105 protein-coding genes, 2 tRNA genes and 12 pseudogenes (1 of these 119 only partly in view) are annotated in these 112176 nt (G+C 59.9%); 49 read left to right on the top strand and 70 right to left on the bottom strand.

Going from position 1 to position 112176, the window contains the following annotated elements; all coding sequences use genetic code 11:
- From HGP13_RS19230 to HGP13_RS19210, 5 genes are all read right to left on the bottom strand, one after another.
- A protein-coding gene (locus HGP13_RS19230) for an SIR2 family protein (protein ID WP_172228202.1) crosses the window boundary here: on the bottom strand, window positions 1–55 show its start. 1637 nt of this gene lie to the left of the window's left edge; only the first 55 of its 1692 coding nucleotides appear in the window; the start codon lies at window positions 53–55; its stop codon lies off the left edge, out of view.
- Window positions 56–611: 556 nt separating this feature from the next.
- Window positions 612–1250 (bottom strand): hypothetical protein, encoded by a 639-nt coding sequence (locus HGP13_RS19225; protein ID WP_172228200.1) that lies wholly within the window; start codon window positions 1248–1250, stop codon window positions 612–614.
- A complete protein-coding gene (locus tag HGP13_RS19220; protein WP_210266313.1) occupies window positions 1250–4210 on the bottom strand; it encodes a restriction endonuclease in 2961 nt (986 codons plus the stop codon). Before HGP13_RS19220 ends, HGP13_RS19225 begins: the two co-directional genes overlap by 1 nt.
- The gene (locus HGP13_RS19215; protein ID WP_172228198.1) at window positions 4203–5855 is read right to left on the bottom strand and encodes an Eco57I restriction-modification methylase domain-containing protein; all 1653 of its coding nucleotides are present in this window, start codon (window positions 5853–5855) and stop codon (window positions 4203–4205) included. The genes HGP13_RS19220 and HGP13_RS19215 overlap by 8 nt, the downstream gene beginning before the upstream one ends.
- A complete protein-coding gene (locus HGP13_RS19210) occupies window positions 5852–6505 on the bottom strand; it encodes a DNA methyltransferase (protein ID WP_172228196.1) in 654 nt (217 codons plus the stop codon). The genes HGP13_RS19215 and HGP13_RS19210 overlap by 4 nt, the downstream gene beginning before the upstream one ends.
- Before the next feature lie 413 nt (window positions 6506–6918).
- Between HGP13_RS19210 and HGP13_RS19205 the strand changes: the two genes are divergently transcribed.
- Entirely contained in the window at window positions 6919–9021 is a 2103-nt protein-coding gene (locus HGP13_RS19205) for a DUF262 domain-containing protein (protein WP_172228194.1), read from the top strand.
- A 527-nt stretch (window positions 9022–9548) separates the two neighbouring features.
- On the opposite strand, the gene HGP13_RS19200 is transcribed toward HGP13_RS19205, so the two are convergent.
- The 5 genes from HGP13_RS19200 to HGP13_RS19180 form a co-directional block, all read right to left on the bottom strand.
- Window positions 9549–9983, bottom strand: a complete 435-nt coding sequence (locus tag HGP13_RS19200) for a peptidylprolyl isomerase (protein WP_172228191.1) — start codon at window positions 9981–9983, stop codon at window positions 9549–9551.
- Window positions 9984–10297: 314 nt separating this feature from the next.
- Window positions 10298–11056 carry a metallophosphoesterase gene (locus tag HGP13_RS19195; protein WP_172228189.1) on the bottom strand — a complete coding sequence of 253 codons (759 nt, stop codon included), beginning with the start codon at window positions 11054–11056 and terminating at the stop codon, window positions 10298–10300.
- A gap of 125 nt (window positions 11057–11181) precedes the next feature.
- Window positions 11182–13296: an AAA family ATPase gene (locus HGP13_RS19190; RefSeq protein ID WP_172228187.1), complete on the bottom strand. Its 2115-nt coding sequence runs from the start codon at window positions 13294–13296 to the stop codon at window positions 11182–11184.
- Between the two features lie 121 nt (window positions 13297–13417).
- Window positions 13418–14257, bottom strand: coding sequence for a metallophosphoesterase (locus tag HGP13_RS19185; protein WP_172228185.1), 840 nt, complete (start codon window positions 14255–14257; stop codon window positions 13418–13420).
- A gap of 323 nt (window positions 14258–14580) precedes the next feature.
- Window positions 14581–14793 (bottom strand): hypothetical protein, encoded by a 213-nt coding sequence (locus HGP13_RS19180; protein WP_172228183.1) that lies wholly within the window; start codon window positions 14791–14793, stop codon window positions 14581–14583.
- Between the two features lie 235 nt (window positions 14794–15028).
- On the opposite strand from HGP13_RS19180, the gene HGP13_RS19175 reads away from it, so the two are divergent.
- The gene (locus HGP13_RS19175; protein WP_172228181.1) at window positions 15029–15286 is read left to right on the top strand and encodes a helix-turn-helix domain-containing protein; all 258 of its coding nucleotides are present in this window, start codon (window positions 15029–15031) and stop codon (window positions 15284–15286) included.
- Between the two features lie 67 nt (window positions 15287–15353).
- Here the strand turns inward: HGP13_RS19175 and HGP13_RS19170 are convergent.
- A pseudogene (locus HGP13_RS19170) lies at window positions 15354–15494 on the bottom strand (transposase); the annotation flags it as partial.
- A gap of 32 nt (window positions 15495–15526) precedes the next feature.
- Here HGP13_RS19170 and HGP13_RS19165 point away from each other — a divergent pair.
- The 4 genes and pseudogenes from HGP13_RS19165 to HGP13_RS19150 form a co-directional block, all read left to right on the top strand.
- Window positions 15527–15619 (top strand): annotated as a pseudogene (locus HGP13_RS19165) (IS5/IS1182 family transposase); the annotation flags it as partial.
- A gap of 235 nt (window positions 15620–15854) precedes the next feature.
- Window positions 15855–15944: transfer RNA gene (locus HGP13_RS19160), tRNA-Ser, on the top strand.
- Window positions 15917–16531 (top strand): hypothetical protein, encoded by a 615-nt coding sequence (locus tag HGP13_RS19155; RefSeq protein WP_172228179.1) that lies wholly within the window; start codon window positions 15917–15919, stop codon window positions 16529–16531. Before HGP13_RS19160 ends, HGP13_RS19155 begins: the two co-directional genes overlap by 28 nt.
- A gap of 62 nt (window positions 16532–16593) precedes the next feature.
- Window positions 16594–17091, top strand: coding sequence for an N-acetyltransferase (locus HGP13_RS19150; protein WP_172228177.1), 498 nt, complete (start codon window positions 16594–16596; stop codon window positions 17089–17091).
- A gap of 121 nt (window positions 17092–17212) precedes the next feature.
- Here HGP13_RS19150 and HGP13_RS19145 read toward each other — a convergent pair whose 3' ends face one another.
- The 7 genes from HGP13_RS19145 to HGP13_RS19115 all read right to left on the bottom strand — a co-directional run bounded on the left by HGP13_RS19145 (window position 17213) and on the right by HGP13_RS19115 (window position 21725).
- Window positions 17213–17422 (bottom strand): hypothetical protein, encoded by a 210-nt coding sequence (locus HGP13_RS19145; RefSeq protein WP_172228175.1) that lies wholly within the window; start codon window positions 17420–17422, stop codon window positions 17213–17215.
- A gap of 6 nt (window positions 17423–17428) precedes the next feature.
- The gene (locus tag HGP13_RS19140) at window positions 17429–17974 is read right to left on the bottom strand and encodes a hypothetical protein (protein ID WP_172228173.1); all 546 of its coding nucleotides are present in this window, start codon (window positions 17972–17974) and stop codon (window positions 17429–17431) included.
- A 108-nt stretch (window positions 17975–18082) separates the two neighbouring features.
- Window positions 18083–19147 (bottom strand): RES family NAD+ phosphorylase, encoded by a 1065-nt coding sequence (locus tag HGP13_RS19135; RefSeq protein WP_127365468.1) that lies wholly within the window; start codon window positions 19145–19147, stop codon window positions 18083–18085.
- Between the two features lie 8 nt (window positions 19148–19155).
- Window positions 19156–20100 carry a sce7725 family protein gene (locus tag HGP13_RS19130; protein WP_172228171.1) on the bottom strand — a complete coding sequence of 315 codons (945 nt, stop codon included), beginning with the start codon at window positions 20098–20100 and terminating at the stop codon, window positions 19156–19158.
- Window positions 20101–20105: 5 nt separating this feature from the next.
- Window positions 20106–20897, bottom strand: coding sequence for a sce7726 family protein (locus tag HGP13_RS19125; RefSeq protein ID WP_210266380.1), 792 nt, complete (start codon window positions 20895–20897; stop codon window positions 20106–20108).
- Between the two features lie 235 nt (window positions 20898–21132).
- Complete coding sequence (locus HGP13_RS19120) at window positions 21133–21357, bottom strand: hypothetical protein (RefSeq protein ID WP_172228169.1); 225 nt, start codon at window positions 21355–21357, stop codon at window positions 21133–21135.
- 5 nt (window positions 21358–21362) lie between these two features.
- Window positions 21363–21725, bottom strand: a complete 363-nt coding sequence (locus tag HGP13_RS19115; protein WP_172219737.1) for a hypothetical protein — start codon at window positions 21723–21725, stop codon at window positions 21363–21365.
- A 534-nt stretch (window positions 21726–22259) separates the two neighbouring features.
- On the opposite strand from HGP13_RS19115, the gene HGP13_RS19110 reads away from it, so the two are divergent.
- The 3 genes from HGP13_RS19110 to HGP13_RS19100 all read left to right on the top strand — a co-directional run bounded on the left by HGP13_RS19110 (window position 22260) and on the right by HGP13_RS19100 (window position 23709).
- Window positions 22260–22538 carry a hypothetical protein gene (locus HGP13_RS19110; protein WP_172228167.1) on the top strand — a complete coding sequence of 93 codons (279 nt, stop codon included), beginning with the start codon at window positions 22260–22262 and terminating at the stop codon, window positions 22536–22538.
- Between the two features lie 32 nt (window positions 22539–22570).
- Entirely contained in the window at window positions 22571–23263 is a 693-nt protein-coding gene (locus HGP13_RS19105; RefSeq protein WP_172228165.1) for an SOS response-associated peptidase, read from the top strand.
- Window positions 23264–23445: 182 nt separating this feature from the next.
- Window positions 23446–23709 (top strand): hypothetical protein, encoded by a 264-nt coding sequence (locus HGP13_RS19100; protein ID WP_172228163.1) that lies wholly within the window; start codon window positions 23446–23448, stop codon window positions 23707–23709.
- A 109-nt stretch (window positions 23710–23818) separates the two neighbouring features.
- Here the strand turns inward: HGP13_RS19100 and HGP13_RS19095 are convergent.
- Both HGP13_RS19095 and HGP13_RS19085 read right to left on the bottom strand, forming a co-directional pair.
- Window positions 23819–24656: pseudogene (locus tag HGP13_RS19095) on the bottom strand (ATP-dependent DNA ligase).
- Window positions 24657–25299: 643 nt separating this feature from the next.
- Window positions 25300–25623, bottom strand: coding sequence for a PhzF family phenazine biosynthesis protein (locus tag HGP13_RS19085; RefSeq protein ID WP_172228159.1), 324 nt, complete (start codon window positions 25621–25623; stop codon window positions 25300–25302).
- Window positions 25624–26738: 1115 nt separating this feature from the next.
- Between HGP13_RS19085 and HGP13_RS19080 the strand changes: the two genes are divergently transcribed.
- Window positions 26739–28061, top strand: a complete 1323-nt coding sequence (locus tag HGP13_RS19080) for a hypothetical protein (RefSeq protein ID WP_172228157.1) — start codon at window positions 26739–26741, stop codon at window positions 28059–28061.
- 336 nt (window positions 28062–28397) lie between these two features.
- Window positions 28398–28568, top strand: a complete 171-nt coding sequence (locus HGP13_RS19075; RefSeq protein ID WP_172228155.1) for a hypothetical protein — start codon at window positions 28398–28400, stop codon at window positions 28566–28568.
- 96 nt (window positions 28569–28664) lie between these two features.
- Here the strand turns inward: HGP13_RS19075 and HGP13_RS19070 are convergent, their stop codons facing one another.
- Window positions 28665–28952, bottom strand: a complete 288-nt coding sequence (locus HGP13_RS19070) for a hypothetical protein (protein ID WP_172228153.1) — start codon at window positions 28950–28952, stop codon at window positions 28665–28667.
- 221 nt (window positions 28953–29173) lie between these two features.
- Between HGP13_RS19070 and HGP13_RS19065 the strand changes: the two genes are divergently transcribed.
- A tRNA-Asn gene (locus HGP13_RS19065) sits at window positions 29174–29248 on the top strand.
- A 673-nt stretch (window positions 29249–29921) separates the two neighbouring features.
- Here the strand turns inward: HGP13_RS19065 and HGP13_RS19060 are convergent.
- The 3 genes from HGP13_RS19060 to HGP13_RS38775 all read right to left on the bottom strand — a co-directional run bounded on the left by HGP13_RS19060 (window position 29922) and on the right by HGP13_RS38775 (window position 33666).
- Window positions 29922–31658 (bottom strand): adenylate/guanylate cyclase domain-containing protein, encoded by a 1737-nt coding sequence (locus HGP13_RS19060; RefSeq protein ID WP_172228151.1) that lies wholly within the window; start codon window positions 31656–31658, stop codon window positions 29922–29924.
- A 242-nt stretch (window positions 31659–31900) separates the two neighbouring features.
- Window positions 31901–33049 (bottom strand): adenylate cyclase, encoded by a 1149-nt coding sequence (locus tag HGP13_RS19055; RefSeq protein ID WP_348647074.1) that lies wholly within the window; start codon window positions 33047–33049, stop codon window positions 31901–31903.
- Entirely contained in the window at window positions 33028–33666 is a 639-nt protein-coding gene (locus tag HGP13_RS38775; protein ID WP_348647073.1) for an adenylate/guanylate cyclase domain-containing protein, read from the bottom strand. The genes HGP13_RS19055 and HGP13_RS38775 overlap by 22 nt, the downstream gene beginning before the upstream one ends.
- A 212-nt stretch (window positions 33667–33878) precedes the next feature.
- On the opposite strand from HGP13_RS38775, the gene HGP13_RS19050 reads away from it, so the two are divergent.
- The 4 genes from HGP13_RS19050 to HGP13_RS19035 are packed head-to-tail and all read left to right on the top strand — an operon-like array spanning window position 33879 to window position 36557.
- Window positions 33879–34232, top strand: a complete 354-nt coding sequence (locus tag HGP13_RS19050) for a transposase (RefSeq protein WP_172223789.1) — start codon at window positions 33879–33881, stop codon at window positions 34230–34232.
- Window positions 34229–34693: an IS66 family insertion sequence element accessory protein TnpB gene (tnpB, locus tag HGP13_RS19045; protein ID WP_172228149.1), complete on the top strand. Its 465-nt coding sequence runs from the start codon at window positions 34229–34231 to the stop codon at window positions 34691–34693. The genes HGP13_RS19050 and tnpB (HGP13_RS19045) overlap by 4 nt, the downstream gene beginning before the upstream one ends.
- Window positions 34645–36321: an IS66 family transposase gene (locus HGP13_RS19040; RefSeq protein WP_172228147.1), complete on the top strand. Its 1677-nt coding sequence runs from the start codon at window positions 34645–34647 to the stop codon at window positions 36319–36321. Before tnpB (HGP13_RS19045) ends, HGP13_RS19040 begins: the two co-directional genes overlap by 49 nt.
- Window positions 36273–36557 carry a hypothetical protein gene (locus HGP13_RS19035; protein WP_348647072.1) on the top strand — a complete coding sequence of 95 codons (285 nt, stop codon included), beginning with the start codon at window positions 36273–36275 and terminating at the stop codon, window positions 36555–36557. The genes HGP13_RS19040 and HGP13_RS19035 overlap by 49 nt, the downstream gene beginning before the upstream one ends.
- A 166-nt stretch (window positions 36558–36723) precedes the next feature.
- Here the strand turns inward: HGP13_RS19035 and HGP13_RS19030 are convergent, their stop codons facing one another.
- Together HGP13_RS19030 and HGP13_RS37590 are read right to left on the bottom strand one after the other, a co-directional pair.
- On the bottom strand, window positions 36724–37569 hold the full coding sequence (locus tag HGP13_RS19030) for a PAN domain-containing protein (protein ID WP_172228145.1): 846 nt from the start codon (window positions 37567–37569) through the stop codon (window positions 36724–36726).
- Window positions 37570–37915: 346 nt separating this feature from the next.
- Window positions 37916–39496: a hypothetical protein gene (locus tag HGP13_RS37590; protein WP_210266311.1), complete on the bottom strand. Its 1581-nt coding sequence runs from the start codon at window positions 39494–39496 to the stop codon at window positions 37916–37918.
- 723 nt (window positions 39497–40219) lie between these two features.
- Between HGP13_RS37590 and istB the strand changes: the two are divergent.
- From istB to HGP13_RS19010, 3 genes and pseudogenes are all read left to right on the top strand, one after another.
- Window positions 40220–40786 (top strand): annotated as a pseudogene (gene istB, locus HGP13_RS19020) (IS21-like element helper ATPase IstB); the annotation flags it as partial.
- Between the two features lie 454 nt (window positions 40787–41240).
- Window positions 41241–41432 carry a hypothetical protein gene (locus HGP13_RS19015; RefSeq protein WP_172228143.1) on the top strand — a complete coding sequence of 64 codons (192 nt, stop codon included), beginning with the start codon at window positions 41241–41243 and terminating at the stop codon, window positions 41430–41432.
- A 393-nt stretch (window positions 41433–41825) separates the two neighbouring features.
- A protein-coding gene (locus HGP13_RS19010; RefSeq protein WP_172228141.1) for an IS5 family transposase occupies window positions 41826–42588 on the top strand; the annotation gives its coding sequence in 2 pieces (ribosomal slippage) (window positions 41826–42422 and window positions 42424–42588; 762 coding nt in all).
- A gap of 15 nt (window positions 42589–42603) precedes the next feature.
- On the opposite strand, the pseudogene HGP13_RS19005 reads toward HGP13_RS19010, so the two are convergent.
- The 3 genes and pseudogenes from HGP13_RS19005 to HGP13_RS37985 form a co-directional block, all read right to left on the bottom strand.
- Window positions 42604–43949 (bottom strand): annotated as a pseudogene (locus HGP13_RS19005) (IS701 family transposase).
- A gap of 104 nt (window positions 43950–44053) precedes the next feature.
- Window positions 44054–45399, bottom strand: a pseudogene (locus HGP13_RS19000) (IS701 family transposase).
- Between the two features lie 194 nt (window positions 45400–45593).
- Window positions 45594–45836, bottom strand: a complete 243-nt coding sequence (locus HGP13_RS37985) for a hypothetical protein (protein ID WP_246707061.1) — start codon at window positions 45834–45836, stop codon at window positions 45594–45596.
- A gap of 215 nt (window positions 45837–46051) precedes the next feature.
- Here HGP13_RS37985 and HGP13_RS18995 point away from each other — a divergent pair, with 215 nt between their 5' ends.
- A complete protein-coding gene (locus tag HGP13_RS18995; RefSeq protein ID WP_172228139.1) occupies window positions 46052–46228 on the top strand; it encodes a Flp family type IVb pilin in 177 nt (58 codons plus the stop codon).
- Window positions 46229–46231: 3 nt separating this feature from the next.
- Here the strand turns inward: HGP13_RS18995 and HGP13_RS18990 are convergent.
- From HGP13_RS18990 to HGP13_RS18975, 4 genes and pseudogenes are all read right to left on the bottom strand, one after another.
- A pseudogene (locus HGP13_RS18990) lies at window positions 46232–46446 on the bottom strand (hypothetical protein).
- 149 nt (window positions 46447–46595) lie between these two features.
- Window positions 46596–47033 carry a hypothetical protein gene (locus tag HGP13_RS18985; RefSeq protein ID WP_172228137.1) on the bottom strand — a complete coding sequence of 146 codons (438 nt, stop codon included), beginning with the start codon at window positions 47031–47033 and terminating at the stop codon, window positions 46596–46598.
- Window positions 47034–47117: 84 nt separating this feature from the next.
- Window positions 47118–47327 carry a hypothetical protein gene (locus HGP13_RS18980; RefSeq protein ID WP_172228135.1) on the bottom strand — a complete coding sequence of 70 codons (210 nt, stop codon included), beginning with the start codon at window positions 47325–47327 and terminating at the stop codon, window positions 47118–47120.
- Window positions 47328–48188, bottom strand: a complete 861-nt coding sequence (locus HGP13_RS18975; protein ID WP_172234775.1) for an ATP-dependent DNA ligase — start codon at window positions 48186–48188, stop codon at window positions 47328–47330. It abuts the gene before it with no gap.
- An 85-nt stretch (window positions 48189–48273) separates the two neighbouring features.
- Between HGP13_RS18975 and HGP13_RS18970 the strand changes: the two genes are divergently transcribed.
- The 4 genes from HGP13_RS18970 to HGP13_RS18955 all read left to right on the top strand — a co-directional run bounded on the left by HGP13_RS18970 (window position 48274) and on the right by HGP13_RS18955 (window position 50563).
- The gene (locus HGP13_RS18970) at window positions 48274–48489 is read left to right on the top strand and encodes a hypothetical protein (RefSeq protein WP_172228133.1); all 216 of its coding nucleotides are present in this window, start codon (window positions 48274–48276) and stop codon (window positions 48487–48489) included.
- A 125-nt stretch (window positions 48490–48614) separates the two neighbouring features.
- On the top strand, window positions 48615–49088 hold the full coding sequence (locus HGP13_RS18965) for a hypothetical protein (RefSeq protein WP_172228131.1): 474 nt from the start codon (window positions 48615–48617) through the stop codon (window positions 49086–49088).
- Window positions 49067–49927, top strand: a complete 861-nt coding sequence (locus HGP13_RS18960; RefSeq protein WP_172228129.1) for a thermonuclease family protein — start codon at window positions 49067–49069, stop codon at window positions 49925–49927. The genes HGP13_RS18965 and HGP13_RS18960 overlap by 22 nt, the downstream gene beginning before the upstream one ends.
- A 30-nt stretch (window positions 49928–49957) precedes the next feature.
- On the top strand, window positions 49958–50563 hold the full coding sequence (locus HGP13_RS18955; RefSeq protein WP_172228127.1) for an NAD-dependent DNA ligase: 606 nt from the start codon (window positions 49958–49960) through the stop codon (window positions 50561–50563).
- An 852-nt stretch (window positions 50564–51415) separates the two neighbouring features.
- Here the strand turns inward: HGP13_RS18955 and HGP13_RS38770 are convergent.
- From HGP13_RS38770 to HGP13_RS37975, 3 genes are all read right to left on the bottom strand, one after another.
- On the bottom strand, window positions 51416–51658 hold the full coding sequence (locus tag HGP13_RS38770) for a tyrosine-type recombinase/integrase (protein ID WP_348647071.1): 243 nt from the start codon (window positions 51656–51658) through the stop codon (window positions 51416–51418).
- Window positions 51592–51981: a tyrosine-type recombinase/integrase gene (locus HGP13_RS38765; RefSeq protein ID WP_348647070.1), complete on the bottom strand. Its 390-nt coding sequence runs from the start codon at window positions 51979–51981 to the stop codon at window positions 51592–51594. The genes HGP13_RS38770 and HGP13_RS38765 overlap by 67 nt, the downstream gene beginning before the upstream one ends.
- Window positions 51982–52049: 68 nt before the next feature.
- On the bottom strand, window positions 52050–52655 hold the full coding sequence (locus HGP13_RS37975) for a hypothetical protein (RefSeq protein WP_246707060.1): 606 nt from the start codon (window positions 52653–52655) through the stop codon (window positions 52050–52052).
- A gap of 741 nt (window positions 52656–53396) precedes the next feature.
- Here HGP13_RS37975 and HGP13_RS18945 point away from each other — a divergent pair.
- The 4 genes from HGP13_RS18945 (at window position 53397) to HGP13_RS18930 (ending at window position 57404) form a co-directional block, all read left to right on the top strand.
- A complete protein-coding gene (locus tag HGP13_RS18945; protein ID WP_246707457.1) occupies window positions 53397–54263 on the top strand; it encodes a glycine betaine ABC transporter substrate-binding protein in 867 nt (288 codons plus the stop codon).
- Window positions 54264–54331: 68 nt separating this feature from the next.
- Window positions 54332–54991: a L,D-transpeptidase gene (locus HGP13_RS18940; RefSeq protein WP_172228125.1), complete on the top strand. Its 660-nt coding sequence runs from the start codon at window positions 54332–54334 to the stop codon at window positions 54989–54991.
- A gap of 133 nt (window positions 54992–55124) precedes the next feature.
- On the top strand, window positions 55125–55343 hold the full coding sequence (locus HGP13_RS18935; protein WP_246707059.1) for a hypothetical protein: 219 nt from the start codon (window positions 55125–55127) through the stop codon (window positions 55341–55343).
- A gap of 219 nt (window positions 55344–55562) precedes the next feature.
- Window positions 55563–57404: a mechanosensitive ion channel family protein gene (locus HGP13_RS18930; protein WP_246707058.1), complete on the top strand. Its 1842-nt coding sequence runs from the start codon at window positions 55563–55565 to the stop codon at window positions 57402–57404.
- 216 nt (window positions 57405–57620) lie between these two features.
- Here the strand turns inward: HGP13_RS18930 and HGP13_RS18925 are convergent, their stop codons facing one another.
- From HGP13_RS18925 to HGP13_RS38760, 14 genes are all read right to left on the bottom strand, one after another.
- Entirely contained in the window at window positions 57621–59099 is a 1479-nt protein-coding gene (locus tag HGP13_RS18925) for an IS66 family transposase (protein ID WP_172234673.1), read from the bottom strand.
- A gap of 109 nt (window positions 59100–59208) precedes the next feature.
- Window positions 59209–59565 carry an IS66 family insertion sequence element accessory protein TnpB gene (gene tnpB / locus HGP13_RS18920; protein WP_023772705.1) on the bottom strand — a complete coding sequence of 119 codons (357 nt, stop codon included), beginning with the start codon at window positions 59563–59565 and terminating at the stop codon, window positions 59209–59211.
- Window positions 59562–60008 (bottom strand): transposase, encoded by a 447-nt coding sequence (locus HGP13_RS38585; RefSeq protein ID WP_172225057.1) that lies wholly within the window; start codon window positions 60006–60008, stop codon window positions 59562–59564. Before HGP13_RS38585 ends, tnpB (HGP13_RS18920) begins: the two co-directional genes overlap by 4 nt.
- 240 nt (window positions 60009–60248) lie before the next feature.
- Window positions 60249–61001: a carbonic anhydrase gene (locus HGP13_RS18910; RefSeq protein WP_172228121.1), complete on the bottom strand. Its 753-nt coding sequence runs from the start codon at window positions 60999–61001 to the stop codon at window positions 60249–60251.
- Between the two features lie 29 nt (window positions 61002–61030).
- Window positions 61031–61819, bottom strand: a complete 789-nt coding sequence (locus HGP13_RS18905; RefSeq protein WP_172228119.1) for a hypothetical protein — start codon at window positions 61817–61819, stop codon at window positions 61031–61033.
- Between the two features lie 51 nt (window positions 61820–61870).
- Entirely contained in the window at window positions 61871–62470 is a 600-nt protein-coding gene (locus tag HGP13_RS18900) for a hypothetical protein (protein ID WP_172228117.1), read from the bottom strand.
- A 77-nt stretch (window positions 62471–62547) separates the two neighbouring features.
- Window positions 62548–64512, bottom strand: coding sequence for a DUF3604 domain-containing protein (locus tag HGP13_RS18895; protein WP_172228115.1), 1965 nt, complete (start codon window positions 64510–64512; stop codon window positions 62548–62550).
- Between the two features lie 13 nt (window positions 64513–64525).
- Window positions 64526–65521: a HupE/UreJ family protein gene (locus HGP13_RS18890; RefSeq protein ID WP_172234772.1), complete on the bottom strand. Its 996-nt coding sequence runs from the start codon at window positions 65519–65521 to the stop codon at window positions 64526–64528.
- Between the two features lie 47 nt (window positions 65522–65568).
- Complete coding sequence (locus tag HGP13_RS18885) at window positions 65569–66444, bottom strand: peptidylprolyl isomerase (protein WP_172228113.1); 876 nt, start codon at window positions 66442–66444, stop codon at window positions 65569–65571.
- The gene (locus HGP13_RS38580) at window positions 66441–66575 is read right to left on the bottom strand and encodes a hypothetical protein (RefSeq protein WP_281410968.1); all 135 of its coding nucleotides are present in this window, start codon (window positions 66573–66575) and stop codon (window positions 66441–66443) included. Before HGP13_RS38580 ends, HGP13_RS18885 begins: the two co-directional genes overlap by 4 nt.
- A 361-nt stretch (window positions 66576–66936) precedes the next feature.
- Window positions 66937–67347 (bottom strand): hypothetical protein, encoded by a 411-nt coding sequence (locus HGP13_RS18880; RefSeq protein WP_172228111.1) that lies wholly within the window; start codon window positions 67345–67347, stop codon window positions 66937–66939.
- Window positions 67348–67402: 55 nt separating this feature from the next.
- Window positions 67403–68872, bottom strand: coding sequence for a DUF1254 domain-containing protein (locus HGP13_RS18875; protein WP_246707057.1), 1470 nt, complete (start codon window positions 68870–68872; stop codon window positions 67403–67405).
- Window positions 68873–70150, bottom strand: a complete 1278-nt coding sequence (locus tag HGP13_RS18870; RefSeq protein WP_172234770.1) for an alpha/beta hydrolase — start codon at window positions 70148–70150, stop codon at window positions 68873–68875.
- 92 nt (window positions 70151–70242) lie between these two features.
- Window positions 70243–70569, bottom strand: coding sequence for a hypothetical protein (locus tag HGP13_RS38760; RefSeq protein WP_348647069.1), 327 nt, complete (start codon window positions 70567–70569; stop codon window positions 70243–70245).
- Window positions 70570–71217: 648 nt separating this feature from the next.
- Here HGP13_RS38760 and HGP13_RS18865 point away from each other — a divergent pair.
- The 3 genes and pseudogenes from HGP13_RS18865 (at window position 71218) to HGP13_RS38755 (ending at window position 74715) form a co-directional block, all read left to right on the top strand.
- A complete protein-coding gene (locus HGP13_RS18865) occupies window positions 71218–72939 on the top strand; it encodes a hypothetical protein (protein ID WP_172228109.1) in 1722 nt (573 codons plus the stop codon).
- Window positions 72940–73295: 356 nt separating this feature from the next.
- Window positions 73296–74212: pseudogene (locus HGP13_RS18860) on the top strand (transposase).
- A complete protein-coding gene (locus HGP13_RS38755) occupies window positions 74209–74715 on the top strand; it encodes a transposase (RefSeq protein WP_348647148.1) in 507 nt (168 codons plus the stop codon). Before HGP13_RS18860 ends, HGP13_RS38755 begins: the two are co-directional and overlap by 4 nt.
- 138 nt (window positions 74716–74853) lie before the next feature.
- On the opposite strand, the gene HGP13_RS18855 is transcribed toward HGP13_RS38755, so the two are convergent.
- The 3 genes and pseudogenes from HGP13_RS18855 to HGP13_RS18850 all read right to left on the bottom strand — a co-directional run bounded on the left by HGP13_RS18855 (window position 74854) and on the right by HGP13_RS18850 (window position 77389).
- Window positions 74854–75606 carry a hypothetical protein gene (locus HGP13_RS18855; protein ID WP_246707055.1) on the bottom strand — a complete coding sequence of 251 codons (753 nt, stop codon included), beginning with the start codon at window positions 75604–75606 and terminating at the stop codon, window positions 74854–74856.
- Between the two features lie 117 nt (window positions 75607–75723).
- Window positions 75724–75957: pseudogene (locus HGP13_RS38750) on the bottom strand (hypothetical protein); the annotation flags it as partial.
- A gap of 343 nt (window positions 75958–76300) precedes the next feature.
- Window positions 76301–77389 carry a helix-turn-helix domain-containing protein gene (locus HGP13_RS18850; RefSeq protein WP_172228107.1) on the bottom strand — a complete coding sequence of 363 codons (1089 nt, stop codon included), beginning with the start codon at window positions 77387–77389 and terminating at the stop codon, window positions 76301–76303.
- A gap of 267 nt (window positions 77390–77656) precedes the next feature.
- Here HGP13_RS18850 and HGP13_RS18845 point away from each other — a divergent pair, with 267 nt between their 5' ends.
- The 3 genes from HGP13_RS18845 (at window position 77657) to HGP13_RS18835 (ending at window position 81190) form a co-directional block, all read left to right on the top strand.
- Window positions 77657–78442: a hypothetical protein gene (locus HGP13_RS18845; RefSeq protein ID WP_172228105.1), complete on the top strand. Its 786-nt coding sequence runs from the start codon at window positions 77657–77659 to the stop codon at window positions 78440–78442.
- Window positions 78443–78641: 199 nt separating this feature from the next.
- Window positions 78642–80150 carry an arylsulfatase gene (locus HGP13_RS18840; RefSeq protein WP_172228103.1) on the top strand — a complete coding sequence of 503 codons (1509 nt, stop codon included), beginning with the start codon at window positions 78642–78644 and terminating at the stop codon, window positions 80148–80150.
- A gap of 128 nt (window positions 80151–80278) precedes the next feature.
- Window positions 80279–81190: a formylglycine-generating enzyme family protein gene (locus tag HGP13_RS18835; protein WP_172234769.1), complete on the top strand. Its 912-nt coding sequence runs from the start codon at window positions 80279–80281 to the stop codon at window positions 81188–81190.
- A 324-nt stretch (window positions 81191–81514) separates the two neighbouring features.
- Here the strand turns inward: HGP13_RS18835 and HGP13_RS18830 are convergent, their stop codons facing one another.
- Window positions 81515–82042 carry a hypothetical protein gene (locus HGP13_RS18830; RefSeq protein WP_172228101.1) on the bottom strand — a complete coding sequence of 176 codons (528 nt, stop codon included), beginning with the start codon at window positions 82040–82042 and terminating at the stop codon, window positions 81515–81517.
- 363 nt (window positions 82043–82405) lie between these two features.
- Here HGP13_RS18830 and HGP13_RS18825 point away from each other — a divergent pair.
- A pseudogene (locus tag HGP13_RS18825) lies at window positions 82406–83406 on the top strand (DUF4105 domain-containing protein).
- Between the two features lie 214 nt (window positions 83407–83620).
- On the opposite strand, the gene HGP13_RS18820 reads toward HGP13_RS18825, so the two are convergent.
- The gene (locus HGP13_RS18820) at window positions 83621–84898 is read right to left on the bottom strand and encodes a hypothetical protein (protein WP_172228099.1); all 1278 of its coding nucleotides are present in this window, start codon (window positions 84896–84898) and stop codon (window positions 83621–83623) included.
- 250 nt (window positions 84899–85148) lie between these two features.
- On the opposite strand from HGP13_RS18820, the pseudogene HGP13_RS18815 reads away from it, so the two are divergent.
- Window positions 85149–85376 (top strand): annotated as a pseudogene (locus HGP13_RS18815) (IS110 family transposase); the annotation flags it as partial.
- A 278-nt stretch (window positions 85377–85654) separates the two neighbouring features.
- Here the strand turns inward: HGP13_RS18815 and HGP13_RS37960 are convergent.
- From HGP13_RS37960 to HGP13_RS18800, 4 genes and pseudogenes are all read right to left on the bottom strand, one after another.
- Window positions 85655–85834, bottom strand: a pseudogene (locus HGP13_RS37960) (hypothetical protein); the annotation flags it as partial.
- A gap of 58 nt (window positions 85835–85892) precedes the next feature.
- Window positions 85893–86141 carry a recombinase family protein gene (locus HGP13_RS37580; protein WP_210266309.1) on the bottom strand — a complete coding sequence of 83 codons (249 nt, stop codon included), beginning with the start codon at window positions 86139–86141 and terminating at the stop codon, window positions 85893–85895.
- Window positions 86142–86289: 148 nt separating this feature from the next.
- Window positions 86290–86574, bottom strand: coding sequence for a conjugal transfer protein TraD (locus HGP13_RS18805; protein WP_172228097.1), 285 nt, complete (start codon window positions 86572–86574; stop codon window positions 86290–86292).
- Between the two features lies 1 nt (window position 86575).
- Window positions 86576–86902, bottom strand: coding sequence for a conjugal transfer protein TraD (locus HGP13_RS18800; protein ID WP_172234768.1), 327 nt, complete (start codon window positions 86900–86902; stop codon window positions 86576–86578).
- A 172-nt stretch (window positions 86903–87074) separates the two neighbouring features.
- Between HGP13_RS18800 and traA the strand changes: the two genes are divergently transcribed.
- Both traA and HGP13_RS18790 read left to right on the top strand, forming a co-directional pair.
- Window positions 87075–90122: a Ti-type conjugative transfer relaxase TraA gene (traA, locus tag HGP13_RS18795; RefSeq protein WP_172228095.1), complete on the top strand. Its 3048-nt coding sequence runs from the start codon at window positions 87075–87077 to the stop codon at window positions 90120–90122.
- A 129-nt stretch (window positions 90123–90251) separates the two neighbouring features.
- Window positions 90252–90464, top strand: coding sequence for an AlpA family phage regulatory protein (locus tag HGP13_RS18790; RefSeq protein ID WP_140623337.1), 213 nt, complete (start codon window positions 90252–90254; stop codon window positions 90462–90464).
- 344 nt (window positions 90465–90808) lie between these two features.
- On the opposite strand, the gene HGP13_RS18785 is transcribed toward HGP13_RS18790, so the two are convergent.
- Complete coding sequence (locus tag HGP13_RS18785; protein ID WP_172228093.1) at window positions 90809–91444, bottom strand: hypothetical protein; 636 nt, start codon at window positions 91442–91444, stop codon at window positions 90809–90811.
- Between the two features lie 159 nt (window positions 91445–91603).
- Between HGP13_RS18785 and HGP13_RS18780 the strand changes: the two genes are divergently transcribed.
- A complete protein-coding gene (locus HGP13_RS18780) occupies window positions 91604–91900 on the top strand; it encodes a helix-turn-helix transcriptional regulator (protein ID WP_246707053.1) in 297 nt (98 codons plus the stop codon).
- Window positions 91901–92054: 154 nt separating this feature from the next.
- Here HGP13_RS18780 and HGP13_RS18775 read toward each other — a convergent pair whose 3' ends face one another.
- Window positions 92055–93374: a site-specific integrase gene (locus tag HGP13_RS18775; protein ID WP_172228091.1), complete on the bottom strand. Its 1320-nt coding sequence runs from the start codon at window positions 93372–93374 to the stop codon at window positions 92055–92057.
- A 284-nt stretch (window positions 93375–93658) separates the two neighbouring features.
- Window positions 93659–94024, bottom strand: coding sequence for a hypothetical protein (locus tag HGP13_RS18770; RefSeq protein WP_172228089.1), 366 nt, complete (start codon window positions 94022–94024; stop codon window positions 93659–93661).
- A 353-nt stretch (window positions 94025–94377) separates the two neighbouring features.
- On the opposite strand from HGP13_RS18770, the gene HGP13_RS18765 reads away from it, so the two are divergent.
- Window positions 94378–94809, top strand: coding sequence for a cupin domain-containing protein (locus HGP13_RS18765; RefSeq protein WP_172228087.1), 432 nt, complete (start codon window positions 94378–94380; stop codon window positions 94807–94809).
- 90 nt (window positions 94810–94899) lie between these two features.
- Here the strand turns inward: HGP13_RS18765 and HGP13_RS18760 are convergent, their stop codons facing one another.
- Window positions 94900–95355 (bottom strand): carboxymuconolactone decarboxylase family protein, encoded by a 456-nt coding sequence (locus HGP13_RS18760; protein ID WP_172228085.1) that lies wholly within the window; start codon window positions 95353–95355, stop codon window positions 94900–94902.
- A 261-nt stretch (window positions 95356–95616) separates the two neighbouring features.
- On the opposite strand from HGP13_RS18760, the gene HGP13_RS18755 reads away from it, so the two are divergent.
- The 3 genes from HGP13_RS18755 to HGP13_RS18745 all read left to right on the top strand — a co-directional run bounded on the left by HGP13_RS18755 (window position 95617) and on the right by HGP13_RS18745 (window position 97415).
- On the top strand, window positions 95617–96375 hold the full coding sequence (locus HGP13_RS18755; protein WP_246707052.1) for a copper homeostasis protein CutC: 759 nt from the start codon (window positions 95617–95619) through the stop codon (window positions 96373–96375).
- On the top strand, window positions 96372–96860 hold the full coding sequence (locus HGP13_RS18750) for a GNAT family N-acetyltransferase (RefSeq protein ID WP_172228083.1): 489 nt from the start codon (window positions 96372–96374) through the stop codon (window positions 96858–96860). The genes HGP13_RS18755 and HGP13_RS18750 overlap by 4 nt, the downstream gene beginning before the upstream one ends.
- A 66-nt stretch (window positions 96861–96926) precedes the next feature.
- On the top strand, window positions 96927–97415 hold the full coding sequence (locus HGP13_RS18745; protein ID WP_172228081.1) for an SRPBCC family protein: 489 nt from the start codon (window positions 96927–96929) through the stop codon (window positions 97413–97415).
- 15 nt (window positions 97416–97430) lie between these two features.
- Here HGP13_RS18745 and HGP13_RS18740 read toward each other — a convergent pair whose 3' ends face one another.
- From HGP13_RS18740 to HGP13_RS18725, 4 genes are all read right to left on the bottom strand, one after another.
- Window positions 97431–98453, bottom strand: a complete 1023-nt coding sequence (locus HGP13_RS18740; RefSeq protein ID WP_172228079.1) for an acyltransferase — start codon at window positions 98451–98453, stop codon at window positions 97431–97433.
- 273 nt (window positions 98454–98726) lie between these two features.
- Window positions 98727–99524, bottom strand: a complete 798-nt coding sequence (locus HGP13_RS18735) for a xanthine dehydrogenase family protein subunit M (protein WP_172228077.1) — start codon at window positions 99522–99524, stop codon at window positions 98727–98729.
- Between the two features lie 12 nt (window positions 99525–99536).
- On the bottom strand, window positions 99537–101888 hold the full coding sequence (locus HGP13_RS18730; RefSeq protein WP_172228075.1) for a xanthine dehydrogenase family protein molybdopterin-binding subunit: 2352 nt from the start codon (window positions 101886–101888) through the stop codon (window positions 99537–99539).
- Between the two features lie 112 nt (window positions 101889–102000).
- Complete coding sequence (locus tag HGP13_RS18725) at window positions 102001–102504, bottom strand: (2Fe-2S)-binding protein (RefSeq protein WP_172228073.1); 504 nt, start codon at window positions 102502–102504, stop codon at window positions 102001–102003.
- 310 nt (window positions 102505–102814) lie between these two features.
- On the opposite strand from HGP13_RS18725, the gene HGP13_RS18720 reads away from it, so the two are divergent.
- Both HGP13_RS18720 and HGP13_RS18715 read left to right on the top strand, forming a co-directional pair.
- Window positions 102815–103951 carry an FIST signal transduction protein gene (locus tag HGP13_RS18720; protein ID WP_172228071.1) on the top strand — a complete coding sequence of 379 codons (1137 nt, stop codon included), beginning with the start codon at window positions 102815–102817 and terminating at the stop codon, window positions 103949–103951.
- A gap of 18 nt (window positions 103952–103969) precedes the next feature.
- Window positions 103970–105310: a hybrid sensor histidine kinase/response regulator gene (locus tag HGP13_RS18715; protein ID WP_172228069.1), complete on the top strand. Its 1341-nt coding sequence runs from the start codon at window positions 103970–103972 to the stop codon at window positions 105308–105310.
- Between the two features lie 36 nt (window positions 105311–105346).
- Here HGP13_RS18715 and HGP13_RS18710 read toward each other — a convergent pair whose 3' ends face one another.
- Window positions 105347–106030, bottom strand: a complete 684-nt coding sequence (locus HGP13_RS18710; RefSeq protein ID WP_027043803.1) for a response regulator transcription factor — start codon at window positions 106028–106030, stop codon at window positions 105347–105349.
- A gap of 225 nt (window positions 106031–106255) precedes the next feature.
- Here HGP13_RS18710 and HGP13_RS18705 point away from each other — a divergent pair, with 225 nt between their 5' ends.
- The 3 genes from HGP13_RS18705 (at window position 106256) to HGP13_RS18695 (ending at window position 108779) form a co-directional block, all read left to right on the top strand.
- Entirely contained in the window at window positions 106256–106954 is a 699-nt protein-coding gene (locus HGP13_RS18705) for a fumarylacetoacetate hydrolase family protein (protein ID WP_172228067.1), read from the top strand.
- An 11-nt stretch (window positions 106955–106965) separates the two neighbouring features.
- Window positions 106966–107616, top strand: coding sequence for a maleylacetoacetate isomerase (gene maiA / locus HGP13_RS18700; RefSeq protein ID WP_172228065.1), 651 nt, complete (start codon window positions 106966–106968; stop codon window positions 107614–107616).
- A gap of 122 nt (window positions 107617–107738) precedes the next feature.
- Window positions 107739–108779, top strand: coding sequence for a zinc-dependent alcohol dehydrogenase family protein (locus tag HGP13_RS18695; RefSeq protein ID WP_172228041.1), 1041 nt, complete (start codon window positions 107739–107741; stop codon window positions 108777–108779).
- Between the two features lie 9 nt (window positions 108780–108788).
- Here the strand turns inward: HGP13_RS18695 and HGP13_RS18690 are convergent, their stop codons facing one another.
- Window positions 108789–109652 carry a DMT family transporter gene (locus tag HGP13_RS18690; protein WP_172228038.1) on the bottom strand — a complete coding sequence of 288 codons (864 nt, stop codon included), beginning with the start codon at window positions 109650–109652 and terminating at the stop codon, window positions 108789–108791.
- A 105-nt stretch (window positions 109653–109757) separates the two neighbouring features.
- Here HGP13_RS18690 and HGP13_RS18685 point away from each other — a divergent pair, with 105 nt between their 5' ends.
- On the top strand, window positions 109758–111176 hold the full coding sequence (locus tag HGP13_RS18685) for a PLP-dependent aminotransferase family protein (RefSeq protein WP_172228036.1): 1419 nt from the start codon (window positions 109758–109760) through the stop codon (window positions 111174–111176).
- Window positions 111177–111178: 2 nt separating this feature from the next.
- Here HGP13_RS18685 and HGP13_RS18680 read toward each other — a convergent pair whose 3' ends face one another.
- A complete protein-coding gene (locus HGP13_RS18680) occupies window positions 111179–112069 on the bottom strand; it encodes a LysR family transcriptional regulator (protein WP_172228034.1) in 891 nt (296 codons plus the stop codon).
- Window positions 112070–112176: the final 107 nt, after the last annotated feature.

Here is a 112176-nt window from a genome sequence, read left to right as displayed (position 1 = left end):
CCGCTTCGAGCAACGCAATGGTGTCGGCGACGCTAATTTCCCAAGCTGCTGGCAATCGCCCCCCTATTTCCGTCGCGTCCTCGCGCGATTTCCGATTCACGCGCCGCCCATGTAACGTTGCGTACAAGACTAGCGTGTCGAGCGCAAATCTTCAAAGCCGATCTTGGGGTTGTTTGTTTCAAGACCGAGCTTGGGCGTCTCGCACTATTCGTTGAACTCCTCTTCGGGCACAGTCATCAGCTAAGCGAGGCGCAGTAAAGGTTGGGAATGTACGCTTCCAAGGTCGGGCCAGGTGCCGTTGCTTACGTCCGGAATTGGGCGCGAAGCCGGCGCCCGCCTGACAGGCGACGAAAGTCCGCTCCGGGCCGGCAGCGGTCTGTCCGGTCTTCCGAGTGATGGGCGAGCTAACTGCCATTCGCCACGGTGGCCGGCCGATCTTGAGCTGCTCGCACCTTGTCGCTCTTGCATCACTCGACTGCGGTGGAGCTGCTTGGACGGAAGCTCGAGATCAGCGCGCGTTGCCGACAGATCGCTGAGCGCGCCCAAAGGAGGCTTAGCTGAGTTGCGGCGTGCCGACAATGCATCGCCCATTCAGATCGAAAATCACCATCCTATTTGTCCTTGGGATCCCAATACAGGGCGATAGCCTTGTGACGCACATGAAAGTCTAGCCCAGAGGAGGCGTGCTTGTGAGTTGAGTGGAACATCAGTGCATTTCCCGTCGAGGAGTCAGTGGTCTTCAGATTCACGTTACGTGCCTGCAACTCCTCGCGCCATTTTGAGAGCATATTCTTGGCATCTTTGGTGTAACAATAGACCAACACCTCACCATGGTCCTGTCCTATCGTACCTGTAGAATACCGTGTGGAAAGCTGCTGGAAGCCTTTGTCGAGCCAGTGATAGCCGTCATGTTTCTTGGCTTCTGCAAGCCAGAGGAAGAGGTCTCTTCCCTTAACCACAATGTCGCAGTGGCCGCCAGTATCGTCATCATGGGCGGCCTGAAAGCCTCCACTGTTGAGCATTTCGCAAATCTGCAGTGTGATCTCGTCCTCACTAAGCCCTTTCTTATCCGCCCCTTGCTTCTTGTGCTTGTGCTGCTCCAACTGATTGCACGCGAAATCCACGGCGGATTGAAGAGCGACTAACCGTGAAGCGTGATCTTGGGCGAGAACATATTCAAGGCTGGCGCCAAATGGCGTACCGACATACGCATCCCGAAGCCTTGCAACTGTTTGATCAGGGGGATTCATTACTCGCGTGCGTCCAATGCATTTTTGTCTATCACAAAGATAGGCCAAACTACAGATGCAGCTCGCGCCACCTCTGACTTGGTAATTGGATGATTCATAACATCGTTTTTCAGTACACGCTGAAATTCGCCTCGCGACAATTCGTGTCGGCGGCCGTCGCCATCAATAAACTCGCCCCTGGTTTGAAGAACCGGGATCTCCGATTGAGTAAGGATCGCCAATGCGGAGACAATTTCGCCAGAGAGTTCCTCCATATCAAGCATTGTCAGGATGTCACTTATTCGGAGCGTTGAGCTTTCGACAAGCCCACGCTTTTCGATGCCGTCAATAATGCTGAGGGCGCACAAGGCAGCAGGAGATTCGCCCCAATGCTGTAAGATACGCTTTTTGATGGCGGTTTCGACGGTGGCCCATTGTAAGGCTTCCTTAGCCACCACCGTGTCGTAAAGGCCGTAATGCGTCAGCCCTTGGTGGCTCTCGATGCCTGTATACCGCAGCGAGGCGTCCTCGTATCGGCGGAAAGCGAACACCGCCTGGTTCATTTGCTCGGTGTTGAAAACCTTGAGACGCACAAGCAGGTGGAAATCCTGCACAGTCAACCCCGTGACAGTCAGGAACAGATCCGGCTCCAGCTTGGTGATCACGTCTTGAAGGGTATTCTCGCGGAAATCCGTCAGATACATGAATGCTGGAATTCGGGTCGCGAACTTGATCAGCTTTTCCTGCACGAGTTTTCGCTTGGACTTGTATTCCTTCTCCTCGTCCGTGAGTTCCTTCTTCTCCTTTTCCGTCAGTTCCCCGGACTTGGCCTTGTTCTTGAGTTCTTTGACCTTGTCGCTCCTATTGATGATGGTCTCGATGACGTTGTCGCCTAGCGTGCGCCAACCCTCGATGCGTTCGACCGCTGCCATCGCCTCGGCGTTGTTCATGATCCGGCGCAGCGTATCGTTGTCCACGTTCACCAGCAGCGCGCTCTCCCATTTGCGAGCGAGAAGCGTGGCCGAGGTGCCGGCCATCGCCATGTCGAGGATGCTACCCGCATCGATTTGCATCATATTTGCGCCGTCATACGCCAGCACTGGCAGAAATGAGACCAGATCCCGGACCGCGTTTTCTGGATTTGGCTCATTCGGTGATAGGCCGATGCCGTATTCTGAAAGCTGCCGAAGGGCGCGCGTCGGCGCGAAGTCGAACACGAAGCAGGAGGGCTTGAAGATTTCCTCCTCGTTCGGATTGTCGCCATTCGGGTTCTTGATCGACCATGGCGACTGGACACGAAACGCCGCCTGGAAATAGGTCTCCGGCGACTTTAGGTTGCGCAGCATCAGGATGGAAGACCACTGCGCAACCGTCACGCCAGTGGTAAGCTTACCGCAGGACAGGGTGATGGTTTTGGTATCGAACCCGCTTCCGATAGCCTTCCGCACGGGCGGCAGCGCCTCAAGGCCAATCCCGGCGGACGCACCGGCCGCCACCACCACACCGTACTCATGCCAGAACGTGTTGTGCTTTTCAGCCAACAGGCTGGCCATCGCATGACATGCCGCCACATTTGGCAAAAACCAGAACGAGTGTTGCAGGTAGGGCAACAGGCGCACATCGGAATACGGGAATGGCGGCCTGGTGCCGGTCTTGAGGCTTTCGACAGCTCTCGGCGCGTACTGGCCCCGGATGATGTCCAGCCATTTCTGGACGTCGCTCTTGTGCTTGAACACTGCGCCATTACCCGTCCCGGTGGCCGAGAAGAACTCGTTCAGGTCGAACTCGTCGAACTCGCCTGAACTTGCAACCGCCAACAATTCGTCGGGCATCTGGTAGGTCAACAGCCGCATCTGCGGCAACGCACCATATGGGTTCCACTTGTCCGGATTTCGCTCGGTAAATTCGGCTTTGGCGCGCTGTTCGTCGGTATAGGTCCAGTTGAAGATCTGCTCTTCGATGAACTCGCCCGTCGACAGCGCCTTAAACGGCGTGCCAGAGAGGTAGAGATATGCTTTGGTAGTGATGGGAAGGAAATCGGTTTCCTTCTGCGACAGAACATTCAAGTCCTCGTTTATATCGTCCAGCCCGGCAGCGTATTCGAGCTTGGCTTCCCGTTTGGCGACTGAATCTTCCTCGCCCTCGAACAGTTCCTTGGCGGTCTCTCGCCAAGCGCCGAAATGGTATTCGTCGAACACCACAAGGTCCCAGTTCACCTGGTGCAGCCATTCGTTGCGAGGCTTGATGTTCCCGGCCGCATCCCGGCCCAGCAAGTCCTGGAAGGAGCCGAAATAGACAACCGGCTTCTTGGGTTCGATCTGTGTCGGATCGCTCCCCGAGGATCGCGACAGGTATTGCCACCCGTCAAAGTCCGCATGACTTTCAAGATCCGTCTGCCATGCGTCTTCTACGGCGGGCTTGAACGTCAAAACCAGCACCCGCTTGGCGCCCATCGTCTTCGCCAGCTGGTAGGAGGCAAACGTTTTGCCGAAGCGCATCTTCGCGTTCCATAGGAAACGCGGTACGGCATGCACATCTTCGGCCCAGCGGGAATGGAAATAGGAGTGCGTCACACGAACCGCTTCAGCCTGTTCGAGGCGCATTCCGAAGGTCTGGTGATGGTTGCCGCCCAGCTTCTTCCCTGTCCGCAGTTCAGTGAGCACGGTCGCCACGTCGGCAACCGTGCAGCGCATCCATTCCAGCTCGCTTCTTACAAAGCCCTTGCGGGCCAACGCTGCGCGCACGTCGTGATCGGAGAAGATGGAGCCATCTTCGCGCTCGGCAGGCGCGTCCAGCTCAATGCGGAAGTTCTTGATGGCGGCGGTGCGAAGCTGTTCCGCCACGCGACTTTTCACGTCACGCGTTGTCTGGCCAACCTTGAGAAGCCCGGCGTGCGCCTCGTCGGCGATTGCATAAGCGTAGATGCGTGGGCGCGCTTCCGGCTTCGGTGCGAGGATTTCGTCGATACTCGGCTTATTCATCGTCGCCGTCGTCCACCGAGACGTCGCCCACCAGATCTCTCTCCAATCCCATCGGGCGGACAATCTTTTCGATGAAAGCGATCTCATCGTCGGACAGGCTGTAGTGGGCATATAGGGCCGCATCGGTCCACGTCCGCGTCCAGTCTTGGACGGGGACGAAGGTGTAGACCTTTCTGGTCACATGTTGGGAGGACTTGTGAAGAAGGATCAGAAGGCGTGTAAGGCGACAAGAGAGGTAAGAGAGCGCGCTCTCGGCCTCCTCCTTCGTGTCGAAGGGCCCGATGCTCAAATACGTTTCGGATGAAACTGTTTCAGGACCGGCTACGAAAGGCGTGCTTATGATTCGGTGAGGGTAGGTGTCCCTGTTGCCGGTGCCAGGTGCGGCATATCCAGCGAATAGTTTCCACCGATCAATTAGGTGTTGTCCGGAAGTCACTTCACTCCGAGCCACGTAACCCGTTCCACCATTCTGATAGATCGTTAAATCACCGGGTGATCTATTCTTCCTTCCTTTGAAGAAGGTTCTAAAACCGAATACGCGGGCCGAACTGACGAGCCTATCAAATCGACGTTCCGCTGGCAGAGATATGATTTTGTCTTGCCCCGTTTCGCGGGCGACTACCTTCCGAAGGATGGAGAGACCTTCATTGAATCGGATAAAGACATCTGCGCCGCTCTCAAGCAACGGACGTGTCGTTACCGAGACCGGCCAATCTTTGAAATGAGTAGCGACGCGACATGGACCTCGATTCTCGTTATCCCACAGAAAATAGCAGACGCCGCCTTTTAGACCTACGCCCGGGAAGACATCCGCGGCACTGAGGTAGTCGTCAAGAGAGCGCAGGCGATCGTCGGAAAGCATCGACTCCCGAAAGTCGTCAAGACCTTTGCCGCCTGCGAACCAGCGCGAAGGGATGACCATCGTTAGATATCGCGGCTCGAGCTTTTTTGCCTGGTCAACAAACAGCTGGTAGATTGGTGCTGCGCTGGTGCCGTGCCCGCCGTCGTCAAGTTGATAAGGCGGGTTTCCTATGATCACGTCGAAATGCATGTCGCCTCCAAACAGCTCGGCGATCCGAGTCTTGATATCGTCGGTGTGGATGAACGCATAGGCGTGGGTCTCAAGGCCCTCGCCACGGTCCAAGGATTCTTGACTCGCACCACAGAATTTGCACTTGGCGGCCATCCATGTGTGTTCGGTGCGTTCAAACCAGATGTTCCCGCTTTCAGTTTTGAAGCTGCGGGCTATTGAGTGGGCGCCATTGGCATACTTGGAGCAATATAGGCTTCGCCTGGCCAGCAGGCTGGTGATCTGGGTGATGCCAATACCAAAGATTTGTCGGGTCAGGATGTGATCCACCCGAGTTTGCGGATCGGGGATCTCACTCGCCAGCCCGGCAGTTAGACGGCTGGTGATTTCCCGCAAGTACACCCCCGACTTCGTGAATGGGTCCAGGAACTTTACGGTCTTATCGGCCCAGATGTTCGCGCCATTATGTTCGGCTGCCCAGGCATCGGCCAGCGTGTCCAGCATGCGGTTCGCGAACTCGGGTGGGGTGAAGACCTCGTCGTTCGACAAGTTCGCGATGCAGGTCAGCACGTCGGGATTGCGGCCCCGTAGGGCAAAACCCGCTTGCGTGTTCATGCAGCCTCCTGCGGGATGCCGTCACGGGCGGCGGCCAGATCGCTAACCGTCATCGTTGGCCAAGTTTTAATCGGAGTGAAAATTTCATGCTTGCCTAGATGAGCAAACAGCGATCCTTCGGCGCTAAAGGCTGATGACCCTGTCAATACATCCAGTCGGAAATCCCGACGCTGGAACTTCCCTTTGCCGAGATAACCCCACTCGGCGAAGATAATTGGCTTGCCGTTCTCCGACCGCATTGTCAGCGCGTCGCCACGCAAAAGGTTCTGCGACAGCACGAAGAACGCTGCGCGATACAGGTCATCCGCCTCGTCGATGCTTAAATACTCCGTCAAAACATCGAGCATATTCGCTCGGCATTCCGCGATATTGTCAGCTAAGAGCTCAATCCCGTAGGTGCACATCAGCCCGAGAAGCGCGTAATGTCGCCTTTCGAATTCAGATTTGCTGAACTTGATTTCGACGGCGGCAAGCTTCCGTTGAAGAACCCTGACTAAGAAGTTGCCGCTGCCGCATGCAGGCTCAAGAAATCGCGCATCGACGCGGTCGGCCTCGCCTTGGACCAGGTCCAGCATTGCGTCCACCAGCCAGGTGGGAGTGAAGACCTCCCCGTGATCAGCAACGCGCTTCTTCGACTTGATTAGGCTCATTTGGCGATACATGACAGGTTGCGTGCCTACGGTAAATGGGAGCTTCGCCTACGTGCCGTCTCGCTATGGACCAAGGCTGTTCGTGGCATCTTGAAGGCTTCGTGACAACGCGTCCGCAACCGCTCATGCCTCAGACTCTGCAGAAAGCGTCACGATGCGCAACCGCCGCCTAGGGACAAAGGGTATCGTGCTCAAAGCATCTAGGTCTCGACCCGATCACAAGGGAACAGCCTTTCGGGGGCACGAAGCTACCATCTCGGGAGAGACTTCAAGCTCAACGCGAATTCTACGCGCGGCGGAGCCACTTCGCAGTCCACCGACAAAGCCGGCAGCGACAACGCCGCAGTATCCGCTTGCGTAATGTGACTAGACTCTAATACCGATATTTTTGAGTAAGCGCTTCGGGGAAAACAGTGAAACCATACACACGATCGATCATAGAACTATTCGACGGCAAGAAGAGGTTCCTGATCCCGCTATACCAGCGCCAGTATGCCTGGAAGGCTGCACCACAGCTTGACCTGCTGTGGGAAGATATCGAGCGTGCCATGTCGAGGCTGATGGAGGACCGCTCCACCCTCACCCCTCATTTTATGGGCGCCATCGTCATCGCCCAAATAAAGACCTTTGGAAAACAGGTGCAGGCATTCGAGATCATTGATGGCCAGCAGCGGCTGACGACATTCCAACTGCTTCTAGCAGCGCTTCGAGATGTAGCCAAAGCCTATGGATCCCGATATGAGGCCGAGGTTCAGAAGTACCTCTTGAACGATGGTGTGATGGAGAGTCCTGACGTCGAGCGGTTTAAGCTATGGCCCTCCATCACCGACCGACGGTCGCTCGTTTCCATCGTCGATCCCACAACGGACCTCGATGCCATAGGACCGCGACCCAATGACGAAGATGGCGTGGTCAGAAGGTCGGTAGCAGCTCACAACTATTTCAAGGGTCGTATCGAGCAGCAGGTCACCGCCGACGGCGACTTCGAAGAATACCGGCTGGAAATCTTGTTCGAGGCCTTGAAGGAAGGCCTCGCCGCCGTATCGATCGAGCTTGAGAGTGGAGACGATCCTCAAACGATCTTCGAGACGCTCAACAGTCGAGGCGTGGACCTCACACCGGGCGATTTGATGCGCAACTTCATTTTCCAGCGGGCGAAAGGTCTCGGTCAGGCGCACCATTCCCTTGTTGTGGATAAGCTCTATGAGAAGCACTGGCTGCCACTCGACAGGGCGTTCTGGGGCCGGCCGGCCTCCCGGGGGCGGCAGACCCGAACTCGCCTCGACTGGATGCTCACCGATCATCTTGCGATGCACATCGGAGACTTGGTGTCGGTCGAGGGGCTCTTCGATAACTATCGTCGGTGGATACTCACCGATCGACCTTTCGCGGACGTGACCACGGAACTGGAGTCGATTTCTGCTACAGCTGCGATCGAGAAGCGCTTATTTGACCAGGGCTTGAACGATCCTATAGGAAACTTCGGGCGATTCGCTGATGCGTTCGACGTGTCGACGGTCATGCCGTTGGTAATCTATCTCGCCACCGACCCCAATGTGGCCCACGAAATCGACAGCGCTCTCGAAGTTCTCGAAAGCTATATCCTGCGGCGGGACATCTGCGGCCTCACGAACAAGAACTACAATAGACTCTTCGTCGGCCTCATCGACCGTCTTCGCGAAGCCGAGAACGACAAGCTCGATGAAATGGTCGCATATCTTTCCAGCCGACGGTCCGACATTGACCGCTGGCCAAGCGACGAAGAGTGGCGGAACGCCTGGCTCGGCCGAGATCAGTACAAAGGGGCACGCCAGCCGAGGTTGCGATATCTTTTCGAAGCGATCGAGATGGCCAAAAGGTCCGCGCTCAACGAAGACATCGAGATCAAATCAGCGCTCACCATCGAACACATTATGCCCCAACAATGGCGAGAGGCTTGGAAAGTCCCAGGGTTCGAGCATCTCGAAGACGACGACGACATGGATATCGACCATCTGACCAGGCAAGCGGAACGTGATGCGGTTGTTAACCGGCTCGGCAATCTGACGCTGCTAACGGGTGCGTTAAACTCGACAGTGTCGAATGGTCCTTACAGCGCAAAAATGCCGGCGGTGAGGTCTCATTCGAGCCTCGCGCTGAACCGCGATCTCAATCGATTCGATAGTTGGGATGAGGCCTCCATTACCGAACGCGGGCTTTTGCTCTTCCAAAATGCCATTCATATTTGGATGGCGCCTTCGCCGCTTGAAGAAGCTGAGACTACAGCCGGCGCGTCCGGGTTGCCGACCGATGGCACCGCTTGTCGCTTCACCTATGCAGGCCGCCGCTATGATGGTCACATCGAGAACGGTACGCTCGTCGTCGATGGAGTAGACCGCAAGTTCGGGTCGCTTTCCGCCGCTTCGAGGTTCATTACCCGTACCCATCGGAACGGCTGGAATGATTGGCACTTTCAAGACGACCAAGGCGGCTGGCTTGTGGCTGACGATTGGCGGCGCGAAGCAGCCGCGGAATAGCGGTGTTCCCGCCTGACAGCACACCGAACATTATGCCGAGACAGTCATATCGACCGGAAAGGGCGAGCGCTGGTTTTGCTCTGAGGCCGAAGCTCGTGCGGCAGGTTGGCGTCGAGCAAAGCGATAAAGCCGCAGGGAAGACAAGAGTGCCGGACTGGGAAAGCCTTGGCTATGCATCGGCGCCGTTTTGATATTTCTCAGCATGGGTCCGTCGAACGCCAGAAGTGGTCGAGCTTCCAAAAATGATCAAACCTGACAGCCAGCGGCGTATAGGTAAATTTCTGATCACGCATGACCAAGAAGTACATGGCCACATGGAATCCTTCGCGTTCATAGTGTCGCAAAGTCGGGCCCAGCATTCATTGAACGTAACCCTACGAACGAGGAACTCGCCGAGGCCGCGCCGCCGAGGTGGCGCGGACCATGGCTACCGCCAACTCCCGATCTTGCCTGAATCGCCACCTGCCGGGGAATGCTCGTAAGGGACGTCGCGAAGCCGACCAATTCTGGGCCGTATGGGGTAGGCCCTACGCCGCCTGAACGATCTCGACCAGTTCAACCTCGAACACCAGATCCTGCCCGGCTAACGGATGGTTGCCGTCGAGCTTGACGCTGGCGTCGTCCACTTCGACGACTGTTACCGGCATGGGTTGCCCCTCGCGGGTTCTGACCTGCAATCGAGTGCCGATATCAACATTGATGTTGTCTGGCACCTTGGCGCGATCGATGGTCATGACCGCTTCGGGGCGGTGGGGGCCATAGGCTGCGTCGGCGGGAACGGTGACGGTGCTTTTCGCGCCCACCTCCATGCCCTCGACATGGGTTTCAAGACCGGGGATCACCTGTCCTTCACCCAACGTGAATTGCAGCGGTTCGCTGCCGGAAGAATCGAATTGAGTGCCGTCGACTAGGCGTCCATTGTAGTTGATGCGCACGGTGTCGCCATTCTTGGCCTGTGTCATAGCAGTTATCCTTTCGGAAGTTTTTTGGGGGCCGGCCTAAGCTGCCCGTTCTCGATCATCCCCGCACTCAGGAGGTGCACGGCGCGAACCTCTAAAACTAGGGGCCTGGCTGCCGATGTAAACCCAGAGTGCCGATGTGAGGTACGCGGGTATGATCAGCTGGCGTTCGCCGCCGCCTATTCGTGATATCGGCAACCACAATTTTGTTCAGATTGATCCGCGGCCATTTGATCGATCAGTTCGGCGCGCTGATCGTGTGCCGAGGCGCCCACGCCAAGTGGCACAACCTGCATTTATCGATGGCGGCCTCGCTACTACACTCCCACGACCAGCGCCGGATCAAAGGCGCTATTTTCGCCGTCGTAACCGTACGGATTGCAGATTACGCGCGTGCTCCCGATCTCATAGTCGCAGCTGTCGTGAGTATGTCCGTGCACCCACAAAGCTGGATGTCCGTCTTCGATCACGTTTGATAGGTCGCTCGCAAAGGCGGCATTCAGCAAATCACCCTTGAAGCGCGAAGGGATGGACCGTGCGTGCGGCAGGTGATGGGTGACCACGACGGTCTTGACCGGATCGGCTTTCAAAGTGGTTTCGATGAATTTGCGCGACTCCCGATGCATCCGATACGCCGTCCCCGGCAGGAAACGTCGCCATGGATTGCGCTGTTCCGCGATCAGCTTGAAGTCGTTCATGCGCTCGCGAGCATGGAACATTGCGACATGTGGGTGTCCCTCAATCTGGAAGTCGGTCCAAAGCGTGGCGCCGAGGAACCGAACGCCGTCGATCACGACAAAATCGTTCTCCAAAAAATGCACATTCGGGAACTGGGCGGCCGCCCCGCGCCCGTCTTCCAGCCCCTCTTTGATCGAGCCTTTATAGAATTCGTGGTTGCCCGCGACATATACGCAAGGCATCGCCGGCACGACGTTTTTGCCCAACCAGTAAGCGCCGTTGGCGGGCGCGCGACAAAGATCTCCCGCGACGACACAAACGTCTGCATCCGGGATCGTCAGCGGCTGGCGGAGATCGGCAAATTCCAGGTGAAGATCGGAAAACAGCCAGATTTTCATAGGAATAGTTCCGTTGGTTCATTCAGGCGGGGGATCCCTGCCAGGATTCACATCTTAGCCGCTGACGAATCTCCTCCGTCCGATCGACGCGCGACCGGCCCGGTGAGGTCATTCGCTTCCCTGCTTCACTCAGATCGCCGCAGCCCGCCATGATCTTCAGTGCAACCATCGGCCTCTCGTACGAGGCGGGAGACGTCGTCCGCAGACAGGTAACCCGATTGGTCGAGAGCGTCCGCAACTGCATCCAGGACCGCCCTGTTCTTCGCCAGCAACTCCGCGGCGCCCGCCATCGCACGTTCCAGGCGGTTCTTTACGGCGATGAACAGTCCCGGAACTGTCGTGAGCGGGTCATGCGCCCCATCGGGCAGAAACACGGGGCCGTATTCGCCGAAGCCGAACCTCAGCTCCATCTTCTTTGCGAGTTCGGTGGCGTGGGAAAGATCGGAGCCTGGCGCGCCGCCCGCGCCTGCCGAGGGGTTGCCGAGCACCAGCTCTTCGGCGGCACGACCGGCCATCAGCATGACCAAGATATCGTTGCAATGCTCAGGGCTTGTGCCGCTGTCGACGTCGGCGATTTGGGTCAAACCATCCCAATCGCCGATGGAAACGCCGATGACCTCCATGCGGCCAAGCAAAGTAGCGGCGACAGCGTGGCCTGCCTCGTGCACGGCAAGCCTGCGCCGCTCCTCGCGGGAGGGAGGCTCCCTGTTCGAGCGGACCTCTGCCAGAAGGTCATCGAGTTGCAGTTCGCGGCGTCCGCGTCTTGCAGCGCCTCGGGCCCTGCGCACATAAGCCTCGACGTCGGCTCCGGTTGCGCCCCGCGCGGCCAAGGCGACGGGTACCATGTCGGCTTCTGGCAACTGGTTGCCGAGATGATGGCGAAAAATCCCGGCGAGCGCCTTCACGTCCGGCCTTGCTATCGCAATCTCACGATCCAGCCGACCTGCCCGTTTGACCGCCGGGTCGATCATGTCGGGATGGTTGGTTGCCCCTATCACGACAACGCCCGGCCGCTCGTCGACGCCCTGCAGCAGCTCCAGGAACAAATTGACGATCTGGGACCAGTACTCGACATAGTCCCCGCTCAAGCGCGCCCTGTCGGAAATGCCATCGAGCTCATCAATGAACAAGATGCAGGGCGCTAGTTGGCGCGCCCGTGCGAAAACATCCTTGATCGCCTGTAGCGTGCCCGACAGGTAGCTTGCCGCACTCCAGTCAGCGACGCTGGTCGCGACGAGCGGCACACGTGCCGACTTTGCGAGCGCCCGAGCATAGCTCGTCTTGCCTACGCCCGGAGGACCGGAAAGCAGCAGCCCGCGATTATCCACTTCGTCCCACTTGATGCGCCCTGCTTTGTAGTCCGCGAAATCGGCGACCAGTTCGATGCCCCAGTCCTTTGCTGTTCCGTAGCCGTCGAGGTCCTCGAGCGCTGGTCCGTCTGAATGGAACTCTCCCTTCCCCGCGACGAGATCTTCGAGCCTTACGACGCAGTCTTCGGGGCTGCGGTCCGGCCGCAACGCAAGCACCAGATCGGCGATGTCGAGCAGCCGGATGGCCGCTGCATCGATCGATCGCTCCGGCCGCTTGCCCGTGACTGCCTCGATGACGAGCAGCAGGGCGCTCTGATCGATTTCCGGCAAGACCAGATGGAACTCCGCCGATCGCATCAGGTCGCGTGGCAGCTGCCGCCGTGGATCGGGCGCGATGCCGATGATCGTCGAACGCGCATGCAGCGCGTCGGCGACGGAGTCGTTGCCGGAGTCGGGCTTATGGCTCTTTTCGGTTCCGTCCCTGGCGACGATCAGCACGTCGTCCTGTCCCGGCCTCGATTGGCGGCCGTTGGTCACAATGGAACGCTCGTCCGGGAGGGCGCAGACTTCGATCACCTTTTGGACAGACGCAACACGGTCGGGCGTATGGGTGGCGATGGTGACCACCGGAGCTCCGCGCCGCAATGTCCGTGTCAACCCGGGCTCGGCCTCGACGGCGCGGGCCGTCAGCACTGCCACGGCCGCGAGGTCGGGACGGACCGATACGCGTTCTTCAGCTGGCGTGTCCATCAGGTCGTCGAGAAGGATTTCGACGGGATCGGACGGATCGCCAGACCCAGCTCGCAACATGGGCCTGGAGTTCACGCCCTCTTGGCGGGCGAGGATATCAAGATACGCCCTCGCCAGGAGATCAGACTGGATGACGTTCGATTTGTTGGCGACAGCCGACTTCGGCGTGGAACCGGACATTACGTTCTCCGATCACAGGGCATTGAACAGCCCTCGGCACAGCACGGCATCTCCAGCCAAGTCGCCGCCGGCGTCCGAAGCAGCAGAGGATCCGCCCTGCAGGGCAAGGCACTCGGGGTCTTCACGTCAGGTCCTCCGTGTCGATCACGAGGTCCCACTGAAAATCGTTGTCGCGCTCGCTGGCGACCGCAAGGTACCCAAACGGATTGCAGACGATCCGCGTTCGGCCAACCTTGACGTCAGAGTAGTGATGCGTATGGCCGCAGACCCAGAGTGCCGGCGCCGCGTCTGAAGTCAGGATACTTTCGAATGCCTCCTTGCTGCAGGCAAACAGGTAGTTGCTTTCCCTGCCGACGTAAGCCGCAGGTGTACAATGCGGGTGAGGCAGATGGTGCGTGACGACAACCGTCTTGCCATCGAACGGGATCGCCAGCTGGCGCTCGATGAATCCGCGGGTCAGCAGGTGGAAACCGAGCATAACCTGCGGCGACAGCTGCTCGCCGTCGCCAAGCCAGATTCTCGAGAAATCCGCCAATTGAGCGAGTGCCGATTGCATCCGCCTCCGAACGCCGACCTCGTTCACCAAGTACATTCGGAAATCGGTCCACAACGTGCCGCCGACAAACCGCACGCCGCCGAGTTCCGCAGTGTCGTCGTCGAGGACATGAAACGGCTGCGCCCAGGACCTCGACGCCTCGGCCGCCTGTTTCATCAGACGGTGATCCGAAGGCTTCGTTCGCGGCGGACGAGCTCCGCGATTGCTGTAGAACTCGTGATTGCCCGGCACGAAGATCACCGGCACGCCGTATCGATGCACGATGTCGAAGGCGTGTCGCTCGACATCGGGAGCATAGGACAGGTCGCCTGCGCAAACGATCGCATCAACGCCGTCGGGAGCAGCAGAGGGCAGCGCGATTTCCTGCATCTCGAGATGGAGGTCGGACCAGATCCAGAGTTTCATTTGGATCCTCGATCGGTCGAGGGCTTGGCCCCCGACATATCGATACCGTCGCGATCGGCTACTGATCGGCAGTTCTTCTGGTCCGATGTTCCGACGGAGTCCTGGAGTTCTGTGGAGCCTGCGACCCGGTCGGCGTCGGACGAAAGACGTTCGGAGAGCGGGATTCCTGTTTGCGGAGCGGTCACCATCTCACGAATCCTTCGAGACACATCCGAAGCTTCCGGGCCAGCAACGGGCGATTGTGACGTCTGGCCTGTGGATGTTCTCCGAGCAACTCGGTTTGGGAAGAACAGAGTCCCGGTGGTATCAGCTGGGAAGGCCGGTCAGTGATGCCCTGTGGTCAATCCGGTGAGGCAAAGGGTCGGGCGAAGCGCCAAACGCCATTCCTCCAGGATCGGCGCATCACGTGTGGCGCTCGACGCCGGGCGCTTGTTGAGACTAACGTGCCAAAGGTCGGCGACCAGAGCCTCAAGCCGGACTCTTTCCTCCCCGAAAGCTGTCAGATCAAGATCGATGTTTGGTCCAAAGCGCAGCATGACGTCTCTCTTCTCGCATCGCTCATAGGGCCGCGTCCATTTGCGGTCCGCCACCTTCTGCTCGCCCCCTAACTCGCTCTTACCCGCAGTGCCCGAATCGCCGACTTTCCGGCGTGAGATCGGGATCGCGTCCCCGGTGTGGTCACTATGTACCTGATTCGAATCCTTACGTCCATAATTTGGTACATAATGTCCCAATTGTTGACACGAAGTTCGCTACTCGCTTCGTTGGCCGATGGAGTCCTTTTCCGATACCATCCGGATGATGCGGGTAGCGAGGGCGCTGCTGGAACTCAGCCAGGAAGACCTGGCCGAGCGCGCGGGGGTTGGCCGTCAGACGATCGTCAGGATCGAAGCTGGCGGAAAGGGGGTTGCGTTCGACGTAGTGGACAGGGTTCGAACAGCGCTCGAGAAAGCCGGGGTGGTATTTCTGCCGTCTACTGCCGACCACGGTCCTGCCATTGCGATGCGGAAGCCGGACGCAAGAAAGTGAGATCGGACCCGCAACGTCGGCAGGTGACAGCAATAGGCCTGCCTCGCCGCCACCGACTAGCGGCTTTCCATGGCGCGCCGGAGCGCAGAACGAAGAAGATTCCATTTAGCACACGCCGATTGTCAACGCGTGGCACTTCTCTCGGCTGTTGGGTAGCAGCGGCTCGATCACGCGCCACTCGAAGTCGATCGAGGTCATATCTGCTCATGGTGAGCCTGAATCAGTATCCAGCGCGGCATGCGCGACCTACCGGAACGCTATGGGCCAAGAACGACCTGCTACAACCCCTTCGTACGAAGGCGGAACGCAGGCGTTCGGGACCTGATGATGAACGACTCTGACTCCGTTAGTCCTGGTTCGAATCCAGGTTCCCCAGCCTCTTGATTTCATAAGTTCCTTCGCCCTTTCCCAGAAATCAGAAATATCTTTGAATAGGGCAGGAATAGGAAATGCCCGGCCTCTTGTGGGCTCTGGTCTTGAAAACCGTTGCAAAGCGAGGAAGAAACCGCAGAAGTCTGGTATCAGACGGGGATCGAGATCTGGAAAATATCACGTAAATATCACATTTGGAGCGATGGCCGAGTGGTTTAAGGCAGAAGTCTTGAAAACTTCCGTACCGGGAACGGTACCGTGGGTTCGAATCACACTCGCTCCGCCAGTACCCGCGACACGCAGATCAGCGAACTGCTACTTGGGCAAGCCGTCGACAAGGAACAACCGCCCAACAACGAGATACCCGGAGGAAGATCCATGTCGGACGGGACGTTAAACAAACCGCGTCGGTGGTCGATCTCCGCTCTTTTGGCGCTCCTGAAGATGTCCTCGATTAGAGCCTTCATCTTCGCCGCCGGATTCTCTTCGTTTGCCGCCGCGGCATTAGGCGCCGAGCTACAGCGAAGCTGTATCGAGCCCCCTGCGACCGTTATCGAGCTTACGGGCATTAACACCAAGCATGCGCGGGCCAGGGCAAAGTTCAGCGAACCGGATATCGTTAAGGCGTGCCATGAAGGCTACGTGGACCAAGGCAGCTTCTCGTCACCGGAAAAGTGCATTCGAGAAACGAAGGTGGCCCTCCTTGGCGACGAAATTAGCGCGGAGGCAAATTGCACCAAGGGCACCCTCAGGTTGGGGGAAATGACCTTCAAAATGCCCGTCGAGGCGAACTGTGCATCCGGCGGGATCTTCGCCGCGCCAGCTTTCACAATGCTCTGCCCCAAATATCGAGGCAGGGTCGTGAAACCGTGAGGAAGGCAATTGCGCCCGGCGCACGCCGCCGAGCTGGCTGGTAGATCGATGGAGTTTATCTTATGACGCAACAGCTAACCGACCCTGCCGTTGGACTGGTATCGTTCCAGAAAGCCCTTGCAGATGGGGAGATTTTTCCTGAGCACTGCAAACTAGACCCTGATCTTTACGTGTTGCTAGATCAGCCCGCTGGGAGTCCTCGGTTCACTTACGCGCGCATCCAAAAAGATGGCACGGTAACAGCAATCGCCATCTTGGCGGTGGCTGAGCCTATGCAAGGGCTCCCGTGTTTCCAGCTCGGATACGCTGTTCCCGAGCAATGTCGAAACCAAGGACGCGCGAAAGAGGTGGTCACAGCAGCCCTTGCAGAGCTCAAGCATGGCTTTGCCAATGCAAACGTCCACACATTCTTTGTGGAGGCTGTCGTCGGTGCCGACAATCCAGTCTCGCAAGCAGTAGCCGCAGCGACGATCTCAAACCAGCCGGAAGCTGGCATCGACAAATTTGCTGAAGTGCCAGTGCTGCAATATGTGCGCAAATTCGAACCAACTGCCGTCTAAGCGGGGAACCGGCCCGCAGCCTTTCGACGGCGGGTACGGCACCGTCACGTCAGCCCCAGTGCTTCCGTGAGAGCAAGAATTGTGATATCAGAGTTTTATGCCAGAGCAAGAAACCGTGGTATCAAAGAAACGCGGCCCCGCCCCAACCGGAAAGGGCGTGCCGATCATGGTCCGCTTGCAGCCGGACTTGCTCGACGGCGTCGATCAATTCGTTGCCGAGCATGACGTCACGCGGCCGGAAGCCGTTCGGCTGATCGTTCGTGACTGGTTGCGCCGCCACCAGGTGCTTCAAGGCCGAGTGAACTGCCGGGCGTTCGGTTTCCGAAAACACGCCTTTTCAGGCCGGCGTCCGTGCGGTCTGAGTAGGCCACCGAAACAGCGGTTCGGCGTCGACACGGCTCCGCTTCTCCTCGTTTAGCCAAACAGCCCACCGGCCTACCGAGACAGTGTATCCACGCGGCGCGGCGGCTTCCGCCTGCATCGTGGAAAAATTGAAATGTGATGGCGGCGAACGAGTGTCTCCGGGCTCACGGCCGAGCCTAATGATCGGGGCGCTGCCGGCGATTGTCACGATGCCTGGCCTCGAACCATCCTCCTCGAATCCACTACCAGCCGCCGCCGCATCCGGCATCTCGACTTCGAATATCCATTTCGATCCGAGATTGATGCAGTCGTTGTGGCTGTTGATCACCCTGAGATTTGGCGGGTCCTGGTCTGATGGTCGAAGGACTGCCAGCACCGCGAGATGGTCGCCTTGATCGCTGATGAAATGCGATAGCACGGCATAGGCCGGTCGCTGCCGCTCTGAAGAGCTCAGCGCGATGAGATCGCCCTTCTCGCAATCCTTGAGAAGCCCTGTGCGAAACGGATTAATCAACTGCATTGTGTTGGCTCCCTCTAGGGGACCAAACATCATCAGCTTGAGGTATCGTCAAGTGCGAAACAAGGTCGAGTTGCTGTAGTGGGATGCCGGGCTGTCGCCCGCCCGCCTTTATCCGTCGCCGCTTCGTGTTCTCCTGCCCGCGCCTGGTTCTACGGCTTGCGAGACTTGAACAGAGACTCGGTCGACGTTGTATATGGAAACGCCGCCGCCTTGGGCTTTGGTGGGGTCGAACAGAGCCAAGTTGATGCCGTCACTGACTGAGCTGCGATAAACAACACCGTCGAAGCCGCTCTTTTTGATGAATTCGCAAAGATACTGGCTGGGGATGTAATCGATCGCGGCGCCCGACGGCAGCACGGGTCGGGTCAGCTCCTCACCGAGTCGCTCAAGAAACGGCAGATCTGCGCGCAGCTGGCCGATGGCGCCGGCATCTTCGAGGATGAAGGGAGACACAAGCTTGCGCGGATTGCGCAGATCGACAGCCTGGATTTCCGGAATTGTGAAGTCCGCGACACAGGCGACCTCGCCTGTATGGGGTCGAATTTCTGCGGCCGCCGTCTCTGGCATTGATCCCAGGTAAAGATACGGGATGCCTGCCGGATTGGCGCGACCGTGCGACGCCAGGCGCTTGGGTGGCGCGCCCATCTTGTCGATTTCATAGATTTCATCGCCGGCGCGAATCCTGGCGCGAAACCATTTCCGTGGCAGATCTGCGGCCGGGAGATGGTCGAGGAGCTGGCGCAAGCGGTCAGTATCAAGGCTCATGTCCAGGAACCAACGATTCCGGTACATCATCTCGTCGCGCAGCGTCTCCCACTGCACCAGCCCTTCGCTTTTGTAGCTGGGCGATGGCACGAACGACGCGCGCACAATCTCGCCGTCGTCGAGTATCTCGGCGAGCAACTCCTTGGCGTGCGCGACGTCCATAGCTGGATGTGAGAACAGCTGCCAGTCCCCCTTCATCCACTCGGCGAGCGACTTGCCGTTCTCGCTTCGCTCATAGACGTTAACGACCAGCCCGAAAAAGGGTGCCAGCGCCAGCGGCTCGAGGAGGTCAACGTCGGGCGTGCCGCAGAAACTGCAGGTGCCGTGCTCAGGACCAAGGAATGGGAAGATCTGCTCACGAAGGCCGCGATCGTCGAAGCATTCCGGGCAGCATCGCCGTTTGGACATTTCCAGTCTCAGCCCAGATAGCCGGCGAGCGTCTCGATATGATGCTTCATCGCGAGTTTCTTAACATGACCGAGGCCAGGGAAGTGGCCCTTCGCATGGAGGTCGCGAAACTCCTTGATCGCATCGGTCTCAAGCAGCTTGGAGTTTCCGGTGTTGAGCTTGTCGATGAGCTTCTTGAGCGCTTGCGCGAACTTGCCTGCCGGGTCGGTAGGCGTGTCGTTCGATGTCGAGACGAAGTGATAGATGTACATCACGTCGTCCTTGTCGGGATCAATGAAGGTGAGGTGGATCGCAACCGCATAGGCCGGGCCGCCGCTCTCGGAATAGCTATCCCCCACGACCAGGAAATCGCCAAAGCCGGCCATGTTCAGATCGCTGCTGTAAGTGAGGTGTAGCTCGGAGAATTCCTCGACAGGGGTCTTCGCATATTCAGCATTTTTTAGACGCTTGAAGCCATCGCGTATGAGAACGCGCGTGCTGCCGTCGAAATGTTTGCGATAGAGCGTGTTCGCGTGTTCCTCGATGAACACATGCTGCGAAGCCGGCAGGTCTTCGCCGAGATATTCGGCCAGCGCCTTCTGTGACGTGAACCCAGCATGCACAAATGTCGGATTGTGGTCCTTATGAGCTTCACAGGCGGCTATCGCCTGGGCCAAGGTCGTGTTGCTGCGCAGTAGGATGCCAGCAGAGATCGCGTCATTGCCGATATAGTCGGCCTGCAGCACTTTGGTTATGCCGACGCCATCTTCCTGATGGTCGCCGTGATAGGGATTGACGATTACGATCGCTCGACCTCCGGCATCGCTGATCGTCTGCAGCGTCCTCTCGAGGCCCTTCAGGGCTTCCTTCACCGGCTCGATGATCGGCACGAAGCCGGCACCGGCCATCAGCCCGGCCGTCTCCCGGATCGTGATCAGTTCGAATTGCTTCCCCCGAAAATAAGGATTGTACATACGCGCTACGCCCAAGCCATCGCCGCATCGAGCGGTGTCGCCACGGCTTCGACGAGCCGGCCATGATCCGAGCGGCGCACCGGCACAGACAGGGCCGCGGCATGAAGTGACGCCGGGAGCTGATCGACTAGATCGCTGAGCGACGCAAGACTGCGGGTGCGCTTGAGAGTGCTCACCATCTCGCTGTGGAGCGGAGCGGGCTCGAGCTTGGCGAAAAGGTCGCGCATGACGCCATGGCGCTGTGTGTTTGGCACTGCCGGCACGTCGAAGCCGAGCGCTTTCAGAATTGCCGCCGCCTCTGCCGACCGGAGCGATTCGAACACGGTCACCGGGCAGATGCGATCGGGTCGGTCGATCGCCTCTCGCTCGACTGAGACATGATAGCGCCGGGATAGGCACATGATCCCAACCTCGCCGGGGACGACCTGGCGCACGCCCTCTATGTGATCTTCGCTCGCGATGACGTTCACTGTCGCGAAGACCCTCTGGTAGTTCTGAACCTGGTTCGCCAGCCGTGCCAGTGAGTCCCGCTCCGACTTGATCTCATAGACCGTGGCGGTCCCATTGAGGATCACGAGATCAGCCTTGCACGTCCCGGCCCGAAACTCATTCAGCATGGATGCAGTGCGCAGCGAGTGCTTGCCCATCAATATTTTTTGGGTAAGTGCCGAACGGTAGACATACTCGTTGCGCATGCCGGCAGTCTTCAGCACGGCGAAAGCTGCTTCGAACGCATCGCCGATCGTGGCATGGCTTTGACAGGGCGCCACGTCCACCGTGTGGCCCAACAGGCGCATCAAAAGCGGAGATCGCCCCTTCTTCGCCAGTTCACCGAACACGGTCGACGAAAACAGGCGCGTCAGTGCCGACAGCTGCGTCGTATTGAGTTCCACTTTCCCCCACGATCTGCCGGACTCAGCTTGCAGATTATCCGTTAGTCTACCTCAGACCGTCTATTATGGGAATCCGGCAAGATTTGAGTGTGCGAAGTACATTTTGTGGCCTTCTCCGTATCGGCAGCAGCCCAAACAATCAACCTTTGCCTTTCGGGCGATCGTCCGGGAAAAAGAGGTTGAACACAAAGAGACCGGCCAGAAAGACCACGAAGCTGATTAGGAACCCTTGGACCGTCATTCCGAAAAAATAGACCAGGACGAACACAGCGGCGAACAGTCCAAGGACGATTCCCATAGCGCCAAAAAACACCGATGCCCCAACTAGGACGATGACAATGACAAGCAAAAGGAAAATCGCCATCCCCTCTACACTTTCGCCTTACGCCAGCCCGCCCACCACGCTTCCCATTGCGAGCAGAACCAGCGCTCGCCTCGGGTTGGATTGATGCGCGTCGCCAGATAGTATTCCTGGCCTGGCATGTGATAGATGCGCTCGCCCCGCTCGTTGATGTTGCCCTTGATGTCGCAGCCCACCTTGCGAACGGCAGAGTTGCTGGTCGACGAACCGTAGGAATGAACTCGGGGCAGATCATGCCGGACATCGACGGCAAAATAGGCCGCGGAAGTGACAGCGAGCATCACCAGAACTGTGCCGAGACGATAGCGCAGAAGCGAGCGCCACCAAGGCCGTCGCCTCCGCAACCTGTTAGCATGAACAGAAGTGCCCATGACCCCTTCCCTTAAGGGAAGAATGCGTCCTCTGACGATGAGAGTCCAGCGTCACGCCGCGGCGCTGTGGTGCACCTATCAGGTATCCAACCGCGCAGTGCAAAACCGACCTTAGCGCGCGCCTACGCCGGATCGTCTCGCCAAATCGGCACGCGATTGATTTTGATCGCTACTAGTCGCCGAATCCGGAGCCCCACTGCCTCGCGCCCAGTTGGGGCAAACGCTACAACATCGAGCGAACCGTGATCCTTGCCGTTCTCGCATTTCATACGGCGCGCCAAAGAGTCGACATCTACATCGCCAAAAATCTGGATGAGGTCATCTGGAAAATAGTTGCAGAGCCGCTTGCAGTATCGGCACGTCACGCGGACCAAGCGCCGGCCATCGTTGAGATTGGACAGCGGGTAGTCCCGTCGTTTGGGTGCGTAGGTCTCCGGCATGCCCTGAAATGAGGAACATATTCCTGTCAGGTCAAGGGGCTCTTGACTCTTTCGTTCTCTTTTTGTTCACTAACGGCAAATTGGAGACCCAGCCATGAAACCTATCATCGCCACCGAATCCGAACAGCCCGAGCTTTACGCCCTGGTAAAGCGTGAGCGTCCAGCGATTGACAGGGCGGTCGACAGGATGGCCAAGCAGATGCGTGGCCTGTCCGATGTTAGTCAGAAAGTGGCCATTGCCCAGCTTACCGCAACCTGGTCCTTGGCGAACTATCCCGACGACCCCGATCTTGCGTTATCTCTGTCGGAGGCCATACGCCATCAGACCGACATCTATCTCCGGGAAATCACGAAGGCCGACGTTCGCCACTGATCGAGATTTCTGCGGGCAACTAGGGGTAAGACATGTGCGGTCGCTACACCCGATATCTGTCATGGTCGGAAATCCACCGCCTCTACCGGCTGACGGCGCCCGCTGAGGTCGGCCGCAATGACGCTCCACGCTACAACATAGCGCCTACCGACGAGGTGCCGTTCATCACCGCCGGCGATGACGGCAACCACAGGCTCCGAACCGGCCGCTGGTGGCTGGTGCCTTTCTGGGCGAAGGAAATGCCCAAAGCGGCGATGTTCAATGCTCGGATCGAAGGCGTCGACACGACGCCTGCGTTTCGAGATGCCTTCAAGTCGAGGCGCTGCCTGATCCCAGCCGATGGCTACTATGAATGGACGATATCGCCGGCAGACGGGAAGAAGGATCCATGGTTCATTTTTCAGCCCGATCACGCTCCGTTCTCATTTGCTGGCCTGTGGGCTTACAATTCCAATCTCGAAATCACCAGTTGCACCATCATCACCGAGCCGTCAGCGGCGCCGGTCAATCAGATCCACGACCGCCAGCCGCTCATCCTCGGTCCAGCCTACTACGACGCCTGGCTCGATCCCAAGACGCCAGCCGGCGACCTGAAGGACATCCTCAGTCAGGACATCGACGCGAACCTGCAATTCTACCGCGTCGGCCGGGAGGTCAACGCGGCGGCCATCAACAAGCAGCCCAATGACTACGCAGGGCTGATCGAACCAATCAAGCTGCTATGAGCGACGAATTCAGACTGCCCAGGCAGGACCATGTCACTCCGCCGGGCATCCAGCATCACTTCTGTGAGCACTCGGGTTGCGGCTGAGACGCCGGCTGGGGTTTCGCGAAGCCAAGGCAGGCACCCCATTGGTTCTGTTTCGAGCACCGCGGCGACGGCGAGCGGTTCCTCTAGGAGATTTGAATGTCGGACAACGTGCTGCCTACCCCCGCAAAGCCGAAGCTGATTGTGGTCGTTGCGTTTGATCGAGGCGACGACGGCGAGCTTTTCACGGCATATGGTCCGGCAGACCAGCAGAGCGAAGACCGCGCGATCCGCACTGCCAAGGGCCTTTCAGCCGGTCATGTCGGCGTCATAGCATGGAGCCGTGACGCAGACCCTGCACTGGGTGACTACGGGCCGCCCACGACGCTGTTCGTCAGTGGCGAAGTTCCAGATATGGAATGAACTCTCTTGTATGCGCCTTGTGCTAGTGTCCCAATAGTCGCGGCTGGCTGGCTGAAGGCCCGACGCTAAGCAGAATGCCAGCCTCCGGCTTTGCGCCGGATCGACATGGCTACCCGCCCTCCTCGCGGAAATCCTGCAGCGAGGCGCGGCGCAAATCTTCCTCGCCGCGCAGGTGCTTCACGGTGGCGATAAGCCCAGGCTTGACCCATTGAGTGGCCGGGCGCTTCATGCCCTTTGGCGCCGGTCCTGCGTGCTGCTGGACGCGCTGCCAGAGCCGTTCGCGCATCTCCCGGTTCAAAGTTATGAAAGCCGAGCCGATATAGCGGCCAGTGCCTCGCTCGGCCATCAGGGCAAAGGCCGGCTTACCGGGCTCGCGCTCGACGCCCAGCAGTTCATATTCGACGATGCTGTAGGCCTTCGTTTTCAGCCAGGCAGTCGAGTTGCCGCTCCGGTATTTACTGTCTTTGCGCTTCGAAACCATGCCCTCAAGGCCGGCCTGATCGACCAGATGGAAGATCGCCTTGGCATCGCCCGGCAGAGCCTGGCTGAACTGGATGCGACCGCCTTCCGGTATCAACTCGGCCAGGATCTCGCGGCGATCCTCTAGCGGCATGTCGCGCAAATCGTGGCCGTTAAGGTGCAGCAGATCAAAGGCGACGAAATAGAGGTCGTACTGGCGCCGTGCGATGGCCTTGCGCAACTCGCTGAAGTCCGACAGGCCAGCATCGTTGAGAACGATGATCTCGCCGTCGATGATTGCGCTTTCCACCTCGAGCTCGCCGGCCGCCATGGCGAGGTCGCGGTATTTCGACGTCCAGTCGAGACCGCGCCTGGTGAAGATGCGCACGCCGTCCGGCGTCCCTGACGATCTGCGAGCGATAGCCGTCAAATTTTATTTCGTGGATCCATCCGTCGCCCTCGGGCGGCTTCTCCACCAAGGTCGGCATCAGAGGTGCAATGAACGACAACCGGACCCCACCACCGGCACGCTTACGCATCGGAACTTCCCGCAACTCGAATTTGATTCAATATCGCAGAGCTGTTTCCGTTCCGTTAGCTGTCGCTAAAAAAGCATCCCGGCGAGCCCCGCCAGCGCCATCCATCACGCGGTCATAGTTCGATCTCGCCATGCATGACACCGCCACACATGATCCGCGCAAGGTCGCAACGATCCCCTCCGGTGTTCGGCGCGCATCGACATGCAACAGGCTGGGCCTTCCCATTTCAACGCCCTTGTGGATTTTGAAACTGGCTTCCTGCGCGCCCGGCTCGAGCGATAACAGCAAGCAGGCGAGCGGCGTGTTGGCACTTCCTGTGGCTGGATTTCCCAGGTTCCGGAAAGTGGCGCAAACATCCTCGCGCGGAGCGTACTTCCCTCTTTGGTATAGACGTGGACGGGAAAGCGGCTGCCGAACTGCGGATGGGCATCTAGTGCTTCGCGGAACGCAGCTAGATTGGGATCGCAACATGACAGCGCCTCGCCTGTAATTTCCGCAACGACAAAGGCGTTGCCGTTTGAGACTGATACGGGCGCGTGGTGCGTTGTCACCACGTCAGCCGGCGTCAATTGCAGCCGCACGAGCGATGAACTCAAGTGCAACCGTTTCTCCGATAGTCAACGGTTGGGGAGGCATCGATAGCGTCGCCGACCGGTGCGCCATTGGCATCGCGCTCGATCTGAACGCGCACAATCCCGGGAATCTCGTTCGGTTGAAGATACGGACGCGGCGGGCTGACATTATTTGGGTCGGCAGGCGCCAAGACAAAGGTCGTCTCGCTTAGATTGAATTCAGCAGCTATCGCCTGCATCGTCCCATCATCCAGCGCATCGCCGCCGATTACGACGGCGAGAGGATTGCCGCCGAAGCGAGTGCCGGTGAACACGTCGATCGTGAAGAACGGCAAATTTGGCATGCATCGGTCCAGTCTGTTCGGCAGAGCTACATCACAATGAACGATGCAAAGCAGTCGGGAGCAGCGATCCCCGCTTCGTCTTGTGCCGCAACGGGAACTGCTCTCCGGATCGGAAGCGTGAGCGCTTTCGGCTGGCAGGCCAAATGATGCGCTGGCGCATGCCTGCGGAGGAAGGTGTTCGGGCATTCGTTGAGACGGCCACGACCCTGCGGATCGAAACCCGAAGCACGCCAATTTCCGGTTCTAGACGCCTCTCCTTTCCTGGTTCTCAGGATTCGCAAGAGCTTGATCAAGCGTATCGATTTGCGGGTCTAGACGCACCGGGCAGACATCGACAAATGAGACTACCAAGCCGCCTTTGGCCGAGAGATCCTAGAACTCGTTGGCCGACGGTTGAATATTTTCATGTTACATTATGTCCGAATTGCGAACAAAAAATTCCATATCGACGACAATGAGTCCTTTCAAAAGACCTCTGTGTCACTTCAAAGGATATCATGACTATAGGATTCGAGATATTGTTGACAAAATTCAATTTATAGCCTGCCAATAGCCATTTGGCCTCCGCCATTACGCTGGGATGGTTCAGAGGCATGTTGAGATAAATTAGAAAATATGATAGATATTCTCTTAGCCTATCAGAGCGAGAGGGGGAGGAGGCGGGCCGAAGGAGACGCAGATGAGCGGAGATGGTGAGTGGCCCAACATCCGTGGTCCTACCGGCCCACGTACCACTCTGGGCCTCCGGTCGACCCGTCCACGAAGCGCGGACGCATCGTCCTGCCTCACGCGCGCACGTGTTCAGGAAGAGGTAGCGTCGCGTTTCAGAGCGACCTGAGAAGTGCAAAAGGGCGTGGAGGAAGACGGAAGCCAGCCGGAGCATCATTGGCACCCGGCCGGACTGGTCCAGTAAGGGTGACATTGGTGGCGTGTGAGGTGTGTGAGATGTCTCGACCGTCCTTCATCCCGACCGGCTGCTGGCCGTCAAGGATGCTTCCAGAGATTGCGGCGGGGTATGTGGGCGAGCGGACCGTGGAGGCGTTTCTGTCCCGCGTCGGCACCGAATATCCAGATCCCATAGTCGATGAAGGAACCGGGAAAGGGAGACGGAGGCTATGGTTGAAGAGCCATCTGGACAACAGGCTGGGACTCAACCTCGGAAACGACGTCGATCCGCCGCCAAGGGTGTGAGCTACGAGATCGTGCTCCCCAAGTATGTTCAGCCAAAGGTTCTGGAATCGGGCAAGACAGGCTTCTACTGGGTGCTGCCCACTGTCTACAAGAAGGCGGGATGTCCGTGGCGGTCGTGCACTCTCGGGGAGAATCTCTCGCAAAATGAACTGGATATAGCGGCTGAAGCCTGCATGGTCCGGCTCAATGAGTGGAGGGAGAACCGCAATCGCCAAGCGCCGGAGGTGCGATCTCTCGAAGAAGGGCATTTCAGGTTTGGCACCGTTGGATGGCTGCTCGACTACTATGTGACGAGCGATGCATTCATCGAACGCGTCGCCGAACCGTCACGAGCCGACTACCTGCAAATCTTCAAGCGGGTTTCCATGCTTCGCAGCCTTACCAGCGGTGTCAGGTACGGCGACGTCCATGTTCGCGAGTTTGCAGTGCTGACCGCGATCGCGGTCTATCACCTGTTCAGTGACACGGGTAAACTGCGCACCGCGGAAAAGGTGATCATCTACTGCGAAACGGCCTGGGCGCGGATGCAACCGCTGTTCCCGCATCTTTTTCGACGAGACGTTCCGAATCCGTGGAGTGGAGTGACCAAGAAGCGGAGAGAGAAAAAGACGAAAGGCCACGTTGGCCGAAAACCCGTCTACCAATTCGCCTGGGGAGCGGTCGAGAAAGGCCGGCCAGAACTGGCGGCGGCGGCCGTGCTTGCGTTCGAGTTCCTTATGCGACCCAGCAGCATTTCGGCCGGGTACGCCGAATGGTCCAACTATCGATCGCCCGCAGCCCCTGACAAATTCAAGGTCCGGCACAGAAAGAACGGCGGCGAGGTGGATCACCCTCTGGAAGCCAAGATCTTGTTCAACGACAAGTGGAAGACGGTGCGGTTTTACGATGAAGCCGAACAGGTGTTTGCGAGAGTGCCGCGGCGGAGCCCTTCGATCGTGTCGAAACGCAACGGAGCACTTTACGGAGACGGAACGCTGCTCTCCCAGGAAGTCAGGGAAATGGCAGACCAGTTGGGCATGCCGGAATTCACGATCGACAAGGCGCGCCATGGCGGCATGACTGAGTTGGAAGAATCAGAGCTGACAGAAGGGCAAGGAAAGGCCCTCTCGACCCATCGCTCGAGTGCGTATCGACTATACGCCAAGGAGACCGAAAAGCGCGTGCTGACTGCCACCAAGAGGCGCTTCGGGATTTCTGAAAACGAAGAAAGTCCTTCAGAATCAAAGCCGAAAAAGCCCCGAAAATAGGCGAATGAATCCTAGCGATTCAGAACACGCCTTGATTCTGCTAGGGTTTGACATGATCGACGATCCTGCGCCGGATTTGCAGTCCTCTGCGTAACCACTCCGCCACGAGGCCTCGTTGCTCCCGGCGTTCCACCCGGTTCCAATAGGTTGCGGCGAAAATGGCGTCAAGCGGCCACCACGCATTCCGCGCGGTTTCCTCTGGATGAATCCCATCCTACGCATCGAGCGTCGCGGCCACAGCGGTCGTGACGCACATTAGCAGATCGTTAAGGATAGCAGGAGGTCAGGAGAAACTCCACGCCCCGGCCACCGTTGAGAAACGAGGAGGACTGCGCCATGCGACCGGCAAGGCCGAACGATGGAACGGATGCCTGGGACGGCCTGTCGCGATCGGGATGCGAGGCGTTGCTGCGCCATGCCATCGATTGCCTCGCCATAGACGGCACCGCCAGGCTTTCGCCGCGCGACCGCGCGCGCCTTGCTTCGGCTGCCGCCGTTCTCAAGTAAATCCGCGAGAATCTCAGGAGAAGTTCTAACCCAAAGGCCGATTCGCGAAAATCCGAAACCCGAACAAGGGCATAACGCGGCGTAAGGATGGCGAGGTCAAAGGCGCGGCTTGGTGCCAGTCGTTCCATCTGGCCGTCGCCGCCGCTCCCACCAGACGACGAAGCGGCGCCGGTGGCGGCGCACCATGGCGAATTCATAGGACAGCACCAACAGTCCGATCGGCACCATCCAGAAGCCGAGAATCGGCAGAAAGCCGAGAATACCGCCGATGGTCAAAAGAATGCCGATCGCGATTCTGAGGCCACGCGACTGCGGCATGGTGAACTCGCGCCCGAATATCGAGAGCTTTCGGGCAGGTATCCGGTTTTCGTCTGCTTCCGTCATGCCAATGGCTGTCCGTCTCGTGCTCGAAAATGCCTGTTTACGCAAGCCGCGACCGACCTTTCGGTTCCGCGGCCATCGCCAAGACGGCTAATATGAGGGCGGACGCCGCCGGTTGCGAGAAAACGCCTGAGCGAAAAACTCTCGGAAAAAAGCGAAATGCTTCTTTGCAAAGCCGAAAGGTGTTTGCTATAGGCTGCGCCACTTGCTCAAAGAGCCTCCGTTCCCCGGTAGCTCAGTGGTAGAGCAACCGGCTGTTAACCGGTTGGTCGCTGGTTCGAATCCGGCCCGGGGAGCCAATATTTTCAACGACTTGGTCGATCCTAACAAGCTCCGGAAAACGGCTGATCTACAGCATATCTACAGAATCTGGTTTCGCTATGGGCCTGTTCTGATGATCGCCGCGTTCAGCATGACGGAAGGCCTTGGACGAACTTCACTATCGTCCAACGCCCTTTCACGGCGGTAACAGGGGTTCGATTCCCCTTGGGCGTACCAGCTAACTAGCTGAAATTATTGCTATTTTCGAGTGAGCGCTGTCATCGGCGGCTTTTCGTTGTCGAAATCGTTGTTTGAACAGCGACCGGCTGCGACTTGCGCGCGGCCTTCTTCTGACCGATTCGGTGTCGCCTCCTGCAGCACAGCATCGTCAAACGGTGCGCGTTGGCTAACCTGAGATCGCCTGAATTCCGAAGACGGCCAGGGTCGGGGTGTTTCTGAAGGCGCAAACAGTTGGCAGTGGCCGCCAGTTCTCGAATGACCACAATGGGGTCGGGAGCGGACCCTCCCCTTTCGGGATAACGGGACAGAAACCGACCTTGCGCTATGGCGTGAATTCATAAACGCGCATGGTTAGATCATGCACGAATATCTGCTTCCGAGACGAAAGCGGTCATGACCGGCTGCCGCTGCCTCGTGGCAGAAGGGCCCAAGCCGACTCCACCATGGTGGCTCCGTCGAGTAAAAAGTTGGTCATTCCGGAAAGCCAGCCTTACGAAGGTCTTCGAGGTACATGTCTCGCAAGGCCAGGTCGCGATAGGGCTGGGATTCAACCCAATGGCTAATCCTGAAATGGGGGTTTGCTGCCAGATAAAGCTGGGCCTCTTCACGCGCTTCTTCTAACCGGCCGAGCCGCGCCAGGATCGACGCCAATTTAACCCTGGATTCGGTCCGATATGTTGCGTCATTCCTCAGAGTCTTCACTGCTTCCTCATACTTGCCGGCCGCGGATTGGGCACCTCCAAGTAACCAGAAATACCAGAACGGCGGGCGCGGGTTCAGGCGCAATGCCTTCTCGATGCAGGCGATGGCCTCTATTCCGCGACCTTCATAGATCTTCAGATTCCCGAAGTTTGCCCAAGCATCGGCATCGTTCGGATTGAGGCGGAGCGAAATCTCGAACTCTTTGGCAGACTCATCCCATTGGCGCTCGACGAGGAGTATGAACGCGAGCACCCAATGCGTGCCAGAATTTTCGGGATCGAGTTCAATCGCCTTTCTTGCCGACGCCATAGACTGTTGACGAAGGGGGATCATCGGATGGTTCCTAAAGACCCAGGCCTCGCACTGACTCATCGCCAACCAGCGATAGGCATCCGCGTAGTTTGGATCGAGCGCGATGGCCCGCTCGAACAAGGGTATGGCCGCAACGCCCGCCTCCGTGGAGTGCGCCCATTCAGCCCGCCCCCGTATATAGAGATCATGGGCCTTCAGGTTCGTTGGCCTATAGCGCTCCTTCAGGTTTGCCGCGGCCAACTTGCCGGCGAGCGCCTCCACAATCTTGCCGACGACTTCATCTTGCGCCGCGAAGATATCGGCAAGGTCCCGGTCGAAGCGATCCGCCCAGATGTGCCCACCGGCGGGTGCATCGATGAGCTGGGCATTGATCCGCACGCGGTCCGCCACCCGTCGGGCGCTACCCTCCAACACATATTTCACGCCTAGTTCGCGAGCAATCTGGCGGGTATCTGTCGATCTACCCTTATAGGCAAAGGATGAGTTCCGGGCGATGACGAAAAGCTCGGGCACTTTGGAGAGGTCTGTAATCAGGTCCTCCGTCAATCCATCGACGAAATATGCCTGCTCGGCGTCAGCACTCATATTCACAAATGGGAGGACGACTATTGACGGCTTGTCGGGAAGAGAAAGTTCAACGGCGGAGACTACCGCCGCGGCTCCATCCTTTCCCGCGAGCCGATAGGTTTGGATAGGTCGATCGATGTTTTTGAGAGACTGCGGGCCCAACGAAACGAATGAATGTGGGAGCTTGCCGTTGATCTGCTCGAAGACACTTCCCGAGATGCACAATCCCCCGGGCTCCGAAAGAGTCTCGAGCCGAGCCGCGACGTTGACTCCGTCCCCGTAGAGATCGCCGCCCTCCACCATCACATCGCCAAGATTAATTCCAGCACGCAATACAATGCGTCGGTCTCCGGCCACATCTGCATTCGCGATGTCCATAGCTTTCTGCAGTTCGACAGCGCAGTCTACGGCGTTGACTGCGCTTCCGAACTCTATTAGCGCGCCATCCCCGATCAGTTTTATGATGCGACCCTGATGTTTGGAGATCATTGGCTGAAGGATCTCCCGACGCCGAGATTTGAGCGTAGCCAACGTACCTACTTCGTCGCGTTCCGTGAGACGGCTATAGCCAACCACGTCGATGGCCAGAATGGCAGCAAGGCGGCGTTGAACGCGCTCTTCGGACATCGCAGGGTGCTCTCAATGCGGCAAATTGTATTTGCATCCCGAGCAGGAGTCGATTCGCCTGATTTCGCGCTCGGGGTCCATTCACGTCGGTTTTGCCACGTCTCTGATATGTCCGGTTAGGCGTAATCCTGAAGGTGTCGGCCCCCGGGCGTAGTTCAAGCTCCCAAACTGGAGCTGCAAAATATGCGTAACTAACTCAGTGGCTGCCATGTCCTTGGAAAACGGCTCCCTTTCCATACCGCCTAGTCCGGCAGGCCTGCCAGACGCCAGCCATCAATAAACGGCTGCGCGGTGCTCGGGCTCTTGAAAGGCGAGTTCGCTGCGAAATCAGCAAACCTCCAACTTGGATTTCCTGCAAGAAATATCCGTGCCTCCTCCTGTGCCTCAGGGACGCGACCGGCAAGGGCAAGCGCGGGAACCAGGTGCTCCCTCGAACCGGTCCCGTAGGTTTCTTCCCGGCTTAAGGATATTATAGCTTCTTCATAGTAACCGGCGGATATCTGAGCCGCTCCAATAATCCAGAAATACCAACCGGGAGCGCGAGGATTTAAGCGCAGCGCCTCTGCGCACGCCTTCAGCGCTGCTTGCGGTTCGCCCAAATAGGTCTGAAGCTCACCGCTCCATGCTACTGCATCTGCATTGTTGGGATTTTGCCTAATGGCAGCATCGAACTGAAAATTCGCTTCATCCCAATTCCGCTCGTGGAGATGGACGCAGCCCAGAGCCATGCGAGCGTGAGAGTCGCTGGGATCTATTTCTACCGCTCGTTGCGCGTGCATTAGAGCCTCTGCGCGACGAGGTATCTGTGGGCCTCCCCAAATAAACCAACTGAATAACAGTGAGATGGCAAGATTGCTGTGCCCCTCGCAGTAGTTAGGATCGATCTGAACGGCACGTTCCAAGTCAGCACACGCCTCAGTGGTGTCTGATCCCGAAATATTCCATTTGCCTCGCGACCTAACACAAAGATCATAGGCTTCGAGATTTGACGGTCGGGAATGGACAACAATATTCTTGATACCAAGCTTGCCAGAAATCGCTTCAACAACGCGTCGCGTGACCTCGTCCTGAACTTCAAAGATGTCGGCGATTTCGCGGTCGAAGCGCTCGGCCCATACGTGATTGCCGCCTTCCGCCGCATTGATAAGCTGCACATTGACACGCAACCGTTTGTTGGATCGTCGAGCGCTGCCCTCGAGAACATATTTGACGCCCAGATCGCGAGCTATGTGACGGACGTCGGTGGGCTTGCCCTTGTAAGCGAAGGTGGAGTTGCGGGCGATGACGAAGAAACCGGACACATTCGACAGATCGGTGATGATGTCCTCCGTCAGCCCGTCGGTGAAAAATTCCTGTTCGGCATCGCCACTCATATTGACGAAGGGCAGCACGGCAATAGAGGGCTTGTCGGGCAGCGCGAACGGCTGCGAAAGCTTCTCCAGCAGAGGGCCGCCGCCGATGCCGCGGGTCTGGCCTTCGCGGGAATGCCGACCTGTAGCGAATAAACCCGGACCGGGTCAGCGATATTCTTGAGCTGAACCGCACCGCGATCGTTGATCGCGATGTCGAGCCTTGACTTAACCTGCCAATAGGCTTGCTCGGAGAGACAGATGTTGCCTGGTTCGCATATGCCTTCTAGGCGGGCGGCGATATTGACGCCGTCGCCCATCAGGTCGCCATCGCGCTCTTGCAAGACGTCGCCCAGGTGAATGCCGATCCTGAACTCAATGCGGCGATCCTCCGGCACTCCGGCATTGCGCTCAAGCATCGCGTTCTGCACTTCGATTGCACAGCGCACTGCTTCCACAACGCTGCTGAACTCGACAAGGCTCCCGTCCCCAGTGCGCTTGACGACGCGACCACGATGAACGGCGATGGTTGGATCGATGAGATCGCTGCGCAGCGCCCGCAGTCGTGCCAAGATGCGATCCTCATCCGCTCCGGCCAGCCGGCTGTAGCCGACCACATCCGACACCAGGATCGCCGCTATTTTGCGGGTCTCATTCATGTCGTGCTCCCTCCGTCCAGTCTGGCACTACTGGTGAGCCAAAGGAAGATAGCTCCGAGCTATTGGTCGGGTGGTCCCACACGCAATCAAGACGTCCAGCCTGTCGCTAGCCGCGACGTACGCCTCCGGCGAAGGCCGCCTTGCGCGAGCATGGCACGGTAGCGAGGCTGCGCTCTTAAGGTCGTCCTTACGAGCGAAGTTAGCAGCACAGCATGAGCCATGTGACGTTATTGACCGGACCGGAGCGTCGTCGTCGTTGGCGTGAAGAGGATCAGTTCCGGATACTGGCCGCGGCATTCGCGCCCGGGGCCACGGTGGCAGCGGTAGCGCGTCAGTACGATGTCGCGACCAGCCTGATCTATAAGTGGCGCCGAACGCTGAGAGCCCGCGAGACAGGCTTTGCGGAAGTTGTCGTGGTTCCCGATGAGCCTGTCGCCGCTTCGGTGCCGGCGGCGGCCCCAGCGGTGATCGAGCTGGAGATCGCCGGCAAGGTGCGGCTGCGGATTCCGCTGACCACACCGCCGACACTCGCGGCGGCGATGGTGAAGGCGCTGGGCGTTTCATGATCCCGGTTCCGAGCCAGGTGCGGATCTGGTTGGCGGTCGGCCGGACCGATATGCGTCGCGGAATGCAAGGCCTCGCTCTGCAGGTCCAGGAGACGTTGGGCCGGGATCCGCATGCCGGGGATCTTTATGTCTTCCGAGGCCGCAGCGGCAATCTGATCAAGATTATCTGGCATGATGGGCTCGGCATGTCGCTGTATGCAAAACGGCTCGAAAAGGGCCGGTTCCTATGGCCGTCGCCGGCGGACGGCACGGTTTCCATATCACCGGCGCAGCTCGCCTACATGCTCGACGGGATCGATTGGCGCAACCCGCGCCACACGTTCCGCCCCCCAGCGCGCGGGCTGAGTTTTTTCTTTGAGTTTGCGCCATTTTCCGCGAGTCAGCGGACGCGTTTTATGATTCACTCCAGGACATGGTTGCCACCGCCCTGGATGCTGTTCCGGACGATATCGGTGCGCTGAGAGCAGCGCTGACCGCGGCGCTGGCCAGAGCCGAAGACGAGACCGCGCGCGCTACGCTGATCGAGGCCGAACTGGCGGTCGCCAGGGCCAAGGCATCGGATGATGCGGCGCTGATCGCACATCAGGGTCTGACGATCCGCAAGTTGCAGCGGGCGCTGCATGGTCAGAGTTCTGAACGCTCAGCCCGCCTGCACGACCAGATGGAGCTCACCTTCGAGGAACTCGAGAGCACGGCGACGGAAGACGAGATCGCCGCCGAACAGGCGGCGGCCCGGACCACTGAGGTGGCACCTTATGTGCGCAAACGACCGGCGCGCCAGCCATTTCCAGAGCATCTGCCGCGCGAACGCGTGGTTGAGCCGGCGCCGACCGCTTGCCACTGCTGCGGCGGTCATCGGCTGCGCAGGCTGGGTGAGGATATCACCGAGACGCTGGAGGTGGTGCCGCGACAATGGAAGGTGATCCAGCACGTGCGGGAGAAGTTCACCTGCCGCGACTGTGAGGCGATCAGCCAGGCACCGGCGCCGTTCCACCCCACCCCGCGCGGCTGGGCTGGCCCCGGCCTGCTGGCGATGATCCTGTTCGAGAAGTTCGGCCAGCATCAGCCGCTCAACCGCCAGGCTGAACGCTATGCCCGCGAAGGCGTGCCGCTCAGCCTGTCGACGCTCGCCGACCAGGTCGGCGCCGGCGCCGCGGTGCTGATGCCGCTGTTCAAGCGGCTCGAAGCCCATGTGCTGGCCGCTTCACGTCTGCACGGCGACGACACGACGGTGCCGGTCCTGGCCAAGGGCAAGACCGATACCGGCCGATTATGGACCTATGTGCGCGATGACCGGCCGTTCGGCGGTGCCGATCCGCCGGCGGTGGTGTTCTACTATTCCCGCGATCGCCGAGGCGAACATCCCGAGGCGCATCTCGCCGGCTGGAGCGGCATTCTGCAGGCCGACGCCTATGGCGGTTATGGTGATCTCTATGCGACGGGCCGTCAGCCGGCGCCTATTCTGGAAGCCAGCTGCTGGGCCCACAGCCGGCGCAAAGTGTTCGAGCTGGCCGATATCGAAGCGGCGGCGCGCAAGAAGGCGCACGGCGAGAAGCCCAACCTGGTCTATCCGCTAGCGGTTGAAGCCGTGAAGCGCATCGATGCCCTGTTCGATATCGAGCGCGCGATCAACGGCCTGTCGCCAGGCCAACGCCACGCCGTGCGCAAAGAGCGGAGCGCGCCGCTGGTCACCGAGCTCGAGCGCTGGATGATCGAGACGCGCGACAAGCTCTCGCGCGGACACGATCTGACCAAGGCCTTCAACTACATGCTGCGTCGCTGGTCGTCCTTCACCCGGTTCCTCGACGATGGGCGGATTTGCCTATCCAACAATGCAGCCGAGCGAGCCCTGCGCGGCATCGCTCTCGGCAGAAAGTCCTGGCTGTTCTGCGGTTCCGATCGCGGCGGACAGCGCGCTGCCGTTCTCTACAGCCTGATCGTCAGCGCCAAGTTGAATGACGTCGACCCTCAGGCCTGGCTCGCCGATATCCTGGCGCGCATCGCAGCCCACCCAGCACAGCGGATCGATGATTTGCTGCCATGGAATTGGAGATCTGCAAAATTGCGGACCCAACCAGCGGCGGCCTGATCATGCAGCGCAATAAGGTGCATCACGTCTACACCGTCGAACGTGTCGCCAGGGACCTCGGAGTCAGCGAAGCGCTCATCCAGGACCTGACCCTCGGTCTCGAGCCCGAGGACGGCGTCATCTGGGTGTACGGCGCCAACGATGACGACGGGATCTTGGCCTTCACCGATGAAGGCATCGAGGAAGTCAAACTCCTCCTCGAAGAATATCATCGCGTCTCCCCATCGAAAGCTTGACCCAGCACCACGGTGCTCAGGTGCTCAAGCCGCCGGATACGCACGTCTGCGGTCTTCACCGGACGGGTACGCCGCGACTGCTTTCAGGCAGCTGCTAAGCAAAAATCTCTAGGGCCGACATCAGGCGCGTTTCAGGCTGGCAGCATTGCAGCCGGACGGAGCAAGGCTAATTCCCGACGCTCTTAATTCCTGAGGCCACAGCCACGTTGTCGACTGATTGAGTGACGCTTTTGAATAGCGTGCACGACATTTCCTTGCTGCGGAAATTAAAGCCCATACACGAATTTTCATTCGCGCATTGTAATATGCAGTCTGGATACCTGAGTTGTCCTGTCCAATAGGGGGCGCCAGAAACCTCGGTGTTCTTTGCGAATACAAGGTTCGAGTAGTGCAGATTGCTTTCGACAACTTTCTTCGCCGCCATCACAGATTCTTCGCTCTTCACAAGGACGGAAGCGTCCCCTTTCATGAAGCAGGCCTGGTATTTGGTATTATATGTAACCGCCAAACACGTAAAATCGCGATCGCAAGCGCTCTGGCACTGCTCGGCAGTGACGCCACGGATAGGCATGTTGGGTAGATCATTTCCAATCGCGTCCCATCCCGATACGACGACAAAGCCGGTGTCAGAATCGGTCGCTGTGGTCATCACCGGGGGCTGCGTGGATACGGCGCCCACTTCCCGATGAGGATCGGTGGCAAAATCCGAGGCTGCAAAAGTACGGCCATCGAGCCACGCACAATTCGTTGCAAGCTGAATTGCCGTGGCATCTGTTAAGCCGACCTGTGCCAAGGTCTCGCGTGCAGATATGGGTGAGACAGGCTGTGTTTCTGGACCCACCCTATTTGCCAGTTGAACGTTTACGTCGACGCCATTGACCATCCGATGCGAGTAGCACCACGCAGTGTCCCAGGAGCTATCCTTCTCGTCCTTGAAGTGATGGCCTGAAACCAATTCCCATTTTTCTCCCTGGAAGTCGATCGTCTTCGTCGCGAACTTTGTGAAGTCCACGGTGACGACGTCAGGGTCCTTTGTAGGCATTGGCGGGGTCGGCACTTGCGTGGGCCGTGGAGTAGGCAGTGGGATGGACGGCTTATCTGCTTTGGTTTCTGCCGGCTGAGCGGGCACTTCTACGCGAGGAATGTTCGGTTCTGGGATTGTGGGGCGAGTGTCCCAAAGGCCAAGCTTCAAGCCCAAGCCGATCCCGACTGCGGCTACAGCAATTGCACCTCCGGTCGCAATCCGACGCAATGCAGCCGCTCTAGAGATTTTCTCCTGAGCCGCGGCCTCGGCCTGTAGTGTCGGTATGGCAGACCGCTTTACGATTAGACCTACGGCCTGCTCGAGAAGGGCGGTGTTATGTCGGACGAGCATTGCCCTGCCCCTTCATCGATAACCTCACCAGATCGGCTACATCTGGCGGCAGCTCCTTATTCAGAGCCGTTCGAAGCACCTCCGGATCATCGGTAAACAGCGGAACATAGAGTATCTCTTTGACGACCTTTTCAATCTCGACGGGGACCTCGACGCGCTTCTCGACTTCCTTCTCGACGACCTTCTCGACCGGCACCTCGATCGTGCGAATGCGGCGCCACCGCCAACTCAAGAGCATGCGGCGAATGAGCGACGACAGTCGGCTATGGGACTGAACTTCGCCGCGAGCGGCTATTCGTTGAAGAGCGAGCGCCACCATCGCTGTGATCGGCCCGGCGAGCGCCGCGATCACGGCAAGCGAACTGAACCAAATGACTGAGATCACGCCCGCCTGTTCGGGAGTCACCTGCTCTGGCCTTGCACCGTACCATCTTGCCGCGATGCGCCTGACCTGGTCGGTGCGCGCCATTGGAATCCGCTCCTTCTCGAGGGCCGCGAGTTCCTTGGCTATTTGATCCTGCCTAACCTGATTTTGCGCGGCCACGGTCGCTTTGTTGGCTTCAGCGCCTTGGGCCTCGGCTAGCCTTTTGCCCGCCTCGTCGAGTCGTTTCTGCCAACTAGCGGCGTCTGCATCGCGTATCTGCTCGAGATTCGATCGCCGATCTGTAAGCTTTTGCCGCTGGTCGGCAGTCATCGGCGGACTGCTTGCGCGTTGTCGATCAAAATCCGATCGAAGTGACGCTATTTCCTGATCCAGCGGATCTATTTGAGCGTCGAACTTGGCGCCGATTTTGGACCTCGGATTTGCCAGCTTGGCGACCTCATCCTCCAACTTACGAGCTGAATCGCTGTCGCCTGAGTCTCGCGCCATCTTGATGCGCTGGACGAAGCTGTCACGCTGGCCTTCAAATTGGGTGACGGCGTCTCTTATCTCAGCATCGCGCTGCTCAATCAGAGAAGATCGAACCGTGTTCTTTTCTTCGATCTGGTCTCGAACACGAGATGCCTCTGGAGTTAGAGCTGTTGCCCCCTGCTGTTCAGCGTCCACCTCTGCAATTTGTGCCTGGAAGCCAGCACGGGACTTTTCGGCAAGGGCGGTCATCTCCTCAAATTCGGCGCGAGCCTGGTCAACCTGATCGGCTTTCCTACCGAGTTCATCTACCGAGGCAAGTTTCGAAGCCTCCTGTTCAAGCGCGTCAATCTTGTTCACCAAATCTTCGTAGCGAAGCTGACGAAGGGCGCCAGCACGCTCCATTCCCATGAAAACGGTCTCGAACGTGATACCTGCGAGGATTAATAGGAAGACGAGCACTATGGGCTTCCAAACCCAAGACACGCTGAAAAGCAGAGTTGCAATTGGGATCTTGGTGAGTTCCGCAATGGCGACCATCAGAAATGGTGCGCTTGCAAGAGTCAGGTCCATCGCAGTGACCGACTCGCTCGCCGCGAAAGCTTGATAGCCAAGAGCCACACCAGTCATAAGACCGATAGTCGCCGCTGCGAGCTCAAGCGCCCATGCCCCCCTATAGGTCCATTGCCCATAGGTCGCGAGCTTTTGGCTCATCGTTGTTTGCATATTACGCCCCCGATCCGCCAAACCCACACGACGGATCTGATGGCATTACACCGAAAAGTAACTATGTCCGCAACTGTTCTGGGTCGATAACCGGCAAATATCCCGGGTCGTAGTTAAGACCGAACCGATTTTCGTGGCGTCTATATCGGCCGGCAGTTTGATTTCATTTGGGGGCGGCGAGGCTGATGGATCCGCGCGTCGATAAACGAAGGATCTCAGTGGCGTATGGGAAAACGACAAACAGAATAGAATTTCGAGCGAGAGACATCAGAATAGAGCAGAATAACAATACAGATACGCCACGAACAATTTATATTTGACTATAGGTTCGAATGATTATATCGTCAGGATCGAAACAGAGAAACGGATTGGCTGGATGGCCTGAAGTACCCTGAGTAGCGCCTTTGCGGTAACTGGAAAGGCCCACGATGTCCGTTCAAGCGCAAGCGACGCATGCGTCGCGCTCGACCAAATCCCTTCGTAGCTCGACAGACGAAATCCCCTGGCGGGAGCGGCCATGGCTCCCGCTTACGCTTGCCGCTGACCTCTTGGGCGTGTCCACGACAAGTCTCTACCGACTTGAGTCTGAAGGTCAGCTCGACTTCCGCCGCTTTGCCGGACGGACAGTGGTCATGGTCGCGTCAATCCTGCCCCTCATCGACGGTGTCGAAGAATGGACGCCATCAAAACGAGGTGCGGCCGCTCGCCAGCAGCGAGGTAAACGAGGCACTGGTGCGGCAACTTCATCGTTGCGAGTTCGTCGACGAAGCCAACAACATCGTGCTCGTCGGCGGCCCTGGAACAGGCAAAACCCATATTGCGACCGCTCTCGGCGTGCAGGCCATCGAGCATCATCACAAACGGGTTCGCTTCTTCTCGACTGTCGAGTTGGTCAATGCGCTGGAACAGGAGAAGGCACAGGGAAGGTCCGGCCAGATCGCCAATCGCCTCGTGCATTCTGATCTCGTCGTCCTGGACGAACTTGGCTATCTGCCGTTCAGTGCATCAGGTGGAGCATTGCTCTTCCATCTGCTGAGCAAGCTATACGAACGCACAAGCGTCATTATCACCACCAACCTCAGCTTCAGCGAATGGGCCAGCGTCTTCGGCGATGCCAAGATGACAACCGCGCTACTCGACCGGCTGACCCATCATTGCCACATCCTGGAAACCGGAAACGATAGCTTCCGATTCAAAAACAGCTCCGCACACGAGCCCAAAAAAGCGAAGGAGAAAGCCAGAACCTTGACCGTAAACCCCGAACCGAAACACACATGACAGGCGGGTCACTTCTCGGTGGAAATGCCGGGTCACTTCTCAGTGGAAATCAACACCCTAAGTCCAAGAAAAGCCCACGCCACTGGTGAGGGCCAATGACGCGGGCCAACTGATGCTACCGCACCAGCTTGCTCGAATGCCAAGCAGCGACATCCGAGCATGATCTCAACTGTTCGAACAGGTAATGTTCCGTCAGGTCTGTTTGCCCGATCAAGAGTCGGGCTTCTGAAATTCGCGATTGATCTGCGGAGAATGGCCGGCCCGATTGCCGGTGAAGCAATCCGCTGTCCGCGCCGGCCATTGCGGCTCTTTGAGGGTTCGCCGCCTGTCGGAGCTAGAGCGCGCTAATGCGCCGGCAATTCCTTGGTAAAAAACGTACAGAGCTTTCCACTTGAATGGACGATTTTCGCAGTCATATAAATTCGTGATTGTCCTCATTGCGGGAGGCAATGTGATGGATAACAGGATATCAAACGGCCAGATTTGCCCTTGCGTTGAAGTGGTCGAAGCCTGCGGCGAATGGCACGTCCGCGTGGTGGCGGATGACGAAGCAAAAACCCTGACATTCGAGATGGAATCGTTTGCACTAGCGTTCGCGGAAGGCCAGCGGATACGCCTGGGGCTTGATAAGTTCGTTCGGCTCTAGGGCTTCTTCAGCATGCGGGCTTCTCGCACCAGAGACGCCCAATTCAGTCCTAGAACGCTGATAAGCTCGCGGGCTTGCGCTTCCGTAATGCCAGTCTCATCCACCAGGCGGCGGGCCATGGTGGTGTCTCTACCATCTGTCGGCGGCTTGCCTTGCTCATCAACCATCGATTGTCACCCACCCGACCGAACGGCCTCGAAAGGGAATCGTTCCGCGCGCCGGCATTAGTGGACCGACGATGACGCAAGGCGCATAGTTCGCTTATGAAGCCTCTCGCGCCAGACCTCGCCAACGACAACGGGAAGCCGGAAGACCACCTAGGCTCAGGACCTATTAAATCGCTTGCGGGGATATTGATCAGTTGATTCAATGGCGGCGCAAGGAGACGCTGCCATGGGTGATTTGATCTGGTTGTCGGAAGCGCAGATGCGCCGCATCGAGCCATATTTTCCGCTGTCCCATGGGGTACCTCGTGTCGATGATCGTCGGGTCATCAGTGGGATCATCTTCGTGATCAGGAACGGCTTGCGGTGGCGCGACGCGCCAGCGGAGTACGGCCCACCAAAAACGATCTACAATCGCTTCATTCGCTGGAGCAGGCTGGGCGTGTTCAACAAGATTTTCGCGGCACTCGCGGCGAAGGGCGGGAAGCCCGACCATCTGATGATCGATGCGACCCACCTGAAAGCCCACCGGACTGCAGCAAGTCTGCTCAAAAAAGGGGATGTTCCCCGACGTATCGGACGTACCAAAGGCGGCCTGAACTCGAAGCTACATGCCGTCTGCGACGGCAAAGGCAGACCGCTGGTGATGCTGCTGAGCGAGGGCCAGATGAGCGACTACAAAGGCGCTGCCCTCATGATCGACGCTTTGCCCAGGGCCAAAGCCTTGCTCGCAGACAGGGGCTATGACGCCGACTGGTTCCGCGCCGCTCTCGCAGAGCGCAAGATCACCGCCTGCATCCCGTCAAAGGTCAACCGAAAGGTGACGATCCCCCCACGACATCGCACTCTATCGCCAGCGTCACAAGATTGAGAATATGTTCGGCAGGCTCAAGGATTGGCGGCGCATCCACACCCGCTATGAACGCTGTGCGCACACCTTCATGTCTGCAATCTGCATCGCAGCCACCGTCATCTTCTGGCTCAATCAATGAGTCCTGAGCCTAGCACTACTTTGGCAGATTGTTAGCGGAGAGGGCTCTGCGGCAGTGGGGACAACGGATTGGGGGGGGGGCGGCTGCGCTAGCGCGGTGAGGATGGCTTGCCTGACGGCGGGTAGGCTCGGTTGGGGCGGCGGGCCAACGATTCTTTTTTTTCCCCCCTCCCGCTTGTTTGAGGCGGCGAGATTGCAGGAAGGCGTAGGCGATCATCGTCATCAGCGCGTGCCGGTGCAGGCCGGTCCATGAGCGCCCTTCGAAGTGGTCGAGGCCAAGTTCCTCCTTGAGCTGCTGATGCGCCTGTTCGCAGACCCAGCGCGCCTTGATGGCGCCTGCGATCTGCTTGAGCGGGGTGTCGGCGGGCAAGTTGGAGAGGTAGTATTTGCGCTCGCCGGTCGAGCGGTGCTCGCCGATCACCCAGACCTCCTCGCCGGGCAGATGCTGAGCGCCCATGTCGCGGATGCGCTGGGGTGGGCCATCTGCAACCCGGACACGGACAGCGGCGAAGCGCGCCCAGAGGCGGCCTTTGGTGCCACGCCGCCAACTGACCGCGCGCCATGGGGCTGTCTCCAGCATCGCCTTCGCGGTCATCGACTTCACATCGGGGATATGCCGCTGGCGCGGACGGCCGCGTCCGGCAACGGGAAAGATCATTGCCACGTCGGCGGGATAGACCTTCTGCTTGAACGGGATGCCGACGGCCCAGGTAAGGCCGCGCTCGGTGAGCGCCTGCCGGAAGGGGGGGGGGCGCTCAAGCCATATCCGGCATCGGCGAGCACGCAGCCAAAGCGTAGGCCGGCTGCGCGAGCCCGGTCGATCTCGGCCAGCGCGATTTCGGGCTTGGTCCTGTAGGCACGATGGTCCTCGGGCACACCGGCACGGTCGAGCCGGGCGGGATCGGAAGTCCAGCTCTCGGGCAGAAACAGCCGCAGTCCCACCATGACCGGCACTTCGCTAGAGGCCAGCGTCAGCGACACCAGCGTCTGGCAGTTGGCGTTCTTACCAAGCGCCGAGGCATATTGCGGCGCGACGCCGACCGAGTGGCGCCCCTTCTTGGGGAGCGCTGTGTCGTCCACGATCAGCCATGCATCGTTCCCGCCAACTTGTCTGTCGGCCTCCGCAAGTAGCACCTTCTCCAGCGGCCCAGCATCCCACACGCCGCTCGCGATGAAGTGGTGCAGCTGGTCATAGTTGACGCCTGCGTCGCGCGCCGCCATCGGTTGGATGCTCTTGCGATCCCCAAGGCCAATCAGCCCAGCAATATAGGCCGGACACATCCGCGCACGCGTCTTGTGCCTCAACGCCGAGACGAACGGCTCAAGCCACTGCTCCAGATCGACTTGCCAATCCCTGTTCATGGCCGGCCCCTCCAACAGCCGACCTCTCATGAATCACGCAAAACCGCTCTTGGGAATCCTCAAACGCTCCCAGAACCAAAAAAAATGCCAAAGTAGTGCTAGCACTACTTTGGCAGATTGTTAGCGGAGAGGGCTCTGCGGCAGTGGGGACAACGGATTGGGGGGGGGGCGGCTGCGCTAGCGCGGTGAGGATGGCTTGCCTGACGGCGGGTAGGCTCGGTTGGGGCGGCGGGCCAACGATTCTTTTTTTTCCCCCCTCCCGCTTGTTTGAGGCGGCGAGATTGCAGGAAGGCGTAGGCGATCATCGTCATCAGCGCGTGCCGGTGCAGGCCGGTCCATGAGCGCCCTTCGAAGTGGTCGAGGCCAAGTTCCTCCTTGAGCTGCTGATGCGCCTGTTCGCAGACCCAGCGCGCCTTGATGGCGCCTGCGATCTGCTTGAGCGGGGTGTCGGCGGGCAAGTTGGAGAGGTAGTATTTGCGCTCGCCGGTCGAGCGGTGCTCGCCGATCACCCAGACCTCCTCGCCGGGCAGATGCTGAGCGCCCATGTCGCGGATGCGCTGGGGTGGGCCATCTGCAACCCGGACACGGACAGCGGCGAAGCGCGCCGAGAGGCGGCCTTTGGTGCCACGCCGCCAACTGACCGCGCGCCATGGGGCTGTCTCCAGCATCGCCTTCGCGGTCATCGACTTCACATCGGGGATATGCCGCTGGCGCGGACGGCCGCGTCCGGCAACGGGAAAGATCATTGCCACGTCGGCGGGATAGACCTTCTGCTTGAACGGGATGCCGACGGCCCAGGTAAGGCCGCGCTCGGTGAGCGCCTGCCGGAAGGGGGGGGGGCGCTCAAGCCATATCCGGCATCGGCGAGCACGCAGCCAAAGCGTAGGCCGGCTGCGCGAGCCCGGTCGATCTCGGCCAGCGCGATTTCGGGCTTGGTCCTGTAGGCACGATGGTCCTCGGGCACACCCGCACGGTCGAGCCGGGCGGGATCGGAAGTCCAGCTCTCGGGCAGAAACAGCCGCAGTCCCACCATGACCGGCACTTCGCTAGAGGCCAGCGTCAGCGACACCAGCGTCTGGCAGTTGGCGTTCTTACCAAGCGCCGAGGCATATTGCGGCGCGACGCCGACCGAGTGGCGCCCCTTCTTGGGGAGCGCTGTGTCGTCCACGATCAGCCATGCATCGTTCCCGCCAACTTGTCTGTCGGCCTCCGCAAGTAGCACCTTCTCCAGCGGCCCAGCATCCCACACGCCGCTCGCGATGAAGTGGTGCAGCTGGTCATAGTTGACGCCTGCGTCGCGCGCCGCCATCGGTTGGATGCTCTTGCGATCCCCAAGGCCAATCAGCCCAGCAATATAGGCCGGACACATCCGCGCACGCGTCTTGTGCCTCAACGCCGAGACGAACGGCTCAAGCCACTGCTCCAGATCGACTTGCCAATCCCTGTTCATGGCCGGCCCCTCCAACAGCCGACCTCTCATGAATCACGCAAAACCGCTCTTGGGAATCCTCAAACGCTCCCAGAACCAAAAAAATGCCAAAGTAATGCTAGCCGCCGTCACCGTGGCGCTGCGTAGAGCTATGGAAGGTTTGAGCGCTCCGCCGAAGTTGATTGAGGCTTTGGCCGTCAAGACGGCTGTAGGCGCTACCCAGCCGTAGGAGGCCGCACCGGCCCTGTAGTGCTCCACTGGATGAACGGGACTTCCTTCCCGGTCACTTCCCGCACGGCTTTCAACAGCACCTCATGCAAGACGCGCGTCTGCCTGTAATGATCGCAATGCGGCGATATGAACGGCTTGACGATGCTTAGGTGCAGCGCTTCCGCTGCAGCCAGAAAGCGCTCGATTTCAGCCTCCGATAATTGCTTCGAGGGTTTTGATCTAGCCATTGCGACACCTTTTGAGAGTCGCCCCACCCGAGGACAATAATCCTATTTCTTCAGTGGGATGTAAATCTGCGGCGAGACGATTCGGGCGGGATGGCCGCTAAAGCCTTCAAAAGTCTGGCATAAATTAACGAACTCCCAACTTAGAATATTAACTCGCCTGCAACAGGCGGCGATCTATTAGGGTTTTCTTAGATAAGAAGGCAGGGGCTCAAGAGATGCAAAAAGCTATTTCTCGCTACATTCGCGACGAATCCGGTGCGACCGCTATTGAGTATGGTCTGATCGCCGCCCTCATAGCGCTTGCCATCATCACTGGTGCCGGTGCTCTGGGCAATTCGATCAACGCCAAGTTCACGACGATCGGGACACGAGTCGCCAGCAGCGGGTCGTAGCGTTTACTCGGGCAAGCCGGGGTCGTAATGCACAATCGCATCGAGGATTGTTCGATAGAGGCTGTCGATCTCTTCGTCGATCGCAAGGCGTTTGATCCCCACGCGTCGGCTATCAGCTTGTGCGTGAGTTCGTCAACGGAGATGACATCGGCCTTCGTTGTATCAGGCACGTTGTTGGCCAGCCATCGATGCAGGAAGTTGATTCCGCGAGTGCTCATGAACGCTTAAGCTCGGTATCTGGCTGAGGTTCCAGCGGGTGTCTTCCTCATCTGTGCGCTATAATGCCAGCCGTGTGGCAGCGTGCCACCGCCACACGGACGGCTCAGCGACAAAAGTCGCCATCGTGCCCATTGCCCCTTTGCAGCCCTTAAGCCGGGATCAAAAGTGCGATTCGATGGATGCCAACCACGTTGCTGATGTTGGTGGCTTTGTCCGACTTTCCCTTGCCGCAGCTGTAGATGCCGCCGTCCTTGACGGTATATGCCGGAAGACCTTTCTTCTCTATTTTGAACTCACCGGCAATGATGTGACAGACCATGTCCATGTCCATCATAGGCTGGTCGTCTGGATCTGAAGCTCCAGGCTGATAGACCACATCGATTATCTTGATGCTCTTGTAAGCACTGATCTGTGATTCCTGCTCCCCGACCTCCACCATCCGGCGCCCATGCCCCATATCCACGCCATCGGTGGCGCTATAGGTGGGAGCTGCCGCCTCCGCCGGCGCTGCTAGCGAAAATACGGGCGTCGCGGCGGTCGCTGCGAGACCAAATTTAAGGGCTGATCTGCGATTAAGGTGTTCCATGTAAGGTCCTCCCTTTGAGCAGTATGCGATAATTCGCGGGGGGACTCGGCGCTTAAGTTCGAAAACTGTCAACCGCTTCGCTCTTTAGCGGCCGAGAGGCAGCCTTGAGAGAGTGATCAACTCCGATTCATCAACCACGCCGGCCATGTAGTTGGCGATGATCCGAGAGGCCATTCTGCTCTGAGAATCGGCCGATTGGTTACGGGTTTTCATCTGCGCGAAAACACGCCCCAGCAAGGCCAGTTCCTCAGGATCAAAAATCCCAGCATCGACTGCTTTTCGTCTGATCGGCATCTAGCCCTCCTCTCGGAAATCCTGCAGGGACGCGTGCCGCAAATCCTCTTCCCCCCGCAGATGCTTCACCCGGCCGATGATGCCTGGCTTGACCCATTGCGTGGCCGGCCTCTTCATGCCCGGTGGCGCCGTTCCTGTGTGCTCCTGGACGCGCTTCCAGAGCCGCTCGCGCCTTTCCCGGTTCAAGGTGATGAACGCCGACCCGACATAGCGCCCGGTGTCTCGCTCTGCCATCAGGGCAAAGGCTGGCTTGCCCGCCTCGCGCTCCACACCGAGCAGTTCGAATTCGTCGATGGTATACGCCTTGATCTTCAGCCAGGCCGTCGAATTGCCGCTTCGATACTTACTGTCTTTGCGCTTCGAGACCATGCCTTCGAGCCCGGCCTTATCGACCAGTTCGAAGATTGCCTTGGCATCGCCGGGCAGCGCGTCGCTGAATTGGATGCGAAGGCCCGGCGGGATTATTGCGTAGAGCCCAGCCCGGCGGTCTTTGAGCGGCATGTCGCGGAGATCGTGTCCGTTGAGGTGCAGTAGGTCGAAGGCGACGAAGTACAGGTCATGCTGCCGACGGGTGATGGCCTTGCGAAGCTCGCCGAAGTCCGACAGGCCAGCCTCGTTCAAGACGATGATTTCGCCGTCGATGATCGCGCTGTCGGCGCCGAGACTGGCGGCTTCTTTCACCAGGTCGCGATATTTGGCCGTCCAGTCGTGACCGTTGCGCGTGTAGATGCGCGTGCCATCTTCGTCCATGATCATTTGCGATCGATAGCCGTCGAATTTCACCTCGTGAATCCATTCGTCGCCCGCGGGCGGCGTCTCCACCAGGGTCGGCATTAACGGGGCGAAAAACTTCAAACGCATGCCTGACTCACGACAACCGCGATTCAATTAGCATGTGCTAAAATGGTTCCGGAAACTTTTACTGCGACGCGAGTTTCGATGGGTCATGACGAAGCTGTCAGACCTTGGGCCGCTCATTCCCGGCAAGCTGCACGGCGGCGACCTCATCCGCGAAGAGGGCCATTTCTACAACTGCCCGAACTGCGGCCAGAAGGTCGATCAGCGCGATTTGCGCCAAGTCTTCTGGCATGAAGAGCCAGGCCACGAGCCTCTAGAGCCCGAAACCGTTGCGACGGTTCTCGAATTTCCTCGAAAAAAGTAGCGGCGGCGAGGTTGGTTGCTAAGCGTACGCCGTTCTCGGGCATTGTCCTGCCAATGGACCAAAGAAATTAATCCCCCTAGACTTTAGGGACGAAGTTGCCCCATTATTTGCGTGGGGGAAATCAAATGAAAAAACTGCGAGTTCTTGCGAGTGCCACGCTGTTTCTGGCCGGCTGTTCAACGAGTCCTGTTGTATCCGACAGCGATCTAACGGCAATGAATACCGTGGCGTTGTGCCATGTTTTGGCTTCCAGCAGTGACGAGCAATATCGAAGGAGAGTAGCAGCCCTGTTGGTTCGTCGCGGCGCGACGGCGGACAAGTGCACGCGGCTTGTACAGGCTGACAATGCTGTAGCGACAGGGATTGCGGTCGCTGCTGTAGGCGGCGCGGCTGTCGCTGTTGCCGCCAACAATGGCGGCGGTGGCGGATATTACCGGCCGCCTCCCACGGCGTACGGCGTGGCCTGGGACCAATTCTACGGACAGAACTATGCGCTAATGTGGCGGTGCCGGGACAAGGCCACCGGACGGTTCGTCGACGACTTCTATTGCAATGGGGAGCCGATGATCGACAGCACTTGGCCAGGCTGGTCGGCTTAGGATCTGCTATGGATCGATCTCGCTACGACAATCAGTCGGACCAATGGCGCAACAGACAAGGCGCGCAGCGGCGACGAGCCCGTCTGCTGGCGAGCATTCCAAAGCGGCTTGTCTTCGTGACGATCGCGGCGATGGCTGCTTATGTGGCGCAGTTCGTCGTTCAGCACAGTGAGGGCGCTCCCGACCTGAACGTGTCGCACTGGATTGGACGATCGCCGGAGCCGATCGCCGGCGTCGCCTCAATCATCGACGGCGATACGATCGAGATCCATGGGCAGCGCATCCGCTTCAACGGCATCGACGCTCCCGAGTCCGCGCAGCAGTGCGACGACGCCAAAGGCTTTCGATATCAGTGCGGCGCGAAGGCCGCGGCGGCACTCGACGGGTTCCTGGCCGCCTCGAGGCCGGTCACATGCGACTTTATCGACTGGGATCGCTATGGCCGCTTTGTCGGCGACTGCCGGCGCGCGGATGGCGCCAGCGTGGCCGCGTGGATGGTCGAGCAAGGCCAGGCGCTCGACTGGCCTCGCTATAGCCATGGCGCCTACGCGGGACAGCAGGCAAAGGCCGAAGCGGCGAAGGTCGGACTGTGGGCCGGAACGTTTCAGGTGCCTTGGGACTGGCGCGCAGGGCACGCGGACGGCGCCGCGACGTCGAGCCGGCCACTCGGCATTGTCAGCCGGCGGCTGGTCGCGCAGAGCAGCTATTCGTGCGAGCCGCGGCGGACGTGTCCGCAAATCGGGTCGTGCGATGAGGCGCGTTGGTTTCTGCAGAATTGCCCGTGGGGCGGCAAGCTCGACCGGGACAAGGACGGCATTCCGTGTGAGAGCCTGTGTTAGCGCTACAATGAACGCTCGGGGGAGCAAAAAATGGACGAGAAATTTTACAATCGCGTCGGCGGTGATCGGATTTCTTCGCGTCAGATCGATGAACTCATAGGACTTGCTCGCGGCCTGGCTGCGGACGGGACTATCAACAAGGACGAAGTCGAGTTTCTTCAAAAGTGGCTGGCGGCGAATGCAGAGATCAGCGCTCAACCAATCATTCGAATCTTGTACCAGCGGGTCAATGAAATCCTCGAGGACGGAGCGCTCGATTCAGATGAACACGCCCAACTTTTGGATACGCTAAACAGCTTCTCGAATCGCGATTTCGAACTAGGAGAGGTGCTTAAGCCGACATCGCTTCCACTCAGCGACCCTGCCCCGACTCTAACGTTTACCGGTCGGCTTTACTGCTTCACGGGGACATTCAATTTTGGCCAGCGAAAATACTGCGAACAAGCGATTGTCGATCGCGGTGGCTCCTCGGGAGGTCTGAGCCAGAGAATACAGGTTTTGGTAATAGGCGCCTACGTCACTGAATCGTGGAAGCATTCATCGTTTGGAGACAAAATCGTCAAGGCCGCCGGCTGGCGCGACCAAGGGTTGCCGATCTCGATCGTCGCCGAAAGCCATTGGGTTACGTTTCTTTGAGGCGTGCCAGCGCCCAGGAATTATGTCCAACGACCGGCTCGGTGGGTGAAGCATGCTTTTATACGCCCGATATGTAATTCTAGCCGCATACCTTGGCCTCTCGCTCCCTGCAGAAGCCAGGCAGTTCTTCTGTGCCGCCGACCTTTCCACAGGTTCAAGCTGTTAGCCTCCGGCTGGTCATCAACGAATTTCACGGTCAAGGATGACCGGTTCACCATTGCGCCCACAGATAGCAGCGGTACCGTCTACACGGTGACCAAACTGGGTAACGACTACCCAACGCACCAGTGCAAGAACGACTTGCCTCCAGGGGGCAAGATTCACCTTGTCTGCGGTGGGCTCGGGTTCGGGTTCGTGTTCAACGAGGCAACCCTTCGCTTCCAGCAATTCTACGGTTTTGGATTCATCGACGGTGATTCAGCAGAAACGCCGGCTATCACAATAGGAAAGTGCAGTTCGATTCCGAAGCGCGGCGACTATGTGGGAAAATCGTGTGGGACACAGCCTCAGGTAGGAAAAAACATCGCTTAAGTGTTTGATTTCCTTGGCGCGCCCGACAGGATTCGAACCTGTGACCTCTGCCTTCTGAGGGCGTAGGGCGACCTCCGAAGACCGCTAGAAGATGTTCGAGCGTGGCAGCCTATTTATGGCTTGGGAGACTGCCAAGCGAAAAACGGGTTCCAGCGCTTCCGCTAAGCGCCGCGCGGCGGCGTCCTTCTGCTCCTCCGCCTCAGATAAGAGGGGTGATGAACGGACTTCGCAAACGTGAAAAAGGCAATCATGCACAACCCGCAGAAACACGCGATCACCGCGAGTGAACAGGCGATTACAAATTCGGCCATGCGATTTCCTCTATATGTCCGGCGCTAATCGACGGATCGTGTCAGCGACGTAGGACGGCGCCAAGTGGGCATAGTGTTTCTCGACCATTCGAGTGTCGCTGTGCCCAAGAGCCTGCGCAACGATGATTAGCGGGGCGCCATTTTGAACCATTGTGCTGGCATAGGTATGCCGCAGCTCATGTAGCGTCACATCCGACAGGCTGCCTGTTTCAACAGCGCTTTCCAGGGCCGATGATAAACAGCCTTGGCCCAAGCGACGCCGCTGTCCTGGGTAAGCAGTGGTTCACTGCCTCCCCTGCCCTGAGCCAGCCGTTCAAATAAATCGGCGCCGCCGGCCGGCAATGGTATATGGCGTGGCTTTCCGCTTTTGCTTTCGGCAACAAAGACCGATTTGTTGACGACGTCGTAATCGACGACCCGCAGTCGTGCTAGCTCACTGAATCGCGCTCCCGTCACCAATGCCGCAGGAACCAAATCTCGGATTAAACCGTTACTGGCTGCCACGAGGGTTTTCTGCTCGGCGGGGGTGAGGAAGCGGATCCGGGCAGCAGTGGTGCCGCGGTAAGGACGAACCAATCGCCAGGCTGTATCGTCGCTGACAAGGCGATTGTTGAACGCCCAGTTGAGCGCGGCCTTGAGCGTCCTCAGCGTGCGATTTGCTGTGTCGCGCCGGTTCGGATCACTTCCGGATCGGTGAGATCGACGGTGACGGAATTGACCTTCTCCGCAAACTTCCCGGTCCGACGCCGCTTCTGTGCAGAGACCATGCCGTCGCGCCAACTGCGTATTTTGTCGATGGTCAAATCGGCGACCCTCGTGCTGCCAAGCTTCGAACGGATATGGAAGGCCGCGCGGCTTCTTGCGTCGTCGAGCGATTTCATCCCCTCCGCGGTTCGAGCTTCGAAGTACTTGTCGAGTGCGGTATTCACCGTCAACGCTGGTGCGGCCTCTGAACCTGCGCTTAGCGTTTTGACCCAGGCCCTGGCGGCGGCCTTCGCCTGTTCATGGGTTAGGATATCGGCGCCGTCAGAAAGAGCAACGTCGTCAGCGCGGCCTAGCTTGGTCTGGAGGCGCTTTCCGTCGGTGGCTCTTGACGCCGCCAGCCATGATCCTCCCCTGCCGTGCGTCCCGCGGCCGCGGCGATAGCCAAGCCTAACACCAGGGCTGATGACCTCCCACTCCGGCGTGTCCGAAGCCGGAAGCATCGCTCGGCTGGTCTTGCTGGCAAGATTGCTGCGTCTCTGCGCCATTTGCGTCTCGGAGGTTTTCGTTGTCGATTTCGTTGCTTTACAACCCACGAAACCGCGTTGTCGCCTCTGAGACTATATGCGATAAATCATAATAAAATCAAATATCTAATAGGATCTCACATAACCTCATGTTGTACCAGAACTCGCCCTTTCACGGCGGTAACAGGGGTTCGATTCCCTTGGGCGTATCAGCGATTTCAACAAGTTAACTGCAATCCGAGATCTGCGGTCCCGATACGGGACCCGAAATGCACAGCTGTACGCATGGAAGCTCGATTCGAAGGCCGCAACTGACAGCCGCCCTCGCTCTTGCCCACCAGGCCAAATGCCAGGTCGTGTGGCCAAACTTGACCAACCGGAAGCTCGGCGACCCAACCAATACGACCGAGGCAGCAGCGAAGAATGGCAGGTGTCGAACGTGCGCAATCCCGCGCGTTATCCAGAAAACACACTGCCGCCACGTAACTTACGTTCCGCTCCTAGCTCGCTTCGTTATTCTTTGATGGCCATGAGAACAGCGCAGTGGGATGGAACGAGCGGACCATCGCACAGCCAAAGAACAGCCTCGGTGGTAATCAGTCGGTTTCAGTCCGAATTGGCGATCAAGCCGACGAGAAATTCGATCGCACCGAACGAGGAATGAATATGCCTGCAGCAACCTGGACCTGGCGAATTGCAGTCTCGGTGATTTTCGCGGCGACATCGTGCGGCGCCGCCCTTTCGGCCGACCTGCTCGTCGCAATGCCCAATTGGCCGTCGGGCCAGGCGGCGGCCAATATCATCAAGTTCGGCATCAAGCAGAAACTCAACCTCGACGCCGACGTGCGCGAGATGGGTTCCATGACGGCATTCGCCGGAATGGATACCGGGGAGGTCGACGTCTATCCAGAAGTCTGGCTTCCCAATCTCGATTCACTAGTCAAGAAATACGTCGACGGGCGCAAGACCGTGGACCTCAGTCCCAAGGGTGTGTCTGCCACTCAGGGCATCTGCGTCACGCGCGAGACGGCGGACAAATTTGGCGTCAAGGACATTTCAGATCTGACCGATCCCAAAAAAGCGGCAGTGTTCGATACCGACGGCGACGGCAAGGGCGAAATGTGGATTGGCGCGCTGGGCTGGTCGTCGACGAGCATCGAGAAGATCCGGGCAAAGAGCTACGGTTATGAAAAAACGATGACGCTCCTTCAAATGCCAGAAGACATGGCAATGGCTGCAGTCGATGCGGCCGCGGCGACCGGGCAACCGATGGCATTCTACTGCTACAGTCCGCACCACATGTTCAAGCTCCATGATATCGTCCAATTGACCGAGCCGAAACACGATCCCGCCAAATGGCACATCGTGATGCCGAGCGACGACCCCGACTGGCTTACGAAATCGGAGGCACCGGTGGCGTGGGACGCATCGCATTTCTACATCGGCTTTGCGTCCTCGACGGCGAAGCGCTTGCCGAAGGTGGCGGCCTTCCTCTCCCATATCGACTTCACCCCAGAGGAGGTCACCGAGATGAGCTACGCATTGCAGGTCGATCGGCAGGATCCCGCCAAGTTCGCACAGGACTGGGTGGCAAAGCATCAAGACCGACTGAACGCCTGGTCGAAATAGGGACAGGGACTATCATGACCCTTTCGCTCGCAAACCGGTCCGTCACCCAGAAAAGCAATGATCGAAGAATGGCTTGCCGCTGCCTCGTTCTTGGCGCAGCGCTTGTCATGACCTCGATCGGCGCGACATTGGCGTATGCCGCTCAGACACAGGTATTCGATCCACAGACGCATAAGTGGGTCGATTACGACAAGAAGAAAGCGCGAAAATACTACGCCGCCCACAAGGAGGTGCCCGAGGCATTTCGTCCGCAGATGGTCAAGTTCCGAACTGCTGAGGTGCCTGGCACGATCATCATCGATGGCAACAAGCATTTTCTCTATCTTGTGCAGTCGAGTCAGCAGGCCATGCGCTACGGCATCGGCGTCGGTCGGGAAGGCTTTGGATGGGCCGGTATCGTGCGCGTCGGCCGGATGGCAGAATGGCCGACATGGACGCCCCCGGCCGAAATGGTCGCTCGCGACCCGAACGCAGTCAAGTATGCGGCAGGCATGCCGGGGGGGCCTGACAATCCGCTCGGCGCCAGAGCGCTTTATCTCTACGAGGGCGATCAGGACACGATCTACCGGATACACGGTACACCGGAGCCCTGGACGATCGGGCTTGACGTGTCGTCAGGGTGTATCCGGATGAGGAACGACGACATCACCGACTTCGCTTCCCGCGTGAAGGTCGGAGCCAAGGTCATCGTTCTCATGCAGGGGGCGGCCCTTTACAAGGGCGTTTGAAGCGGCATTCGGAGAGGGACAAGCAATGTCGGCAAAACGTGCAGTAAGAAGTTCGATCCTTATCGTAGTGTTTGGGTCTCTGATGGAAGCGTTGAGCGCTTGCGTCAGCACGCCGCCACCGGCTCCGGAGCAGATGTCGAGGACCCAGGTCGAGACGGCTCCGGCGGATCTTCAGCTTCTTTGCGCAAGCGCGGTCGGCAAGGCGAGCGGCGTCGACAGCGCGAAGATACTTCCGGTCTCCTCGAGCAAGATCGATTCTAAAACCTATCAGGTTGAGCTCGATGCCGGCGGCAGGAAGACAAGCTGCCTCGTGGACACCGACGGCAATGTCAAATCCGTTGAGCCTGTCTGATTGCCAATCAGCTGTAGTGTTCAGACAAGACCGAGGCACGTTCGGCGTAAAAGGAAGGGCAATAGAGCTCGCATCGTTTCATCGCATTGGGACACTCGCCGTGGCTCGCGCTGGAGATCTTTCTGGTGCTGCTTTGGCTGAGGACGCGAGCGAGGACCTAGCCAAAAAGGCTTCCAACGACCAGCGGAACTGGCTTCCGAGGCACTGAAGGGGGTAATCGTGGACACGACGGCGGAAACGGACGTTACTTCGTTGATTTGGGGCTTCGAACAGCTCGCCGAGCGTTTCGTCTCCGGACTGTTCGCGCGGTTTGCCGCTTTAAGCCGCGTCCCCGTCGAGTTTGAAAACCTGAGGGCCTCGCTCGCGGCCGGGGGAACATCTCTTCTTTTGCTCGTGTTTGAGATTGTGTTGGTCGTTGCACTCGTCGCGGGCGTGTTCATCCTGCTCGCCCGGCGGTTCAAGAAGGCGAGTGCCAAAAGCAGTGCATGGCGCAGATTCCTCGCGGGCGTGGCGGCCACTGTGGTGGCGCTGGTGATCGGTTTCATTGCTGCGCCGCTGCTGGCCGGTTCGGGCCTGCCTTTGCAGACCCTTCACCTTTGGACGGTAGCGACCGTGCTCGGCCTCATCATCCTCGCCGCCGTCAGATCACTCTTGATGGCATCGCGGCGAACCGAATTCTCGGAGCGCTCCGTCCATCTGGTGGCGCTCGTGCACGACCTCTCGCTTGCTATCGGCTTTGCGATCATCGGCGTTACGCTGTTCGCGACTTTGCGGCTCTGGAGCGTCGGGCCGGCCTTGGGGGATCTGCTGCGAACAGGCTTGGGAATTCCGATCTACCTTGCGTTTGCATGGGCGGTATGGCGGCACAAACGCACAATGGCAGCAGCCGTCGCCGGTCCGCGCCCCAGAAGCCGCTGGCGCACCCGTCTCGCCAAAATGTGGCCGCCAATCGTGATCGCGTTCCTGATAATCACCTTTCTCAGCACTCAGGCCGCGCTGACCCTAGGAGCATCGCTTCCTGGGTTGGCCGTTCTGCTGACCGCGTTGATGTTTCTCGCAGCGCCGCATCTCGACGCAATGATCGGGAACTGGGCGCAGCGGGGATTGGAGTCTCCTGACATCTCGATCTTGGCAGCGGCAGGGCGACAGACCGCCCGCTTCACCATCGTGGCGATCATGATTGCCATGCTGGGAACGCTATGGACGACACCGCTGGCTGCTGGGTTCAGCATCGATCTGCGAGAGGTCGCCAAGGGCGCATCCGGTGTGGCGTTGATCATGTTGGGGGCGGCGTTTCTGTGGAACGTGGTCGGCACGGGGACGGCTCGCGCCTTGCGCGCGGAGTTGCCCGCCGTAGGTGGTGACGAGGAGGTGCCGGGTGCGCCGCGTTCACGGTTGGGCACCCTGGTGCCGCTGCTCAGCGCGGTCGGCAAATCTAGCATTCTGGCCTTGGCGGTGCTCTCGATCCTGGTGTCGATCGGGGTCAATGTCTGGCCGCTGATCGCCGGCTTGAGTGTGTTCGGGCTGGCCATCGCCTTCGGCTCGCAGACGCTGGTTAAGGACCTAGTCTCCGGGCTGTTTTTCCTGATCGACGACGCGTTCCGCTTCGGCGAATATATCGAAACGTCAGGCGCCAAAGGAACCGTGGAAAAAATCTCGGTCCGGTCGGTTTCCCTGCGCCATCAGCGCGGTGCCTTGGCGACAATTCCCTATGGCCAGATTGGCAAGATCCAGAATTTCAGCCGCGACTGGATGATCGAGAAACTGACCTTTCGCGTTGCATTCGACACCGATGTGGAAAAAGTCCGCAAGATCTTCAAGAAGATCGGCCAGGATATTTCGGCCAACCCGGAACTTGCTGGAGATCTGCTCGAGCCGTTCAAGAGCCAGGGAATTGCCGAGGTTGAGGACGGCACGCTGATCATTCGGGCCAAATTCAAGGCGAAGGCGGGCAAACACATCATGATCCGCCGCGCCGCCTTGACCGCCGTGCACCAGGCATTTCAGGAAAACGGAATTCGGGCCGTCCCAAAGCCACTGACATCTAATCCCGGAGCCTGAGCATTCCGGATAGACGCGGCTACAACGTGCTGACGTATGCTGATCACGTCGGGCGTGTCTGGACCTTCAATGCTGCGTGGCTAGGCGTCTGGAGCTGGCGCGAACAAGGCATCCCGCAGGGCGAATACCGCCCCCTCGACGGTGGTAAGGCCCGACATGCTCTCGACGCGTCTTTCATTATATATCGCAAACCGAGCTGTTGCGTAACCGCTGTTCTCAGGCCACGGCCTTGAGTGGCGCGGTGGCATAGGCCCAGGGCAGCAGGTCGTCGAGCTGGCTTTGCGGATGGCCTGCGACGATGCGGGTGATGACGTCGGCAAGGTAGGCGTACGGGTCGACGCCGTTGAGTTTCGCGGTTTCTACGAGCGAGGCGATGGTCGCCCAGTGCTCGCCACCGCCGTCGGAACCGGCGAAGAGCGCATTCTTCCGATTGAGGGCGATTGGCCTGATCGAGCGTTCGACGACGTTGGAGTCGATCTCGACGCGGCCGTCGTCGAGGAAGCGACCAAGTCCGGCCCAGCGCGAGAGCGGGTAGCGGATTGCTTCAGCGAGCTTGCTCTTCTGGCTGACCAGGGCGAGCTTCTCGCGCAGCCATGGCTGGAGGGTATCGATGATGGGGCGGCTTCTCTCCTGGCGCGCGGTGCGCCGCTCTTCGGGCGAGCGTCCCCGTATCTCGTTCTCGATCTTGTAGAGCTCGGCGATGCGCTGGAGCGCCTCCGTGGCGATCGGCGCGGGCCCGGACTGGGCCAGTTCGTAGAAGCGTCGACGGACATGCGCCCAGCAGAACGCCAGGCTCACGGCATTGCGCTCGGCCAACGCCCGGTATCCAGCGTAGCCGTCGACTTGCAGGACCCCGACGAAGCCGTGAAGGTGCCGCAGTGGCTGTTCGGCCTTGCGGTCGGGTGCATAGAGATAGGCGACGCCGGGTGGATCGATCCCGCCCCAGGGGCGATCGTCGCGAGCATAAGCGAACAGCTGGCCCGTCTTGGTGCGGCCGCGCCCGGGATCGAGCACCGGCGCCGTGGTCTCGTCGGCGAAGAGCTTCCCGGACGCCTTCAGCCGCTCGAACAACCGCTCGTGGATGGGGCGGAGCAGGAAAGCCGCCTTGCCGACCCAATCGGCAAGCGTCGAGCGATCCAGGTTCACGCCTTGGCGGGCGTAGATTTGCGCCTGGCGATACAGGGGAAGATGGTCGGCGTACTTGGAGACCAGCACATGGGCGACGGTCGCCTCAGTCGGGATGCCGCCCTCGACAAGCCGTGGCGGAGCCGGTGCCTGCACCACGACCTCCTCGCAGCTCCGGCAGGCGTATTTCGGTCGGCGCGTGACGATGACGCGGAATTGGGCCGGCACGATGTCGAGGCGCTCGGAGCGATCCTCGCCCATGACATGCAGCATTCCCTTGCAGCACGGGCAGATCTTGTCGGGAATGTCGATGATCTGCTCGATACGCGGCAGATGCGCGGGCAGTGATCCACGGTTGGCGCGGCGCTTCCTGGCGCGAGCCTCGCGCTTGGCAGTATCGGCGGTGTCCTCCGCGGCGAAGCCTTCAGCCTCGATCTGCTCGGCCTCTTCCAGGCCCAGCAGCAGCTGGTCGACCGGCAGGCTCTCTGCCCTGCGGCCGAAGCGGTGGCGCTGCAGTTCCTTGATGATCTGGCGCAGCCGCTCGTTCTCGGCGCGCTCCGCCGCGAGCATCGCCTGAAGCGCGATCGGATCGTTGGTCTGAGGCTCGGCCGGGTTGCTCACAAGGCCGATTCAATCATGCATTCCAATGCTTTGCCAGCGCCTCTAGCCTCCCATGGAATCAACTTGCCGCGACCGGCGCGCGCGTCTCGCGGGCGTCATGCACGCGCCGCCAATCCAACCCTTCCAGGAGCGCCTGCAATTGCGCCGCCGACAACCTCACCACGCCATCGGTGATGGCAGGCCAGCAGAACTTCCCGTCCTCCAGACGCTTCGCCAGCAGGCACACGCCGGTGCCGTCGAAGTACACCAGCTTGACCCGGTCAGCGCGCTTGGCCCTGAAGACGTAGACCGCGCCAGAGAACGGATCGGCGCCCATCGTCTCGCGCACCAGCGCCGCCAGGCCCTCGGCCCCCTTGCGGAAGTCCACCGGCTTCGTCGCGACCATCACCTTGACCACACCCGTCGGCCCGATCACGACGGCGCCTTCAGCGCACGGATCACCGCAGCCACCGTCCTGGCGTCGGCGCCACGACCGACCCGCATGGCGACGCCGTCAATCTCCAGCTCTATCACGCCGGTTTCTCGCGCGGCCTTCCGCCTCCGTGTCGATCTCGCGCGCTTCCCCGCCGGTTCGGGCTCCTGTGCCGCGACCACCGCTGGAACAAACAACGGCTCCGGTGCCGGCGCATTCGCCAACGGCACCCGCGCGGACCGGCGCCAGGCGAACAGCTGCTGCGGGGACAATGCATGTCGCCGAGCCACCGCGCTCACGGTCTCGCCAGCATCGTAGCTTTCCGCCACGATCCGCGCTTTCTCCTCCGGCAACCATTCGCGCCGCCGTCCAGAACCCGTGAATATCTCAAGCCGTCGAACCGGCTCCTCGTCCCTGGACTTAAGCGTAAGCTCTGAAATCGTCATGTGTCGAAGCCCTCAAAGGCTCCGAGCATCGTCGCTCACGACAACGCGCGAAAGGTGCCAACGGGACAGCGCTTACGCTGTTGCCCGTAATTCAGCAAGATCAGTGAACTGACGAAGAATAGCGTCGCAACCGCGATAGAAAAAGGAAGAACATCAAACGTAGGACCTCTAGCCGGGAACGTTTGTGAGCGTCGAGGCCTCAGAGCCGACCGTAAAATCTGTCAACGGCGCGGAATACCGCTAAGACGAAGCCAGGATGAAACGCCGGTTGGCCGCAAGTGCCGGCCGTGCATTCATCGGGTAGAGCGCGGTAAACTTTTTGATGTCGGCCTCCGCCACCTCGATCGGCTCCATAGCGACCATCCAGTCGACGATCTCGCTACAAGGTGGCGTCGTCAACGAGCCTTCATAAGTCCAGTACTTTAGCGTCTTCGGCAACAATTCTCGCGGGTCGACACCATTGGACGAAGCTTTTTCGCCTTTCTTCGTCGGGAAAGCAGCGGCAAGTGCTGCAAACCCGGTATTTGTGGCGCCTGGTTTGAAGAACACGCCGAGCACACCCAAGGCGCCGCTCTTGGCCTTGTGGACGAAATGCACTTCCATTGGGAAGGCCTTGCCGTTGATCAGATGTTCACTCGGCGCGTGGAAATGGAACTGCACCAGTTCATAAATCTTGTCCGCGCGGTTGAGTATGCTGCCCGCTGGTGGGTTGACTTGAATGGTGTGACCGTTGTTGACGATCTCGCAATTGCCTTGCTTCCAATCGATCGAAATGGCCGGGAGGTCCGACTTGATCGCACTGACAATGTCGAGCGGCGATTGCTGTGAGCCGGTCGAGCACACAGCATTCGCCCGACCCAAGTCGCCCCAATGAGCGGGTCCAGCTTTCCCTTCGTAGCTCCAATGCGCATTCTCCGAAGCAAAGCCGGGTTTGGCGCAGAGGGGGCATAGGCCGAGCAGAGCCAAGCCTTTGACTAGATCACGTCGTTCCATTCTTTCCTCCCATCAGACCCGTCGAATCATTAGAAGCGCCACACGGCGCCGATGATGGGTCCCTGTTGAACGGTGTCGTAAACGAATCCGTTTTTCTCGTAGTCAACCCCCGAGGCGCGATACCCCAGCACCGCAGAGAATTTGTCAGTGAATTGATAGCCTGCGGCGGCCATCACATCCCAGGTCACTTTGGCAGAAACGGCGCCACCCACCATTCCCCAACCGGTAAGGTAAAACTGCGGGGTGATGGAATAGCGCGCCTTGAGCCCGACGATGGGATCAGCCCAGGTTTGCTGGTCAGAGAGGGAGACGCCGGCGAGTACGCCCGGACCATTGAAATCAAGCTCGTTCTTGAGCGAGTAGAGCCGGAAGCCGGCAAAAGCGTCGACACTTGCCTCCGGTGTCTGGACAAGCCGATATTCCGCCGCCGCCGTCCACATCAAGCTGTGGGACGTGACGTCTGCACTGCTGGCAAGAATACCGAATGGGGTATCGGAGGATGTCGAGAGCCGCACATAATTGAAGTCCGTGAAGACACCGAACCGCTCGTATCGTGCCTCGGCCAGTCCCATGACCGCTATATCAAAATTGGATAGGACGTCGCCAAAGCTGGCGTCGACATGTGCAGTCCTGCCGCCCGCGCCTACGGTGCCCTCAAGACCGGCGAGCCAGCCATATGCGGCAACCGTAAAGGTCCAGCCCGATGCGTCCTTGTACTCGACGCTCTCCGCGCCTGGATATATTGGGTCTGCCGCAGCGGCGGTGCCGATCGCGCCGAAGGTAAACAAACCAACCGCGAGCAAAATCCGGGTTTTCATACTTCCCTCTCCTCTGAATTCAGCCTTTGGCATCACGGATTTTCGCCAAAGTCATCGAGCAGTTGATGCAGACTTCCCCAGCGCTGCTCCAGCCAGGTTGATCGCGCCTTCCCCATAGTGCGACATGCTGGTGAGCACTTTTCTCAGCGGGATATCGAGTGGGTGCACTTTGCTGTCCAGCATAATGTGGACGGATCCGGAGGTTGCAGACGGCGCAGATGGGATGAAGATCGTGCTGAAGCCGTTTGCCCGCTCGATGATAATGCCAAACGCCAGATTGTCGCCGCTACCGACGAGTGCCGGTTTCACGGCATGGTCGGCACCGCCGCCCGTTGCCCCCAGCGTTAAGCCACGGAATAGACCGTAACCCGGCAGGCTTTCCGCGAGCCGCCTCTCGACCGTGCCCACAAGCCTGCCACCGCTCGCTGTTTGGATGAGCAGGCCTATGGCGAAACATGAGAACAGGAGCACCAGCGCCGCGATCGCAATGGGCGGCGCAAACGCATGAGTGACATCGTCCGTCAGCGGCTCGATCGCAGACTTGATCTGACCCAGCCCGCGAATGAGCACAAAGCCAACCAACCAGAGCGGCAACACGACAACCAGGCCGCCGATCAGGGTCGTCTTGAGGAAGGAGAACGCTTGTCGCATGTTTGAGCCTCGCTGTCCTGGCAGGCGGCGCCCGATCCACCTGCCAGTATATCAACCTTGGTAAGCCGTCCGTTTCCTTAGCCGGCCGGCGTATACCAGATCGGGGATGTGTAGGCCCGCTCCTGTGTCGTCATCGGCACGTCTGGCGTCATTTTGATGCCGAAATATTTCGCGTCGTATGCGGTCCACCGCGGCGTTGGGATCTCGATGACGCGGCCGTAATAGAAAGCACGCTGAGCTGGGTCGAAATTTGGATCCTTCCACACCGTGATCAGCTCAGGTGCTCCGATCGTGTTTGTCCAGGTGGCATTGGGCACGTCCACGGTATTGCCAACCGGCGGCAGCTTGCCGTCGGCGCCTGGCTTGCGGTCCCCGGACCAGGCGACATCATAGACCTGTTCATGCACGTCACCGGCAGCGTCGAGCCAACCCTTGATGATCTGATAGCGGTCGAGATTGGCACCGATCGGATCCTTCAGCGCAGCGACGAGGAAGGTCGGCACCTTGCCGGCGGGCGCCTGGGTGAGATCGCCGCCCATTGGCACGCCCTTGGTGTAGCCGGCGATGGCCGGGCTGCGCGTCTTGGCGTCGGCCTCTTCGAAATCGAATCCGCCGAAGAAGCGAACCACCATGCGCGGTCCGGTTGTTGCATAGGTCTCGCGGCGCTTCATGGCGTCGAAGATCGAGGCGCGCGTGTTCTCCTGCGCCCAGACGGCGGCATAGCCAGACGCGGTTGTCTCCCAGCCCATGATTTTGAGACCGAGCTTGGGGTTCGCTATAAACGGATGCGACCAGCGCTCCGCGCTCGGCTCGGAGGTCGACACTTTGCCGAAGAAATTGTCGTCGTCGGCAGTCGACAGCCCCGTATGTGAGTCGGTGCTGCCGACGAGGCCGAACTTGTAGGGATTGACGCCGAGCTTGGCTTCCAGCTTCAGCCCGTTCTTAAGCGCCGAGCGCGTATACTCGAACTCCAGCATGTCCGGCGTCTTCTTCGCGCTAAGGTCAAGATTGCCCTTGTCCCATTTCTCGAAATTGGCGAATTCATCATTGGGAGAAAGGTAGGGGTGGCTCTCCCCGTCGCCCTTCATCTGGGTTGTCTCGTAGAGCACCTCCCAACGGGCGCGCTGCTCTGCATATTCGCGGTCGATCTCCTTACCGGTGAAGGATTCGATGATCGGAAACATCGTTCCGTTGCTCAGATTGCCGTTGTGGGCGATGGCAAGCACATCGCCGCCCGTCTTGTCCTCATAGTTCTGCAACCATTTCCACAGGTCGCGCGGATTGTTGCTACCGATGGGCGGTTGCGTCGTGTATGGCTCGACCTGACCGGCCTTGGCGCCGCCGTCGCGAAAGATGACGTTGCGGTGCAGATTGTTGCCCTTGGCGAGAGACGTCCACTCATAGCCGATGAAAGCGGTAAAGTGTCCCGGATCGTTGGCCTCTTCGGCTGCGGCGATAATGCCCTCCCAAACCGACCGATAAGCCGGCGTGCCCGGAGCATATACGAGCTCCTTCGGGAACGTTCCCTGGGAGAAAGACTTAATGATGTCGACCGCAGCCGCGCCGCCCTTTCCTGACTTGAGCATGTCATACCAGACGCGCCCTTGGGCGCTCTCCAGGATTTCGGGTTTTCCAGCGATCAGATCGCTGAAGAACCCCATCTGGTCGGAATGGTCGGCGACGACCAGGAAATCCAACGGACGCGATAGTTTGGCTGGCTGTCCGCTTGACGCAGTGACCTCCTCGCCCTTGGCGAATTTATAAGCGTCCCGCGGACCAATGCGCGCACCGAACGCGGCGGCATCGAGCGAGAGCGCCGTGTGCAAATGTGTGTCGCCAAACAACGGTCGCGTTGGGAAATTGCGTCCGGCATATGGCGAGTAGGGCCGCTTTGTCGGAAAGACCTTGGTGACGCCTGCCTGGTCGATGTCGCCGACATCGGTGTGCACGGCCTCCTGCGTCCAGGCTGGGCAAGTCGCCAATAACAAGCCCGCGACCGTCGCGCTTCGAAGAAGAGCGTCTCTCAGATGATAGATGTCCATGAACTTCTTCCTCCTATGAAAACATGGCGTCCAGTCGCTGGACGCTCCAGAATGCCGCAACGATCCCGATGGCATAGGCCGACGCGACGATCATCTGCCGCGGGATCATGACGAACCGGTTCACTGAATAAACCGCGGTCAGCAAGACGGCGATGAAGGCAAGCTGCCCGAGCTCGACGCCGACATTGAACGCAAGCAACGCCAGTGGGATGTCGCTATGCGGCAAGCCAAGTTGGACAAGAGCCCCCGCAAACCCGAAGCCATGCAGCAGGCCAAAGGCGAAGGCCACGATCCACGGCTTGGCGATGGCTAGGCTGAGCTGCCCGCGCTCCATCCGCACAACCTCGGCAGCGACCATGACGATGCTGATGGCAATCATAGCTTCCACCGGCCGCGTCGGCAGCGTCACCCATCCGAGGGTGGCGCAACTCAAGGTGATCGAGTGAGCGGCCGTGAAGGCGGTGATGGCTTTCACCAGCTTGCGCCAATCGCGCACGATCAGCATGAGCCCGGTGACGAACAACAGGTGGTCGAAGCCGAAGGCGATGTGCTCGATACCGTGACGGACGTAGGTTACGAAAACCGCCCAGACGCTCTGCGACGCCGGGATGACTGCCGACGGTTCGCTGGGGGTGAGACGCGCCGTCCAGCTATTGCCGTTGGCGAATACGACATGGACCAGCGTGTCGGTCATGGTGTTCTGCAACCCGTCGATCACGACGTTCTGGCCGGCGAGCGGCTCAAGGGTGCGCATGCGCCAAGTCTGCACCATAGCATCCCCGGTCGGATGCGAGATGATCGGCGTCACCGTCTCGATCTTGCCAGAAAACAATGCCAACAGCGCCAGTCGCGCATCGCCCTGCATCGGCGTTTTGAACAGCACGCTGAATTCATTGGGTGCATCTTCCTGGACGCTTAGGTAGGCCGGACGCACTTCATGCGCGGCGGCAACGAGCGGGACCAGCGTCGCGATACCTGCGGTCAGCACAGCCAGCCGACCGCACTCCATCGCGGCCCGGACAACCCGCGCGAGGGCGGGCCACTTGGCGAAGGGGCTCATTGTGCAGCCACCTTCGGTGTAGTCTCGTGCCCGAGTAGCGCTTTTGCACTGTCATCCAGCTCCGCGTTATATTTGTTGCGCAGCTCGACCAGGTAGTCTCGGCTGAGTTCGACTTGCTTCGCAGCGCGCCACTCAGAGAGTACGGCATCCCTTACTGTTTCGAAGGGCTTCGGCGCAGTCGCCGTGCGCCGCGTGACGAGCACTAGATGAAAACCATAGCCAGATTTCACCGGACCGCGCCATCCACCTGGTTCAAGCGCAAACACCTCGTGCGCAAAATCGGCACCGAACATTCCGGAGAGCGCGAGCTCGTCGGTATCGGCGAAGCTGTCGCCGAAAAGCAGCCCGTCGCCCTCGATGGAGTCGACCTCGGCATTCGCCGACAGCGCCGCAAGCGCGGCGGTCGCGTCCGCCGCGGCGTCCTTGCGATGCTCCGGGTTAAAGTAGACCTGCCGGAACGACAGCTTTCCGGGCGTCTGGAAATGCGCAGGATTGGCGGCATAGAACTGGCGCAGCTCCGCCTCGGTCGGCTCAGCAAGCTGGGCCGTGTCCTCGACTAGGAATTTCAGTTTTTGCGCCAAGCGGCGGCGGATGATGGTGTCATCCTTCTCGAGGCCCATCTCCTGCGCTTCGCGCGCCATCACTTTCTCATTCAAGAGATCCTCAGCGAGCCCCTTGAGCTCGTCGGCGGTGGGGTCTCGCAGCCACTGGCTCGACCACGTCTGCTTGAGCCACCGGACATCTCCTTCGCCGATCCGTACCGGCTTAACAGATGTGGATTCGACATGCTTGTCGTTCAGCCACGAATAGCCGCCGAAAAGGATCGCGCCGACGACCGCAAAGTGAAGGAGAGGCTCCCTGAGCAACGTCATACGCTTTCCTTCGCTTGGGCCAGGGCAGCATCTCGCACGCGGGCCACGCCGGCATTGTCAAATGCCGGGTTGCCTTCGACGCCGAAAACCAGCGGGGCCGCCAACAGAAAAATCGATACGACGTCGCCCATGTTTGCCTCTGGTTGCGAAGGCTCTCCGGCAGCTGAGATGCTCTCATATTACCAGCGCAGCGCCATCCGGGCTTGAGACCCCGTTGCTTTCTACTTTCCTTCCTGGACACTACGCCCCAAAGAGCTGGTGCTGGAATGTAAGTTACGTGGGGTAAGCATGTAATCGCGCTACAGAGCCGCTGTTGTTGCCGGGTAAGCGCGGCATCTCGTGGACCGGCGCGTGGGACCGCACATCGCCTTTAGCGCAGACTTCGCAGGACCGCCGCGCCATCGTTGAGTAGCTTGCCCGAGCTGGTAAGATGCGATGTGCCGCAAGCCAATGAGACGTTGTCTTGCTTTCCAAGGATCAGCTCCTTGGTTGTTACCGGCTTCCCAGCGGAGTTTCGCCCGGAAAGTCCCGTAGAAGCAGACCACCCCAGACGGCAAGAAGCGCGTGAAATACAACCGTGGGCCAGAGCATGACGCCGGCTATCTTTAAGGCCGCGACCGCGTAGAGGAGGAGAATTGATACGGCCGTGTTGTAAATCAGAATACCAATAAGCAATCCGAATAGTGAAGGATTCAATTCGTCTTTCCTCGCCATCCAGCTTGCAACGCCGATGGCAACTAGTGCGGCGCCCGCAACGCGGCCGACAAAAATTGCTTCAACCGCGGCGCCCTCCAATCCAAGCAGGAGAGCAAATCCAACGGAAGGCCGCAACAGAAGACCGAGGCCTGTCGCTGCTTCGACCGCCGCGACTACGACCAGGAATAATTTTCGTTTCGCGTTCATTTGTTGACATTGCCCATTGCGGATCCGCCGTACGCTTCAAAGAGTCCCGTGCATCTCACTGCGTCTTAATCGCCGGTGGCTGTTTCCACGATCCGTCGAGCGCTTGCGGCTTCGGCCAATAGAGCCGCATGACAACCATGAAGGGACCTTTGGGCGCCGGTAGCCAATTCGCTTTCACGGCATCACCTGGCGACTCGTTCTGAATATAAAATGTCAGGCCGCCATCAGCATCCTTGACGAATTGCGGCAGCATCGACTTGTTCAGCAGGTAGCGATTGATCGGGTTGGCGACCAGCAAGCTTGACGGCAACTCGTACATCGTCAGGGACCAGAAGGCGTTGGCAGGCGGCAGCTGGTCGGGCGTAAAGTGCAGCAAGTAACGGTTGCCACCATCCAGCTTCTGCCCCTCGGCATCCATGGCATACACCGGGTACATGGCTTCCTCCTTCGAGTTGCCATATATACCGAGCACCGCTCCGGCCATGCGATAAAGATAGTTGTTCTTCAGGTGCTCCCGCGTACCGAGCAGATCGCCAGAGGTCACCTCCCGAGCGTCTATTTTCTTTTTCAGGTTAGCGAGCTCAGCCCAAGCGTCGGCCATCCCCTGCTCGATGGCCCTCTTCATGTCGGGCGAGAGAGTGTTCGCGTCAAAGGTCTTCCCTGCGCCGACACCAATCTTGGCAAAACGCGCCATAAGCTCGGTCTCGGAGGGATCGGTTGGACAGAACTGCAGGACGAAGTTCAAGATGTTGAAAAACTCGGGCGACGTCTTCTGTTTGCTTGGCTCCAAAGGGTCGATGAAATCAACGGCCGGGGCGACCGCTGGTGCGGGCTGACCGAGAAACGCTGATAGCGGCTCCGCCTTATAGCCAGCCTGGATCTTCTTGACGTTGTCGAGATCGTCCGGCCTGAAGAGCTGCGTGCGGTAAATGCCGAGCACAAGCCCGGTCTCCGAGCGGATCACCTTTGCGACCCCCTTGGGCGTCTCGCCCCTCCAGCCCGGCCCGGCGATGAGGAAGCTGCCGCCGTCGTTGCCGGTCGTACGGCTGCCGATGTAGTCGAAATTGTGGGTATAGAGATCGACGAGCTGGATGCTGAAGTAGCGGTCCTTTTCCATCGACGGCACGGTGAGCACCATCGGTTCAGCCTGTAAGTCGAGCCCTATCATGGAGTAGGGAGTGTCAGAGTTGGGCGTCTGCACCGCCTTGTCATCGGGCGTGTAGACACGCGGGATGTTGACGAGCTGGTTCCAAGGCGCTTTGTGCTCGGGGCTCTTGGTGTTCACGAAATAGGTGTGAAGGATACGGTAGCCGTCCACCATTGGGTAGCCGTAGATGTAGGCCTCCTTGGCGATCACGCGCGCTTCAGTCGCAGTTACGACGGCAGCCTGAGCGCTGTTTGAGCCAAGTCCGGCGAGGCTAAAGGCTAGCGCCGAACCTATCGTAAAGTTGCGGCGTGTCAGTCTCATCGCGTTTTCTCCCAGTGTCCCGTCTGCCGCGACATCGAATTGCGTGAGCACTTCCATTCAAAGCAACGTCTTGCATTCTTTCGTGGATGGTGTCGGCAGGGGGCAATTCTTGCCGCCAGCATTCGCTTTCTTGCTGCTTTGCGGGCCGGTCAAACTCTCGACCTCGTTGCCGTAATTTTCCCTGGTGTTCTGATCGACTGCTGCAACGGGTGCCGCAATCACCAATCCTGCAGCGCTGCCCGCCGCCGCCGCCGCACCGGTCGTCGCTTGCACGATCGTGTCGCCAAGGCCGACCCTACTGTCGGTCAGGCTCTGGCCACCGGCCATCCGCGCCCCAATGAGCTGCACGATTTGCGGAGACGAAGCGAACTTGCCGTGGTTCAAACTGTCTCCGGATTTGACTTTCGTCAGATCGATGACAGTAACATTCTCGCTCGCGAGTTCTTCCTTGTAGGGAGCCTCCTCGGGATTAATAGAGCCGAGCCGGGGGATGTTGCCCCAGACCCGTCGCGAAACGGCGAGTGCCCGGTCATCCTGTGAGACAAAGAGAGTGAACTTCGGGTGCTGCTTACCCATGTCGGCAATCTGCGTGCGGAACACGTCAACATCGACGTCAGGCGCAGCCAGCATGACATTCTTGAACTTCGCCGGCAGGCCGCCATTGCGAATGGCCATCTGACGCAGGGATTCCAACGCAAGCCAGTTGCCCATCGAATGAGCGAGGATCGAAACCTCTTTTATGTCCGGATCGCGCGCGACATACTGGAACAGCAGTTCGAGGGCATCGCGGGTGTAGTTGGTGCTTTCGCGATCGTACCCATAGGCCAGCGTACTGCCTCGTGAAGGCCATGTGACCAGGATCGGGACGCTGTCGGTGCCCGTGTCCTTGGCGATCTGAGCAAAGCGGTAAACAGAGTCTTCGAATCGATTGTTGAACCCATGGATAAAGATCAGGACGCTGTGATCCGGGCTCTTCCTGACAGAGGCGTGCAGCCACCCCTTCGCGGTCTGCAGTGTTAATTCCTCGGCTTTCACAACCGCGAAATCGGTCGCAGGGTTTGATGGCAGCTTCTTGGGCCAGGCGACCTCGCCCACCTTGCGCGCCGATGCCGGAGGGATCGAGACCGTTATGTCCGCGAACGAAGGAGCGCTTCCGCGCTCGCCCGTATACATTTCGGCCGGATTGGCAGAGCGAGCGCGGGTCGTCGTTACCAGCATCTCCACCTTGCTAGATGCCGGTGACGTATCGGCCACCGGCAACAGCACATTAGTCGGGCGGGACGCGCAGCCGCAAAGCAGGCCAATACAAGCGAATGCCAGCGAAACGTTACGCATACGCAAGATGGTTAACCTGGTTACCAAGTTCGCACTCAAACACCCTCCCACAGACTGACATCCGAAGCTGATGTCGCCGGTCCAAACTGATGTCAGTTGACTTTAACGACCACGTACTGGGAGCCGGTGTGCTGATAGTACGTCGCGCCGCAGTGCCAGACCGACGTTCCGTTGACCGAAGTCTTAACGCAACCAGCAGGAAGTGTCCTGATGTAGACGTGTGTTCTGTGGATCGTACGCCGTGTCGTGCGCCGCGCGACGCCTGCCACGCTTCCTGGCGTAAGCGGCCGGCCAACCCGCGCCAACGCCTCAGACGACACCGAACCTCCCGACACCAAGGAGACCGGATCGATTTGGAGAAACGTGGCCAAGGCCAGGGCCAGGACGATAGAATTGCGCAATGTGAACTTCGTTGTCATCATTTCCTCCATTGTTTAGTCGTTGATCTAGGTCTGCACGCCCCGGTCCTGTCAGACAGACTTCGGGCATGAGCGGGCAATTCGAGCGGACGCCAACCAGCCAATGCCCCGGATCCTTCTCTCCGCCGGCTCGGTTCCTACGGTTCGCTTGGCCATCCAATGCCCGTTCACCTTGGCGGCCATGGAGTGGCACCCAATTTCCAGGCGGTATCGGTGTTTAGTACCGCTTCGACCTCTCCGGCTAACCGATCCACCAGTTCCTGCCATTCAACTCGCCTGGGCTCGCGTAATTCCAGCCGGACCTCGTCGACCCTTGAAAGCGCAAACTCCGCATCTGCGAGTTCCTCGCACATATCGCGAAAACTCTCACTCCGATCCATCAGCCGATGGATCGCCAATTCAAACCGCGGAAACCGACGTACCGCCGCCGAGATCGCTCTTGTTCTCCCAGCCGATCTGTCTTCTTTTGTCATAATTCGCTGACGTGACCGAATTATCGATAATTCTATGATCTGAATTGCTGAGTTGGTAGATGATCTGACCGAATTATATTGCCCAAGCCCTGCAGTGGAATGTAAGTTACGTGGGAGACCATGTAATGATACGCGCATAAGTTGCAGCGATTGCAGCGGTCAATGAGGGGGCAACTTGGATAATCCTCCTGGAACATTCTCCACAGGGGGGCATGATCTCCCTGTTGAGGATTGCCGCGCCCAACTTACCCTGATCGTCGCCAGTGCGGACTTCGATGCAACCGGGCGCGAGCGCCGCTTCCTCTCCCATGTGGTGGAGGAAACGCTGGCGGGACGTGGCGACCGCATCAAGGCCTATTCCATCGCAGTTGAGGTGTTCGGCCGCGGCGAGGCGTTCGATGCGCAGACGGATCCCATTGTCCGCATCGAGGCTGGCCACCTTAGGCGCGCGCTTGAGCGTTACTATCTGACCTCCGGACATGCCGACTCAATCCTGATCACGATCCCAAAGGGAGGGTATGTTCCTGTCTTCTCCCCGCGATCACCGGCGCCTATGGCAGAGCTTCCGGCAACCCCTGCTGCGTCTCTCGCCGTCCCCATTCCGGCCGCTCGCAGACGGACATTCAGTCTGACATGGGTGCTTGTGGCGCTCGTCATAGCCTTGGCCACCGTCGCATGGTGGTGGCACTCGCCCCGCGCCGGCTCCGGCACGCCTGAAGGGCCCCGCGTGCTTGTGCAGCCTTTCGAGGATCTGGCCGGGACAACGGCCTCAGCAGCCATCGCAAGCGGCTTGAAGCAGGAGGTCATCGGCCAGCTCTCCAAGTTCAAGGACGTCGTGGTCATGGAGTCGACCGGAAAGGCGGACGATACATTGGTTGCGCCCCCGCGATTTATCCTTGCCGGAAGCGTCAACCTGTCGGACGACGCCTTTCGCCTCCAAGTCCGCTTTGTCAACCGGGCCGACGGCTCTGTCCTTTGGGCCGAAAGCTACGATGGCGGATTGAAGGTCGCCGACCTGCTCAGGGCTCAAGCCGACATCGCGCGTAACGTGACCACGAGCCTCGCTCAAACCTACGGCGTCATTTTCCAGGCCGACGCCTCCCTCCACTTCGAGAACCCACCCGACGACTGGGCCGCTTACTCTTGCACGCTTTCATTTTATGTGTACCGAGCCGAGCTCGATCCACAAACCCGATCATCCGTACGCTCATGCCTCGAAAAGGCCGTCGATCGCTTCCCTAACTACGCCACCGCCTGGAGTCTTCTGTCGCTGATCTACATAGATGACTATCGTTTCGAGTTTCCAGTAGATCGCTCCTCGTCGCCGCCAGCGCTCGCGCGCGCCTTTGCCGCAGCAAGGCGGGCCGTGGAACTCGATCCGCTTAACATCCGGGGACGCCAAGCGGAAATGTTCGCCCTTTATTACAGCAAGAACATCGACGCAGCTTTGAAAGCGGGCAAGGACGCTTTGGCCATCAACCCGAACGATACCGAACTTATGGGCGAGTATGGAGCCCGCCTGGCGATGTCAGGAAGTTGGCATGAAGGATGCTCGTTGATTGGTGAAGCGCGCCAAAGAAATCCGAGTTCCATAGGTTACTACGACATTGACTTGGCCATGTGCTCCTATTTCCTGGGTGATTTTTCGCAAGCCGCCATGTGGATCAGGAAATCGCCGGTTCCATCCAATCCTATTTACCACGTGCTGGCAGCCGCGATTTTCAGCGAAGGCAAAGACAAAGTCGCTACTGAACACGAGCTCGCCTGGCTGGACCAAAATCAACCAGATCTGCTGAAGAACATGCGACAAGACCTTTCGATACGGCTTACGCGCCCGCAGGATGTCGAATTTGTCATCGGCTCGCTGAGGAAGGCCGGCGTTGCCATTGCGGATTGATCGCACAGTTCTAGTGGCGAGAAGGCCGGGCTCCGGCCGCCAGTTCCCCCCGCGAGTTTAGTAGGCAGCCTGGTGATAGGTGGCCTAACTGGCAGAACACCCCATGAATCCTGTCGAATATGGTTCGAGCATATCGCATTCATTTCAGCTTCTCCGAATGAAGCGCACAGGAAAGATCTGCCTGGGTCAGCCCTTCGCGGAATCATGATGTGGGCCTCAGCGGGTCGTAGCTCGCCTCACGCTACCTCCACTTGGATTGGTCATCTTGGGTAGTGTGCAGAGATTTCGCTGAGAGAGGGCGGTCGTGGCAGGCTGGCGATTGTTCACATCACCGATTCCCGCCAAGGAACGCCACCATGACCGGGACTGAAAGTAAGACCGCCAGCGCTGCCGTCAAAGACATTCTGCTTTCGAACCCAGACGAGCTGCACGAAATGATCCGTGCGGTGATGCAGGAAATGCTCGAGGCCGAGATCGACGAGGCACTGGGCGCTTCGAAGGGCGAACGCACGCCGGAGCGGCTTGGCTATCGCTCGGGTAATTACGGCCGCACCCTTGTGGCGCGCGTCGGCAAGCTTGAGCTGCGGTTTGCGCAGGGCCGCTCGGGGCGCTTCTCCACCGAATTGTTCGAGCGCTATCAGCGTTCGCAGTGCGCCTTGGTGGCGACGCTTGCGGAGATGTTTGTGCGTGTCGACCGCAAGGTCAAGGCGATCACCGAAGAGCTGTGCGACCATGCCTTCTCGGCTTCGTCAATCTCGGCCATCAACAAGCGGCTGGACGAGAGCCTCGCTGCCTTTGCTAGTAGACCCCTTCAAGAGCCGTTTGCCTACCTCATCCTCGACGCGCGCTATGAGAAGGTGCGTGAAGCCGGCGTCGTCATGAGCCAGGCGGTGCTGTTGCGGTCGCCATCGACTGGGACGGCCGACGCCAGATGCTGGCCGTGGAGATGGCCAATCGCGAGAGCCGCTCGGCCTGGAAGGACTTCCTCGTCTCACTGAAGACGCGCGGCCTCAAGGGCGTCGAACTGGTCGTGTCCGACGATCATGCCGGCCGCCGGCCCGTGGCAGCGATCGGCGAAGTGATCTCCGAAGCCGCATGGCGGCGCTGCTACGTGCACTTCCTCAGGAATGCGCTCGATCACCTGCCGAGGAAGCACGGCTACGACTGCCTGCATGAAATGCGCGCCGGCTTTACGACCGACGCGATCTCGCCGAGGCCAAGGCCGATCTCGCTGCACGGCTATCCAAATAGTCGGGCCGCTATCCGCGGCTGACGACATGGGTAGAGGAGACCATTGAGCACCCGCTGACCTTCTTCCGCCTGCCGCGCCAGCACCATAAGCACCTGAAATTCACCAACATGCTCGAACGGCTCAACGAAGAGATCACGCGCCGCACCTACGTCGTTCGCATCTTCCCCAACTCCGAAAGCTGCCTGCGCCTCGTCAGGGCGTTGGCCGTCGAGACCAACGAAAACTGGATGGAGGCCAACCGCTACATCGCTACATCAACATGGACGACCTGCGCGAGCACAAGCAGCTCGCTCTGCGCCATGGCCGCCCCTTTCGCAGAACTTGACGCACACAACCTCATTTTGCAGCAAGGGCGCTCGATGCGGCAACACCTCCACATGCCACCTGGGTTTCCGTCGCATCGTGCGTGCAGCGTGATGGCGGTTTGGTTGATATGGCGCGTCGGAACTTGCGGCAGAGGCTTGCCGTTCCGGGGCGGCAGGCCCAGCGAAGTCGCGTATGCTGCGACGCGTCGCGTAAGTTGATAGGGGGCGCCTAGCAACGGCTCTGCCGTGCCAACATGGGCCCCATCCCACCTGCCGTTGAACCCGTGGTGCCGACTGGCCCCCGCCGATCCGATCGCGACGTGGCCGCGGTGGGGTGGAAAATTGCCGAGCGGGCGGTCAATGTTGGAGGCACTTGCGGCCCACTGCCATTGCTTTGAAAGTCCCCTTCAGGTCGACGACAAAGGCCCCCTTGGTCTTCGGAAACACGGTCATTTTATATTTTTTCGCCACGTCGCGCTTGAATTTCGGGTCGTCGGTCAAGATGTAACCGCCAGAATATCCGCCCTTGAGTTCGCCGCTCGTGCTCGTGGCCACGCCCTTATAGAGATGGCCGTCAAGAGAGACGAAGATGTCAGACGTTTTTCCGCTCTTGAGGCCGATATCCACCTTCGTAAACACGCCGAGATACCCGACTTCCTGATTTGCGGTAACGCCCATTTGCACCGCACTTGGTCCATCTTGGCGCACGATCAAGCAATCTCCGCGGGTTTGATTTGTATAGACCGTCCAGCCCTCGACGTCGTCCCCGTATCGGACGAGCACATCGCTGGCCTTGGGAAGCGGATTTTGTGTTTGTGCGTAGGCTGCTGCAGCAGTCGAAAGCGCTACTGAAGTTGCCGCGATGAGTGTCATGAAGTTTCGCACGAATTTTCCCCTTCTATGCAAGCTGAACTGTTCTGTGGACGTCGACGCGATATTCGATTGCCCGGCCTCGGCTGAGGGCCCTTTGAGGTCATTGGATCGCCCGCTCAAACTGTTGCCTTTCCGCTCCTTGGGGTAACCGTCTAGGCTGAGCGATGCGATCGTTCCCGAAAAACCTTCGTAGCATAACGGCGGCCAGCGCCTTTTCGGCCATGCCGCGCTGGTCATGACTATCGGCCTCGGCTTGCCTCCACGTCTCGTCGCGACGCTCCTAGATTCGAGGCGTGTGTCTCCTACCCAACGTTCGTTATGACCGCCCGATGCTCGCGCCGATGTCACTCTCACTCAATGGATGTGGACGACGACGTACCGTCCGCCGGAAGGTTGGTAATACGTACTGCCACAATGCCACAACACCGTGCCGTTGATGGAGGTATGCACACACGCTGCCGGGAGCCTGGTCACGTAGACCGTCGAACGACGGATCGTTCGGCGTGTGGAACGCCTCGCAACCCCTGCGACGCTGCCAGGCGTGAGCGGATGACCGACCCGCGCCTGCGCATCGCCGACGAAAGGAGCCAAGGGCATAAGGGCGTCGACGAGCCCTGCAAACATCAAAGCAACGGCGATTCCGGTAGCGCCGGTCAATCTCAAGCTAGGTCTTGTCATTTCGCATCCTCCCAACTGCTCACTAGTTCGTGCGGTTTCATTTGCAGCCGATGCCCCACGCGTCTGGCGCAGCGTTGCGCCGAACCGAAACCAGGTGGTCTGCTTCCCGACCCCAGGGCCGAAGCAGCGCAAATCTTTGGTAATTTAGAATGTACTAATCCTCGAGCACGCATTCTATCCAGATTGCGCAAACTCTATCAGATCACTTGGAATGATGAGCCGGCGCAATTTCTCGGCGGACATTGCGCAACGGTCACAATCTCGAGGCTCGCCTGAGCGTTTCATTGGGAGATTCACCGAAGAACAAGCGATAATTCGCCGCGAAGCGGCCCAGATGGCTGGCCCCCACGTCCATCGCGATCGTCGTCACGCTCAAGCCATCTGCTCGGGCAGTGGTAAGTAGCCGTCTGGCTTCGTTGAGGCGGAGCGCTCTGATAAATTCAAGTGGGGTTACTGAGAACGTGGTACGAAAAGCGTATTCCAATTGTCGACGGCTGACACCGACTTCCTTGCATAGTCGAATAACGGGTATGTCTTCCCGTATGTGGGAGCGAATGAAATCCTCTGCGGCGGACGCTTGTCTGCGATGCCGGCCCGTGGAACCGGCTGTCCCGGTCTCAAGGCCGGCTGCGCCCGCAAACGCGTCAGCCACCGCTCCTAGATATTCCATGAACGCGCCTGGCGGCAGCTCGGGCAGAGCCGAATCGATTGCAACTCTCCCGAGGTGATCCGCAATCGACTTCATCTGGCATCGGATACTTCGTGCATCGTTGTTCCCAAGCCGAACTGCTGCTGGGCGATCGCTGAACTGCTCGATGCTCGCCCCCGCGGCAACCTCCTGGATTTCAGTCCAAATCGCGGTCGGAACAACGGCAACTGCGTAGATGAAGCCGGGCAGGACTGTCGCTGTCACGTTCGTACCAGCAGGAATTGCCAGGATCATGTCGTCTTCGAGTGGGATGCCACATATTGTGGACCCACAGGCTCGCTCGACGCCTACTAGCGCCACCGAACCTGGATCGAAACCGCCATTAGCGCGGAAAGCACAATTGAATTCAGACAAATCGAGCGCCCACTTGCCGGGCGACTGGACCTGCCTGATGCGCGACGGAAGCCAGCCGGGCGACAGCCTGTCGATCTTCACGGGCAAACCAGAGGCGGCGCTGCTAAGCTCGTCTGGGCCAAGCTGCACGTCCCTGTACGAAGGCGATGAAGGCCAGGATGTCAAAAGTACGTCCCTTGCGCAAAGTGGATAGCGGGATAGTTGTATTAGGCGTAGCTTAAACTCAAATTGCGCGAGATCAACCAGCGCAAAAAATGTCGCGCGGCTGGTGGGGACCATGGACGCATTAGATCCCGTTCAGACGGGAGCGCCGAGAACATCGAGCGCTTTCGCCTTGGCCATACCACCGCGCTGAGACCGAGGAGCGAATGGCACAAAACGTAGATACGTCGGTCCGTTACGTTCCGCCCCATTGTGCCAATTTGACCGACCGCGAAGTGAGGGTTCATCCAGCACCCAACGCTGCGCCAATATGAGGCCCGCGCGCCGACGGCGGCGAGCCTGCGCTAGGAAACTGGCGCTACGACGAGGACAATGGGGACGAACATGAAAAGATTTCGTTTGGCTGCCCTTGGAGCGGCAGGAGCATCCGCACTTTGTACGTTCAATGCATTTGCTGCTGATCCAACCAAGCAGCAGGACGAAGGTTGGACTATTACTGTCGCCCCCTATTTATGGGCATCAGGCATTAACGGAGAAAGCGGCCTCTTCGGATTCCCGCCTCAGGATGTCGACGTGAGCTTCAACGACGTGCTGCAGCACCTCAAATTCGGCTTTATGGGAACTTCGGAGGCCCGCAACGGGCGTTTCACCATCAGCACCGATATAGTCTACGCGAGGCTCAACGCCGACATAGGCACCCCCCGGGGGATCCTCGCTTCAAACGTTGATGCGAGCGTGAGCACTTTCATGGGGACGGCGCTTGGCGGGTACAGTGTGTATTATCAAGACGGGACGACTTTTGATGTCGTGGCCGGCGCCCGCCTTTGGTCGGCCGACAACCGTTTCGAGTTCCACGGCGGCGCCCTTGACGGCACTTCGGCGAGCGACGGCGATACATGGGTCGATCCAGTGATCGGCGCTAAATTCAAGGCCAATGTTGGGAACGGAATTTACTTGGCCGGCTGGGGTCTGGTCGGCGGCTTCGGCGCAGGATCTAAATCCATGTGGGATGTGATGGCGGGCGCCGGTTATCAATTCAGCGAAAAAACGTCGATGTTTGTCGGCTATCGAGCTGTGCACGACAATTATAGCCACGATGGCTTCGTCAATAAGGTTACTCAGCAGGGTCCAATGCTGGGTTTGACCTATCAATTCTCGATCGCCCAATAGGCGGATCGTCCTACAGTGGCGGGTTCGTGGCGCGTGCGCTCAGCTGGTCAACTGACGGCGGACAGGGCGTCGGCTTATAGCTGAGTCCTGGTGTGCTTATTGGGCGGAAGCAGAATACTAAACTTGAAGACTTGGCTCTTCAGGGGGGGCACGTTGATACCCCAAAAGGAATTACCAGAAGGGGAGAAGGGCGAAGAGTATGACTGTCGATCGAGACTTCCCGGCTGAAGCCGGCACAAGCAATAAAATCACGCGACGCGACGCCTTAATGGCTGGTACGGCGGCCGCCGTTTCGCAATTTGCCGCGCCTACTGGCCTTTCAGGAGTGCTTGCAGGCTTCGGCAGCGTTGAAGCTGCGGCCGCCCAACCGGCACCCCCAAACATCGTCTACATCATCTCCGACGACCAGGGCTGGAAGGACGTGGGCTTCCACGGCTCGGACATCAAGACACCCAACATCGACAAGCTGGCAGCCGAAGGCGCCAGGCTGGAACAATTCTATGCCCAGCCGATGTGCACGCCCACCCGCGCCGCGCTGATGACGGGCCGCTATCCCCTGCGCTACGGGCTGCAGATGGGCGTTATACCGTCGGGTGGCAGCTACGGCCTTCCCACCGATGAGTATCTCCTACCCCAGATGCTCAAGGACGCTGGCTACAAGACAGCGATGGTGGGCAAGTGGCATCTGGGGCACGCGAAGACGGAATACTGGCCGCGCCAGCGTGGATTCGATTCTTTCTACGGCGCCCTGGTTGGCGAAATCGATCATTTCAAGCACGCTTCCCATGGCGTGATGGACTGGTACCGCAACAACAAGCCGCTGAAGGAGCCCGGCTACGACAACACGCTGTTCGGCATGGAAGCCGCCAAGGTAATCGAAAGACATGACGGCAAGGCGCCACTATTCTTGTATCTCGCATTCACAGCACCGCATTCGCCTTACCAGGCCCCCGAACAGGCCGTCAAAAAATATGCTCATGTCGCCGATGAGCAGCGGCGGCTCTACTCCGCCATGGTCTCTGTCATGGACGACGAGATCGGCCGGGTTGTTGCAGCGCTCGAGAAGAAGAAGATGCGCGACAATACCATCGTCGTCTTTCAGAGCGACAATGGCGGCGTCCGTTCCGCCATGTTCGCGGGTGAATCGGAAGTTGGCGCCAACCTACCTGCCGACAACGGGCCGTACCGTGATGGCAAGGGTACGCTTTACGAAGGCGGCACGCGCGTTTGCGGCCTGGTGAACTGGCCGGGCAAGGTGAAGGCGGGTGATGTGGACGGCATGATACACGTCTCGGACATGTATCCCACTCTCGCCGCGCTTGCCGGGGCAAAACCGACCAAGAACAAGCCGCTCGACGGCATGAACGTCTGGGATACGATCCGCCAGGGCAAACCCTCGCCCCGCAGTGAGATGGTGTACAATGTTGACCCGACTGGCGGTGCCATCCGTGAAGGCGACATGAAGCTTGTATGGTCGGCTGGCGTGTTGGAGCGGGTCGAACTGTTCGATCTTGCCGCGGACAAATCCGAGAGCACTAATCTGGCCGACAAGAATCCGGATAAAGTTAAGGAGTTGAAAGGGAAAATCGTGGATCTCGCCAAACAAATGGCGCCGCCCCTGCTGATGATGGAAGCGATCAAACTGACCTTCGGAGCAGCGCCAATTTCGGCCGATCCGTCGTCGATGTTCAATGAGATCGGAGACTAGCTCGGCAAGATCATACTATAGAATTCCATGGAACAGAAATCATGAATGACGCTGGCGCGGCAGTGCCATCTACAGAGGATTTGGAACGTGTCCGTTCCGTTCCTGGGCTCAGCCCGCAATTCAACGATATGGTGCAGGTTCCGGGCGGCGAATTCCTGATGGGATCGGACCACCACTATCCAGAAGAGGCGCCGGCGCACCGCGTTGTCGTCGACGGCTTCTGGATGGATCGTACGACCGTTACGAATGGTGAATTCAGCCGCTTTGTCGAGGCCAGCGGCTACGTCACACAGGCCGAGCGTCCGGCAAGTGCCGCGGACTATCCCGGAGCTGGCGCCGATTCATTGGCGCCAGCTTCAGCCTTGTTCGTCAAGCCTCCGCGCGGCATCGATCGCGGCAATCACTACAATTGGTGGGCCTATGTGCGCGGTGCGAATTGGCGACATCCGCGCGGGCCTGCCAGCAGCCTCAAGGGCCTTGAAGCCCACCCTGTCGTCCATATCGCATACGAGGACGCGCAAGCCTATGCGGACTGGGCGGGAAAGGCGCTGCCGACCGAGGCCGAATGGGAGTTTGCCGCTCGCGGCGGGCTGGATGGCGCCGAGTTCGCGTGGGGCGACGAACTAACCCCCGGCGGCCAGCATGTGGCCAACACGTACCAGGGTGAGTTCCCGTTCCGCAACGATTGCGAGGACGGCTACGAATGGACAGCGCCGGTCGGCTCCTTTCCGGCAAACGGCTATGGGCTCTACGACATGACGGGCAATGTCTGGCAGTGGACAACTGACTGGTACCAGAAGCACGGCCGGATCGACAGCCCTTGCTGCACTATGACGAACCCGAGCGGCGGCGAGCGTGAAGTGAGCTACGATCCGCTGACGCCCGACATCAAGATTCCGCGCAAGGTGACCAAGGGCGGGTCTTTCCTGTGCGCTCCCAGCTACTGCCGACGTTATCGGCCGGCGGCGCGCATGGCGCAGCCGGTGGACACCTCCACCTGCCATCTCGGATTCCGCTGCATCGTGCGTGCAGCCCCGTAACAGCAAGCCTCTGCCGCGAGTTCCGAAGCACAATATCAGGCAAATCGCGATCATGCCTTTGAATCCGGTGAGGGCCGACTGGCGCCTGCCGATCCGGCGCGGCGACCCCACACGCAAGCGCCGAAAGCCCAGCGAAGTCACGCAGGCTGCGACGCACCGCGTCAGTTAATACGGCGACGACCCCCACAAACAGGTAGCACGGGCTCGGGGCGATGCGCTCCCACATCATGGCCCCCAAACCCACTCCGACCCGCTCTGCCTTAAGACTCTGTCAGCTGGCTTCAGCCAATGGCCGAGTTCGGTGGAAAGTTGTCGAGCGGGCGGTCAATGTTGGAGGCACTTGCGGCCGACTGCCATTGCTTTGAAAGTCCCCTTCAGGTCGACGACAAAGGCCCCCTTGGTCTTCGGAAACACGGTCATTTTATATTTTTTCGCCACGTCGCGCTTGAATTTCGGGTCGTCGGTCAAGATATAACCGCCAGAATATCCGCCCTTGAGTTCGCCGCTCGTGCTCGTGGCCACACCCTTATAGAGATGGCCGTCAAGAGAGACGAATATGTCAGACGTTTTCCCGCTCTTGAGGCCGATATCCACCTTCGTAAACACGCCGAGATACCCGACTTCCTGATTTGCGGTAACGCCCATTTGCACCGCACTTGGTCCATCTTGGCGCACGATCAAGCAATCTCCGCGGGTTTGATTTGTATAGACCGTCCAGCCCTCGACGTCGTCCCCGTATCGGACGAGCACATCGCTGGCCTTGGGAAGCGGATTTTGTGTTTGTGCGTAGGCTGCTGCAGCAGTCGAAAGCGCTACTGAAGTTGCCGCGATGAGTGTCATGAAGTTTCGCATGATAATGCCTTTCCTTGGTTTACCGTTCTTTGCTCATGAATGTCCGCATTGCCGCCCCGTGATGGGTCTTTTCTCTTCGCGGACTGGTTCGTCGGGTGTCGTCAAAGGGCATGTATATCGCGTTCACCCAGAGGCAGAAGGTAAGTTACGTGGGCAAGCATGTAGTCACCCAAGATAAGAACAGCTAAGGCGTGCGATGCGACGCTCGGTACCGCAAGCCCGTAACGTGTGAGGTAGCGCCCTTACTATCCTGCTGATCGTAACCGACATGCCCGGCTCATGGCGAAAGCGAAATCCTTTGCTATGGCCAGCGGTAGCTGAGCGAGGATTCAGGTCGCGATCTGGGCTCGAAAGGAAACATGAATGAAACGCATCGTTCGGGTCTCGGTCGCCATCATCCTTTCGCTAGTCGTTGCAATTTTGACTGTCTGGGCCGGACTTGCCATGTGGTATCGCCTGCCTGCGGCAGAGCTTGGACGCGGTCTGGCTTGCGCCCTTTTCCTGTTGTTCGGCCTCACCACCATCATTGCCCTCTTCAGCCGGTTTCGCGTCAGGGCGTTTGTGTTGTTTGTCGCTGCGTTTGCTGCGGTTCTGGTTTGGTGGGGCACCATCAGGCCTTTGGACCAGGCCAATTGGGCGCCTGACGTCGCCCGCCAAGTGACGGGGACCCGCGACGGAAATCTGTTGACGCTAAAAGACGTGCGCGAATTCGAATGGCGCAGCGACAGTGATTTCACCGAACGCTGGACGACGCGGACCTATGACTTGTCTTCCCTTCAGACCGTCGACCTGCTCATGTCCTATTGGTCCGGGACCAAAATCGCTCATGTCATCATGAGCTTCGGCTTTGCAGGAGGCGACTATGTTGCTTGGTCGATTGAGGTGCGGCGGCATAGCGGTGGCGAGTTTTCGCCGATAGCGGACCTTTTCAAGAGCAACCCCCTGGTCATTATCGCCGCTGACGAGCGAGACGTGGTCGGTGTCAGGTCAAATGTCCGAGGAGAGGACGTTCAAATTTATCGACTAAGAGCGTCGCCGGACACGGCCCGATCGCTGTTGCTGGAATACGTCTCGGACGCAAACGCGCTTTCCAAAACTCCACAATTCTACAATTCCCTCACGACGAACTGTACGACGACGATCGTCAAAATGATGCGAGCGGTTGGCACGGTAGTTCCTCTCGACTGGCGCCTCATCGTCAACGGCTATCTTCCTGACTATGCATACGAACGTGGTGCACTCGACACCGCTTGCCATTGCCGACTTTAAGAGAGTTGGCCCACATCGGCCACCGAGCGCAGGAGACTGGCCTTTCACCAGACTTTTCGAGATCGATCCGGGTTGGCGTACCGTCTCCCCGCTGAGGGTCTTGATCTCAATGTCACACGCGAAAATTTGTGCATCGTCCAACCTACCCATTACCGAAATTCTGAGGCTCCAAGATGTTGGCGCTCGGCATTCCGCATTATCAAAAAGCATTCCAGCTTTTTCCCAACGGGATAGTCGTCGACGTCGAGCATCATGATCGGTGTGCCTTTTAGCGAAATCCGGAAGCTAATTTGGGGGGCTGTGTTTGGTCTATGGAAAAGTCCGGGACATCGAGAAACTGAGCGACCACTGCCTTGCCGATGGAATTCCGGAATTAGTCGAAGTCACCTTCGCCAAGCCCGCTTCGAGCGTCAAATCCAGGTTTTCAACCGGCGTGTAGGTCAAATTCGCTGCGCCTCTTGTCGACAGGACGGAGACGGTCCCGAGCAGATCGGGTAACGTCAAACTGGTGAAGCTCGCGAACGCGGCCGACCTCCACTTGCTGGACCAGGCCCAACTGACGACAGCAGCGCCATTCCATCCGTCGGCTCGTTCGGCATCGTTGGCGCCCAGAGCGCCTGGCAGACTGATCTTGAATGCGCTCGTTGGCGTATTGATCCCAAGATAGCCAGGCGCATTCCACGCGCGGGCGAGTTGGAAAATGACATACGACTTGTCGTCCTGAGCCTCGTTGGCAAAGGCGTATCTGGCATAGGCTTGGACGCCTGCTCCCCAGAGCGGGGGGCTTCCATCAAAAAATGTCGTTTGATGCGATGCCGCGTTTGCGATGAATTGCCAGTTTCCGATCGTGTAGCGAAAGCGACCAACCAAGTCGGGGAATTGTGGCGATCCATAGCCGGAAATAGTGACGCGGCGGAACGTCGGATCCTCCAGCGACAGAGTTAGCGTCGTATTTGGTGTTGGCCTCGACACTTGAGCAACGAGGAACGGCGATTGCGTGGTAGCGAGGGCTCTAAACGAAAACTCGTCAGCCTGCCAATCAGCGAAAAAGGAAGTTTCAAGTCCGATAACATTCCTTCCAAGCGTAACTGACGCCGAGGAGAGCGAAATATTATTGCTTTGGTCACCTTCAATACCGAGACGCGTGATTAGGTCGCCGTAATCTGTCTGCGAATAATGAGTAATATTCAAAGTGTCAGCCAGCTGCCATTGCGTCATGCCTGATTTCGTCGGTGGCGTCAGCCGCGATCCCTTTACGGTAACACTTGTTGCCTCAACGCCTGCATCGACTGAGCCATCAATCAGAATGCAGCCATTACCAGGTATGTAGATTCCGGGGCCTGCATCGCTGTCAGAATCGCCCGCTGTGCTGGAATCATCGGTTGGCTTGTCCTTGCTCTCATTTTCGGCGTCGAGCTGCGCCTGCGGCTTGTCGATGTCCTCGGCGTCCGGAGGCGTCCAGGGGCAAGCCAAAACACGCTCGGCAGGCGGAGCGTCGGCGCTTTGTGCACTCGCCGCCGTGACCTGCAGCGCAACCGGGATGAAGAGGAGGCCGGCGTAGCTAACGAGCTTTTTCGCGTCAGGCATTCGGCGATTTTTGCCCTAGTTGAGGGCCTCCCTCTAGAGCACAACCGTATGGTTAGATTCGCAATCTTGCCAAGCTCCTTTTCCTAAAATGCTGTCCGGGCCAATGAAAGAAGCGCCTCACGCGCCAACGTTGACGGGAGCGCTGCCGTCGCGCCACCGGAGAGGCAAGGAACAGCGATTGTTCCGACACCACTGACCAAGGAGTTAATCGAACGCGCTACGACATTGATGGAACTATCCTCGCCGATCCTCACGCTGGGGAGATCGGCTGTTGCGGACCTATTTATACGAAGCGGCCAGCGTCCTCATGCACCGGACAAAGAAATGGTCGACGCTGAAGGCGTGGGGCGTTCGCCTGTCGAAGCGGATCGGCATGAAGAAAGCGAACGTAGCGGTTGCTCGCAAGATCGCGGTTCTGCTCCACTGCCTCTGGGTCGACGGCACAAGCTTTGAGTGGGGTAGTGAAAAGATGGCATAGCAGATCCGAACTCGACCTAATTCGCGGGCCCGTTTCCGAAACCCGTGATGTCCCCGCCGGGACGGTGGTTGCGGCGACCTCGGTCAAACGGCTGACAGCAGTTCATCTGCATCTCGTTGGAAACGTTGAGGCGCCCGACCCGAACATCATCATGAGGCACTCGACCTCGGAAAGGACCATGACCCCGGCGATGGCAGTGCGAGATCCGGATTGACAACTACCCGCAATTAAAGGGTCGTTTGACAGATTGGGGCTGTTCCGGTCCGGCCGGACCCTCTGGCAGGTTCGGCAATCTGCGTCTCTTGTGGATTGGCGGGACGCTCCGCCTCTACCTCCTTTGCTGGCTTGTCTTCGCGAAGGCCCTTGAAGGCCGCCTGCCTGACATTGCCGCCGCCGGTCCAGCCGGCGAACTCGATTTCCGCAACCAGTTGCGGCTTCGTCCAAAAGACGGTTGAATCCGAGACCGCGCCAAGCACTTGGCGGATCAGGTTCGCCGTCGGAGTGTCGCCGACAAAACTATCGGGGCTGTCGACAGCGATCAGCTCGATCCCACGCGACTTCAGCATCTCGTAGCCAGTCTAGAACGATCAGATCGCGGGCGAAGCGGGAGGCGGTCTCGACGAGGATGGTGCGCACGCCATTAGCCAGGAGCCGCTCGAGCATCGCGGAAAAACCGGGGCGCGCTGTAACCGCGTCGGCGCCGCTCACCGCCGCATCGTAGTAGCTCTCGATGATTTCGTAGCCGGTTGATCGGGCAAACCTCAACAGCCTCGCTCTGGCGCCTCTCGCTGTCTTTGTCGGCGCCGACGTTGGCAGCGGACGAGGTTCGAAGATAGGCCACTGCCTGCATCAACGCCTTGCAGTTCATAGCTTGTCGTCCCAATATCGCATCACTTGCTTCAGCATTCAGCGTTCACGAGCGGAACGGAACGTGTTCCGCCTCTGATGGTTCAGACTCCGTTTCCCCTTTGTGTGTTGCCGCGTACGCCTCGAACGCCTGCCTCCCCTTTGCGGCCCATAGCTCGCGGGTGTGTTCACCCTGATCGCTTTTGAGCTTGTCGGCCATGCAGAGCAGAGCGCCGAGGATGATGGCGCGATCATCGCCTGTGAGGACCACAATCCCGGCCTTGATCACCAAGCCGCCCAGTTCGATCAGATGCCGCGTGCGCTTACGGCGTTCGACCTGCCATGTGCGCATATCATGCCGCGCCCGTGCCACCTGATGCCGGTTGCGGTCTGTCCGATCGCGCCGGATCGCCGTCAGCGTCGCGGTCAGTCGCCTGTGCAGTCCGCCCCGACCGGCCTTGAAAGAAGGCAGCCCCGCGCTTCGCCCATGCCTCCCGCTTTCCGGCTTCTTTGGTCTCCGCCAGCACGATCAGCGCACCTGCTAATTCCTCGGCGCTGACCGCATCGGCGCCGGTGGCGATCACCAGCTCGCCAAGCTGCTGCACCTTTCGCGTTTTGAGCTCTCGCGCTTTTTTTTCCAGCGCCTTGAGTTCCGTATCGAAGTCCCGTGGTTTTCGCATGGCTATCTCCATTGATTGTCGATCTCTGGATGATAGGGGAGCATCCGCCGGAAGGCTTCAGGGTTGCCGAGACAGCCCGGGACGGGCTGGTCCATCCCGAGAATTTTTCGAGGGAGGGCGCGCTTATACGTCGTGCCGACGTACGCTTTGACGTGCAAATGATCTGGTCGCGATGGCGATCTATCATCTTCACGTCAAGGTCATTGGCCGCAAGGCAGGCTCGAGCGCTGTCGCGTCAGCCGCCTACCGCTCGGCTTCGCGGCTGCGCGACGAGCGGATCGAGCGAGCTCATGACTTCTCGGCCAAGCGCGGTGTCGTCCATTCCGAGGTGATGCTGCCGGAGGATGCACCGGAGGCCTGGCGCGACCGCGAACGACTGTGGAACGATGTCGAGGCGTTCGAGGTCCGCAAGGATGCGCAGCTTGCCCGGGAGGTCGAGTTTGCGCTGCCGCGTGAACTCAGCCACGCACAGGGCATAGAATTGGCGCGCGACTTTGTTCAGGCCGAATTTGTCAGCAGGGGCATGGTCGCCGATCTCAATGTGCACTGGGACAGGGCAGAGGATGGCAGTCCCAAGCCGCATGCTCATGTCATGCTCACCATGCGGTGCGTGGACGAGAATGGTTTTGGGTCAAAGGTTCGAGACTGGAATGCTACCCAGCTGGTCGAGCGCTGGCGCGAGCGATGGGCGGAGCTGGCCAATGAACGCCTGGCCGAACTCGACATCGACGCCCGCATCGATCATCGCAGTCTGGAAGCGCAGGGCATAGCCCTGGAGCCGCAAACCCAGATTGGTGCACCGGCGCAGCGCATTGAGGGCAGCGGTTTGGACGCTGGCGAGACTGAAGCAGATCGCGCTGAACTGCATCGCGAGATCGCGCATAACAACGGTGCGCGCATCATTGCCGATCCATCCGTGGCGCTGGATGCCATCACCCATCAGCAATCGACCTTCACCCGAAAAGACATCGCGAAGTTCGCGCATCGCCACAGCGACGGAGTCGAGCAGTTCAACGCCGTGGTGGCAGCCATCAGCAACGCACCCGACCTGGTCGAACTCGGCAAGGACGGACGCGGCGAAGACCGGTTCACCACAAGGCAGATGATCGAGATCGAACAGCGCCTTCACCGCGCGGCGGAGCGCATGGATTTGGACGAGCGCCACGCGGTGAGTGACGCGCATCGCGAGGCAGCGCTGGCGCGGGCTGCGCAACGCGGCCTTATCCTGTCAGGTGAGCAGACCGATGCGCTTGCGCATATCACCGATGGTCGCGGTCTCGGTGTCGTTGTCGGTTTTGCCGGAACGGGCAAGAGTGCCATGCTGGGCGTTGCGCGCCAGGCATGGGCAGCGGCGGGTTACGAGGTTCGAGGCGCGGCACTCTCCGGCATTGCCGCCGAGAATCTGGAGGGTGGATCAGGCATCCCGTCACGCACCATAGCCAGCATGGAGCATGGTTGGGGACAGGGTCGCGAGCTGCTCACCACGCGCGATGTCCTGGTGATCGACGAGGCCGGCATGGTCGGCACGCGCCAGTTGGAGCGCGTGCTCTCCCATGCCGCGGATGCTGGCGCAAAGGTTGTGCTGGTCGGCGATCCGCAGCAGTTGCAGGCAATCGAGGCCGGCGCTGCATTCCGCTCCATCCATGAGCGGCACGGCGGCGTCGAAATCGGCCAGGTGCGCCGGCAGCGCGACGACTGGCAGCGTGATGCCACGCGCGATCTGGCCACCGGCAGGATCGGTGCGGCGATCAGCGCCTACGACGCGCAAGGCATGGTGCATCAGGTCGCAACGCGCGACGAAGCGCGCAGCAATCTGGTTGAGCGCTGGGATCGCGACAGGCAGGCGCATCCGGAGGCAAGCCGGATCATTCTCACCCATACAAACGACGAGGTACGCGCCCTGAACCAAGCAGCGCGCGAGCGCATGCGCATTGCCGGCGATCTCGGCGACGAAGTGCAAGTGACTGTCGAACGCGGCCCAAGAACCTTCGCCAGCGGCGACCGGGTCATGTTCCTACGCAACGAGCGCGGGCTCGGCGTCAAGAACGGCACGCTGGGCTTCGTGGAGGAGGTCAGCACACAGAGCATGACGGTTCAAACCGACGACGGCAGGTCGGTACACTTCGACCTGAAGGACTACGCGCACATCGACCACGGCTATGCCGCGACCATTCACAAGGCGCAGGGCATGACCGCCGACCGGACCCATGTGCTCGCCACGCCGGGCATGGATGCACATGGCAGCTACGTCGCACTGTCGCGGCATCGAGACAGGATGGACCTGCATTACGGCGGCGATGACTTTGCCACTAGAGAACGGCTCGTCCGAACGCTGTCACGCGACCGCGCAAAGGACATGGCGTCGGACTACGATCAGATCGACCCGGCGCAACACTATGCCGAGCGGCGCGGCATCACGTTCCGCGAACGCGTGGTCGAGATTGTGCGCCGGATCGTTCCGGAGAAGCTGCGCGACAGGTTCGGCGGGCTAATGGACGGGTTGCGCTTGCCTGCTGACGCAGAGCCCGGGAACAACAGTGGGCGCAGGCCGGGAAGGGAGAATGTTGGAACGCAAATCGCAGATGGCGGCCCCACGGCTGGAAGAGGGGCTTCTGGTAAGGGAGCGCAGCGCGAAACGGATGCGTCGGTTGACCCAGAGGTGGCGTTGCGCAGCGCTCGCACAAAGGCGCTTGTTCGTCACGCGCGTGCGCTCGACGCGATCCTCAGTACTGGAAATGCGGATCGCCAGGGCAGTCCCGACCAGATGCGCGAATTGAGGGATGCCCGTAGCGCTTTCGAGAAGGTTCGGCCTCATGGCTGGCGGGATGCCGAAGCGGCCTACGTCAAGAATCCCGAGTTGGTTCGTGAAGCGACGGCCGGCCGGGTCACTCGAATCGTGTTGGCTCTCCAGCTTGAAACCGAAATCCGCATCGGACTGGATATCGATCCGGGCCGCCGCGCAGACCGTTTCGTGGAACGTTGGCAAAAGCTCGAGCGAACGAGCCAGGGCCAATACCAAGTCGGCGACATGTCGGGTTACAAGTCAACCCGCGCTGCCATGTCCGACATGGCCAAAAGTCTCGAACGCGATCCGCAACTCGAATCGCTCCTCGCCAACCGCAAGCGCGAGCTTGGCATTCATACCGATTCCGGCCGACGCCTTGCTGCGGAACTCGCATTCAGCCATGGCATCGGCAGGGGACGCGGCATTGGGATCTGAACACGTCCGATTCGCAGCCGTTTCCACGCTGGGGCAAGACGACCCGGAAAACGCTCTTGCGCGTACGCAAGTACCTGTCGTCTCTGGATCAGGAGCAATCAGAACCAACCAGCAAGAGGCAGTGCGACCATGCCTGAACCAGACCGGATCATCCGCCTGAAAACCGTCCTTTTCCGGACCGGCCTGTCTCGGTCCACGATCTATCGCAAGATCGCCGAAGGCACCTTTCCACGCCAGATACAGATCAGTATCCACGGTGCAGGCTGGCACGAATCCGACATCAGTCGCTGGATCACCAATCCCCTCTCGTGGCGTCCGCAAGACCAGGGCGACAAGTTGTGATGAGAGTGATGCACAACTGCGCGGAAAGCTGGGCTTCATCGAGACGCAGCGGTCACGGCGGCGAGGCAATTGCTTGAACCCATGTGGACCATGTCCATTAGGACCATCGCCGAGGCGAACGAACACGGCAAACCAGGAGCGATAGTCGGCCTCGCCCACCAAGATGGGTTACTCAAGCAGGGCAACTTTGGATCGAACCGCACACAACTGGCCGCTTATCTGCTTTCCCAGCCCACGCCGGATCGGTCGCCGCCCCTGAGACTGACACAGCAAGCGCTCAGCGCAGCGGCCGTGACAGCGGCCACCGATCAGGCCTACTTCGAGGCAGACTTCTTCCTCACCGCCTATGAGGGGCTGTCAACTAACGGTTGCCCAATCGATCTGGCAATCGTCGCCGGATCGATATTTGTGGTGGCGGCGAGGTCATCCAGCACAGATCGGATATGCGGCCAGGGGAAATCGTCTGGATGTTCCCAGTGCTCACCGTCACGCAGGATGACCTTGAGCTTGGCAAATATGCCTTCGATGGACGTGGCCGCTGTCTGCGGTAGATCATCCAAAAGTGCGCTTTCGGCTGTTTCCGATTGCCGGATCAGTTCGTCTGTGCTCGAATAGCCGATCTCAGCATCAGCAGCGTCCCAGCGCGCCTGGTGCGCCGCGAAATCCGCGAGCGCCCTGCCCCATTCGACTTCGTTTTCAGGAGAGTAGGCATCGTTCAGGCTCTCGATGGAATGGAGTGTCACGTCCGTACCATCGGCAAGCCGCACCTTGGCGCAGGGAAAGCCGACCGTCCTGGCGAGGTATGTCTCCAACCGCTGCTGTTCGCGGCACAACGCCAGTGTCTCATCGTGGATCTTTTGCCAGTTCCCACACAGACGAAGAGCAGGATCGGCCGCACTGCTGTCGTCCGTCAGTTCGGCGGCCCGCGACTTTAACTGGAAAGGCCATGCCAGTGCGGCCGTCGCCGTGCCCGCCAGCAAGCGCCGCCGGGGTGACGAACGACAAACTCATGCTATTGTCGGAATCAGCCATGATCCGAGCTCCTAACAGCTGGGTTGTGGTGAGGCCGCGTCGAGTGTTCGCGCATTCGGTGCGGCCGCTTTCTAAAAACGAAAGGATTATTGGTTTTTAGAAAGAAGATGTCAACGTTTTCCGAAAAAGCTTGCGATTTTCATGAGTTATTACCAGTTTGCGACATGGATTCTGCTCAATGTCGCGCCGCACGAGCGTTGCTGAAATGGACGCAAGAGGATCTCGCCGCCCGCTCCGGCGCGAGTGCTGTTACCATTCGCAATTTCGAAAACGACCGTTCTGTTCCTCAAACAGGAACGCGATACCTCCTCCAAAAAACGCTTGAGAATGCCGGCATCGAGTTCATTCCTGAAAATGGCGGTGGTGTCGGCGTGCGTCTGTCACGGCGTTCCGAAAGGACGTAGGATCGGTGAAGTAGCTCCCGGCAGGCAAGGCAGCGCGTCCATTAGCCGACAATTATTCGATTGCGGCGGCAGTCAGAGGGATCAAGATCAACCGCGAAGACCTCGGCGAGCAGCAGGAAGGTTTCGGGGGCGAACGGCGACTGCGCAGACCGGTTCATGCAACTGCCTTCGCTCGCAGAGGTTCGATGTTGCCCTTGCCTGCAAAGATGCCGGCAAGCCGATCGGCCCAAAGCTCCAAGGCGTCCCGTTTCTCGCTCATATAGTCGTAGCGCGCATATACCCGCGACGTGATCGTACTCTTGGTCGCCGAAACGTGGTTCAACACTTGCCCGACGATGAACGGCGAAATGCCGATTTCTTCCATGCCCGTCGCAGCAGATCGCCGAAGGTCATGCGGCGTCCACGGTGCAATGCCCATGATCATTGCTACGCCGCGCTTGCTGATCTCTTCTCGCTTCACTGCCTTCGGGACAGATGCGCCGGTGACGGCTGCACGGGCGCCCGGTCCAGGAAAAACGAAAGGCGGTACCGCCCTGCCCTTGCGCTCCGACAGCGCCTTCACGTCTGCGATCTGATCGCCCATGATTCGGATTGCCATTTCGCACAGCGGGACAACATGGTCGCGGCCGTTCTTCGCGCGCCTGGCTGGTATCGTCCAAAGGCCGCGTGTCAAGTCCAGTTCGCCGTGCTCCATGCCGGCGATCTCGCCAACACGCTGTCCGGTAACCAGGCACAGGCGCAGAATGCGGCGGGTGCTTTCCCGCATGTCGGCTTCGGGCAAGGCTGCCCACATCGTCTTGATCTCGTCGGCCGTCAGCACGCGGTCGCGCTCGACCGTTTCGGTCGGCCTCGCCATACCTTCGGTCAAGTTGCTGTCCAGATCGCCACGACCGCGCCCCCATCGGATCATGGCACGAATGTCCTCGAACACCCGGTTCGCCTCGACGGCCGCGCCCCGATCCTTCACCGCGTCGATCGCCTTGGTGATGTCGCGACGATGCAGGTCCGCGAGCTTCACCTCGCCGATGCAGCCAGATGATGCCTTCTCGACCTTCTTTCCGTCAGCATCATAGCCGGACACATTCTTGCGCAGCCGGCGCGCGATCTCATCGACCGACCGCCGCGATGATGCCCGGCGGGTGAGATAGCTCTCGACCAAATCAGAGACGGTCATCGAGGCGGCATGCGCCTTCTTGGCGGCCACAGGGTCGCCGCCGTCTTGCACGCTTGCACGAGTGTCCTTGGCCTTCTGGCGAGCGCCCTTGCCGGTGCCGAGCGGTGTCTCGGGATAGGTGCCGAGCTTCAACCATTGCCGCTTGTCGGGCGGCCCGTAAACCACGAACCAGGTCTTTTGCCCACCCGCCGAGACGCGCAGCACAAGACCTTTGACGGTCGTATCGAAATAGTCGGCTTTTCGGCCGGAACCGGCCTTGGCGGCCTGGCAGAATTTGTCGGTGAGTTCGAGTTTCGGCATCTGTCCAGGGACCAATCTTGCTACAACCGGTTTGCCCGGGGTTCTGTGAGTGATCTACAAAATAATCTACAAAAAACCACGCGCTTTGTCGATACCGGCTGCGACAGGTCGCGACAGGATGAGACACTAATTAATTGTTATTAAAAGAATTTTCAGAAATTCAGGCTGTCGCACGCTGATCCAGAAAATCGCATTAGAAACCCTCTGTTAACCGGTTGGTCGCTGGTTCGAATCCGGCCCGGGGAGCCAAAAACTTCAAACGCTTTGCAACATGACGGTCATTCCTACGCCATTCCGAATAAGGTTTGCGCGTGGGCATGGAGCTGTCGGGCGGCTGACGGGTGTTCGATCCCATCACCGCTGCAAACAACCAGGAACTGCGCCGCGAACTCGTGCGTATTTGTAGCCGGGATGGCAAGCATGGCCTGCACGATCTCGGACATGTCTTGATAGGCGCGTTTCAGATCCCGGTCGGAAATGTCCAGGGAGATCGAACTCATCAGTGCCTCCCAGCGCCGGAACCTCGCCAAGATGGGACTTTCGTTCGAGTTTGCAGCAAAAATCTTTTCCGCTGCAGCGACGGCCCCTATGGGCGGAAAGGAGACTGTTGTGCCTACCACCGCGCGTTTGGTCATTGCATCAAACATCATGTCCGAGTTCCTACGACTGAAGGCAACTTTTTAGGGCAGTCGATCTGATTCCGCATTGCGCTGCGTCAAATCCGGCAACGCCGAAGGCCGTGGTAGAACCAGCCCTGTCTCCGGACGAAGGTGATAAACTGACCGAACTTAGTCGCCGGCAGATCGAACCGTTGAAGATGCTTTCCGCCTGGCCGCACGACCATGTCGCAATGAACATGGCCCGAACCCGGTCGAGCGGAGGAGGCGGGATATGAAGGAAGGCTTGGAGGATCGATGGAGCCAGTCATTGGAACGTCGCGCGTCGCTCCCGCTTGCGCTTGGATATCCGCCGCGCGATAGATGCGGCGGTTCAGAGAGGAATCATGCGCAAAATCCTGGTTTGGGCACTGCTGGCCGCCGCTGCACTTTATGCAAATTGCGCTCTGGCGTTGGACAGCAGCAGTACGCCGGTCGTCGTCACCCCGCTGGCATCGCGCACGACCACCGCGTCTGGCCAGCCGATCACGCTGCCGCAGAAGAACGTGCAGGTGCTGGTGTCGACCTATGACATCGCGGTCGGCGCAACCTTGCCGGTGCACAGGCACCCCTTCCCGCGCTACGCTTATGTCGAGGCCGGAACGCTGAAGGTCACCAATGTCGAGACCGGCAACAGCAACACCTACAAAACAGGCGATTTCATCATCGAAATGATCGGGCAGTGGCATCAGGCCACCAATATCGGCGATGGTCCGGTCAAGCTCCTGGTCATCGATCAGGTCGAGCAAGGCGCCAAGAATACGGAATTGCGCCAGTAGCCGCCAACGCCCCGAAGGCAGGAAGGCAATGTGCCGCCCGCCTTCCCGCCATAGCCGATACCTGCTCCGCAAAGAACTCGAACCCGGCGCTCAGCCCCAGGCGCCAACCATCTGTCGGGTCGTCGCGTTCAGCCGGTTGAACGCGTTGATCAGGGCGATCTGGACAACCAGCGCGGCAAGCGCCTTTTCGTCATAGTGCCGGGCGGCTTCGTCCCAGACATCGTCTGGCACGGCGTCCGGGCGGTCGGCGAGCCTCGTGCCGGCCTCCGCCAGCGCCAGGGCTGCCCGTTCGGCATCGGTGAAGTATGGCGTCTCGCGCCATGCGGCCAGCGCAAAGATGCGCTCGTCCTTCTCGCCGGCCTTCTTCAGTTCGCGCGCGTGCATGTCGACGCAAAGGGCGCAATTGTTGATCTGGCTGGCGCGCAGATGAATGAGCTTGCGCGTCACATTAGGCACGTCGGCCGCCTCCGTCGACTTGTCCAGCGCCAGCAGCGCCTGCAGGGCGCCGGGGATCAGCATCACCGGATTCTTGATTCTCGCTTGCATGGTCTTTCTCCATTCGAGGACGTGCTTTGCCGAGCCCGGAGACAGCGCATCCAGGTTTTCAGCTGATGGAATTTTCGGCTGCCACCGCCGCCAACGGTCAATCTATAACCGTATGGCTATGGGTTAACTCATAACCATTAAGTTATAATACTGTCAAGCCGGGAAATGTCATCTGGTCCAAATGGCGGACCACCGATCACGCTTTCGCGCCAGCCGCCCGGGTGCTAGGGCTGTCGGAAATATCATGAACTGGATCGCCCCTTGACCACAGAAACCCGCCCGCCGCTGATCGAAATCTGTGTCGAAGGCATCGATGGCCTGCTCGCCGCGCAGGCGGCCGGCGCCGACCGGGTCGAACTCTGCGCCAGTCTCGTCGAAGGCGGCATCACTCCGAGCCTCGGCACGGTGCGCGCCGCGCTGGATCAGGCAACGGTGCCGTTTCACGTCATGGTGCGGCCGCGCGGCGGCGATTTTCTCTACAGCGAGACCGAGTACCGCTCGATGCTCGCCGATGTCGCCGCACTCCGCGATCTCGGCGTGCCCGGCGTGGTGTTCGGCTGCCTGAACGCCGACGGCACCATCGACGAGAAGCGCATGGGCGAACTGACGCAAGCCGCTGGCCCTCTGAACGTCACCTGCCACCGCGCCTTCGACATGACGCGCGATCCGGCCGAGGCGCTGGAAGCGCTGATCCGCTGCAAGGTCGGCCGCGTGCTGACCAGCGGCCAGCGCGACACCGCGATCGAAGGCCTGCCGTTGCTGGCCGATCTGGTGCGTCAGGCCGGCGACCGCATCATCATCCTCGGTTGCGGCGGGCTCGATCTTGCCAACATCGCCGAGGTGCGCGGAAAGACCGGGCTGGCCGAAATGCATTTCGCCGCACTGAAGGACGTGCCGAGCGCCATGCGCTACCGCAATCCCAAGGTCGGCATGGGCGGCTCCGATCTCGATCGCGAATACCGCAACACTTTGACCGACACACCGCTGGTGGCGGCGACGATCACGGCGGCCAAGGCATGACCTCTGAGATAGACCGCATAGCGCCAGACGACGAAGCCGACATACTGGCGCTCAACAACGAGCATGCCGCGGAACTGTCCTGGCTCGAAGCCGAGCGGCTGTCGTTCCTGCTCGGCGAGGCATTCTATGCGCGGCGCATCGGCGATCTCGAAGCCTTCATCATGACCTTCGACCAGGAAGCGAACTACGACAGCCCGAACTTCGTCTGGTTCCGCGAACGCTACATCAGCTTCGTCTATGTCGACCGCGTCGTCGTGGCGGCGCACGCACGGGGCCGCGGCCATGCTCGCCGGCTTTATCAGGACCTGTTCGAGCATGCCGAACGCGCCGGCCACACGCTGGTCACTTGCGAGGTCAATGCCGACCCGCCCAACCCTGCCTCCGACGCCTTCCACGCCGCCCTCGGTTTTGCAGAGGTCGGCGACGCGGTGATCCATGGCGGCAAGAAAGCGGTGCGCTACTACGTCAAGCAGATCGTCGCCTAATTCTGTGGCGCTGGCTACACAAAGAAGCCACGTCTAATATAGGTTCCGCCAACTGGAGGAACCGCCATGCCAAGCAACGTCTTCCGCTTCGACGAAAGCTGGCAGATTCCCGAAGGCACGCCTCGGCAAGTGTGGGACGTGCTCTCCGACGCCGAATTGCTGCCGCTGTGGTGGGGCGACGTCTACAAGGAAGTGGTGCCGCTCGACGGCAACGGCAAGGCGTCGGTCGGTTCACGGGCAAGGGCACGGGCGCGCGGCGCCCTGCCCTACGAACTGAACTTCATCATCGAGGCCGCCGAACTCGAACCCGGCCGGCTGGTGGTGGTGAAAACCTTTGGCGACTTCGACGGGTTGTGGCGGGCCGAACTGTCGCTGTCGGGCACCGGCACCCATGTCCAGTTGACCTGGCAGGTCACGGTCGAGAGGCCGATCCTCAAATTCCTGGCACCACTGCTGCGGCCGGCCTTCGCCTGGAACCATCGCTGGACAACGCCGCGCGGCGAAGCCGGCCTGCGGCGCTATCTCGGGGCGCGGAAAAACATTGCCTCTGCCTGACGATGCCGATGGCATTCACCAATTGCGGTTCAACCATTCGCGCGCCGGGCGCTCGACGAGGTAGTAGCTGCAGAGCGCGCAGGCAAAAACCCCGGCCAGCATCGGCCATGGGTTGCTGCCTTGCTCGTAGACGAATTTGTAGAACGGCTGCTGCCACAGATAGAGCGAGTATGACCACAGGCCCAACGTCGCCATTGGCCAGGACGACAGCAAATTGGAAAAAATCGGCGTGCTGAAATCGAGCGCGTTGACGGCCAGCGCCAGCAGCGGCACCGCCAGGAGATAGTGGATCGGCGTCGGGACCGGGTCCATGAACAGCAGGACCGCGGCAATTGCCGCTGCCAGGGCGACATAAGGGCCCTTCAGCACGGCCGGCAGCCGGCCCTCGGCCTTGAGCAGGCAGATCGAAGCCGACAGCAGGATCGAGGCGATGTGCACATCGGTGCGCCAGTAAGTGGCCTCGTAGTCCAGCTTGAACACCCAGTACGAAATCGCGCCGTTTGCCATGGCGAGCAAGGCCAGCGCCAGCAGCAGCGGGATGACGCGGTTGCGACTGGAGACGAGCGCGCTGATCAGCGCCAGGATGATGTAGGCATGCTCCTCGACGCAGAGCGACCAGATATGGTCCAGCGCCCCGGCACGGGTGACTAGGATACCGGCGTAGTTGTAGGTGAATGTCAGCGCCGTCAGCGCCGCCTTCCATTTGAAGGCGATGAACGTGCCGGAGAGCGCGACCATGGCAACGACGACGAAGACCAGAAGTGCCGGGTAGATGCGCGAGAAACGGCGTTTGAAGAACTTCTTCAGCGGATAGCGTTCGATGAACAGGATTTCGCCCATCAGCCGGCCGCTGAGCACGAAAAAGAATTCGACACCCAGCACGCCGAGATTGATTCCGGGCAGCGGAAAGAAATGCCCGATCAGCACCAGGGCGATCGACAAGCCGCGCCAGCCATCGAGATAGACCAGTCTCGTCCGGACCGATCTGTCGACGGCGGATCGGGACGGAACCACATCTGTCGCGGAAATTTCGGACATGCCGATCCCTTGCATTGGCATGCGAAAGGGCACGGCGATACATTCTCCGAACCCGGCTCGCATTCCCGCCCAAGTTCATATTGCAGTGCAATATCAGTTTGTGCAAGTGCGAGATTGCCGCTGAAGCAGTCCTTGGGCAGCAAGCTGCCGGAATTGCTTGAAGCAAAGGACCGGTCGCGCGACGGCATTTCCTTCAAGAGCCGCACGGCTCCAGCTTACCGCACACGAAAAAGGGGCCGATACGGCCCCTTTCCATGTCGGCAACTGATGCTGTCAGGCGTTGGCTGCTGCCACCGCACGCTTGGCCATGACCGTGATCAGATTGGCGCGATAGTCGGCGGAAGCGTGGATGTCGCTCATCAGGTTCTTCGCCGGCACTTTCACGCCGGCAAGCGATGCAGCATCGAAATTCTTCGCAAGGGCCGCCTCGATCTCCTTAGAGCGGAAGACACCCTCGTCGCCGGCACCGGTGACGGCGACGCTGACGCCATCCTTGCCCTTGGCCACGAACACGCCGACGATCGCGTAGCGCGAGGCCGGGTTGCGGAATTTTTCGTACGCCGCCTTTGCTGGTGCGGTGAAGGTAACCGCCGTGACGATCTCGCCATCCTTCAATGAGGTTTCGAACAGTCCCTTGAAGAACTTGTCGGCCGGTATCTGACGCTTGTTGGTGATGATGGTGGCGCCCAGCGCCAGCAGTGCGGCCGGATAGTCCGCCGCCGGATCGTTGTTGGCGATCGAACCGCCGATCGTGCCCTTGTGGCGCACCGCCGGGTCACCGATCAGCGACGCCAGATGGGCAAGCGCTGGACAGGCCTTCTGCAGCTTCTCGTCATTGGCGACGTCGAAATGCGTGGTGGCGGCACCGATGGTGACCGTCTTGCCCGACACTTTTATCCCCTGCAGATCCTTGATGCGTGACAGATCAACAAGGTCGGAGGGGGCCGCCAGCCGCGTCTTCATGGCGGGGATCAAGGTCATGCCGCCGGAGAGCAGCTTGGCGTCGCCGCTCTTCACGAGCTTGGCGGCATCAGCGACCGAGGCGGCGCGGTGATAGTTGACCGAGTACATGGTTGTTCCTCCTCAGTGCTTCGTCGCGGCGCGGATCGCTGCCCACACGGTGGACGGCGATGCTGGCATGGCGAGATCGTTGCTGCCGATGGCATCGGTAATGGCGTTGATCACCGCCGGCGGTGAGCCGATGGCGCCGGCCTCGCCGCAGCCCTTGATGCCGAGCGGATTGCCCGGGCATGGCGTGTTCGAGGTCGAAACCTTGAACGACGGCAGGTCGCCGGCGCGCGGCATGGTGTAGTCCATGTAGCTCGCTGTCAGCAGTTGGCCGCTGGCGTCATAGTGGGCGCCTTCCAGCAGCGCCTGGCCGACGCCTTGCGCGATGCCGCCATGCACCTGGCCTTCAACGATCATCGGATTGATGATGTTGCCGAAATCATCGGCCGCCACGAACTGGACGATCTCGGTCGTTCCGGTCTCCGGATCGACCTCGACTTCGCAGATGTAGCAGCCCGCCGGGAAGGTGAAGTTCGACGGATCGTAAAAGGCCGTTTCCTTCAGCCCGGGCTCCATCCCTGCCGGCAGATTGTGGGCGGTATAGGCGGCAAGCGCCACCTGGAACCACGGCACGTTCTTGTCGGTACCGGCGACCTTCAGCGCGCCGTTCTCAATGACGATGTCACCCTCGTCGGCTTCGAGCAGGTGGGCGGCGATCTTCTTGGCCTTGGCCTCGACCTTGTCGAGCGCCTTGACGATCGCCGACATGCCGACCGCACCTGAGCGCGAACCGTAAGTGCCCATGCCCATCTGCACCTTGTCGGTGTCGCCATGGACGATCGAAACCGAATCGATCGGCACGCCAAAACGCTCGTTGACCAATTGCGCGAACGTCGTCTCGTGGCCCTGGCCATGGCTGTGCGAGCCGGTCAGCACCTCGATCGTGCCGACGGCATTGACCCGCACTTCCGCCGATTCCCACAGGCCGACACCGGCGCCAAGCGAGCCGACCGCCGCCGATGGCGCGATGCCGCAGGCTTCGATGTAGCAGCTCATGCCGATCCCGCGCAGCAGCCCCTTCTTGGCGGCGGCAGCCTTGCGCTTGGCAAAGCCGGCATAGTCCGAAGCTTTCATGGCCGCGTCGAGCGAGGCCCCATAGTCGCCGGCGTCATAGCACATGATGACCGGCGTCTGGTGCGGAAACGCCGTGATGAAGTTCTTGCGCCGCAGATCCGCGGGCGATAGGCCGAACTGGCGCGCGGCGGTTTCCATCATGCGTTCCATGACGAAAGTTGCTTCCGGCCGCCCTGCCCCGCGATAGGCATCGACGGGCGCGGTGTTGGTGTAGATCGCCTTCACACTCGCGTGGATCGCCGGGATATTGTACTGGCCCGACAGCAGCGTCGCGTAGAGATAGGTCGGGGTCGCCGACGAGAACAGTGACATGTAGGCGCCGAGATTGGCTTTTGTTTCGACCTTGAGGCCAAGAATCCTGTGGTCCGCATCGAAAGCCATTTCGGCATGGGTGTGGTGGTCGCGGCCATGCGCGTCGGTGAGGAAGCTTTCGGTGCGGTCAGCCACCCATTTCACCGGAACGCCCGTCTTCTTCGAGGCCCACAGGCAGACGATCTCTTCCGGATAGATATAGATCTTCGAGCCAAAGCCGCCGCCGACATCCGGCGCGATGACGCGCAGTTTGTTTTCCGGCGCGACATTGTAGAAGGCGCTCATCACCAGCCGCGCGACATGCGGGTTCTGCGACGTCGTCCAGCAGGTGTAGTGGTCCTCGGCCTTGTCATAATGGCCGAGAGCCGCGCGCGGCTCCATGGCATTGGGAACCAGCCGGTTGTTGATGATGTCCATCTTGATGACATGGGCTGCCTTCTTGAACGCAGCGGCGGTGTCGTCGGCATTGCCGATGTCCCAGTCGAAGATCAGGTTGTTTTCGGCCTCCGGATGGATCTGCGGCGCGCCCTTGTCCATTGCTTTGGAAGCGTCGACGACAGCCTTCAATTCCTTGTAGGTGATCTCGACCGCCTCGGCCGCATCGCGTGCCTGGCCCTTGGTCTCGGCGACCACGATGACCACCGCGTCGCCGACATAGCGCACCTTGTCGAAGGCCAGTGGCGACCAGGCGCCCATCTTCATCGGCGAACCATCCTTGGAATGGATCATCCAGCCGCAGATAAGGTTGCCGATACCGTCGACCTTGAGCTCCTTGCCGGTCAGCACGCCGATGACACCGGGCATGCCTTGCGCCTTCTTGACGTCGATCTTCTTGATCTGCGCATGCGCGTGCGGACTGCGCACGAAGGCCGCGTGCTTCATGCCGGGAACCACCATGTCGTCGACATAGCGGCCGGCGCCGGTGATGAACCTTTTGTCTTCCTTGCGCGCGACCCGAGCGCCAACACCTTCAATGCCCATCAGAAATTCCTCCCGAGATTGTAGGGGAGTAGGTGAGCAAGGCAGTACGGCAGTAGGGAAAAATTGGTCCGGTTCCCTACTGCCCTACTGCCTTACTGCCCTACTGCCTCGTTTAAGCAGCTTGTTTCGCTTTGGCCTTGGCGGCCCCCTTCGACATCGTCTTCGATGCGGCGAGGATCGCCTTGACGATGTTGTGGTAGCCGGTGCAGCGGCAGATGTTGCCTTCCAGTTCGGCCCGCACCGTCGCCTCGTCGAGGCCCTCGGGATGGCGGGCGATCATGTCGGTTGCCGTCATGATCATGCCTGGCGTGCAGAAGCCGCATTGCAGGCCGTGATGTTCCTTGAAGGCAGCCTGCACGGGATGCAGATCGGCGCCATTGGCGAGACCTTCGATCGTCACCACGCTCGAGCCGGACGCCTGCACCGCGAGCATGGTGCAAGACTTCACCGCCTTGCCGTCGACATGGACGACGCAGGCCCCGCATTGCGAGGTGTCGCAGCCGACATGCGTGCCGGTCAGGCCGAGATTCTCGCGCAGGAAGTGAACCAGCAGCGTTCGGTCCTCAGCGGCCCCGCTGACCCTTCTCCCGTTCACCATCAACGAAATATCAGACATGAATCCTCCCTGGGTATCAACCTTGGTCATCACGCTGCCGACGCGCCGCTGGCACTTCGGCCATGCGTTATTCGTACACCGCACAACGCACAAAAAACAGCGCGACGGAAAAGGCGGATCATTGTACTTTCGGTCACGGCCAAGGCCAAAGGCGCATTCCCGTCGCCCCATTGCCAAAACGCCTATTGGAAGCAACAATACCCTTCGACGCCCGCGCGCCAGAAGCTTGTAAAAACAGCGCACAAAACAGCGTCGGAGGAAATGCGGGGGAACGCCGCTGACCAGTTCAACGACGCGCTACGCCTGCGGCTTGTCGGCGCTGACCACGGACGAGCCCGACCCGGACGTTTTCGCACGCGCGGTAGCCAGCGAGGCCGCCGCAATCAACGCCGGCTTTGCCCTCGTGTTCTTTTCCCAGAGCCTCGTCGAGGCCGGTGCCCTGTCGCGCGCACTCTGCGCCTACGCGCCGGCGCTCCACCATGCCGGCTGCTCCACGGCCGGCGAGATCACACCGCAGGGGCTCGAGGAAGGCCACATGCTGGCGATGCTGCTTCCCTCGGCATCGTTCACCGCGGTCAGCACCATGGTCGACAATTTGTCCTCATCGGGCATGGACAGGATCACCGGCGAAGTCGAGGCCTTGCGGCGCACGCTACGCGGCCGGCTCGGCTGCGAGCAGGCCGGCAACACCTTCGCGCTCTGCTTCATCGATGGTCTGTCCTATGCCGAGGAAGCGGTCAGTTCAGCCATCCACTGGGGTCTTGACGACATACCGCTGCTCGGCGGCTCGGCCGGCGACGATTTGAAATTCGAGACGACGCGCCTGATCTCGAATGGCAGGGTCACCTCGGACAGCGCCATCATCGTGCTGATATCAACGGAAATTCCGTTCCACGTCTTCAAGACCGACAATTTCGTTCCGACCGACGAGAAGCTGGTGGTGACCGCGTCCGATGCCGATCACCGTATCGTGCGCGAGTTCAACGCCACCAATGCGGCGGTGGAATATGCCGCTTCCGTCGGCATCATGCCGCAGACCCTGACGCCGCTGAGCTTCGCCTCGCATCCGGTGGTGGTGAAGGTGGGCGGCGAATATTACTGCCGCTCGATCCAGAGGATGCACGCGGATGGCTCGCTGTCCTTCTTCTGCGCCATCGACGACGGCGTCGTGCTGTCGATCGCCCAGCCCAAGGACATGGTGGAATCGACGCGCGCGGCCCTGCGCGAGGTCGAAGACCGACTGGGCGGCATCGACCTGATCCTCGGCTTCGACTGCGTGCTGCGCCGGCTCGATGCACGCAACCGGCAGGTCTTTCGTGACATTTCGGAGCTCTACCGGGTCAACAATGTCATCGGCTTCGGCACTTATGGCGAACAGTACCGGTCGATGCATCTGAACCAGACCTTCACCGGCATTGCCTTTGGTGAACGGCAAGCGGCGGAATAGGGGCGTCAGAATAACAGGATGCCGCTCAAGGACATAAACGACCTCGAAAAGCTGAAGAAGATCAACGCCGCCCTGGTCAGCCGCGTCGAGCGCTCGATGGACCAGCAAGGCAACGCCTTCTCGTTGTTCCAGACCGCGATCTCGCTCGAGAACCGCGTGCGCACGCGCACCGAGGAACTGCATTCGACGCTGCGCCGGCTGGAGCAGTCCAACATCGATCTCAGCGCTGCCAAGGAAAATGCCGAGCTGGCGAACCTGTCCAAGACAAGGTTTCTCGCCGCCGCCAGCCATGACGTGCTGCAGCCGCTGAACGCGGCCCACCTCTCCGTCTCGGCGCTCGCCGAGGTACAGACCAGCGACGAAGGCAGGAAGCTGGTGCGGCAGGTCGAGCGTTCGCTGGAAACGATGGAGGACCTGCTGCGCACCTTGCTCGACATTTCCAAGCTCGACGCCGGCGTGGTGCAGCCCGATATCGGCGACGTCAGCCTGGAAGCGCTGTTCTCGTCGCTGCGCTCGGATTTCCAGCCGGTCGCGGAAATGAAGCGACTGTCGCTGAAATTCCGGCCGGTCAATGCCGTGGTCCGCTCCGACCGGACGCTGCTGCGCCGCATCCTGCAGAACATCCTCTCCAACGCGCTGGGCTATACCCGTTCGGGTGGCGTCCTGGTCGGCACCAGACATCGCGGCGACACCATCCGCATCGATGTCGCCGATACCGGCTGCGGCATTCCCGAGGACCAGCGCGAGGCGGTGTTCGAGGAGTTCCACCGCGGCACTCCGTCGTCCAATGCGGAGTCGGACGGCGGCGGTCTTGGGCTCGGGCTTGCCATCGTGCGCCGTATGGCCGGCGCGCTTGGCCATCCCGTGACCTTCTCGTCGAAGGTCGGGCGCGGCACGATCTTCCACATCGATGTCCCCGTCGGCATCGGCGCGCCCGCCGACGCCATCGCCAGCGCCACCAGCCTGGAGCGCTCGCGCGGCTACGGCCTGTTCGGCACCAAGGTGCTGCTGGTCGAGAACGACATCGAGGTGCTGGAGGCCATGACCTTCCTTCTCGAGCGCTGGCAGTGCCTAGTGCGGTCCGCGACCTCGACCGACGATGCGCTGGACCTGCTCGGCGACACCGACTGGGTGCCCGACATCGTCATTGCCGACCAGCATCTCGACGGCGGCGATCTCGGCACCGCCACCATATCGGAAGTCCGCGACTATCTCGGCCGCGCCGTGCCGGCGCTGATCGTCACCGCCGACAGTTCCGAAGCCGTCGCCAAGGCAGCGCGTGCCGGCGGCATCGAACTGATGCGCAAACCGCTCAAGCCGGCGCAGCTCAGGGCGCTGCTGGCGCATTTGCTGGCTTAACCTCCATACCCTTCGCACAAGGGGGAGGGTAAAAGATCAAAACCCCGCCTGATCCCGAAACAGCTCCGCATTGTCCAGCTTCGAAACCTCGATCACCGCCTGCGTGCGGCTGTACACGTTGAGCTTGCGCAAGATCTCCGAGACATGCGCCTTCACCGTGGTCTCGCCGACCTGCAGCTCATAGGCGATCTGCTTGTTGAGCAGGCCCTGGCGCAGCATCTGCAGCACGCGCAGCTGCTGCGGCGTCAGCTTGGACAGCCGCTGGACCATGTCGGCGCGGTCGATGCTGTCGGCGTCCGCCGGCTGGCCTTCATAGGTTTCCGGCACATAGATCGCGCCATCCATCACCGAGCGGATGGCGGCGGCCAGGTCACTCTTGCGCGCCGATTTCGGGATGAAGCCGGCAGCACCATAGGACAAGGCCTCAGAAATGATCCGCGGTTCCTCGTAGCCTGAGACGATAACCACCGGCAGCCGGGGATAGCGCGTCCTGAGCTGCAGCAGCCCGTCAAAGCCATGCACGTCGGGCATGTTGAGATCGAGCAGCGCCAAATCGAACGGCTTTATCCCTGCCAGCAGATCGAGCGCCTCGGCGATCGAGCGCGCCTCGACCGTATCGACTTCCGGATAGGCCATCTGCACCGCGCTGTGCAGCGCCTCGCGAAACAGCGGATGGTCATCGATGATCAGGAACCGGGCGCGATCATTGGATACTGTCATGTGGCTCGTTCCGGTTTACCCGCCACACCATAGTCCTGTGACCATGGCCGGATTATTGGCAAATAGTCTATCGCCAGTTGATAGGATGCACTGCTGCAAAAGTGATGGGAACCCTGAATTCCTTGTGCAGCCCCGGCAAAGCCTTTGCTTTATGAAAAGCGACGCCTTGCCCGGTTCCCGAAATCGGTCGAAGGTGCCGCCATCATCCCGAACGCAGAGACCACAATGACCGCCTTCATCCTTCCCGTGCCGCCAACGCCTTCCGTCGCCATCAGCGGCTCGGCCGAGCGATTTGCCGTGCGGCGTATTTTCTGCGTCGGCCGCAACTATGCGGCGCACGCGCGCGAATTCGGCAATGATGAGCGCGATCCGCCCTTCTTCTTCACCAAGCCGGCCGACGCGGTGGTCGATTCCGGCACCGTGGTCCCCTACCCGCCGCTGACGGCCAATCTGCACCATGAAATCGAACTAGTGGCCGCGATCGGAAAGCCCGGCTTCCGCATTGCGCGTGACCGCGCGCTGGATCACGTCTGGGGCTATGCCGTCGGCATCGACCTCACCCGCCGCGACCTCCAGGACGAGGCCAAGAAGGCGGCGCGGCCCTGGGACTGGTCGAAGGCGTTCGACCGCTCCGCCCCATGCGGCCCGCTGGTTCCTGCACAAAAGACCGGCCATCCGACGAAAGGGCGCATCTGGCTCGCCGTTGACGGCAAGGTCAGGCAGGACGCAGACCTCACCGAACTGATCTGGCCAATCGCCGACATCGTCTCGATCTGCAGCGAGGGCGTCGAATTGCAGGCCGGCGACCTGATCTTCACCGGCACGCCGGCCGGTGTCGGCGCGGTCAAGCCGGGCGAGACGATGACCGGCGGCGTCGACGGCATCGGCACGATCGAAGTGACGATCGGCCAGCCCCAATCGTGAACGACAAAGCCATGAGCGACATCGTCCTGCACAACTACTACCGTTCCTCCACCTCCTACCGGGTGCGGATCGCGCTGGAGATGAAGGGGCTGAGCTATGACTACGTCCCGCATCATCTGCGCCACGGCGACCATCTGGAACCGGCCTATCTCGCGGTCAATCCGCAGGGGCTGGTGCCGGCATTGGTGCTTAACGACGGCACGCTTTTGACGCAGTCGCTGGCGATCATCGAATATCTCGACGAGATCCAGCCCGTGCCGCCACTGCTGCCGAAGGACGCACTTGGCCGGGCGCGCGTGAGAATGCTGGCGCAGATGATCGCATGCGATATCCATCCGGTGAACAATCTGCGCGTGCTGACCTCGCTGCGCACTTTGTTCGGCGCCGGCGACCAGGACATCACCAACTGGTTCCGCCACTGGGTGAACGGAGGTTTTCAGCCGCTTGAAAAGATACTCGCGTCCTCGCCTCAGACCGGAACATTCTGCCATGGCGAAGCGCCGGGGCTCGCCGATATCTGCCTGGCGGCGCAGATCACCAGCAACGCCCGATTCGGCGTCGACCTGGTGCCCTACCCGACGATCACCCGCATCAACGCCGCCTGCATGGCGCTGCCGGCCTTCAAGAAAGCAGCACCGCAGAACCAGATCGATGCGGAGTAAGTCTTCATTGGTCCACGCAGCATCAGCATCCAGAGCAGCATGTCTGGCGGAATCGATTTCCGCTTGACCGGACAGGGAATCGGCTATCGTTTCCCCATACTGGGCGCAGCGTGGAGTTACAGATGAAAGCCGTCGTCTTCGAGAAATTCGGCGAAGCGCCGACGATCCAGACCGTCGCCGACCCGAAGCCGGCGGCCGATGGCGTCGTCATCAAGGTCGAGGCGACCGGGCTGTGCCGTAGCGACTGGCATGGCTGGATGGGCCATGATGACGGCATCACCTTGCCGCACGTCCCGGGCCATGAGCTGGCAGGCGTCGTCGTCGCCGCCGGCAAACAGGTGAGCCGCTGGAAGGCCGGCGACCGCGTGACGGTGCCGTTCGCCGTCGGCTGCGGCCGCTGCTTCGAATGCAACTCGGGCAACCACCAGGTCTGCGAACACCAGACGCAGCCCGGCTTCACCGGCTGGGGCTCGTTCGCCGAATATGTCGGCATCGAGCATGCCGACACCAATCTGGTACGCCTGCCCGAGGAGATGGAATACGCCACAGCCGCCAGCCTCGGCTGCCGCTTCGTCACCTCGTTTCGCGCCATCGTCGACCAGGGGCGGGTCAAGCCCGGCGAATGGGTGGCGGTGCATGGCTGCGGCGGGGTCGGCCTGTCGGCGATCATGATCGCCAGCTCGATGGGCGCCAATGTCATTGCCATCGATCTCACCGACGAGAAACTGGAATTCGCCAAAAAGATCGGCGCCGTGGCGACCATCAATGCGTCGACGACGCCGAATGTGGTCAAGGCCGTCAAGCAGATCACCAATGGCGGCGCGCATATGTCGATGGACGCGCTCGGCCACCCCACCACCTCGTTCAACTCGATCGCCAATCTGCGCCGCCGCGGCCGCCATGTACAGGTCGGCCTGATGCTGGGCGAACACGCCCGCCCGCAAGTGCCGATGGACAAGGTCATCGCCTTCGAACTCGAAATCCTCGGCAGCCACGGCATACAGGCCTATCGCTACCAGGCGATGATGGAGATGATCCGCAATGGCAAGCTCAAGCCTGAACTGCTGGTCGGCAAGAAGATCAGCCTCGACGAAGCGCCCGCGGCGCTGATGGCGATGGGCGGTTTTGAGGGCATCGGCATTGGGGTGGTGACGAAGTTTTAGGGCGGGAGGCTACCGCGCGAACTTCTTCGCGCCAAACACACACGCGACCACGCCGAGCGTAACAACCACCATCAGCGGGCTGACCTGCTCGTGCAGCAGCGTCGCCGCGAGCGCCAGGCCGAAGAAGGGCTGCAGCAACTGCAATTGTCCGACCGCCGCGATGCCGCCTTGCGCCAGCCCGCGATACCAGAAGACGAAGCCGATCAGCATGCTGAACAGCGAAACATAGGCCAGACCGATCCAGGCGTGAGAACCAACGGCGGCAAACGACGGCGGCAGGGTCGCAAACGTCAGCACCAGCATGATCGGCAGCGATAGCGTCAGCGCCCAGCAGATCACTTGCCAGCCACCGAGCCTGCGCGACAGCGCGGCGCCCTCGGCATAGCCCAGGCCGCAGACGACGATTGCGGCGAGCATCAGGCCATCGCCGACCGGCGAGGCCGTCACGCCTTGCATCAGCGCGAAGCCCGCGACCAGAGCACTGCCGATGCAGGAAAACAGCCAGAACGCCGGTCGTGGACGCTCGCCGCCGCGCAGCACGCCGAAGATCGCGGTTGCCAGCGGCAGCAGACCGACGAAGATGATCGAGTGCGCGGAGGTGACGTGCTTGAGCGCAAGCGCGGTCAGCAAGGGAAAGCCGACCACCACGCCAAGTGCGACAATCACCAGTGACATGAGATCGCCCCGCTCCGGGCGCTTCTGCCGGAACAAGAGCAGCATTGCCAGGCCAAGCAGTCCGGCAATCGCGGCGCGGGCCGATGTCACGAATGTCGGATCGAAGTCCATCACGGCCACGCGTGTCGCCGGCAGCGAGCCTGAGAAGATCAACACGCCGATGAATCCGTTCAGCCAGGCGCTCGCGGTCTTGTCCATTCCAGGCTCCCTATCTTTCGCCCTCTATCGGGCAGATGCCATGGCGCAGCCAGAGACAATGAGGTACAATTCGGCGAAACTGTAATGGAAGATTGAGGAGTACGGATGACGGACTTCGCTTTGGAAAAGGGCGACGCGCGGGCCCTGGGCGCCCCCACCCTCGTCGAGACTGTCATGGCGACCATCCGCCAGCGGATCGCCGCGCGCAGCCTGACACCGGGCGCCCGGCTGCCCTCCATCCGCGCCTTCGCCCAATCCATGCAAGTGTCGAAATCCACTGTGGTCGAAGCCTATGAGCGGCTCGCCGCCGAGGGTACGATCCGCTCCCGGCCGGGTTCAGGCTTCTATGCCGCTGGCTCGCTGGCGCCGCTGGCCCTGGCCGAGATCGGTCCCCGACTGGACCGTGCCGTCGACCCGCTCTGGGTCTCGCGCCAGTCGCTGGATGCCGGCGACGAGACCCTGAAACCCGGCTGTGGCTGGCTGCCGGCCTCCTGGATGCCGCAAGCCGGGCTACGCCGGGCGCTGCGCACGGTGGCTCGTGCCGACGATGTCGCGCTTGCCGATTACGGCACGCCGCTCGGCCTGCCGCCGCTGCGGCAGTTGCTGGCACGGCGCATGGCCGGGCATGGCATCGAAGTTTCGCCCGAGCAGATCATGCTGACGGAATCGGGCACGCAGGCCATCGACCTCCTATGCCGCTTCCTGATCGAGCCCGGCGACACGGTGCTGGTGGACGACCCCTGCTATTTCAATTTCCACGCGCTACTGCGCGCCCACCGCGCCAAGGTCGTCAGCGTTCCCTACACGCCGTCGGGGCCGGATATCGAGCTGTTCGCGCAGGCGCTCGCCGAACACCGGCCGCGCCTCTACATCACCAATTCCGGCATCCAAAACCCGACCGGCGCGATCCTGTCGCCGGTCACCGCGCATCGCCTGCTCAAGCTCGCCGACCAGTCGGACCTGACCATCGTCGAGGACGATATCTTCGCTGATTTCGAGCACACCCCTGCCCCCAGGCTGGCGGCCTTCGATGGCCTCAGCCGCGTTGTCCAGATCGGCAGCTTCTCCAAGACGCTGTCGGCATCGATCCGCTGCGGTTTCATCGCCGCCCCCCGCGACTGGATCGAGGGCCTGACCGACCTCAAGATCGCCACCACCTTTGGCGGCGGACGGCTGGCGGCCGAACTGGTGCTGACGCTGCTGAAGGACGGCAGCTACCGAAAGCATATGGATCTGCTGCGCGCCAAGCTGGCGCGTGCCATGGCCGAGACCGGCGCCCGGCTGAAGGCGATCGGCATCGCGCCGTGGATCGACCAGCCGGCCGGCCTGTTCCTGTGGTGCAGCCTGCCCGATGGCGTCGACGCGGCCGAAGTCGCGCGCCGCGCGCTTACCGACAATGTCGTGCTGGCGCCCGGCAATGCGTTCAGCTTGTCCGGAACGGCCAGCCGTTTCCTGCGCTTCAACGTCGCCCAGTGCGAAGACGAGCGGATCTTCAAGGTGCTGGAAACCGCGATAAAGCGCTGACCTCAGCGCCCTGCACAGAGTTCCCGCACGCAGTCGCGCAGCCAGCGTTGTGCCGGATCGGCATCGAGACGCGGATGCCAGAGCATGGAGATGGTGACCTCCATCGTGGCGACCGGCAGCGGAAAACTGTGCATGCCTGTGCGCGCGCCAGCCGTGTGCCGCTCCGGCACGCTGGCGATCAGCTCCGAGGCGCGCGCCATGGCGAGCGCGGCCGAGAAACCCGAGACCATGCACACAACCGTCCGCTGCAAGCCAAGCCCTCTCAACGCCTCGTCGATCGGTCCCCTTTCGCGGCCACGCCGTGAAACGCTGATGTGCCGGCCAGCCGCATAGCGCTCGGGCGTCACAATACCCTCGGTCAAGGGATGACCTAATCGAACGGCGCCGATAAAACGGTCGCGAAACAGCGCCTGGATGCGCACTTCGGGCCCGGTTTCGCCGGCAACGCCGATTTCGAGGTCAATCGCCGCGTCGCGCAGTGACATCACGTCCTTGTCGGATTTTGGCGCGAAACGCAGCCGCACCCCTGGCGCGTCCGCCTCTATGCGGGCGACGAGAGGCGGCCCGAATTCCTCGACGAAACCCTCATTGGTGCGTAGCGTGAAGACCCTGTTCAGGCTTGCGGGATCAAGCAACTCGGCAGGACGCAGCAGCGCCTCCGCGCCCTGGACGACAGGGCCGACCTGCCGGCGCAATTCCTCTGCGCGCGGCGTCGCCACCAGGCCGCGCCCGGCGCGGACCAGCAGAGGATCGCCCGTCGCCTCGCGCAGCCGCGCCAGCGTCCGGCTCATCGCCGAAGGGCTGAGCCGCAGACGGCGCGCGGCGCGTGCGACGCTGCCTTCGGCCAGCAGAACGTCGAGGGCGAAAAGCAGATTGAGATCGGGCGATGTCATCCCCGGATCTTAGCATGATGTGGCGTTTGATGCACGGATATGATGCAAATGCTGCGCCTTCCGCCATATCAAGCACAGGGCTAGATCTCCGACAGCTCCAGTTCCGG

Origin of the sequence: Mesorhizobium sp. NZP2077 (assembly GCF_013170805.1) — a bacterium.
Taxonomy (GTDB): Bacteria; Pseudomonadota; Alphaproteobacteria; order Rhizobiales; family Rhizobiaceae; genus Mesorhizobium.
The sequence above is the reverse complement of the archived record's forward strand: the minus strand, read 5'-3'. Positions and strand labels throughout refer to the sequence as shown.

What these genes read in the sequence shown, in the direction of transcription:
- HGP13_RS19225 (WP_172228200.1), bottom strand. Translation starts at nt 1,250, where the DNA reads ATGAATCCCCCTGATCAAACAGTTGCAAGGCTTCGGGATGCGTATGTC.
- HGP13_RS19220 (WP_210266313.1), bottom strand. Translation starts at nt 4,210, where the DNA reads ATGAATAAGCCGAGTATCGACGAAATCCTCGCACCGAAGCCGGAAGCG.
- HGP13_RS19215 (WP_172228198.1), bottom strand. Translation starts at nt 5,855, where the DNA reads ATGAACACGCAAGCGGGTTTTGCCCTACGGGGCCGCAATCCCGACGTG.
- HGP13_RS19210 (WP_172228196.1), bottom strand. Translation starts at nt 6,505, where the DNA reads ATGAGCCTAATCAAGTCGAAGAAGCGCGTTGCTGATCACGGGGAGGTC.
- HGP13_RS19200 (WP_172228191.1), bottom strand. Translation starts at nt 9,983, where the DNA reads ATGACACAGGCCAAGAATGGCGACACCGTGCGCATCAACTACAATGGA.
- HGP13_RS19195 (WP_172228189.1), bottom strand. Translation starts at nt 11,056, where the DNA reads ATGAAAATCTGGCTGTTTTCCGATCTTCACCTGGAATTTGCCGATCTC.
- HGP13_RS19190 (WP_172228187.1), bottom strand. Translation starts at nt 13,296, where the DNA reads ATGTCCGGTTCCACGCCGAAGTCGGCTGTCGCCAACAAATCGAACGTC.
- HGP13_RS19185 (WP_172228185.1), bottom strand. Translation starts at nt 14,257, where the DNA reads ATGAAACTCTGGATCTGGTCCGACCTCCATCTCGAGATGCAGGAAATC.
- HGP13_RS19180 (WP_172228183.1), bottom strand. Translation starts at nt 14,793, where the DNA reads ATGCTGCGCTTTGGACCAAACATCGATCTTGATCTGACAGCTTTCGGG.
- HGP13_RS19175 (WP_172228181.1), top strand. Translation starts at nt 15,029, where the DNA reads ATGGAGTCCTTTTCCGATACCATCCGGATGATGCGGGTAGCGAGGGCG.
- HGP13_RS19150 (WP_172228177.1), top strand. Translation starts at nt 16,594, where the DNA reads ATGACGCAACAGCTAACCGACCCTGCCGTTGGACTGGTATCGTTCCAG.
- HGP13_RS19140 (WP_172228173.1), bottom strand. Translation starts at nt 17,974, where the DNA reads ATGCAGTTGATTAATCCGTTTCGCACAGGGCTTCTCAAGGATTGCGAG.
- HGP13_RS19135 (WP_127365468.1), bottom strand. Translation starts at nt 19,147, where the DNA reads ATGTCCAAACGGCGATGCTGCCCGGAATGCTTCGACGATCGCGGCCTT.
- HGP13_RS19130 (WP_172228171.1), bottom strand. Translation starts at nt 20,100, where the DNA reads ATGTACAATCCTTATTTTCGGGGGAAGCAATTCGAACTGATCACGATC.
- HGP13_RS19125 (WP_210266380.1), bottom strand. Translation starts at nt 20,897, where the DNA reads ATGCGCCTGTTGGGCCACACGGTGGACGTGGCGCCCTGTCAAAGCCAT.
- HGP13_RS19120 (WP_172228169.1), bottom strand. Translation starts at nt 21,357, where the DNA reads ATGGCGATTTTCCTTTTGCTTGTCATTGTCATCGTCCTAGTTGGGGCA.
- HGP13_RS19115 (WP_172219737.1), bottom strand. Translation starts at nt 21,725, where the DNA reads ATGGGCACTTCTGTTCATGCTAACAGGTTGCGGAGGCGACGGCCTTGG.
- HGP13_RS19110 (WP_172228167.1), top strand. Translation starts at nt 22,260, where the DNA reads ATGAAACCTATCATCGCCACCGAATCCGAACAGCCCGAGCTTTACGCC.
- HGP13_RS19105 (WP_172228165.1), top strand. Translation starts at nt 22,571, where the DNA reads ATGTGCGGTCGCTACACCCGATATCTGTCATGGTCGGAAATCCACCGC.
- HGP13_RS19100 (WP_172228163.1), top strand. Translation starts at nt 23,446, where the DNA reads ATGTCGGACAACGTGCTGCCTACCCCCGCAAAGCCGAAGCTGATTGTG.
- HGP13_RS19085 (WP_172228159.1), bottom strand. Translation starts at nt 25,623, where the DNA reads ATGCCAAATTTGCCGTTCTTCACGATCGACGTGTTCACCGGCACTCGC.
- HGP13_RS19080 (WP_172228157.1), top strand. Translation starts at nt 26,739, where the DNA reads ATGGTTGAAGAGCCATCTGGACAACAGGCTGGGACTCAACCTCGGAAA.
- HGP13_RS19075 (WP_172228155.1), top strand. Translation starts at nt 28,398, where the DNA reads ATGCGACCGGCAAGGCCGAACGATGGAACGGATGCCTGGGACGGCCTG.
- HGP13_RS19070 (WP_172228153.1), bottom strand. Translation starts at nt 28,952, where the DNA reads ATGACGGAAGCAGACGAAAACCGGATACCTGCCCGAAAGCTCTCGATA.
- HGP13_RS19060 (WP_172228151.1), bottom strand. Translation starts at nt 31,658, where the DNA reads ATGTCCGAAGAGCGCGTTCAACGCCGCCTTGCTGCCATTCTGGCCATC.
- HGP13_RS38775 (WP_348647073.1), bottom strand. Translation starts at nt 33,666, where the DNA reads ATGAATGAGACCCGCAAAATAGCGGCGATCCTGGTGTCGGATGTGGTC.
- HGP13_RS19050 (WP_172223789.1), top strand. Translation starts at nt 33,879, where the DNA reads ATGAGCCATGTGACGTTATTGACCGGACCGGAGCGTCGTCGTCGTTGG.
- tnpB (WP_172228149.1), top strand. Translation starts at nt 34,229, where the DNA reads ATGATCCCGGTTCCGAGCCAGGTGCGGATCTGGTTGGCGGTCGGCCGG.
- HGP13_RS19040 (WP_172228147.1), top strand. Translation starts at nt 34,645, where the DNA reads ATGGTTGCCACCGCCCTGGATGCTGTTCCGGACGATATCGGTGCGCTG.
- HGP13_RS19035 (WP_348647072.1), top strand. Translation starts at nt 36,273, where the DNA reads ATGGAATTGGAGATCTGCAAAATTGCGGACCCAACCAGCGGCGGCCTG.
- HGP13_RS37590 (WP_210266311.1), bottom strand. Translation starts at nt 39,496, where the DNA reads ATGAGCCAAAAGCTCGCGACCTATGGGCAATGGACCTATAGGGGGGCA.
- HGP13_RS19015 (WP_172228143.1), top strand. Translation starts at nt 41,241, where the DNA reads ATGGATAACAGGATATCAAACGGCCAGATTTGCCCTTGCGTTGAAGTG.
- HGP13_RS37985 (WP_246707061.1), bottom strand. Translation starts at nt 45,836, where the DNA reads ATGGCTAGATCAAAACCCTCGAAGCAATTATCGGAGGCTGAAATCGAG.
- HGP13_RS18995 (WP_172228139.1), top strand. Translation starts at nt 46,052, where the DNA reads ATGCAAAAAGCTATTTCTCGCTACATTCGCGACGAATCCGGTGCGACC.
- HGP13_RS18985 (WP_172228137.1), bottom strand. Translation starts at nt 47,033, where the DNA reads ATGGAACACCTTAATCGCAGATCAGCCCTTAAATTTGGTCTCGCAGCG.
- HGP13_RS18980 (WP_172228135.1), bottom strand. Translation starts at nt 47,327, where the DNA reads ATGCCGATCAGACGAAAAGCAGTCGATGCTGGGATTTTTGATCCTGAG.
- HGP13_RS18975 (WP_172234775.1), bottom strand. Translation starts at nt 48,188, where the DNA reads ATGCGTTTGAAGTTTTTCGCCCCGTTAATGCCGACCCTGGTGGAGACG.
- HGP13_RS18970 (WP_172228133.1), top strand. Translation starts at nt 48,274, where the DNA reads ATGACGAAGCTGTCAGACCTTGGGCCGCTCATTCCCGGCAAGCTGCAC.
- HGP13_RS18965 (WP_172228131.1), top strand. Translation starts at nt 48,615, where the DNA reads ATGAAAAAACTGCGAGTTCTTGCGAGTGCCACGCTGTTTCTGGCCGGC.
- HGP13_RS18955 (WP_172228127.1), top strand. Translation starts at nt 49,958, where the DNA reads ATGGACGAGAAATTTTACAATCGCGTCGGCGGTGATCGGATTTCTTCG.
- HGP13_RS37975 (WP_246707060.1), bottom strand. Translation starts at nt 52,655, where the DNA reads ATGGCGCAGAGACGCAGCAATCTTGCCAGCAAGACCAGCCGAGCGATG.
- HGP13_RS18945 (WP_246707457.1), top strand. Translation starts at nt 53,397, where the DNA reads ATGCCCAATTGGCCGTCGGGCCAGGCGGCGGCCAATATCATCAAGTTC.
- HGP13_RS18940 (WP_172228125.1), top strand. Translation starts at nt 54,332, where the DNA reads ATGGCTTGCCGCTGCCTCGTTCTTGGCGCAGCGCTTGTCATGACCTCG.
- HGP13_RS18935 (WP_246707059.1), top strand. Translation starts at nt 55,125, where the DNA reads ATGTCGAGGACCCAGGTCGAGACGGCTCCGGCGGATCTTCAGCTTCTT.
- HGP13_RS18925 (WP_172234673.1), bottom strand. Translation starts at nt 59,099, where the DNA reads ATGCTCGCGGCGGAGCGCGCCGAGAACGAGCGGCTGCGCCAGATCATC.
- HGP13_RS38585 (WP_172225057.1), bottom strand. Translation starts at nt 60,008, where the DNA reads ATGACGATTTCAGAGCTTACGCTTAAGTCCAGGGACGAGGAGCCGGTT.
- HGP13_RS18910 (WP_172228121.1), bottom strand. Translation starts at nt 61,001, where the DNA reads ATGGAACGACGTGATCTAGTCAAAGGCTTGGCTCTGCTCGGCCTATGC.
- HGP13_RS18905 (WP_172228119.1), bottom strand. Translation starts at nt 61,819, where the DNA reads ATGAAAACCCGGATTTTGCTCGCGGTTGGTTTGTTTACCTTCGGCGCG.
- HGP13_RS18900 (WP_172228117.1), bottom strand. Translation starts at nt 62,470, where the DNA reads ATGCGACAAGCGTTCTCCTTCCTCAAGACGACCCTGATCGGCGGCCTG.
- HGP13_RS18895 (WP_172228115.1), bottom strand. Translation starts at nt 64,512, where the DNA reads ATGGACATCTATCATCTGAGAGACGCTCTTCTTCGAAGCGCGACGGTC.
- HGP13_RS18890 (WP_172234772.1), bottom strand. Translation starts at nt 65,521, where the DNA reads ATGGAGTGCGGTCGGCTGGCTGTGCTGACCGCAGGTATCGCGACGCTG.
- HGP13_RS18885 (WP_172228113.1), bottom strand. Translation starts at nt 66,444, where the DNA reads ATGACGTTGCTCAGGGAGCCTCTCCTTCACTTTGCGGTCGTCGGCGCG.
- HGP13_RS38580 (WP_281410968.1), bottom strand. Translation starts at nt 66,575, where the DNA reads ATGGGCGACGTCGTATCGATTTTTCTGTTGGCGGCCCCGCTGGTTTTC.
- HGP13_RS18880 (WP_172228111.1), bottom strand. Translation starts at nt 67,347, where the DNA reads ATGAACGCGAAACGAAAATTATTCCTGGTCGTAGTCGCGGCGGTCGAA.
- HGP13_RS18875 (WP_246707057.1), bottom strand. Translation starts at nt 68,872, where the DNA reads ATGGAAGTGCTCACGCAATTCGATGTCGCGGCAGACGGGACACTGGGA.
- HGP13_RS18870 (WP_172234770.1), bottom strand. Translation starts at nt 70,150, where the DNA reads ATGCGTAACGTTTCGCTGGCATTCGCTTGTATTGGCCTGCTTTGCGGC.
- HGP13_RS38760 (WP_348647069.1), bottom strand. Translation starts at nt 70,569, where the DNA reads ATGACAACGAAGTTCACATTGCGCAATTCTATCGTCCTGGCCCTGGCC.
- HGP13_RS18855 (WP_246707055.1), bottom strand. Translation starts at nt 75,606, where the DNA reads ATGACCAGCGCGGCATGGCCGAAAAGGCGCTGGCCGCCGTTATGCTAC.
- HGP13_RS18850 (WP_172228107.1), bottom strand. Translation starts at nt 77,389, where the DNA reads ATGGTCCCCACCAGCCGCGCGACATTTTTTGCGCTGGTTGATCTCGCG.
- HGP13_RS18845 (WP_172228105.1), top strand. Translation starts at nt 77,657, where the DNA reads ATGAAAAGATTTCGTTTGGCTGCCCTTGGAGCGGCAGGAGCATCCGCA.
- HGP13_RS18840 (WP_172228103.1), top strand. Translation starts at nt 78,642, where the DNA reads ATGACTGTCGATCGAGACTTCCCGGCTGAAGCCGGCACAAGCAATAAA.
- HGP13_RS18835 (WP_172234769.1), top strand. Translation starts at nt 80,279, where the DNA reads ATGGTGCAGGTTCCGGGCGGCGAATTCCTGATGGGATCGGACCACCAC.
- HGP13_RS18830 (WP_172228101.1), bottom strand. Translation starts at nt 82,042, where the DNA reads ATGCGAAACTTCATGACACTCATCGCGGCAACTTCAGTAGCGCTTTCG.
- HGP13_RS18820 (WP_172228099.1), bottom strand. Translation starts at nt 84,898, where the DNA reads ATGCCTGACGCGAAAAAGCTCGTTAGCTACGCCGGCCTCCTCTTCATC.
- HGP13_RS18805 (WP_172228097.1), bottom strand. Translation starts at nt 86,574, where the DNA reads ATGCGCACATGGCAGGTCGAACGCCGTAAGCGCACGCGGCATCTGATC.
- HGP13_RS18800 (WP_172234768.1), bottom strand. Translation starts at nt 86,902, where the DNA reads ATGCGAAAACCACGGGACTTCGATACGGAACTCAAGGCGCTGGAAAAA.
- traA (WP_172228095.1), top strand. Translation starts at nt 87,075, where the DNA reads ATGGCGATCTATCATCTTCACGTCAAGGTCATTGGCCGCAAGGCAGGC.
- HGP13_RS18790 (WP_140623337.1), top strand. Translation starts at nt 90,252, where the DNA reads ATGCCTGAACCAGACCGGATCATCCGCCTGAAAACCGTCCTTTTCCGG.
- HGP13_RS18780 (WP_246707053.1), top strand. Translation starts at nt 91,604, where the DNA reads ATGTCAACGTTTTCCGAAAAAGCTTGCGATTTTCATGAGTTATTACCA.
- HGP13_RS18775 (WP_172228091.1), bottom strand. Translation starts at nt 93,374, where the DNA reads ATGCCGAAACTCGAACTCACCGACAAATTCTGCCAGGCCGCCAAGGCC.
- HGP13_RS18770 (WP_172228089.1), bottom strand. Translation starts at nt 94,024, where the DNA reads ATGATGTTTGATGCAATGACCAAACGCGCGGTGGTAGGCACAACAGTC.
- HGP13_RS18765 (WP_172228087.1), top strand. Translation starts at nt 94,378, where the DNA reads ATGCGCAAAATCCTGGTTTGGGCACTGCTGGCCGCCGCTGCACTTTAT.
- HGP13_RS18760 (WP_172228085.1), bottom strand. Translation starts at nt 95,355, where the DNA reads ATGCAAGCGAGAATCAAGAATCCGGTGATGCTGATCCCCGGCGCCCTG.
- HGP13_RS18750 (WP_172228083.1), top strand. Translation starts at nt 96,372, where the DNA reads ATGACCTCTGAGATAGACCGCATAGCGCCAGACGACGAAGCCGACATA.
- HGP13_RS18745 (WP_172228081.1), top strand. Translation starts at nt 96,927, where the DNA reads ATGCCAAGCAACGTCTTCCGCTTCGACGAAAGCTGGCAGATTCCCGAA.
- HGP13_RS18740 (WP_172228079.1), bottom strand. Translation starts at nt 98,453, where the DNA reads ATGTCCGAAATTTCCGCGACAGATGTGGTTCCGTCCCGATCCGCCGTC.
- HGP13_RS18735 (WP_172228077.1), bottom strand. Translation starts at nt 99,524, where the DNA reads ATGTACTCGGTCAACTATCACCGCGCCGCCTCGGTCGCTGATGCCGCC.
- HGP13_RS18730 (WP_172228075.1), bottom strand. Translation starts at nt 101,888, where the DNA reads ATGGGCATTGAAGGTGTTGGCGCTCGGGTCGCGCGCAAGGAAGACAAA.
- HGP13_RS18725 (WP_172228073.1), bottom strand. Translation starts at nt 102,504, where the DNA reads ATGTCTGATATTTCGTTGATGGTGAACGGGAGAAGGGTCAGCGGGGCC.
- HGP13_RS18715 (WP_172228069.1), top strand. Translation starts at nt 103,970, where the DNA reads ATGCCGCTCAAGGACATAAACGACCTCGAAAAGCTGAAGAAGATCAAC.
- HGP13_RS18710 (WP_027043803.1), bottom strand. Translation starts at nt 106,030, where the DNA reads ATGACAGTATCCAATGATCGCGCCCGGTTCCTGATCATCGATGACCAT.
- HGP13_RS18705 (WP_172228067.1), top strand. Translation starts at nt 106,256, where the DNA reads ATGACCGCCTTCATCCTTCCCGTGCCGCCAACGCCTTCCGTCGCCATC.
- maiA (WP_172228065.1), top strand. Translation starts at nt 106,966, where the DNA reads ATGAGCGACATCGTCCTGCACAACTACTACCGTTCCTCCACCTCCTAC.
- HGP13_RS18695 (WP_172228041.1), top strand. Translation starts at nt 107,739, where the DNA reads ATGAAAGCCGTCGTCTTCGAGAAATTCGGCGAAGCGCCGACGATCCAG.
- HGP13_RS18690 (WP_172228038.1), bottom strand. Translation starts at nt 109,652, where the DNA reads ATGGACAAGACCGCGAGCGCCTGGCTGAACGGATTCATCGGCGTGTTG.
- HGP13_RS18685 (WP_172228036.1), top strand. Translation starts at nt 109,758, where the DNA reads ATGACGGACTTCGCTTTGGAAAAGGGCGACGCGCGGGCCCTGGGCGCC.
- HGP13_RS18680 (WP_172228034.1), bottom strand. Translation starts at nt 112,069, where the DNA reads ATGACATCGCCCGATCTCAATCTGCTTTTCGCCCTCGACGTTCTGCTG.